Annotated in this window: 118 protein-coding genes, 2 tRNA genes and 1 other RNA gene (2 of these 121 cut by a window edge); 53 read left to right on the forward strand and 68 right to left on the reverse strand. The window is 70.7% G+C overall.

The window, feature by feature from the left end; translation table 11 throughout:
• The 3 genes in view from ACVFI9_RS12660 to ACVFI9_RS12670 are tightly spaced (at most 8 nt apart) and all read right to left on the reverse strand, a layout consistent with a single transcriptional unit that may run on beyond the window.
• Positions 1-1,734, reverse strand: the 5' portion of a protein-coding gene (locus tag ACVFI9_RS12660) for a YhgE/Pip family protein (protein ID WP_474762575.1). The gene continues 225 nt to the left of window position 1, outside the view; the window shows 1,734 of its 1,959 coding nt (coding positions 1-1,734); its start codon is at positions 1,732-1,734; its stop codon lies beyond the left edge, outside the window.
• The gene (locus tag ACVFI9_RS12665) at positions 1,731-4,619 is read right to left on the reverse strand and encodes an MMPL family transporter (RefSeq protein ID WP_474762576.1); all 2,889 of its coding nucleotides are present in this window, start codon (positions 4,617-4,619) and stop codon (positions 1,731-1,733) included. The genes ACVFI9_RS12660 and ACVFI9_RS12665 overlap by 4 nt, the downstream gene beginning before the upstream one ends.
• Before the next feature lie 8 nt (positions 4,620-4,627).
• Positions 4,628-5,227 carry a TetR/AcrR family transcriptional regulator gene (locus ACVFI9_RS12670; protein WP_474762577.1) on the reverse strand — a complete coding sequence of 200 codons (600 nt, stop codon included), beginning with the start codon at positions 5,225-5,227 and terminating at the stop codon, positions 4,628-4,630.
• Between the two features lie 110 nt (positions 5,228-5,337).
• On the opposite strand from ACVFI9_RS12670, the gene ACVFI9_RS12675 reads away from it, so the two are divergent.
• From ACVFI9_RS12675 to ACVFI9_RS12690, 4 genes are all read left to right on the forward strand, one after another.
• Positions 5,338-5,526 carry a hypothetical protein gene (locus ACVFI9_RS12675; protein ID WP_474762578.1) on the forward strand — a complete coding sequence of 63 codons (189 nt, stop codon included), beginning with the start codon at positions 5,338-5,340 and terminating at the stop codon, positions 5,524-5,526.
• 161 nt (positions 5,527-5,687) lie between these two features.
• Complete coding sequence (locus ACVFI9_RS12680; protein ID WP_474762579.1) at positions 5,688-6,122, forward strand: hypothetical protein; 435 nt, start codon at positions 5,688-5,690, stop codon at positions 6,120-6,122.
• Positions 6,123-6,472: 350 nt separating this feature from the next.
• Positions 6,473-6,718, forward strand: coding sequence for a CopG family ribbon-helix-helix protein (locus ACVFI9_RS12685; protein WP_474762580.1), 246 nt, complete (start codon positions 6,473-6,475; stop codon positions 6,716-6,718).
• Positions 6,712-7,059, forward strand: a complete 348-nt coding sequence (locus ACVFI9_RS12690; protein WP_474762581.1) for a type II toxin-antitoxin system PemK/MazF family toxin — start codon at positions 6,712-6,714, stop codon at positions 7,057-7,059. The genes ACVFI9_RS12685 and ACVFI9_RS12690 overlap by 7 nt, the downstream gene beginning before the upstream one ends.
• 202 nt (positions 7,060-7,261) lie before the next feature.
• On the opposite strand, the gene ACVFI9_RS12695 is transcribed toward ACVFI9_RS12690, so the two are convergent.
• Positions 7,262-7,498, reverse strand: coding sequence for a hypothetical protein (locus ACVFI9_RS12695; RefSeq protein ID WP_474762582.1), 237 nt, complete (start codon positions 7,496-7,498; stop codon positions 7,262-7,264).
• A gap of 420 nt (positions 7,499-7,918) precedes the next feature.
• Here ACVFI9_RS12695 and ACVFI9_RS12700 point away from each other — a divergent pair, with 420 nt between their 5' ends.
• From ACVFI9_RS12700 to ACVFI9_RS12765, 14 genes are all read left to right on the forward strand, one after another.
• A complete protein-coding gene (locus ACVFI9_RS12700; RefSeq protein WP_474762583.1) occupies positions 7,919-8,572 on the forward strand; it encodes a biotin transporter BioY in 654 nt (217 codons plus the stop codon).
• Positions 8,572-9,252, forward strand: coding sequence for an energy-coupling factor ABC transporter ATP-binding protein (locus ACVFI9_RS12705; protein ID WP_474762584.1), 681 nt, complete (start codon positions 8,572-8,574; stop codon positions 9,250-9,252). Before ACVFI9_RS12700 ends, ACVFI9_RS12705 begins: the two co-directional genes overlap by 1 nt.
• A 13-nt stretch (positions 9,253-9,265) precedes the next feature.
• Positions 9,266-9,859: an energy-coupling factor transporter transmembrane component T family protein gene (locus tag ACVFI9_RS12710; RefSeq protein WP_474762585.1), complete on the forward strand. Its 594-nt coding sequence runs from the start codon at positions 9,266-9,268 to the stop codon at positions 9,857-9,859.
• An 81-nt stretch (positions 9,860-9,940) separates the two neighbouring features.
• Entirely contained in the window at positions 9,941-10,726 is a 786-nt protein-coding gene (locus ACVFI9_RS12715; RefSeq protein WP_474762586.1) for a metal-dependent hydrolase, read from the forward strand.
• Positions 10,727-10,742: 16 nt separating this feature from the next.
• A complete protein-coding gene (locus tag ACVFI9_RS12720; RefSeq protein WP_474762587.1) occupies positions 10,743-11,333 on the forward strand; it encodes a GNAT family N-acetyltransferase in 591 nt (196 codons plus the stop codon).
• Positions 11,334-11,436: 103 nt separating this feature from the next.
• A complete protein-coding gene (locus ACVFI9_RS12725; protein WP_474762588.1) occupies positions 11,437-12,936 on the forward strand; it encodes a recombinase family protein in 1,500 nt (499 codons plus the stop codon).
• 754 nt (positions 12,937-13,690) lie between these two features.
• The gene (locus tag ACVFI9_RS12730) at positions 13,691-14,563 is read left to right on the forward strand and encodes a major capsid protein (RefSeq protein ID WP_474762589.1); all 873 of its coding nucleotides are present in this window, start codon (positions 13,691-13,693) and stop codon (positions 14,561-14,563) included.
• Positions 14,564-14,651: 88 nt separating this feature from the next.
• The gene (locus tag ACVFI9_RS12735) at positions 14,652-14,861 is read left to right on the forward strand and encodes a hypothetical protein (RefSeq protein ID WP_474762590.1); all 210 of its coding nucleotides are present in this window, start codon (positions 14,652-14,654) and stop codon (positions 14,859-14,861) included.
• 374 nt (positions 14,862-15,235) lie between these two features.
• Entirely contained in the window at positions 15,236-16,219 is a 984-nt protein-coding gene (locus ACVFI9_RS12740; protein ID WP_474762591.1) for a hypothetical protein, read from the forward strand.
• Positions 16,216-16,410, forward strand: coding sequence for a hypothetical protein (locus tag ACVFI9_RS12745; protein ID WP_474762592.1), 195 nt, complete (start codon positions 16,216-16,218; stop codon positions 16,408-16,410). Before ACVFI9_RS12740 ends, ACVFI9_RS12745 begins: the two co-directional genes overlap by 4 nt.
• Before the next feature lie 409 nt (positions 16,411-16,819).
• The gene (locus ACVFI9_RS12750; RefSeq protein WP_474762593.1) at positions 16,820-17,203 is read left to right on the forward strand and encodes an HNH endonuclease; all 384 of its coding nucleotides are present in this window, start codon (positions 16,820-16,822) and stop codon (positions 17,201-17,203) included.
• 34 nt (positions 17,204-17,237) lie between these two features.
• On the forward strand, positions 17,238-17,483 hold the full coding sequence (locus ACVFI9_RS12755; protein WP_474762594.1) for a hypothetical protein: 246 nt from the start codon (positions 17,238-17,240) through the stop codon (positions 17,481-17,483).
• 160 nt (positions 17,484-17,643) lie between these two features.
• Positions 17,644-18,087: a hypothetical protein gene (locus tag ACVFI9_RS12760; protein WP_474762595.1), complete on the forward strand. Its 444-nt coding sequence runs from the start codon at positions 17,644-17,646 to the stop codon at positions 18,085-18,087.
• A gap of 44 nt (positions 18,088-18,131) precedes the next feature.
• A complete protein-coding gene (locus ACVFI9_RS12765; RefSeq protein WP_474762596.1) occupies positions 18,132-18,440 on the forward strand; it encodes a DUF7169 domain-containing protein in 309 nt (102 codons plus the stop codon).
• Between the two features lie 356 nt (positions 18,441-18,796).
• Here ACVFI9_RS12765 and ACVFI9_RS12770 read toward each other — a convergent pair whose 3' ends face one another.
• Complete coding sequence (locus tag ACVFI9_RS12770; protein ID WP_474762597.1) at positions 18,797-19,099, reverse strand: hypothetical protein; 303 nt, start codon at positions 19,097-19,099, stop codon at positions 18,797-18,799.
• Between the two features lie 110 nt (positions 19,100-19,209).
• On the reverse strand, positions 19,210-19,410 hold the full coding sequence (locus ACVFI9_RS12775; RefSeq protein ID WP_474762598.1) for a hypothetical protein: 201 nt from the start codon (positions 19,408-19,410) through the stop codon (positions 19,210-19,212).
• Positions 19,411-19,532: 122 nt separating this feature from the next.
• Here ACVFI9_RS12775 and ACVFI9_RS12780 point away from each other — a divergent pair, with 122 nt between their 5' ends.
• The 4 genes from ACVFI9_RS12780 (at position 19,533) to nhaA (ending at position 23,458) form a co-directional block, all read left to right on the forward strand.
• A complete protein-coding gene (locus tag ACVFI9_RS12780; protein WP_474762599.1) occupies positions 19,533-20,267 on the forward strand; it encodes a DUF4145 domain-containing protein in 735 nt (244 codons plus the stop codon).
• Positions 20,268-20,280: 13 nt separating this feature from the next.
• A complete protein-coding gene (locus tag ACVFI9_RS12785; protein WP_474762600.1) occupies positions 20,281-20,478 on the forward strand; it encodes a hypothetical protein in 198 nt (65 codons plus the stop codon).
• A gap of 52 nt (positions 20,479-20,530) precedes the next feature.
• The gene (locus tag ACVFI9_RS12790) at positions 20,531-21,481 is read left to right on the forward strand and encodes a 5'-3' exonuclease (RefSeq protein ID WP_474762601.1); all 951 of its coding nucleotides are present in this window, start codon (positions 20,531-20,533) and stop codon (positions 21,479-21,481) included.
• A gap of 96 nt (positions 21,482-21,577) precedes the next feature.
• A complete protein-coding gene (nhaA, locus tag ACVFI9_RS12795) occupies positions 21,578-23,458 on the forward strand; it encodes a Na+/H+ antiporter NhaA (protein WP_474762602.1) in 1,881 nt (626 codons plus the stop codon).
• Between the two features lie 144 nt (positions 23,459-23,602).
• Here the strand turns inward: nhaA and ACVFI9_RS12800 are convergent, their stop codons facing one another.
• Complete coding sequence (locus ACVFI9_RS12800) at positions 23,603-24,799, reverse strand: IS481 family transposase (RefSeq protein ID WP_474766251.1); 1,197 nt, start codon at positions 24,797-24,799, stop codon at positions 23,603-23,605.
• Between the two features lie 117 nt (positions 24,800-24,916).
• Positions 24,917-24,989 (reverse strand) — tRNA-Lys (locus ACVFI9_RS12805).
• Positions 24,990-25,095: 106 nt separating this feature from the next.
• Between ACVFI9_RS12805 and ACVFI9_RS12810 the strand changes: the two genes are divergently transcribed.
• The 4 genes from ACVFI9_RS12810 (at position 25,096) to ACVFI9_RS12825 (ending at position 27,898) form a co-directional block, all read left to right on the forward strand.
• The gene (locus ACVFI9_RS12810) at positions 25,096-26,010 is read left to right on the forward strand and encodes an inositol monophosphatase family protein (RefSeq protein ID WP_474762603.1); all 915 of its coding nucleotides are present in this window, start codon (positions 25,096-25,098) and stop codon (positions 26,008-26,010) included.
• Between the two features lies 1 nt (position 26,011).
• Positions 26,012-26,935 (forward strand): LLM class F420-dependent oxidoreductase, encoded by a 924-nt coding sequence (locus ACVFI9_RS12815; RefSeq protein WP_474762604.1) that lies wholly within the window; start codon positions 26,012-26,014, stop codon positions 26,933-26,935.
• Between the two features lie 75 nt (positions 26,936-27,010).
• Positions 27,011-27,223: a hypothetical protein gene (locus ACVFI9_RS12820; protein ID WP_474762605.1), complete on the forward strand. Its 213-nt coding sequence runs from the start codon at positions 27,011-27,013 to the stop codon at positions 27,221-27,223.
• A 159-nt stretch (positions 27,224-27,382) separates the two neighbouring features.
• Entirely contained in the window at positions 27,383-27,898 is a 516-nt protein-coding gene (locus ACVFI9_RS12825; protein WP_474762606.1) for a septum formation family protein, read from the forward strand.
• A gap of 21 nt (positions 27,899-27,919) precedes the next feature.
• Here ACVFI9_RS12825 and mgrA read toward each other — a convergent pair whose 3' ends face one another.
• From mgrA to ssrA, 3 genes are all read right to left on the reverse strand, one after another.
• Complete coding sequence (mgrA, locus tag ACVFI9_RS12830) at positions 27,920-28,981, reverse strand: L-glyceraldehyde 3-phosphate reductase (RefSeq protein ID WP_474762607.1); 1,062 nt, start codon at positions 28,979-28,981, stop codon at positions 27,920-27,922.
• 7 nt (positions 28,982-28,988) lie between these two features.
• A complete protein-coding gene (locus tag ACVFI9_RS12835) occupies positions 28,989-29,192 on the reverse strand; it encodes a hypothetical protein (protein ID WP_474762608.1) in 204 nt (67 codons plus the stop codon).
• 144 nt (positions 29,193-29,336) lie between these two features.
• Positions 29,337-29,706: a transfer-messenger RNA gene (ssrA, locus tag ACVFI9_RS12840) on the reverse strand.
• Positions 29,707-29,897: 191 nt separating this feature from the next.
• On the opposite strand from ssrA, the gene ACVFI9_RS12845 reads away from it, so the two are divergent.
• Both ACVFI9_RS12845 and ACVFI9_RS12850 read left to right on the forward strand, forming a co-directional pair.
• Positions 29,898-31,079, forward strand: coding sequence for an acyltransferase family protein (locus ACVFI9_RS12845; RefSeq protein WP_474762609.1), 1,182 nt, complete (start codon positions 29,898-29,900; stop codon positions 31,077-31,079).
• 66 nt (positions 31,080-31,145) lie between these two features.
• Complete coding sequence (locus tag ACVFI9_RS12850; protein ID WP_474762610.1) at positions 31,146-31,826, forward strand: SIMPL domain-containing protein; 681 nt, start codon at positions 31,146-31,148, stop codon at positions 31,824-31,826.
• Here ACVFI9_RS12850 and ACVFI9_RS12855 read toward each other — a convergent pair.
• On the reverse strand, positions 31,816-32,550 hold the full coding sequence (locus ACVFI9_RS12855) for a tyrosine-protein phosphatase (protein ID WP_474762611.1): 735 nt from the start codon (positions 32,548-32,550) through the stop codon (positions 31,816-31,818). The genes ACVFI9_RS12850 and ACVFI9_RS12855 overlap by 11 nt on opposite strands.
• Positions 32,551-32,632: 82 nt before the next feature.
• On the opposite strand from ACVFI9_RS12855, the gene ACVFI9_RS12860 reads away from it, so the two are divergent.
• Positions 32,633-33,130, forward strand: a complete 498-nt coding sequence (locus ACVFI9_RS12860) for a hypothetical protein (RefSeq protein ID WP_474762612.1) — start codon at positions 32,633-32,635, stop codon at positions 33,128-33,130.
• A complete protein-coding gene (locus ACVFI9_RS12865; RefSeq protein ID WP_474762613.1) occupies positions 33,123-33,431 on the forward strand; it encodes a transcriptional regulator in 309 nt (102 codons plus the stop codon). The genes ACVFI9_RS12860 and ACVFI9_RS12865 overlap by 8 nt, the downstream gene beginning before the upstream one ends.
• 26 nt (positions 33,432-33,457) lie before the next feature.
• Here ACVFI9_RS12865 and smpB read toward each other — a convergent pair whose 3' ends face one another.
• The 3 genes from smpB to ftsE all read right to left on the reverse strand — a co-directional run bounded on the left by smpB (position 33,458) and on the right by ftsE (position 36,206).
• Complete coding sequence (gene smpB, locus ACVFI9_RS12870; protein ID WP_474762614.1) at positions 33,458-33,934, reverse strand: SsrA-binding protein SmpB; 477 nt, start codon at positions 33,932-33,934, stop codon at positions 33,458-33,460.
• Positions 33,935-34,047: 113 nt separating this feature from the next.
• Positions 34,048-34,959: a permease-like cell division protein FtsX gene (ftsX, locus tag ACVFI9_RS12875; RefSeq protein WP_474762615.1), complete on the reverse strand. Its 912-nt coding sequence runs from the start codon at positions 34,957-34,959 to the stop codon at positions 34,048-34,050.
• Positions 34,956-36,206, reverse strand: coding sequence for a cell division ATP-binding protein FtsE (gene ftsE, locus ACVFI9_RS12880; protein WP_474762616.1), 1,251 nt, complete (start codon positions 36,204-36,206; stop codon positions 34,956-34,958). Before ftsE ends, ftsX begins: the two co-directional genes overlap by 4 nt.
• Before the next feature lie 138 nt (positions 36,207-36,344).
• On the opposite strand from ftsE, the gene ACVFI9_RS12885 reads away from it, so the two are divergent.
• Positions 36,345-37,094, forward strand: a complete 750-nt coding sequence (locus ACVFI9_RS12885) for a gamma-glutamyl-gamma-aminobutyrate hydrolase family protein (protein ID WP_474762617.1) — start codon at positions 36,345-36,347, stop codon at positions 37,092-37,094.
• A gap of 57 nt (positions 37,095-37,151) precedes the next feature.
• Here ACVFI9_RS12885 and ACVFI9_RS12890 read toward each other — a convergent pair whose 3' ends face one another.
• The 9 genes from ACVFI9_RS12890 to ACVFI9_RS12930 all read right to left on the reverse strand — a co-directional run bounded on the left by ACVFI9_RS12890 (position 37,152) and on the right by ACVFI9_RS12930 (position 47,401).
• Complete coding sequence (locus tag ACVFI9_RS12890) at positions 37,152-38,768, reverse strand: 4-hydroxyphenylacetate 3-hydroxylase N-terminal domain-containing protein (protein ID WP_474762618.1); 1,617 nt, start codon at positions 38,766-38,768, stop codon at positions 37,152-37,154.
• Complete coding sequence (locus tag ACVFI9_RS12895) at positions 38,765-39,259, reverse strand: flavin reductase family protein (protein ID WP_474762619.1); 495 nt, start codon at positions 39,257-39,259, stop codon at positions 38,765-38,767. Before ACVFI9_RS12895 ends, ACVFI9_RS12890 begins: the two co-directional genes overlap by 4 nt.
• 338 nt (positions 39,260-39,597) lie before the next feature.
• Positions 39,598-40,188, reverse strand: coding sequence for a TetR/AcrR family transcriptional regulator (locus ACVFI9_RS12900; RefSeq protein WP_474762620.1), 591 nt, complete (start codon positions 40,186-40,188; stop codon positions 39,598-39,600).
• A gap of 85 nt (positions 40,189-40,273) precedes the next feature.
• Positions 40,274-41,794 (reverse strand): APC family permease, encoded by a 1,521-nt coding sequence (locus ACVFI9_RS12905; RefSeq protein WP_474762621.1) that lies wholly within the window; start codon positions 41,792-41,794, stop codon positions 40,274-40,276.
• A gap of 234 nt (positions 41,795-42,028) precedes the next feature.
• Positions 42,029-42,826 carry a VOC family protein gene (locus tag ACVFI9_RS12910; RefSeq protein WP_474762622.1) on the reverse strand — a complete coding sequence of 266 codons (798 nt, stop codon included), beginning with the start codon at positions 42,824-42,826 and terminating at the stop codon, positions 42,029-42,031.
• Entirely contained in the window at positions 42,823-44,232 is a 1,410-nt protein-coding gene (locus tag ACVFI9_RS12915) for an acyl-CoA dehydrogenase family protein (protein WP_474762623.1), read from the reverse strand. The genes ACVFI9_RS12910 and ACVFI9_RS12915 overlap by 4 nt, the downstream gene beginning before the upstream one ends.
• A gap of 162 nt (positions 44,233-44,394) precedes the next feature.
• Positions 44,395-45,204: a VOC family protein gene (locus ACVFI9_RS12920; protein WP_474762624.1), complete on the reverse strand. Its 810-nt coding sequence runs from the start codon at positions 45,202-45,204 to the stop codon at positions 44,395-44,397.
• Positions 45,201-46,379, reverse strand: coding sequence for a PucR family transcriptional regulator (locus ACVFI9_RS12925; RefSeq protein ID WP_474762625.1), 1,179 nt, complete (start codon positions 46,377-46,379; stop codon positions 45,201-45,203). The genes ACVFI9_RS12920 and ACVFI9_RS12925 overlap by 4 nt, the downstream gene beginning before the upstream one ends.
• Before the next feature lie 113 nt (positions 46,380-46,492).
• Positions 46,493-47,401, reverse strand: coding sequence for a VOC family protein (locus tag ACVFI9_RS12930; protein WP_474762626.1), 909 nt, complete (start codon positions 47,399-47,401; stop codon positions 46,493-46,495).
• Positions 47,402-47,587: 186 nt separating this feature from the next.
• On the opposite strand from ACVFI9_RS12930, the gene ACVFI9_RS12935 reads away from it, so the two are divergent.
• Both ACVFI9_RS12935 and ACVFI9_RS12940 read left to right on the forward strand, forming a co-directional pair.
• A complete protein-coding gene (locus ACVFI9_RS12935; protein ID WP_474762627.1) occupies positions 47,588-48,967 on the forward strand; it encodes a glutamine synthetase family protein in 1,380 nt (459 codons plus the stop codon).
• Between the two features lie 99 nt (positions 48,968-49,066).
• Positions 49,067-49,495, forward strand: coding sequence for a cupin domain-containing protein (locus ACVFI9_RS12940; RefSeq protein ID WP_474762628.1), 429 nt, complete (start codon positions 49,067-49,069; stop codon positions 49,493-49,495).
• 52 nt (positions 49,496-49,547) lie between these two features.
• On the opposite strand, the gene ACVFI9_RS12945 is transcribed toward ACVFI9_RS12940, so the two are convergent.
• Genes ACVFI9_RS12945 through ACVFI9_RS12960 form a run of 4 tightly spaced genes read right to left on the reverse strand, consistent with a single transcriptional unit; the run spans position 49,548 to position 53,108 of the window.
• The gene (locus ACVFI9_RS12945; RefSeq protein WP_474762629.1) at positions 49,548-51,062 is read right to left on the reverse strand and encodes an aldehyde dehydrogenase family protein; all 1,515 of its coding nucleotides are present in this window, start codon (positions 51,060-51,062) and stop codon (positions 49,548-49,550) included.
• On the reverse strand, positions 51,059-51,826 hold the full coding sequence (locus tag ACVFI9_RS12950) for a gamma-glutamyl-gamma-aminobutyrate hydrolase family protein (RefSeq protein ID WP_474762630.1): 768 nt from the start codon (positions 51,824-51,826) through the stop codon (positions 51,059-51,061). Before ACVFI9_RS12950 ends, ACVFI9_RS12945 begins: the two co-directional genes overlap by 4 nt.
• Complete coding sequence (locus tag ACVFI9_RS12955) at positions 51,823-52,194, reverse strand: cupin domain-containing protein (RefSeq protein WP_474762631.1); 372 nt, start codon at positions 52,192-52,194, stop codon at positions 51,823-51,825. The genes ACVFI9_RS12950 and ACVFI9_RS12955 overlap by 4 nt, the downstream gene beginning before the upstream one ends.
• Before the next feature lie 41 nt (positions 52,195-52,235).
• Complete coding sequence (locus tag ACVFI9_RS12960; protein ID WP_474762632.1) at positions 52,236-53,108, reverse strand: fumarylacetoacetate hydrolase family protein; 873 nt, start codon at positions 53,106-53,108, stop codon at positions 52,236-52,238.
• 128 nt (positions 53,109-53,236) lie between these two features.
• On the opposite strand from ACVFI9_RS12960, the gene ACVFI9_RS12965 reads away from it, so the two are divergent.
• Positions 53,237-53,806: a helix-turn-helix domain-containing protein gene (locus ACVFI9_RS12965; protein ID WP_474762633.1), complete on the forward strand. Its 570-nt coding sequence runs from the start codon at positions 53,237-53,239 to the stop codon at positions 53,804-53,806.
• Between the two features lie 14 nt (positions 53,807-53,820).
• Here the strand turns inward: ACVFI9_RS12965 and ACVFI9_RS12970 are convergent, their stop codons facing one another.
• Positions 53,821-54,627: an LLM class flavin-dependent oxidoreductase gene (locus ACVFI9_RS12970; protein ID WP_474762634.1), complete on the reverse strand. Its 807-nt coding sequence runs from the start codon at positions 54,625-54,627 to the stop codon at positions 53,821-53,823.
• Positions 54,628-54,903: 276 nt separating this feature from the next.
• On the opposite strand from ACVFI9_RS12970, the gene ACVFI9_RS12975 reads away from it, so the two are divergent.
• A complete protein-coding gene (locus tag ACVFI9_RS12975; RefSeq protein WP_474762635.1) occupies positions 54,904-56,115 on the forward strand; it encodes a flavin reductase in 1,212 nt (403 codons plus the stop codon).
• 45 nt (positions 56,116-56,160) lie between these two features.
• On the opposite strand, the gene prfB is transcribed toward ACVFI9_RS12975, so the two are convergent.
• Complete coding sequence (gene prfB / locus ACVFI9_RS12980) at positions 56,161-57,270, reverse strand: peptide chain release factor 2 (protein ID WP_474762636.1); 1,110 nt, start codon at positions 57,268-57,270, stop codon at positions 56,161-56,163.
• 72 nt (positions 57,271-57,342) lie between these two features.
• On the opposite strand from prfB, the gene ACVFI9_RS12985 reads away from it, so the two are divergent.
• Entirely contained in the window at positions 57,343-58,611 is a 1,269-nt protein-coding gene (locus ACVFI9_RS12985) for an MFS transporter (RefSeq protein ID WP_474762637.1), read from the forward strand.
• Positions 58,612-58,633: 22 nt separating this feature from the next.
• On the opposite strand, the gene ACVFI9_RS12990 is transcribed toward ACVFI9_RS12985, so the two are convergent.
• On the reverse strand, positions 58,634-59,608 hold the full coding sequence (locus ACVFI9_RS12990) for a hypothetical protein (RefSeq protein ID WP_474762638.1): 975 nt from the start codon (positions 59,606-59,608) through the stop codon (positions 58,634-58,636).
• Positions 59,609-59,755: 147 nt separating this feature from the next.
• Here ACVFI9_RS12990 and ACVFI9_RS12995 point away from each other — a divergent pair, with 147 nt between their 5' ends.
• Positions 59,756-61,516: a hypothetical protein gene (locus tag ACVFI9_RS12995; RefSeq protein ID WP_474762639.1), complete on the forward strand. Its 1,761-nt coding sequence runs from the start codon at positions 59,756-59,758 to the stop codon at positions 61,514-61,516.
• Between the two features lie 227 nt (positions 61,517-61,743).
• On the opposite strand, the gene ACVFI9_RS13000 is transcribed toward ACVFI9_RS12995, so the two are convergent.
• Together ACVFI9_RS13000 and ACVFI9_RS13005 are read right to left on the reverse strand one after the other, a co-directional pair.
• Positions 61,744-62,886 carry a hypothetical protein gene (locus ACVFI9_RS13000; RefSeq protein ID WP_474762640.1) on the reverse strand — a complete coding sequence of 381 codons (1,143 nt, stop codon included), beginning with the start codon at positions 62,884-62,886 and terminating at the stop codon, positions 61,744-61,746.
• A 96-nt stretch (positions 62,887-62,982) separates the two neighbouring features.
• Positions 62,983-63,255, reverse strand: coding sequence for a hypothetical protein (locus tag ACVFI9_RS13005; protein WP_474762641.1), 273 nt, complete (start codon positions 63,253-63,255; stop codon positions 62,983-62,985).
• 171 nt (positions 63,256-63,426) lie between these two features.
• Between ACVFI9_RS13005 and ACVFI9_RS13010 the strand changes: the two genes are divergently transcribed.
• Positions 63,427-64,074: a hypothetical protein gene (locus tag ACVFI9_RS13010; RefSeq protein ID WP_474762642.1), complete on the forward strand. Its 648-nt coding sequence runs from the start codon at positions 63,427-63,429 to the stop codon at positions 64,072-64,074.
• A gap of 16 nt (positions 64,075-64,090) precedes the next feature.
• Here ACVFI9_RS13010 and ACVFI9_RS13015 read toward each other — a convergent pair whose 3' ends face one another.
• From ACVFI9_RS13015 to ACVFI9_RS13060, 10 genes are all read right to left on the reverse strand, one after another.
• Entirely contained in the window at positions 64,091-64,546 is a 456-nt protein-coding gene (locus tag ACVFI9_RS13015) for a pilus assembly protein TadG-related protein (RefSeq protein ID WP_474762643.1), read from the reverse strand.
• Positions 64,543-64,989, reverse strand: coding sequence for a hypothetical protein (locus ACVFI9_RS13020; RefSeq protein ID WP_474762644.1), 447 nt, complete (start codon positions 64,987-64,989; stop codon positions 64,543-64,545). Before ACVFI9_RS13020 ends, ACVFI9_RS13015 begins: the two co-directional genes overlap by 4 nt.
• Entirely contained in the window at positions 64,964-65,353 is a 390-nt protein-coding gene (locus ACVFI9_RS13025) for a TadE/TadG family type IV pilus assembly protein (protein ID WP_474762645.1), read from the reverse strand. Before ACVFI9_RS13025 ends, ACVFI9_RS13020 begins: the two co-directional genes overlap by 26 nt.
• A 23-nt stretch (positions 65,354-65,376) precedes the next feature.
• The gene (locus ACVFI9_RS13030; RefSeq protein ID WP_474762646.1) at positions 65,377-65,544 is read right to left on the reverse strand and encodes a hypothetical protein; all 168 of its coding nucleotides are present in this window, start codon (positions 65,542-65,544) and stop codon (positions 65,377-65,379) included.
• Positions 65,545-65,604: 60 nt separating this feature from the next.
• Positions 65,605-66,552 carry a type II secretion system F family protein gene (locus ACVFI9_RS13035; RefSeq protein WP_474762647.1) on the reverse strand — a complete coding sequence of 316 codons (948 nt, stop codon included), beginning with the start codon at positions 66,550-66,552 and terminating at the stop codon, positions 65,605-65,607.
• Complete coding sequence (locus tag ACVFI9_RS13040; protein ID WP_474762648.1) at positions 66,540-67,403, reverse strand: type II secretion system F family protein; 864 nt, start codon at positions 67,401-67,403, stop codon at positions 66,540-66,542. Before ACVFI9_RS13040 ends, ACVFI9_RS13035 begins: the two co-directional genes overlap by 13 nt.
• Positions 67,400-68,641, reverse strand: a complete 1,242-nt coding sequence (locus ACVFI9_RS13045; protein WP_474766253.1) for a CpaF family protein — start codon at positions 68,639-68,641, stop codon at positions 67,400-67,402. The genes ACVFI9_RS13040 and ACVFI9_RS13045 overlap by 4 nt, the downstream gene beginning before the upstream one ends.
• Before the next feature lie 107 nt (positions 68,642-68,748).
• Complete coding sequence (locus ACVFI9_RS13050) at positions 68,749-69,201, reverse strand: PepSY domain-containing protein (protein ID WP_474762649.1); 453 nt, start codon at positions 69,199-69,201, stop codon at positions 68,749-68,751.
• A 78-nt stretch (positions 69,202-69,279) separates the two neighbouring features.
• Positions 69,280-70,671, reverse strand: a complete 1,392-nt coding sequence (locus ACVFI9_RS13055) for an ATP-binding protein (RefSeq protein WP_474762650.1) — start codon at positions 70,669-70,671, stop codon at positions 69,280-69,282.
• Positions 70,664-71,341 (reverse strand): response regulator transcription factor, encoded by a 678-nt coding sequence (locus ACVFI9_RS13060; protein WP_474762651.1) that lies wholly within the window; start codon positions 71,339-71,341, stop codon positions 70,664-70,666. Before ACVFI9_RS13060 ends, ACVFI9_RS13055 begins: the two co-directional genes overlap by 8 nt.
• Positions 71,342-71,517: 176 nt before the next feature.
• Here ACVFI9_RS13060 and ACVFI9_RS13065 point away from each other — a divergent pair, with 176 nt between their 5' ends.
• The gene (locus tag ACVFI9_RS13065) at positions 71,518-72,378 is read left to right on the forward strand and encodes a methylenetetrahydrofolate reductase (RefSeq protein WP_474762652.1); all 861 of its coding nucleotides are present in this window, start codon (positions 71,518-71,520) and stop codon (positions 72,376-72,378) included.
• A 9-nt stretch (positions 72,379-72,387) separates the two neighbouring features.
• Here the strand turns inward: ACVFI9_RS13065 and ACVFI9_RS13070 are convergent, their stop codons facing one another.
• The gene (locus tag ACVFI9_RS13070; RefSeq protein ID WP_474762653.1) at positions 72,388-73,524 is read right to left on the reverse strand and encodes an endonuclease/exonuclease/phosphatase family protein; all 1,137 of its coding nucleotides are present in this window, start codon (positions 73,522-73,524) and stop codon (positions 72,388-72,390) included.
• A gap of 110 nt (positions 73,525-73,634) precedes the next feature.
• On the opposite strand from ACVFI9_RS13070, the gene ACVFI9_RS13075 reads away from it, so the two are divergent.
• Positions 73,635-75,308 carry an alkaline phosphatase D family protein gene (locus ACVFI9_RS13075; RefSeq protein ID WP_474762654.1) on the forward strand — a complete coding sequence of 558 codons (1,674 nt, stop codon included), beginning with the start codon at positions 73,635-73,637 and terminating at the stop codon, positions 75,306-75,308.
• 10 nt (positions 75,309-75,318) lie between these two features.
• Here ACVFI9_RS13075 and ACVFI9_RS13080 read toward each other — a convergent pair whose 3' ends face one another.
• From ACVFI9_RS13080 to ACVFI9_RS13105, 6 genes are all read right to left on the reverse strand, one after another.
• The gene (locus ACVFI9_RS13080; RefSeq protein WP_474762655.1) at positions 75,319-76,620 is read right to left on the reverse strand and encodes an ion channel protein; all 1,302 of its coding nucleotides are present in this window, start codon (positions 76,618-76,620) and stop codon (positions 75,319-75,321) included.
• Positions 76,621-76,630: 10 nt separating this feature from the next.
• Positions 76,631-78,295 (reverse strand): hypothetical protein, encoded by a 1,665-nt coding sequence (locus tag ACVFI9_RS13085; protein ID WP_474762656.1) that lies wholly within the window; start codon positions 78,293-78,295, stop codon positions 76,631-76,633.
• 14 nt (positions 78,296-78,309) lie between these two features.
• On the reverse strand, positions 78,310-79,191 hold the full coding sequence (locus ACVFI9_RS13090; RefSeq protein WP_474762657.1) for an ABC transporter ATP-binding protein: 882 nt from the start codon (positions 79,189-79,191) through the stop codon (positions 78,310-78,312).
• 18 nt (positions 79,192-79,209) lie between these two features.
• Positions 79,210-80,334: an aminopeptidase P family protein gene (locus tag ACVFI9_RS13095; RefSeq protein ID WP_474762658.1), complete on the reverse strand. Its 1,125-nt coding sequence runs from the start codon at positions 80,332-80,334 to the stop codon at positions 79,210-79,212.
• A 74-nt stretch (positions 80,335-80,408) separates the two neighbouring features.
• Positions 80,409-81,821: a glucose-6-phosphate dehydrogenase gene (gene zwf, locus ACVFI9_RS13100; RefSeq protein ID WP_474762659.1), complete on the reverse strand. Its 1,413-nt coding sequence runs from the start codon at positions 81,819-81,821 to the stop codon at positions 80,409-80,411.
• A 40-nt stretch (positions 81,822-81,861) separates the two neighbouring features.
• Positions 81,862-83,742 carry a glycoside hydrolase family 15 protein gene (locus tag ACVFI9_RS13105; protein ID WP_474762660.1) on the reverse strand — a complete coding sequence of 627 codons (1,881 nt, stop codon included), beginning with the start codon at positions 83,740-83,742 and terminating at the stop codon, positions 81,862-81,864.
• A 106-nt stretch (positions 83,743-83,848) separates the two neighbouring features.
• Between ACVFI9_RS13105 and ACVFI9_RS13110 the strand changes: the two genes are divergently transcribed.
• Together ACVFI9_RS13110 and ACVFI9_RS13115 are read left to right on the forward strand one after the other, a co-directional pair.
• Complete coding sequence (locus ACVFI9_RS13110; protein ID WP_474762661.1) at positions 83,849-84,115, forward strand: DUF1653 domain-containing protein; 267 nt, start codon at positions 83,849-83,851, stop codon at positions 84,113-84,115.
• Positions 84,116-84,130: 15 nt separating this feature from the next.
• Positions 84,131-84,212, forward strand: a tRNA-Leu gene (locus ACVFI9_RS13115).
• A 40-nt stretch (positions 84,213-84,252) separates the two neighbouring features.
• Here the strand turns inward: ACVFI9_RS13115 and ACVFI9_RS13120 are convergent.
• The gene (locus ACVFI9_RS13120; RefSeq protein WP_474762662.1) at positions 84,253-84,834 is read right to left on the reverse strand and encodes a TetR/AcrR family transcriptional regulator; all 582 of its coding nucleotides are present in this window, start codon (positions 84,832-84,834) and stop codon (positions 84,253-84,255) included.
• Between the two features lie 60 nt (positions 84,835-84,894).
• Here ACVFI9_RS13120 and ACVFI9_RS13125 point away from each other — a divergent pair, with 60 nt between their 5' ends.
• Together ACVFI9_RS13125 and ACVFI9_RS13130 are read left to right on the forward strand one after the other, a co-directional pair.
• A complete protein-coding gene (locus ACVFI9_RS13125; RefSeq protein WP_474762663.1) occupies positions 84,895-85,992 on the forward strand; it encodes an SDR family NAD(P)-dependent oxidoreductase in 1,098 nt (365 codons plus the stop codon).
• Positions 85,993-86,133: 141 nt separating this feature from the next.
• Complete coding sequence (locus ACVFI9_RS13130) at positions 86,134-86,859, forward strand: GNAT family N-acetyltransferase (protein WP_474762664.1); 726 nt, start codon at positions 86,134-86,136, stop codon at positions 86,857-86,859.
• A gap of 8 nt (positions 86,860-86,867) precedes the next feature.
• On the opposite strand, the gene ACVFI9_RS13135 is transcribed toward ACVFI9_RS13130, so the two are convergent.
• The 3 genes from ACVFI9_RS13135 to ACVFI9_RS13145 form a co-directional block, all read right to left on the reverse strand.
• Positions 86,868-87,662, reverse strand: a complete 795-nt coding sequence (locus ACVFI9_RS13135; RefSeq protein ID WP_474762665.1) for a ZIP family metal transporter — start codon at positions 87,660-87,662, stop codon at positions 86,868-86,870.
• A gap of 64 nt (positions 87,663-87,726) precedes the next feature.
• Positions 87,727-88,596: an LLM class flavin-dependent oxidoreductase gene (locus ACVFI9_RS13140; RefSeq protein ID WP_474762666.1), complete on the reverse strand. Its 870-nt coding sequence runs from the start codon at positions 88,594-88,596 to the stop codon at positions 87,727-87,729.
• Between the two features lie 10 nt (positions 88,597-88,606).
• A complete protein-coding gene (locus ACVFI9_RS13145; RefSeq protein ID WP_474762667.1) occupies positions 88,607-89,272 on the reverse strand; it encodes a TetR/AcrR family transcriptional regulator in 666 nt (221 codons plus the stop codon).
• Positions 89,273-89,321: 49 nt separating this feature from the next.
• Between ACVFI9_RS13145 and ACVFI9_RS13150 the strand changes: the two genes are divergently transcribed.
• Entirely contained in the window at positions 89,322-90,155 is an 834-nt protein-coding gene (locus ACVFI9_RS13150; RefSeq protein WP_474762668.1) for an oxidoreductase, read from the forward strand.
• A 180-nt stretch (positions 90,156-90,335) separates the two neighbouring features.
• A complete protein-coding gene (locus tag ACVFI9_RS13155) occupies positions 90,336-91,166 on the forward strand; it encodes a DedA family protein (RefSeq protein WP_474766255.1) in 831 nt (276 codons plus the stop codon).
• Between the two features lie 24 nt (positions 91,167-91,190).
• Here the strand turns inward: ACVFI9_RS13155 and ACVFI9_RS13160 are convergent, their stop codons facing one another.
• A complete protein-coding gene (locus ACVFI9_RS13160; protein WP_474762669.1) occupies positions 91,191-92,321 on the reverse strand; it encodes a helix-turn-helix transcriptional regulator in 1,131 nt (376 codons plus the stop codon).
• Positions 92,322-92,458: 137 nt separating this feature from the next.
• On the opposite strand from ACVFI9_RS13160, the gene ACVFI9_RS13165 reads away from it, so the two are divergent.
• From ACVFI9_RS13165 to ACVFI9_RS13180, 4 genes are all read left to right on the forward strand, one after another.
• On the forward strand, positions 92,459-94,168 hold the full coding sequence (locus ACVFI9_RS13165; protein WP_474762670.1) for an FAD-binding oxidoreductase: 1,710 nt from the start codon (positions 92,459-92,461) through the stop codon (positions 94,166-94,168).
• Between the two features lie 161 nt (positions 94,169-94,329).
• Positions 94,330-94,773: a hypothetical protein gene (locus ACVFI9_RS13170; protein WP_474762671.1), complete on the forward strand. Its 444-nt coding sequence runs from the start codon at positions 94,330-94,332 to the stop codon at positions 94,771-94,773.
• A 97-nt stretch (positions 94,774-94,870) separates the two neighbouring features.
• Positions 94,871-95,551 carry a helix-turn-helix transcriptional regulator gene (locus ACVFI9_RS13175; RefSeq protein ID WP_474762672.1) on the forward strand — a complete coding sequence of 227 codons (681 nt, stop codon included), beginning with the start codon at positions 94,871-94,873 and terminating at the stop codon, positions 95,549-95,551.
• Positions 95,548-96,804, forward strand: coding sequence for an epoxide hydrolase family protein (locus ACVFI9_RS13180; protein ID WP_474762673.1), 1,257 nt, complete (start codon positions 95,548-95,550; stop codon positions 96,802-96,804). Before ACVFI9_RS13175 ends, ACVFI9_RS13180 begins: the two co-directional genes overlap by 4 nt.
• A gap of 49 nt (positions 96,805-96,853) precedes the next feature.
• Here ACVFI9_RS13180 and ACVFI9_RS13185 read toward each other — a convergent pair whose 3' ends face one another.
• The 4 genes from ACVFI9_RS13185 to ACVFI9_RS13200 form a co-directional block, all read right to left on the reverse strand.
• Positions 96,854-97,801, reverse strand: a complete 948-nt coding sequence (locus ACVFI9_RS13185) for a cation diffusion facilitator family transporter (RefSeq protein ID WP_474762674.1) — start codon at positions 97,799-97,801, stop codon at positions 96,854-96,856.
• 68 nt (positions 97,802-97,869) lie between these two features.
• Positions 97,870-98,253: an SHOCT domain-containing protein gene (locus tag ACVFI9_RS13190; RefSeq protein ID WP_474762675.1), complete on the reverse strand. Its 384-nt coding sequence runs from the start codon at positions 98,251-98,253 to the stop codon at positions 97,870-97,872.
• A gap of 28 nt (positions 98,254-98,281) precedes the next feature.
• A complete protein-coding gene (locus tag ACVFI9_RS13195) occupies positions 98,282-98,611 on the reverse strand; it encodes an SHOCT domain-containing protein (RefSeq protein ID WP_474762676.1) in 330 nt (109 codons plus the stop codon).
• A gap of 10 nt (positions 98,612-98,621) precedes the next feature.
• Positions 98,622-99,053, reverse strand: coding sequence for a DUF6325 family protein (locus ACVFI9_RS13200; protein ID WP_474762677.1), 432 nt, complete (start codon positions 99,051-99,053; stop codon positions 98,622-98,624).
• Between the two features lie 239 nt (positions 99,054-99,292).
• Here ACVFI9_RS13200 and ACVFI9_RS13205 point away from each other — a divergent pair, with 239 nt between their 5' ends.
• Entirely contained in the window at positions 99,293-99,682 is a 390-nt protein-coding gene (locus ACVFI9_RS13205) for an SHOCT domain-containing protein (RefSeq protein ID WP_474762678.1), read from the forward strand.
• Between the two features lie 91 nt (positions 99,683-99,773).
• Here ACVFI9_RS13205 and ACVFI9_RS13210 read toward each other — a convergent pair whose 3' ends face one another.
• Positions 99,774-100,745 carry an NAD-dependent epimerase/dehydratase family protein gene (locus tag ACVFI9_RS13210; protein ID WP_474762679.1) on the reverse strand — a complete coding sequence of 324 codons (972 nt, stop codon included), beginning with the start codon at positions 100,743-100,745 and terminating at the stop codon, positions 99,774-99,776.
• Positions 100,746-100,827: 82 nt separating this feature from the next.
• Positions 100,828-101,763 (reverse strand): NAD-dependent epimerase/dehydratase family protein, encoded by a 936-nt coding sequence (locus tag ACVFI9_RS13215; RefSeq protein WP_474762680.1) that lies wholly within the window; start codon positions 101,761-101,763, stop codon positions 100,828-100,830.
• Between the two features lie 93 nt (positions 101,764-101,856).
• Between ACVFI9_RS13215 and sigJ the strand changes: the two genes are divergently transcribed.
• Positions 101,857-102,810 (forward strand): RNA polymerase sigma factor SigJ, encoded by a 954-nt coding sequence (gene sigJ / locus ACVFI9_RS13220; protein ID WP_474762681.1) that lies wholly within the window; start codon positions 101,857-101,859, stop codon positions 102,808-102,810.
• On the opposite strand, the gene ACVFI9_RS13225 is transcribed toward sigJ, so the two are convergent.
• From ACVFI9_RS13225 to murI, 7 genes are all read right to left on the reverse strand, one after another.
• Positions 102,768-103,571 carry a response regulator gene (locus ACVFI9_RS13225; RefSeq protein WP_474762682.1) on the reverse strand — a complete coding sequence of 268 codons (804 nt, stop codon included), beginning with the start codon at positions 103,569-103,571 and terminating at the stop codon, positions 102,768-102,770. The two genes, sigJ and ACVFI9_RS13225, sit on opposite strands and share 43 nt — an antisense overlap.
• On the reverse strand, positions 103,564-104,853 hold the full coding sequence (locus tag ACVFI9_RS13230; protein WP_474762683.1) for a sensor histidine kinase: 1,290 nt from the start codon (positions 104,851-104,853) through the stop codon (positions 103,564-103,566). Before ACVFI9_RS13230 ends, ACVFI9_RS13225 begins: the two co-directional genes overlap by 8 nt.
• Positions 104,853-105,725, reverse strand: a complete 873-nt coding sequence (locus ACVFI9_RS13235; protein WP_474762684.1) for an ABC-2 transporter permease — start codon at positions 105,723-105,725, stop codon at positions 104,853-104,855. The genes ACVFI9_RS13230 and ACVFI9_RS13235 overlap by 1 nt, the downstream gene beginning before the upstream one ends.
• A gap of 96 nt (positions 105,726-105,821) precedes the next feature.
• Positions 105,822-106,745 carry an ABC transporter ATP-binding protein gene (locus ACVFI9_RS13240; RefSeq protein WP_474762685.1) on the reverse strand — a complete coding sequence of 308 codons (924 nt, stop codon included), beginning with the start codon at positions 106,743-106,745 and terminating at the stop codon, positions 105,822-105,824.
• A gap of 119 nt (positions 106,746-106,864) precedes the next feature.
• Entirely contained in the window at positions 106,865-107,491 is a 627-nt protein-coding gene (rdgB, locus tag ACVFI9_RS13245) for an RdgB/HAM1 family non-canonical purine NTP pyrophosphatase (protein WP_474762686.1), read from the reverse strand.
• A 1-nt stretch (position 107,492) separates the two neighbouring features.
• The gene (gene rph, locus ACVFI9_RS13250; RefSeq protein WP_474762687.1) at positions 107,493-108,275 is read right to left on the reverse strand and encodes a ribonuclease PH; all 783 of its coding nucleotides are present in this window, start codon (positions 108,273-108,275) and stop codon (positions 107,493-107,495) included.
• Complete coding sequence (gene murI / locus ACVFI9_RS13255) at positions 108,272-109,156, reverse strand: glutamate racemase (RefSeq protein WP_474762688.1); 885 nt, start codon at positions 109,154-109,156, stop codon at positions 108,272-108,274. The genes rph and murI overlap by 4 nt, the downstream gene beginning before the upstream one ends.
• Before the next feature lie 115 nt (positions 109,157-109,271).
• On the opposite strand from murI, the gene ACVFI9_RS13260 reads away from it, so the two are divergent.
• Positions 109,272-110,077 carry the 5' portion of a nicotinate phosphoribosyltransferase gene (locus ACVFI9_RS13260; protein ID WP_474762689.1) on the forward strand. It continues 514 nt past the right edge of the window, so 806 of the gene's 1,320 nt are visible here — the first part of the coding sequence; the start codon lies at positions 109,272-109,274; its stop codon lies off the right edge, out of view.

Consider the following 110,077-nt stretch of genomic DNA (forward strand, 5'->3'; position numbering starts at 1 on the left):
GATCGGGTAGAGCCCTCCCGACGCCGCGAGCTGCAACGCGACGAGCACGAGCGAGACGAGCAGGCCGGCCCGGCCGAGCCACGCGGCGAGGAACGCGTGCACCGCCGTGAACGCGAGGGCGAGGAGCGCCGAGAACGCGAGGGTCTGCGGCAGCAGCGACCAGTCGACGCCGAGCGCGCCGTGCATGAGCGCGACGACGGCCACGGCCTGCGCGAGGGCGATGAGGCCGGCCCTCGTGAGCGTGCGCGCCACGAGGGCGCCCGTCGACGCGGTGCTGCGCAGCGCCTCGCGCCCGAAGGGACGGAACACGAGGAACATCGCCATGGCACCGAGCCACAGCCCGATCGGGGCGAAGAGCATGCCGATGACCTCGCCGATGGTGCCGATCTCGTTGTCGCGCTCGGTGGTGGAGGTCACGGGTTCGGCCACCACGTCCGCGGTCGCCTCCGCGTCGATGTCCGTGAGCGCCTTGGCCTCCTCTGCGCCGGTGGTCAGGCCGTCGGCGAGGGCTTTCGCGCCGCCCGCGAGCTGGCTCGCGCCGCTCGCGGCATCCGCAGCACCGCCCGACAGCTGGTCGAGCCCCACGGCGAGCTCGCCGACGCCGCCGGCGATGCCGTAGCCGCCGTCGCGGATGCCGGCGGAGCCCGCGGAGAGCTCGGCCGCCCCGCCCGCGAGGCCTGAGATGCCGCCCTGGATGCCGTCGATACCGGTGCGCGTCGCGGCCGCGAGGGTCTGTCCGCCCGTGACGAGCGAGCCGAGCTGATCGCGAATCGCGGAGATGGATCCTGCTGCTTCGGCGATCTGCGGGTACTGCTCGACGAGATCGGGGTTCTCCACGATGAACTGGTCGAGCCGATCCGCGATGGGGCCGACGTTGGTCTCGATCTGCGCGACGCCGGCGCTGATGCCTCCGACGTACTGGTCCCACCCGTCGGAGAGTCCGTCGAGACCGGCCGCACCGGCGTTCAGCTCGGCGAGCCCGCCGGCGATGCCGTCGACACCGCCCGTGTACTGTGCGACGCCGTCGGCGTACTCCGTGGCGCCGTTCGCGAGCTCGTGCGCTCCGGCCGCGGACTGCGCCACGCCGCCCGAGAGCTCGCCGAGACCGCCCGCGAGCGAGCCGACGCCCGACGAGACCTGCGTCGCCCCGTCGGCGGCGTCGCCGAGCGACCCGCCGAGCGCGGCGAGATTCGTGTAGAACCCCTCGAGGTACTGCTGCGTGAGCTCCTGTCCGAAGGCGGTCGACATGGCGGCGCCGACGGACTGCGCGACGGATCCGGCGAGGTAGCCGTGCGCGTCGTCGGTGCGGATGTCGAGGTTCGCCTTCGTGGGCTCCTCGCCGGAGAGCGACGTCACCGACGACGAGAAGTCCTCGGGGATCGTGAGCACCGCATAGGCGTCGCCGGAGGCGAGCAGGTCGGCGGCCTCCTCGTCGTTCGAGATGGTCCAGTCGAAGCCCGCCGTGTCGGGGTCGGTGAGTTCGGTGACGAGCAGGCGACCGGCGAGCACGGGCTGCTCGGTGCCGTCGGGCAGCGTCAAGGTGACCATCTCGTCGTTGTTCACGACGACCGCCGGGATCGCCTCGATGTTCTCGTCGGCGCCGGCGAAGGCGCCCGACACGAGGCCGGCGACGGCGAGCGGCACGGCCACGACCGCGGCGATCAGTGCGCCGTAGCGCACCCGGCGCTGCGCCGGGGTGGATCCGAAGAGCCGGGACAGCCGGGTGCTGGTCATCGGGCGACCTCCTGCAGGGACGAGACGGGTTCGATGGTGCGGATGCCGCGTGCGGCGAGTTCGGGGGCGATGTCGGGCGTGACGGCCGACGCGCCGAGCCCGACGATCGTCGTCACCGACGGCGGGACGAGTCGGGCGAGCGCACGCCACAGCTCGGCGCTGGCAGATCCTGGTTCGTCGTCGAGGTCGATCGCGACGGCCTTCGGGCGCTCGGCGAGCGCCGCGGCGATCGCGACCAGTGCCCGCGCCTCGGCGCCGAGGGCGGCGATCGGCGTGTCCTCGGTGAAGCGGGGCCCGTCGGGTCCGTGTCCGGCGGCGTCCGCGGCGCGCTCGACCCACGACCGCACGAGGCGCTTCGAGGGGGCGACGCGATACCACGGGCCGGTGGCGTCGAGGCGGCGGGCGACGAGTTCACCCACGCTGCCGCCGGTCGCGGCATCCGTCGGCAGTTCGGCGATCGCCACGCCGCGCATGACCGCGCTCGACGCGGTGGGCAGCGGATGCCCCAGCACCGCGATGCGGCCCGAGACGGGCGCGAGGCGCCCGGCGAGCGTCGCGGCCACCACCCGGCGGTCGACGGCGTCGCCGCGCACCACGAGCACGCCGCCGGCGGGCACGTCGGCGGTGAGCGGGCCGATCGGCCGCTCGGGAAGACCGAACACGGCGTCGTCGAGGTTGACCGCCGCCGGTCGAGTGGCCGCCCACTCCTCCTGCTCGAGGTGGGCGCGAAGCCCCTCACCCTCGATGTCGACGTCGGGGAGTCGCTTCTCGAGCCACTTCGGCAGCCACCAGGCCGCGCGCCCGGCGAGCGCCATGGCGGCAGGCACGAACGTCATGCGCACGAGGAACGCGTCGAACGCGACGCCCACGGCGAGCGCGAACGCGATGCCCTTGATGACCCCCGAGCCCTCGGGCACGAACGCGAAGAAGACGAAGAACATGATGAGCGCGGCGGCCGTCACGACGCGCGCCGCGTGCTGGAAGCCGTGCACGATGGAGCCCCGGGGCTCGCGGGTCTTCACGTACTCCTCGCGCATGCCCGACACGAGGAACACCTCGTAGTCCATGGCGAGGCCGAAGAGCACGGCGAGCAGCAGGATCGGCAGGAAGCTCAGGATCGGCCCCGGCTGGATGTGCAGGAGGTCGGCGAACCAGCCCCACTGGAAGATCGCGACGGTGGCGCCGATCGCGGCGAATGCCGAGAGCAGGAAGCCGAGCGCCGCCTTGACCGGCACGAAGACCGAGCGGAACACGAGGAGCAGCAGCAGGATCGACAGCCCGACGACGATGAGCGCGAACGGCACGAGGGCGTCGTTCAGCCGGTTGGAGATGTCGATGGTCACGGCGGTGTAGCCCGTCACGGCGATGGGCGTGCCGTAGTCGGCCTCGAGGTCGGGGGCGAGGTCGCGGATCTCCTCGACGACCACCTTCGTCTCGGGCGAGTCGGGCGCGCTCTCGGGGATCACCTGGATGATCGCCGTGTCGGCCGTCTCGTTGGGCAGTCCCTGGCCGACGTAGGTCACGCCGTCGAGCTCGGCGATGCGGGCGCCGATGACGTCGAGGTCCTCGAAGATGTCGGTCGTCTGGGTGATGTCGACGGTGACGATGAGCGGGCCGTTGTAGCCGGGGCCGAAACCGTTCTCGATCATCTCGTAGGCCTCGCGCTGCGTGGAGCCCTCGGGCTCCGAGGCGCCGCTCGGGAGGTTGAGGTCGAGGCTCGCGGCGGGGATCGCCGCCGTGCCCAGCAGGCCGACGACGAGGAGCACGAACACGATGGGCGCCTTGAGCACGAGGTCGACCCAGCGGCGGCCCATGGTGTGCCTGCCGCGATCGTCGTCGGCGTTGGCGCGGCGGTGGGCGCGGCTGCCCGGCTTCGGGATGAGCCGCTTCCCGAGCACGCCGAGGAGCGCGGGCAGCAGGGTGACGGCGGCAAGCACCGCGACGAGCACCGCGAATGCGGCGGCGACGCCCATGACGCTGAGGAACGGGATGCCGACCACGAGGAGGCCGAGGAGCGCGATGATCACGGTGAGGCCCGCGAACACGACGGCGCCGCCTGCGGTCGCGACCGACTCGGCCGCGCTCGACTCGGGGTCCTGGCCGCGTGCGAGCTGCGTGCGATGGCGCGACAGGATGAAGAGCGCGTAGTCGATGCCGACCGCGAGGCCGATCATGACGGCGAGCATCGGTGCGGTGCTCGACACGGTCGCGAAGGCCGCCACCAGCGAGATGCCGCCGAAGGTGGCGCCGACGCCGACGAGGGCGGTGAGCAGCGGCATCCCGGCCGAGAGCAGCGACCCGAACGTGATGAGCAGTACGACGCCCGCGAACAGCACGCCGAAGACCTCGGTGATGGTGAGGCCGAAGGTCGTGTCCTGGAAGACCTCGCCGCCGAACGCCACCGTGAGGCCCGCGTCGCGGCCGATCTCGCCGGTCACGACCACCGCGTCGATCGACTCGTCGGTGACGCCCGTCGTCGGGGTGTCGAACTGCACCTGGATGTACGCCGTGCGGGCGTCCTTCGAGACCTGGTCGCCCGCGTACTCGTCGAAGGGCCCGAGCACGCTCGCGACCCCCTCGACCTGTTCGAGTTCGGACTCCATGTCGGCGATCGCGCTGCGGGAGGCGTCGGACTCGACGGATGCCCCGTCGGGCGCTTCCACGACGGCCTTCGCCGAGGCGCCCGACGTCTGAGGGAAGACCGCGGCGAGCTGGTCGATCGCGTCCTGAGACTCGGTGCCGGGGATGGCGTAGGACTCCTGGAGCTGGCCGCCGAGGCCGATGCCGGCGCCGAGGAGCGCGGCGAGGGCCACGGCCCACGCGATGATGACGAGCCAGGCCCGTCGGAAGGCGAATCGTCCGATCCGGTGGAGGAGCAGTGCCATGGCGCGGCCTAAAGGGTCGTGCGGCCGTCGGCCGGGATGAGCAGTTCGGAGAGCACGGAGATGAGCGCGGCGCGCACGTCGGCGTCGTCGCGCTGCCGATCCTCTTCGAGGAAGGTCGCGCCCGCGACGAGGGTGTAGGCCGCGCCGGCGAGCGCGACGCCGAAGCGCATCTGCTCGCTGAGCGGGGCATCCGCTTCGCAGATGGAGTCGGCGAGCCCGCGGATGGCGGCATTCGCCCGCTCGATGACCGGGATGCCGCGGAGCGACTGCCCCTGGTTCACGAAGGTGTGCACGGCGAGCCGGTTGCCGAGCAGGAAGTCGACGAAGCGTTCGATGAACTCGGCACGCGCCGGGACGGAGCGACCGCTCGCGACGAAGTCGCCGAGGAGCGCTTCGAGCCCGTCGATCGCGGGCCCGATGGCGGCTTCGAGCAGCGCCTCCTTGGAGGAGTAGTGGTAGAGCACGCTGGACTTGGAGTAGCCCGCGTGGTCGGCGATGTGCTGCAGCGAGCTGGCGGCGAACCCGATGGTCGAGAACTGCTCGAGGGCGACTTGGCGGAGTTCATCACTGGCGCGCACGCGTGTCGGCGGGAGTGCATCGGTGGGCATGCCTTCAACGGTATCTGTCCGATCGGTCAGCCTCTGACCGATCGGACAGATTCAGGGCGCACTCACAGTCGAACGCCCGGTGGGAGAGGGTGAACGGGTAACGTTGCCGCATGCGCAAGTACCTCTTCAGCGGAGCCGTACTCAGTTCGATCTTCGGCGGCATCGGGGTCGTCCGGGCCACCATCGCGGGCCCGCGCGACTGGCGCCTCATCCTGATGTGGGTCGCCTGGGCGGCGAGCCTCGCCATCGCGATCGGTACCGTCGCCGACGAGTCGAAGCGCGCGGAGCTCACCGAGTAGCATCGTCCACCGAGCCCCCTTCTCGCCATCCCGCCGATCCGCCGCAAGCGGGCGAGCGCGGCGTGTCAGCCGCGATCCGGGAGGCGAGGGCGGAGACTGAAACGTAGACCGACCGTGCGGCCCGAACCGCACGGCCCGAATGCCACCGAGAGGGGTCGCCGATGTTCCGCCGCTGGCGCAGAGCGAGGCTCGCTGCCCAAGCCTCCGCCCACGCCGCCGCCACGCCGCGCCCCACCGCGGCCGACCTGCGTGGCGAACACCTCTTCGAGCTCCTGAACGCGAAGCTGGCCGAGTTCATCGGGCCCGGCGGCGCGTGGTCGCTCGTGCGTCGCACCGAGCAGGACACCGACCAGATCTTCCACGCGATGCTGACCCATCAGATCGCGGCCGAGCTCACGCGCACCGTCCTCGACGAGCGCGAATCCGTGGCCGTCATCGTTCCCGCCGAGGATGAGCCGCTCGCGCTGAGCTGGGAGCCCGCTCCCCTCGTCGTCTGGGCCGACCCGATCGCGTCGGAGTCCGAGTCCTCCGAGTCGGATGCCGCGGGGCTGCCGACCATCGGCGCGTCGAACGAGGTCGAGGCCCGCGCCGCCTGAGCCGCGGTCGAGCTCGCATGAAGCCACTCGCGCGTAAGCCTTGTTGGCTCAATCTGCGCGCGACTGCATTGAGTTGCCACGGCGCCGTCAGAGAGAATCCGACGCTTCAGCTCTGCCTTGGCATCTGCCTCGGTGACAAGACCCACTCAGCATTTCGGCGTCCACGCTCGCTGTAGAAGACGTGCCGACCATCGACCTCTTGGGTCAGGCAATATGCCTCGTTCGAATCGCGCCCGATGCTGTACGCGGAGCCCGGCACCGACAACTGATCCAACTCCGTTCGCAGGTCCATGACTCGACCTGGCGGGATCCCTGAGCGCGACGACGGTATGACTGGTTATACTTGCGTCATGAAGACCGCAATTTCGATCCCCGACGGCGACTTCGAGCGCTTCGAGCGCGTGGCCGCTCGGCACGGGATGAACCGCTCGGAGTTCTTCCGACGCGCCGGGCGTCGTTTCGTCGAGGAACTTGAAGGTGAAGCAGAGCTGACGGCCCTGGCCGACGCGGTGATCGAACGCGTCGGGCAGCCCTCCGCGGGCAGCCCCTTCCTGTCCGAGTCGGAGCGCAACATACTCGAAGCGACCGAGTGGTGATCGCCCACGGCGACGTGGTGTGGGTGGACTTCGGTTCACCCCGCGGATCCGAGCCGGCGAAACGTCGACCCGCCGTCGTCATGCAAGAGGACTGGCTGCTCGCCACGCAGATCGCCACCGTCTTGGTCGTCCCGCTCACCTCGAACGTCGCGCTTGAAGCATTCCCGGGCAACGTGCTGGTCCCCGTCGACGCGTCCGGGCTGGACAAGGACTCCGTGGCGCTCGTGTCCCAAGTTGTACCGGTCAGCCGCGAGTTCCTCGAGCCGTTCCCGGTCGGACACGTCCCGAGCTACGTTCTCTCGAAGATCGCCGACGGAATCCGCCTGGTCATGGGAATCTGAGCGACGACAAGAACGCGGCACCGCGCGCAACCGGTCCTCTCTCGCCGAATCGCTCGGGCGTTGGCGTTGCACTCCGCTGCCGACCAGACGACTGCGGTCCAATAGAGGACCACCACAACCACGACGAGCGCAGCACCCACCCACGGCCGCCGCTACAGCGGTGGCCCTCGGCGCCCTTCGCGTAATCCGACCCTTCCTGCAGTCACTCATCGCACTTGCCTGGTTGTCCCGCGAGCCGATCCCTCAGCGAGAACCCGAACTCGCGGCAGACGGATGACGCTTCAGGGTCAAGGGCCGAATCCAACTGAGCAGGGAGAACCAACAGCCCACAGGCGAGGGTCAGCGCGCCGAGGATGAGTAGCCAGCGCTCGCCGCCCGAAGCGGCAGCGCTGAGCTCGACCATGAGGTCGTGATATTCCGGGCCGGACAGGTGGTCCACCGCGAAGATGCGACTCGGGTGCGAGAACAGCGCTGTGAAGACGAGACCAACCCGACGAGGGCCAGGCCGCAGCCGAGAAGCACCTGACCAACATCAAAGCTTCATCGCGCTCCCTGCCCGGTTATCGAATGACCTGAGCCTCCCACATTCGGCAATCCAGGCCGAGCACTCCCGATCCTTTTCAGGGGCAGGCATCGACTGTTCAGGGACAGGCATCGACTGCGAACTCTTCGGCATCTCGCAGAAGGGAAGCGGTGAACCGGTCGGGATCCCGGTACCTGACCTTTCCAGGCTCGAGCCTCCGCATTCCAAAATCGGCCGGCGATTCTTGTACGGCCGGATCGAGAAGCCGCTCCCCCGCCCTTCGTAGCGTGAGACACGAGCCGATCGGCTCCACCGCCACGAACCCGAGGGGGAACGATGACCGTCGCCCAGACTCCCACCGAACGCACTGCCGTGCGCAGCTCGGCGCGCGACCTCGCGCAGATCGCCGTCTTCGCCGCGCTCATCGCGGCGCTCACGCTTCCCGGCGCGATTCCGATCGGCATCGGCGTGCCGATCACGCTCCAGACGCTCGGCGTCATGCTCGCCGGCGCGGTGCTCGGCGCACGCAAGGGCGCGCTCGCGGTCACGGTGTACGTGGGGCTCGGCCTCGCCGGCCTTCCGATCCTCTCGGGCGGCACGGGCGGCCTCGGCGTGCTCGTCGGCCCGACCGGCGGCTACCTGCTCGGCTTCATCCTCGGCGCCTTCGTGATCGGCTGGCTCGCCGAGCGGCTCACCCCGCGCCTGCGGTTCTGGACCCTCCTCGTCGCGACGACGGCCGGCGGCATCCTCGCGGTCTACCTCGTCGGCATTCCGTGGCTCGCCGCGGTGCTGGGCATGCCGATCGGGGCGGCGATCGCCGCCGGCAGCCTGCCCTTCCTCATCGGCGACGCGATCAAGGCGGTCGTCGCGGCGCTCGTCGCTGCCGGCGTGCACCGCGCCTGGCCCGGGCTCATCGCCGAGAAGTCGTGGCCGTGGCGCCGAGTGCGCACCGCCGCGCCCTCGATCGAATCGCCTGCGACCGACGCCTGATGAGCGAGATCGTCTTCGAGCACGTCACGCATCGCTACGACGGCGATGACGTGCTCGTCGACGTCTCGCTGCGGCTCACCGAGCGGCGCATCGGCGTGATCGGAGCGAACGGATCGGGCAAGTCCACGCTCGCGCGGCTCATCAACGGACTCGTGACGCCGACCGCGGGTCGGGTGCTCGTCGACGGGCTCGACGTGGCGCGCCGTAGCCGCGAGGTGCGCCGCCGCGTCGGCTTCGTGTTCACGAATCCCGACAACCAGATCGTGATGCCCACGGTGCGCGAGGACGTCGCGTTCTCGCTCCGCCGGCTGCGCCTCGATCCAGCGGATGCCGCGGCGCGCGTCGCCCGGGCGCTCGACCGGTTCGGACTCACCGAGCTCGCCGACCGCCCGGCCCACCGGCTCTCGGGGGGGCAGAAGCAGCTGCTGGCCCTCGCGGCGGTGCTCGTGGCGGAGCCCGCGATCGTCGTCGCGGACGAGCCGACCACGCTCCTCGACGCCCGCAACGCCCAGCTCGTCGAACGGCACTTCGCCGAGCTCGACCAGCAGCTCGTGCTCGTCACGCATCGGCTGGAGTCCGTCGAGTCGTTCGACCGGGTGCTCGTGGTGGAGGGCGGCAGCATCGTCGCCGACGGATCGCCCGCAGCGGCGCTCGGCGCATATAGGAGCCTCATCCGATGATCGGCACGTACCGATGATCGGGTCATACCGGCCGGGCACCTCGGTGCTGCACCGGCTCGGTGCGGGGGCCAAGCTCGTGGGGCTCGCGGCATCCGTCGTCGTCGTCGCCCTGCTCCCCGAATGGTGGATGCTGCTGACCGCCATGGTTCTCGCATTGCTGGGCTTCGCGGTCGCCGCGATCCCCCTGCGCGACATCGTGGCGCAGCTCGTGCCCGTGCTGTGGATCCTCCTCGTCGCGGCTCCGCTGAACGCCCTGTTCTCGGGCTGGGAGACGGCGCTCGAGATGTCGCTGCGGGTCACGGCGTGCGTCGCCCTCGCGGCGCTCGTGACCCTGACGACCCGGGTCTCGGCCATCCTCGATGCCGTTCGCGTCGCGCTGCGCCCCTTCGGCCGACGGGTCGACCCCGAGCGCGTCGGCATCGTGCTGGCCATGACGATCCGGGCGGTGCCGCTCATGACCGAGATCGTGCGCGCCGTGCTCGACGCGCGGCGCGCACGCGGGGTCGAGGGCTCGCTGCGTGCCGTCGCGGTGCCGGTCGTGGTGCGATCGCTGCAGACGGCCGATGCGATGGGCGAGGCACTCGTGGCCCGGGGGTTCGACGACTGAGTGTCGCGGGTCGCAGTGTCGCCGGGTTCGGGCAGACTGGTCGATCGTCAGCCGCCGACCGTACGAGGAGCACCGTACCCGATGATGGGCCTCACGCACGCCACGAGCGGCGCCGCCGCCTGGATCGCGTTCACCGGCACGATGCCGATCATCACCCTCGGGGCGTACCCGCTCGATCCCGTCGGCGTGCTCGCCGGCACCGCCGTGTGCGCGGGTGCCGCGCTCCTGCCCGATGCCGATCACCACAGCGCGACCATCGCGCACTCGGTGCCCGTGCTCGGACGCCTCGCCGCGGGCACCGTCGGCGTACTGTCGGGCGGGCACCGGCAGGGCGCGCACTCGATGATCGCCGTCGCGCTCGTCGCGGCCGGTGCGTGGGCGCTCACCCTCGTGACCCCGGTGATCGAGCCGCTCGGCGCCGTGGCGATCGGCACGGGCGTCGGCACCGCCGCGCTCGCCAGCTTCGGGCTCAGGGCGCGCGACTTCGTGCGCTCCTGGACGGCCGCATGGCTGCTCGGCGCACTGCTCGGCGCATTCATCGTGCTGTTCGCGCCCGAACAACTGGCCTGGTTCCCGCTCGCGGTCACCCTCGGCTTCGTCGCGCACCTCGCGGGCGACTTCCTCACCACCGGCGGGCTCCCCGGCCTCTTCTGGCCGTGGGTGCCGCGGCCGCCCGAGTTCCTCCGGCCCGTGCCGGTGCTGAACCGGGTCTGGCAGCCCAACGGCTATGTCGCGCTTCCACTGCTCGGCGACACGGGCTCGATCCGCGAGGCGATGCTCGGCGCCGTGCTCGGACTCTACTGTTGCGCCGGCTTCGCGAACGAAGGCCTCCGGCTCGTCGGGGTGGACCTGTTCGCCGGCCGCTGAGCCGCACAATGGAAGGGTGACCGCCTCGCCCTCGCCGCACTCGCCGCTCACCGGACTCGCGCTCGACGTCGGCGTCGAGCCCGCCGCATCCGCCGACGACACCCCGCTCGTCGCGGCGCTCGCCGCGCTCGTGAACGAGGTGTACCGAGTAGCGGAGGCCGGGCTCTGGGTCGACGGAGCGCGCCGCACGAGCGCCGAGGAGATCGCCGAGCTCGTTCGGCGTGGAGAGCTCGTGACGGCGCGAGCCGACGGCCAGGTCGTGGGAGCGGTGCGCGTGCAGCGACTCGACGACGATCTCGCGGAGTTCGGGATGCTCGCAGCCGACCCCGAGCGTCGCGGACTCGGTATCGGGCGCGCCCTCGTCGCGTTCGCCGAAGCGTGGGCCGTGGGGCGCGGACATGGTGCGATGCAGCTGGAGCTGCTGGTTCCGTCCTCGTGGACGCATGCCTCGAAGGAGTTCCTGCGCGAGTGGTACGAACGCATCGGCTACCGGGAGGTGCGAACGGGCCACCTGGCGGAGCTGTACCCCGAGCTGGCGCCGCTCCTCGCGACGACGTGCGACCTCGTGGTGTACCGCAAGGAGCTGGCTGCGCGCCGGCAGGGCTGACCCGCCGACGATCGATCGTCGCCCGGCGTGGGCGGTCCGTGACAGGATCGCGGTGTGGCCGACCGACTGATGCTCCTCGACACCGCCTCGCTAGACTGGAGTAATGGCACCTAGTACCTCGATGCGCGTCCTCGGCTACGCCCGGATCTCCCGAGACACCGACGAGTCGACCTCGATCCCCCGCCAGCGCCAGATCATCCGCCAGACCGCCGAGGCCCGCGGCCTCGTCCTCGTCGACCTCGTCGAGGACGTCGACATGTCAGCCTCGAAGCGCCGCCTCGACCGCCCCGGCCTCTCCGAGGTCCGCGCCCGCCTACGCTCCGGCGAGGCCGACGCCGTCCTCGTCTGGCGACTCGACCGCCTCGCGCGCTCCGTCGTCGACTTCGGGACGCTCCTCGACGAGGGCGTGAACGTCGTCTCTTGCACCGAGCCGCTCGACACGACCTCGCCCATGGGCCGCGCCATGGCCGAGATCCTCCAAGTCTTCGCTGCGCTGGAGTCCTCCACGATCGGCGAGCGCGTCCGCTCGGCAATCGCCTACCGCGTCTCTCAGGGTGACCGCTGGCGCGGCGGTCGCCCGCCCTACGGCTACCGGAGCGAGCCCCACCCCGACGGCAACGGCCGGACGCTCGCCGTCGACGCCGCCGAGGCCGCGCACATCCGACAGGCCGCCAATATTGTCCTCGCCGGAGGATCGCTCTACTCAGCGATGCAGTACCTCGACGCCGCCGGAGCGGTCCCGCGCAAGGTGTCGACCGCCCGCGACCCCGAGAAGGTCGACGGCGTGAAGTGGTCGCTCTCCTCCGTCCGCGTCATCCTCACCGGCGACGCCGTCCTCGGCCGCCAGACGCGCCACGGCCAGCCGCTCCGCGACGAGCGCGGCGTCATCGTAGCCCCGTGGCCCGCGATCCTCCCCGAGGCCGACGTCGAGCGCTTGCGCGCGATCCTCGCCCCCCGCCCCCTGACCGAGCGCCGCCGCAAGGCCTCCCGCCTCCTCTCCGGCCTCCTCGTCTGCGGATCCTGCGGCTCCCGCCTCCGCGTCAACTCCCGCCGGACCGCTGGCGCTCACGTCGAGTCCTACGGATGCCGCGCGAAGAGCGACGGCCGCGCCTGCCCCCAGCCTGCGAGCGTCAACGCCGACCAGATCGAGGCCTACCTCTCCGGCGAGCTCCTCGCCGTCGCCGGGCCGCTGGAGATCGTCGAGCGCCGCGAAGTCTCCCGCGATGTCGCGGGCCTCGCCGAGATCGAGGAGGCGATCGCCCACACGACGGACGCCATGCGCGCTCCCGGCGCGGATCTCGCCGCCCTCGTCGAGCGCCTCGAAGCCCTCCGCGCGACCCGCGACGAGCTCGGCGCTCGCCCGGCGGAGCCGATCGTCGAGGAGATCTCCACCGGGGAGACATACGCCGAGCGCTGGGAGCGCGGATCCGCCGACGACCGCCGCGCCCTCCTCTCCGGCGCGCTGACCGGCCCCGTCGCCGTCCGTCCTGTCGGCCGCGGTCACCGCGGCATCACCCCCGAGCGCGTCTCGGCCCCGTGGCGCTGGACCGACGACGAGGCATCCCACGCCGCGGCGCTCGCTGAGATCGCCCGGCACGACTAACCCCAACCCCGAAGGCCGCCGACCCGCGCGTTTACACGCCCCGGCGGCCTTCGCCGTGCCAGTCGCGACACGCCGACGCGCAGGTTTCCTGCGACTTTCGACCCCTGATTCGCTGCCTCTGTTGCGTCTAAGGGCAGACAGCCGCAATTGTATTGCATATTCTGATGATCTCACGCCAGACGACCATGAAACGTGCCGTACTACTGGCCCTCTCCTCCTGTGGAAGGGAAACATCTGGGGGTAACCCCGGCCCTCTCCTCCTGTGGAAGGGAAACATCTGGGCGTAACCCCGGCCCTCTCCTCCTGTGAGCCCCCTAGGGTCATTCGCCCGCCCTCGCGGCGGGCCCTTTTCTTCGGCGGTCACCCGTAACCGCCACGAGTTCTCGCGCCCGCCGCAACGACGCCGCGGACCGCGAGACATACCCCGCCGTGTGAGGTTCGGCGGGTCGCGCATCGCCTCGGCTGCTTTCCCCTCGGGAGGTCTTTCGGGCCGCGGCGATGCGCTTGGGGGCGAGTCGCCTTTTCCCGTGCGTGGGTGGCACGGGAAGGGATCTCCTTCGCTCGCCCCCTCCAAGCTTCCGCCCGCGTGGCATCGCCACGACGAGCGGCTCCCGCCTCCGAGAGCAGGCCTCTCCACGGCAACCCCGGCGACCCCGCCACCCCTAGAGCGACTCCGCCGAGCAGGCCTCGACGCGGACGACCTCCCGCAGTGCGGCTCCTTCCATCCACCCCAGCTACCCACAAGGAGCACCCCATGGCTAACGCCTTCCTCACCCCCGACAACATCGCCAAGGTCGCCGCGGCCATCGTCGGCAAGGACCTGAACCTTGCAGGCCTCGTCTACCGCGACCTCGAAGCCGACTTCCAGAGCGGCAAGGGCAACATCGTGAAGGTCCGCGTCCCCGGCGCGGTCGCCTCGCAGACCCGCGGCATCTACGACACGAGCACCCCGCTCGTATCGGACGAGATCGCCGAGCAGTCGATCGACGTCGAGCTGACCGACCACGTCTACGACAACGTCGTGCTCTCCGAAGGCTCGATGGACCTCGACATCGAGGACTTCTCGGCCCAAATCCTCCGCCCGCAGTCGCTCGCGATCGTAAAGCACGTCGAGCGCGCCGTCGCCTCGGCGATGACCGCGACGCCCGCCTCGACGATCACTTACGACGCCATGGCCCCGGCGAAGACGTTTACTCGGGTCCGCAAGGCCCTGCGTGACAACGGCGTGCCGACCGAGGCGAAGCTCTACGCCGCCGTCGGAAGCTCGGTCTACGCCGACCTCCTCGACGCCGACGCGATCGACGACAACGGCCGGGTGCGCGGCTTCGAGGTCATCGAGTCGACCCGCCTCGCCGACGACGAGATCGTGGGCTTCATCCGCGAGGCCTTCGCCCTCGTCGTGCGCGCGCCGATCGTGCCGGACGGCGCTCCCTTCGGCGCATCCGTGAACCAGAGCGGCTTCGCCCTCCGCTGGATCCGCAGCTACGACGGCACCGTCGCGGCCGACCGCTCCCTCGTGTCGGCCTTCGTCGGCGTGAAGGCGATGCCGCTCGCCGTGGACAACGAGGACGGCACCGTCTCCCTCGTGGCGAACGGCGGCGCGGTTCGCGTCGACACCGCGGTCTAATCCCGCACCCCTCAGCGGGCCGTCTCCTCCTCACCCGGCGGAGGCGGCCCGCCCCCCTTTTGTCTAGCCCCGTTACAGAGGAGCTCTCATGCTGCACACGTTGACCTGTTGCCGTTGCGACCGAACCTTCGAGGCGATGAACGGCTACGCCGAGTATTGCTCCGTTCGCTGCCGCGTCGCCGCCCATCGCACCCGCCAGCGCGGCGCAATGATCCTCGAAGCCGCCGCCTTCTTCACGACGCCCGACGGCCCTGATCTCGACCGCGCCCGCGCTCTCGTTGCCGAGGAGGGCGTGTAAACGCCCCTTCGCCTCCCGAGGGGGTGAACAGTTCGCGTGTGCGTGGTGCTGAATCACCACTTTCTATCTCCCCACTACTGGGTCGAAAAGGTGGCAGTTTCGCGGACCTCGCCGGTTCACCACGCCGAAGAGGGCGGGCGACGCCCCCGAGCCACGCCGGAGCGAAGCCCTGAGCCCTCCAAGGTGAACAGTTCGCGTGTGCGTGGTGCTGAATCACCACTTTCTATTCCCGCTACTAGCGCTCTCTCTCTAGTGCAGGAGAAGGGATATGACGATTCACCACCACGGACACGCGAACTCTTCACCCACGCGCGGCAATGCGGCCCCCGGCCGCCTCCTCGCCCTATTGCCCACCCCGAGCCTTGGAACCTCACATGGACCTCTCCCCTGAACAGGCCGCTACGATCACCCAGCGAAGCGTCGCCGTCCTCCCCTCCGGCGAATGGGCCGCCCACGCGGTCAGCCTCGCCCGCGTCATCGCCGACGAGCTCGCCGCCCGCGGCCTCCGCATCGTCGAGCACGACACCTACTCGACCGTCCTCGACGTCTCCGGCGACGAGCCCCGCCGGATCCCGCTCGACGAGCTCCGCCCCCTCGTCGGCGGCTTCGCCCTAGCCGCGCTCGACGCCGCCGCCGGGCTCGTCGACGACCTCCGCGCCCGCGCCCGCGCGACGGCCACCGCCCGCGCGATCCGCGACCGCGTCGACGGAGGCTACCTCCGTCGACTGACCGCCCACGCCCGCGACCTCCTCCCGGAGGCAACCGACGACGACCTCGACGCCCTCGCCGAGGCCGCGAAGGCCCGCCGCGCGGCAAAGCGCGCCGCCCTCGGCCGCACGACCGCGAACGCCTACGCTGCTGCCTCGCGCTCCCGCGACCGCGACGATGCCCGCGCCGTCCTCTCGAAGTGGCTCCCGACGCTGAATCCTGGCCGTCACCTTCTCGGCGACGTCTGGGACTCATGGCGGGCCGCCGTCTCCCACTCCGAGCGCGTCCGCGAGGCCTTCCCCGGCGCGCGCCGCATCGGGCGGACGACCTTCTACGAGCTTCTCGACGAGCTCGCCGAAATCGTCTCCGGCGGAGCCCGACGCCGCTACCTCGTCGTCCCTGAACCCGTCCGCGCAACCTCCGAGGAGCCCACCATGGTCCAGCCCGACGCCGCCACCCCCGCGACCCGCGACCGCATCGCGAGCCTCTACCTCGACGCGATCCGCGACCGTCTGACCGCCCGAGACAAGCTCGGAGCGCTCCTCCTCCAGCGCGACCGGCGGGAGCTGGAGGCCTCCGCCGAGCCCCTCGACCTCGACGCCGTCCACGCCGCCATTGCGGCCCGTGCCCACGAAAGGACCTCACGATGACCCCTCAGACCTCCCCCCAGTCGCTCGTCGACCTCGTCGCCCGCTACGGCTTCCCGGCGATCGAGGCCCTCGCCGCCTCGCGCGGCCCCCGCTTCGCCGCCGCCCGCCTCGGCCTGATCGAGGCGAAGCTCGACGCATATCTGGCGGACCACCCGAGCGCGTACCCCGCCCCCGCCGAGGTCCGCCCGTGAAGCCATGCGCAGAGTGTGGCACCGTGAAGCCTCTAGACGACTTCACCCGCGACAAGTACCGCCACGACGGCCGAACCTCGAATTGCCGCGAGTGCCGCCGGAACGCGGCCCGGCGCTGGCGCGCTGCTAACCCAGAGAAGGCCGCGAACGTTCCCGGAACCGCACCCGACGCTGGCGCGAAGCCAACCCCGACAGGGCCCGCGAGGTCAACCGACGCTGGCGCGAAGCCAATGCCCACCGCTGGCGCGAGGCCAACCGCGAGAAGCTCCGCGAGCGCGCCCGCGAGTACGCCCACCGCCGCGTCGCCGACGGCCGCCACGCCGAGGACCAGCGCCGCCGCCGCGCCCGCCTCCGTGCCCGCTCCGACGCCGAGCTCGCCGCCGACCGCGCCCGCCTCAGGCCCGGAGGGTTGAAGCCCTGCCGCACCTGCCGTGAGGAGGTCCGCCTCGACAGTTTTTCTGCGAACCGCTCGAAGCCCGATGGACTAAGCGACTCGTGCCGCGCCTGCGAAGCCGCCCGCAAAGCAAAGCGCTACCTCGGCGCCTACCTCGACGACTGGGAGCGCCGCGACCTCTGGAGCTGCGCCTATTGCTCGGCCCCGTTCGAGGACGTCGAGCACGTCGAGCCTCTCTCCCGCGGCGGCCTCGACGTCCCGGAGAACACCGTCCCGAGCTGCCAGAGCTGCAATCGCGGCCCCGGCGGCAAGCACGACCGCCCGCTCTTTGTCTGGCGGCCCGACCTCGCCGAGCTCGTCGCCTCGTGGCCCGTCCGCGTCGTCGAGCTCCCCGCCTAAATAACCCACCCCCGAACCCCGAAAGGAAAGCCCCATGATCCGCAACCAGCGCGCCGTCGACGAGATCATCCGCCGCGCGATCGAGGAGAACCCGCTCCCTCGCCGCCTCGACGACCTCTCCCCAGCGAACCTCGCCCGCGTCGAGGCCTTCGCCGCCGAGAAGGGCCTCAGCCCCGAGGACGCCCTGAAGCTCGCCCGCGACGCCCAGCTCGCCGCCGTCGCCGAGTCCCGCGCCTACGAGCGCCTCGCGATCGAGGCTCGCAAGGCGGCCCGCTCGTGAGCGTCCGCGTCATGGGCATGGGGCACCGCGGGGCCCTGAAGCCTTCCCAGCTCCGGCGTCCTCAGCTCGCCCCCGCGTCCCCGTCCGCCCCTGTACGCCCCATGTCGTCCCGCGCCGAGCGCCGCGCCGCTGCCCGCGCCAACAATCGAAAGGCCTCCGCTTGAACACCACGACCACCACCGCCCCGCAGATCACGAAGACACAGCTCCGAAAGCGCGCCGAGCACTCGATCGCCCAGCTCACGACCCGCTTCCTCCCCTTCGCCTACGACAACCGCGCCGCCCGCGCTCCTCGCCGCCTCCTCGGCGACCTGTCCCGCGGCCAGTGGCTGAAGCTCTCGACCACCGACCGCGAGCTCCACGTCAAGGCCCGCGCCCGCGAGCTGGGCCTCGCCGAGACGGCCGAGCGCCTCGCGACGGCCCCCGCGAAGGCTCCCGCGAAGACCCCCGCCCCGGCGGATCCTGTCCCGGCGTCCCCGGACGCCCCGCGCCACCTGTCGGGCTACTTCGTCGCGTGCTCCATCTGCGGCGAGTGGCGACCGGCGAAGGGCCCCCGCCCGACGTCGGGACGCTGCCAGCGCGACGCCTGCCGCCCCGCGGCGTAGCCCCCGGCCCGTCGACGACCCCACCCCCAGCGAAAGGACGCCCCATGCCGACGACCCTCCCCGACCTCCTCCGCGAGTTGGCCGAGGAGGCCCTCTCGCTGGCGCACATGCTCCGAGCCGCTGAAGACGTTCAATGGCGGAGAGGCCCTACGCCCCGGCCCCGCGACGACGAAGGCATCCGCTCCCGCGGCGGCATCGTCGACCCGACCGGCGAGACAGTGGCCGACGAGCGACGCCTCGCCGTCCGCGCCGCTGTCCGCGAGGGACACCGGGCCCTCGCCGCGTCCCTCGCGACGGTACAGCGAGCACGCGCGAAGCTCGACGCGCTCGACCTCGGCGCTCTCTCGGCGTGACTCCGAAGGGGTCCGGCTCCTCACCCGAGCTGGACCCCTGGGGGCCCCCTCCCTCCCCCGCCCCGTAGCCTTCATCGAAGCGGCACAGCGCCTCTTTGTCGATACGTATAGCTCCCGGTTTTTACGTACACCGCCCCGATTTCCCCGACCCCGAAATGAGCCCCCAATGCAACGCTGCGTCGGCCCATGCGGCCGCCTCCTCCTCGTCGGCGACTTCCCCCAGCACGGCTACGGCCGATGCTGGGATTGCCAGCTCAGCCGCGAGTATTCGCACCCCGGCTACGACCTCCTCGCCCGCCGGAACTGACCCCGCCCCGGCCGCAGGCGAATTGTTGACGGCCTGACACGGCCCCGCCCTAGTCCGAACTAGGAGCGGGGCCCTTCGTCGTTCCTACGACGATCCCGCCGCAGTTGATCACGTGGCCCGCGGCGTCGAGCAGGAGCCTCCGCACGGTCAGCACTCCCTCGCGCGGGTAAACGATCGGCACTTCCTGCCACGGCTTCGGCGTCTCGTGCGACAACGTCCACGAGAGGCGACCGAGCCGCCCCTCCCTCGTGCTCGCCCACCAGTGCCGCCCGTCGAATGTGACGCGCAACTGATCCCCGATCCGAACACCGGAGACGAAGCCTGCGACGGTCGACTGGACGAGCTTGTTCACCGGCGGCGTCCCGGCTCGATAGAGCGGCTCGACTCGACCGTCGGCGTGCCCAACGTACCTACTGCCGTCCTTATGGACGCTGCCGAGCTGCGGCCACCTGCCGATACCCCTCATGACCGAGGATCATACGCGCGGAGCAACTCCCCGCCCGGCCCGAACGCTACCGAGCTCCCGTCGGCGTATGTCTCGATACGAGCGCCCTCGTCGTCGAACGTCACCGCGACCGGCTCCAGCTCGGCGTCGCTGACCGCCTCGAAAGCCTCGTCGGCCTCTCGCTCTGCCTCAATGATCGCGAACAGTTCAGCATCCATGCGCGGCAGATTAACGCGCCGCCGCCGCCTCGCGCCAATGGTGGACGACTCACGCAAGACGCCCTACGCGCTCCCCGAATGAGTAGCCGCTCGGAGTCGGCCCCATATGCGAGCATCAGTGCATGACTTACGTAGCTCCGGCGGCTGGCCTCGATCGCTTCACCTGTTCGCGATGCGGCGCGCTCAGTCATCACGAATGGCGAGAGCTACGCATTCACGCACTGACTCCACAGACCGGGAGGGCCTACATTCCGTTTGCCGATAACGCAGGCGCATTCGGGGTCCGCGGCACCGAGGTCACCAATTTGGGTGCTCCGCTGGAGACTAGTAGTTGGTCGGCATCGCTCTGCGTGTCATGTGGTGAAAGCTGCGTCTGGCGAGGCAGCCGGATGATCTATCCGTCGGAGTCGACGATCGCCCCAGCTCATCCGGATATGCCGCAGAGCACGGCCGAGCTTTACGAAGAAGCACGGGCCGTGCTCCCCGTCTCACGCCGGGCAGCGGCGGCCCTCGCCCGAGCCACGCTCGAACGGCTCCTGCGAGCGCTCGAAGACACGCCCTCCGATAAGCGCCTCGACGACCTGATCGCGGGCTTGTCCGGCAAGGTCGCGGCCCCGCTGTGGCGAGTGCTCACAGCGCTTCGAGTGATCGGTAATGATGCCCTCCACTCTGGCGATTCGGATATCGTCGCCCTCTTCCTCGAAGGTGACGCGGCGGAAGTCGCCGAACCGTTCTTCGAGGCGATCAACGCACTGGTGGAAGAGTTGATTACTCAGCCACGCAAGGCGGATCAGATCTACGCCCTCATTCCTCCTGCTAAGCGTGATGCCGCAGAACGCAAAGCGGAGAAGGCTTAGCCCATTCACCCCAATGGACCCCGCCGAGATCCGCGCCGCCGTCGCCGCCCGCCCGGCGACCGAGTCCCTGCAAGAGAGCTTCGCTCAGTCGGCCTACGCCGCCGCCCTCGCGGCTCAACAGGCAGGCAAGCCGGGATCCGTCGTCGCCGGGATCCTCAAGGACTACGCGGCCGAATGGCGCACCATGCACGACACGCTCAACGAGCTCTAGACGCCCCGGCGCTCCCGGCCCGGGTACGCGACTGCCGCCGTAGGCTAACCCCATGCCAAGCGATCGCCGCGAGAAGTTGCTATTACTCGACACCGCCTCGCTCTACTTCCGCGCCTTCTACGGCGTGCCCGACTCGATCAGGCGGCCCGACGGCACCCCCGTCAACGCCGTGCGAGGCCTGCTCGACATCATCGCCCGGCTCGTCACCGACTTCGAGCCGACGCACCTCGTCGCCTGCTGGGACGACGACTGGCGCCCGCACTGGCGGGTCGAGCTCATCCCGAGCTACAAGGCGCACCGCGTCGCCGAGGTCGTGCCGGGCGGCCCCGATGTCGAGGAGGTGCCCGACCCGCTCGTGGCGCAGGTGCCCATGATCCGGCAGGTCCTCGCCGCCCTCGACGTCACCGTCATCGGCGCGCCCGACCACGAGGCCGACGACGTCATCGGCAGCCTTGCGGCGCAGGCGGAACTGCCGGTCGATGTCGTCACCGGCGATCGCGACCTGTTCCAGCTCGTCGACGACGCGCGCGACGTGCGGGTCATCTACACCGCCCGCGGCATGAGCAAGCTCGAGGTGCTGACCGATGTCAGCGTCGTGGGCCGGTACGGCGTGCTCCCTGCCCAGTACGCCGACTTCGCCGTGCTGCGCGGCGACACGTCAGACGGGCTCCCCGGCGTCGCCGGCATCGGCGAGAAGACCGCGGCGAGCCTGCTGCAGCAGTTCGTCGACCTCGACGGCCTGGTCGCCGCCGCGGCCGACCCGGCCGCACCCGTGTCGGCCGGCATCCGCGCGAAGGTCTCCGCGGCGGCCGCCTACCTCGAAGTCGCACCCACCGTGGTCGAGGTCGTGCGCGACCTCGAGCTCGGTGAGTTCGACGCGCGCATCCAACCGCTCGACGACGCGCACCGGGCCGAGGTCGAGCGGCTCGCGGCCGAGTGGAACCTGGGCGGATCCGTGCAGCGGGTGCTGCGCGCGCTCGGCAACGAGGTCGACGCCGGCTGACCGCAACGGACCGAGTGTTTCGCGCGGGTTACCGTCGAACAGGAAAGCTCCGAACTCCGCCCACGTGGGCCGTTCGGCGTGGAAGAATTCGGACCCATGGCGAACCTGACGCTCATCCAGCAGTCGCCCGATCCTGAGCAGGTCGAAGCCCGGTCCCATGCCCGCCCCTCGATCGCCGATCGGATCCGTGCGGCCGGCCCGAACCGGATCGGTGCGCTGCTCCTGCTCCTGGCAACCGCGGCCGCCATCATCTGGGCGAACGCGTCGGCCGGCTCGTATGAGGCCTTCTGGGAGACGCATCTCACGCTGGGCATCGGCGACATCCGGCTGGACTTCACCCTCCATGCCCTCGTGAACGACGCGCTCATGGCGATCTTCTTCTTCACGGTCGGGCTCGAGGTGCGGAGGGAATTCGCGATCGGCGAGCTGACCAGCTGGTCACGGGCCGTGGTGCCGGTGGTGGCGGCGATCGCCGGTCTCGCCGTCCCGGCGCTGCTGTTCGTGCTCATCGCGGCCGGATCCGGGTACGAGTCCGCGTGGGGCATCGTGATCTCGACCGACACCGCCTTCCTCCTCGGGGCACTCGCGCTCATCGGACCACGGGTGCCCGGCCGACTCCGCGTGTTCCTGCTCGCGCTCGCCGTCGTGGACGACATCGGGGCGCTCAGCATCATCGCGCTCGTGTACACCGAGGAGTTCAACCCGCTGCCGCTCGTCATCGCCGCCGCGGGCCTGGCGGGCGTGTACTTCACGCGCTTCCTCCGCGGCGGGCGGGGCCCGGTCTACGCGACCCTGGCGATCATCGTGTGGCTCGCCTTCCTCGCCTCGGGCGTGCACCCGACGCTCGCCGGTGTGGCGATCGCCCTGCTGGTGCCCGTCTACCGCCCCAACCGCCGAGACGTCGAGCATGCCCTCGACCTCGCACGCACCTTCCGGCAGTCACCGAACACCGAGTACGCACGCGCGGCGGCGAACAGCCTGCGCGAGTCGATCTCGATCAACGAGCGACTGCAGTCGGCCTACGCGCCGTACGTCGCGTACGTGATCCTGCCCCTCTTCGCGCTCGCCAACGCCGGCGTGCAGCTGAGCCCCGACATCCTCGCGGCGGCCGCGAGCTCGCCCATCACGTGGGGCGTCGTCGTCGGTCTGGTGGCGGGCAAGTTCATCGGCGTCTTCGGCTCCACCGCCCTGCCCCGACTCCTCCGCCTCGGCGAGTTCGGACCCGGCCTCACCCTCGATCGCATCGCCGGCGGTGCCGCCGTCACGGGACTGGGCTTCACCATCTCGCTGTTCATCGTCGACCTCGCGATCGACGACCCGCTCGTCCAGAACGAGGCGCGAGTCGGCGTGCTCGCGGCATCCGTGATCGCCTTCCTCCTCGCGACGGTCATCTTCCGCATCTCGGATGCACTCCGCCCCGATCAGGACGCCGGGCAGACGCTCGCCCGCCCGGTGAACCCCGCTCGGGACCACGTGTTCGGTGCCGCCGATGCGCCGTACACGATCGTCGAGTACGGCGACTTCCAGTGCGGCTTCTGCCTCAAGGCCTCGGGCTCGATCCAAGAGGTGCACCAGGAACTCGGTGATCGACTGCGCTACGTGTGGCGCCATGCGCCGCTCACCGAGTATCACCCCAACGCCCTTGCCGGCGCCGAGGCATCGGAAGCCGCCGCGCTTCAAGGGAAGTTCTTCGAGTTCGAACGGGGCCTCTTCGCCGACCAGGAGAACCAGCGCCCGTCGGACATCATCCGACTCGCCGGGAGCCTGGGCCTCGACGTCGAGCGCTTCGAGAAGGACCTCACCTCTGCCGAAGTGGCGGCACGCGTACGCGACGACATGCTCGACGCCGAGGCCATGGGCATCACGGCGGTGCCGACGCTGTTCATCAACGGCCGTCGACACGTCGGCCCCTACGACGCCCAGTCGCTGCTGCGGGCCCTCACCGAGTCCGTGGAACCCGACGAGGCGGTTCGATGACCTGCTCGCGCTGGGAAGCATCGCCGCGAACATGAAGAAGCCCCGAACCTGGCGAGAGGTTCGGGGCTTGCAGTGCACCTGTAGGTCTTCGGGTGATGCCTGACGTTGGAGCGTCGGGTGATGGTTGACACTCTCGTTGTCAGATTAGGCCCCGCGCACGGGTGTGGTGAACGCCTTCTTCACACGGATCTCCTTCCCCGGGTTTGAACGGACGGCGGTCTTCAGCAGGTCGGCGCCGTCCCAGATCTGCAGCAACTCATCGGTCACGTGGACATCCACGCGCGCGCCCGCGCGGTGCTTGCCGACACTGATCTGCTGCCACGCCACGCATACCGTGCCGACGGCTGAGACCGTCCGGGTGATCCAGTCGTTGCCCCTCCGATCCCGCTCCAGCGCCGACGCGTCCACGGTCACCGGCACGGCCGATGCCAGCGACGCTGCGAACCGGGCCGCGGGCGTCTGCATCCCGATGGCCTGATGGGGGCGGTCGTTGTTGTACTCGGCGACCCACGCATCCAGCTCCGCCTGCGCCTGAACGAACGAGCCGAACACCCGCCCCGTCAGGAACTCGGCCCGCAACGACCGATGGAATCGTTCGATTTTGCCCGTCGTGGTCGGCGACCTGGGCGCGGTCAACAGGTGATCGATGCCGTTCTCCCGACAGATCCGCTCGAACAACATCTCCACCGGCGGATGATTGAACCGGCCGGTGAACACCTTCCCGTTATCGGTCAGGATCTGCACCGGCAGCCCGTACCGGCGCAGCGCGCCGACCAGACCCTCGCACACGTTCCGGGACACTTCCCGGCGCATCAGATGCGCGCACACGATCAGCCGGGAGTGGTCATCGATCCCGGTCAGGCATTTCAGGTGCGTCCCATCGCGCAACGCGAACCCGCCCACCACATCCATCTGCCACAGCTCCATCGCCGCGGCCCGCTCCCACCGCTTCCACGTGTCCTTCCGACGCCGACGCGCGCCGGGCTCGATCATCCCGGCACGACGCAGTGCCCGATACACGCCCGACTCCGACGGCAGCGGATCCACGCCGCGCCTTCCCAGCTCGTGCACCAGACGCCGCGGACCCCACCCCCGGTGCGCCCGCCGCAACTCCAGCACCAGCGCCTCGATATCCGCCGGCATCTGCGCCGGAGACGACCGCGGCCGATGCGAATGATCCTCCAGACCGGCCACACCCTCAGCCTCGTACTTCGCCAGCCACGCGTGCACGCTCTGCCGCGACACGCCGAACCTGCCGGCCACCTCGACCACCGAACACCCCTCGGCGATCACCGCCAGAACGGCCTGGTACCGCTGCTCAGACACAGCCAACTCCCTCAACATGGAGAGAGTGTCAACCATCACCCGAAGACACTGTCAAGCATCAACCGGAACACCGTCAACGATCACCCGACGACAAGATGTCCAGCATCAACCGAAGCCATACAGGGCTTGCAGTGCACCCCCAGGGACTTGAACCCTGAACCCACTGATTAAGAGTCAGTTGCTCTGCCGATTGAGCTAGAGGTGCGCGATTCCGGATGTCTGGGACAGCCCCGAACCGAAGAACCACGTTATCAGGCGAGAGGCGTCGAGCGCCAATCGAGCAGGCCCGGGCGCGTCGATAGGCTGGTTCGGTGCCTGACGCCCCCAGCCTCGACCCTGACGCCCTGACACCCGACCTCGCCGCTGACCTCGACCTCGCGCTCGAACTCGCCGATCGCGCCGACGCCGTCTCGCTCGGCCGGTTCCGCGCCGTCGACCTCGAGGTGCAGACGAAACCCGACCGCACGCCCGTGACCGAGGCCGACCTCGCGGTCGAACGCGCCATCCGCGACCGCCTCGCCGAGGCGCGCCCGGGCGACGGCGTACTCGGCGAGGAGTTCGGCACCGAGGGCGACGCGACCCGGCAATGGATCATCGACCCGATCGACGGCACCGCGAACTTCCTCCGCGGCATCCCCGTCTGGGGCACGCTCATCGCGCTCGCGATCGACGGCGTGCCGGTGGTCGGCGTCGCCTCCTCCCCCGCCATGGGCCGCCGCTGGTGGGCCGCCCCCGGCATGGGCGCCTGGACGATCGAGTCGGCCGCCGAGGCGGGCGCGAGCGCCGAGGAGCCCCGAGCTGACGCAGGGCCGGCGGATGCGGCATCCGCCCGATTCCCGGGAGCCCGGCGCCTGCGCGTGTCGGCCGTCGAGGAGCTGTCGGATGCCTCGCTCAGCTTCCAGAGCCTCGCCCAGTGGCGGCAGGCCGGTTACCTCGACCAGCTGCTCGCGCTCGGCGACCGCGTGTGGCGCGACCGCGCCTACGGCGACCTGTGGTCGTACATGCTGCTCGCCGAGGGCCTGCTCGACATCACGGGCGAGTTCGACGTGAAGCCCTACGATCTCGCCGCCCTCGTGCCGATCGTCGAGGAGGCGGGCGGCCGATTCACGTCGATCACGGGCGAGCCAGGCCCCTGGCACGGCAGCTCGCTCGCCACCAACGGCCGCCTGCACGACGCGGTGCTCGCCGTGCTGGCCTCCGGCGATGCCGAGAGCGCGGAGGCCTGACATGGAGCTCTGCATCTTCACCGAGCCGCAGCAAGGCGCGAGCTACGACGACCAGCTCGCGCAGGCGGCAGCCACGGAGCGACTCGGATTCCACGGCTGGTTCCGCTCCGATCACTTCCTGCGCATGGGCGCGGGGGATCCGCTGCCGGGACCCACGGATGCCTGGACCACCCTCGCGGGCCTTGCGCGCGACACCAGCCGCATCCGGTTGGGCACGCTCGTCTCGTCGGCGACGTTTCGGCATCCGTCGCTGCTCGCCATCCAGGTCGCGCAGGTCGACGCCATGTCGGGTGGCCGGGTGGAGCTCGGGCTCGGCACGGGCTGGTTCGCCGAGGAGCACACGGCATACGGCATCCCGTTCCCCGAGAAGCGGTTCGGCATCCTCGAGGAGCAGCTCGAGATCGTGACGGGTCTCTGGTCGACGCCGGTCGGCGAGACGTTCGACTTCTCGGGCGAGCACTACACGCTCGGGGCATCCCCCGCCCTGCCGAAGCCCATGCAGGAGCGCGTGCCCGTGATCATCGGCGGCTCAGGCCCGCGCCGCACACCGGCCGTCGCCGCACGGTTCGCGACCGAGTTCAACATCGGCTTCCGCTCCGAAGCGGTCATCGCGCGCGCATTCGAGGGAGTGCGCCGCGCATGCGAAGACCTCGGCCGCGACCCCGCCACACTGCGCCGTTCGGTCGCGCTGCCGACCGTCGTCGCTCGCGACGACACCGACTACCTGCGGCGGCTCGAGGCCATCGGCGCCGACGTCGACACGTTCGCCGAGGTGAACATCGCGGGAACTCCGGATGCCGCGGTCGAGAAGCTCCTCCGCCTGCGCGAGCTCGGCGCCGACCGCGTGTACCTGCAACTCGTGGACCTGCGCGACCTCGAGCATCTCGAGCTCATCGCCGACGCCGTCGCGCCCCATCTGAGTTAGGGGGTCGCGCGAGGGCCGATTCGGAGTTATCTTGCTCGAAGAGGGGGCGGGGGCCCTCAGGGGGAAGAGTCGGCGATGCAACGCAGACGGACTCGGACGACGGACCAGCATCATCCGCTGGGTCCGGAGGACGACCCGTATCTCGCGTACCTCATCTGGCGTGAGCAGCGGGATGCGGCCGCGGCGCCTGCCGAAGACGAGCCGTCGCCCGGCGTGCCCGCGCCTCGCTCCTGGCTGCGTCATCTGGCGGTGTGGCGGCGGCCCGATTCCGACGCTGCCGACCGCTGAGCAGCGGTCTCGAGCACGCTCCGCCCATGGGGAGACCATCCCATCGACGACGGTGGGTGGCCGCCGATAGGCTGACGCCGCCGCGCCTGCGCACGGGCAGATCCGTATCCCCCGCCGACCCGGCATCCGCTCTCCGACCTCGCCCCGAAAGGCTCCCGCATGTCTGCACGCCGCCCCCTCGTCCGCGCCCTCGTCGCTGCTGCGGCCCTCACCGTGACGCTTCCGCTCGCCGGCTGCAGCGCCGTGCTCGACCTGCTGCCGGTCAAGGCCCCTGAACCCGAGCGTGACGAGACGACGCAGGAGATCGTCGAGGAGAGCCAGGCCGACGTGTTCGCGCTGCGCGTCGGCGACTGCCTGAACACGGTCGAGGATGAGGTCGTGAGCGAGGTGCCGGTCGTGCCGTGCGGCGAGCCGCACGACGAGGAGATCTACTTCGACTTCTCGCTCGACGATGGCGACTTCCCGGGCGACGACGCGGTACTCGAGGCATCCGAGTCCGGATGCTACGCCGAGTTCGAGCCGTTCGTCGGGCTCGCCTACGAGACGTCGACGCTCGACTTCTACGCCTACCGCCCCACCGAGGAGAGCTGGGCCCAGGGCGACCGCGTCGTCTCGTGCGTCATCTGGGATCCGGCGGGCGCCGTGACGGGCACGCTGGCGGGGGCCGCGTACTGACCGCGCGCGGCGCGGCGGTCGTCATGGTTCGGGGCGCAGCACCGGCAACGGCCCGCCGCGCCGTGCATCGGCCCAGAGGTCGATACCGGCGTCGCCGGCGTAGCGGTCGATCTCAGCCAACTCCTCGGCGCTGAAGTCGAGGCGGTCGAGTGCGGCCACGTTCTCCTCGAGCTGTTCGACGCGGCTGGCGCCGATGACGAGGCTCGTGACCCGCTCGTCGCGGAGCGCCCAGCCCAGCGCGAGCTGGGCGAGCGACTGGCCCCGGCGTTCGGCGATCGCGGCGAGGGAGCGGAGCCGGTCGACGTTCTCGTCGCTCAGCATCCCGCGGTCGAGTGAGCCGTCGGACGCCGCGCGGGAGTCCTCTGGGATGCCGCCCAGGTACTTGTCGGTCAGCATGCCCTGCGCGAGCGGGGTGAAGCCGATGACCCCGAACCCCAGCTCGGCGGCGGCGTCCAGGAGCCCTTCGGTCTCGATCCACCGGTTCAGCATCGAGTACGAGGGCTGATGGATGAGGAGCGGGGTGCCGAGTTGCGCGAGCATGCCCGCGATCGCTCGCGTGGCGTCCGCGCTGTACGAGGAGATGCCGACGTGGAGCGCGCGGCCCGATCGCACGGCGTGATCGAGCGCGGCGGCCGTCTCCTCCAGCGGCGTCTCGGGGTCGGGCCGGTGGGAGTAGAAGATGTCGACGTACTCGAGCCCCAGGCGCGAGAGCGAGCGGTCGAGCGACGCGAGCAGGTACTTCCGGCTGCCGCCGACCCCGTAGGGGCCGGGCCACATGTCCCATCCGGCCTTCGTCGAGATGACGAGCTCGTCGCGGTGCGTGCGCAGGTCGGTCGCGAGCATCCGCCCGAAGTTCGCCTCGGCCGACCCGTACGGCGGACCGTAGTTGTTCGCCAGGTCGAAGTGCGTGATGCCGAGGTCGAAGGCTCGCTGCACGATGGCCCGCTGGGTCTCGAGCGCGCGGTCGTCGCCGAAGTTCTGCCAGAGGCCGAGCGAGACGAGCGGCAGCTTGAGGCCCGATCGCCCGCTGCGGCGGTACGTCATGCGGTCGTAGCGGTCGGGTGCGGCGCGATACGTCGACATCGCACCATCATGCCCCGAGCAGCAGCACGAGCACCTCGTAGATGACGTACACGGGCCAGACGATCGCCTGCAGGAGCCCGAGCACGACCGCCCAGAAGCTGCCGTCGGACACCGAGATGAAGTAGATCGCCGCGCCGATGTAGGCGAGGAAGAAGAAGAACCCCCACGCACCGTCCTGCGCCACGACCCTCGTCTTGCCGTCGTACGCCATTCACGCCTCCCGAGTTCGGTGTCCTCGCTCATGGCTACCGGTTCGCCGGCGGGCACTGAGGGCCGAAAGTCCCGCGGAGACGCGCGAGAGGGGCGGCCCGAACGGACCGCCCCTCTCGGGACCGCAACGCGCGACAACGGCCGATGGTGGAGATGGGGGGAATTGAACCCCCGTCCATCGCTGTGATTCCACGCCTTCTCCGGGCGCAGCCTGTGCAAGCGTTCTGCTCGGCCCCGACCTTTGCCACAGGCACCCAAGTCGACAGGCCCAGCCTGAAGAAAGTCCCGCACGTCGCTCAGGCGACGACGCGCAGCAAGTTCCCTAGATGACGCCAGCGACCGGGGCGGGAACAGACCCGGGCTGACGGACTATCGGGCTCGCTTAGGCAGCGAGGGCGAAGTCAGACTGCTTTGTATTGGCAGTTATTGTTTTGCAGGGAGCGTTCACGAGATAACCCTGCATCCTCGGCCCGCTTCTCGTGGGTTCGCAGGCGATGTCGAAACCGATCATCCCCATGTCGCACCTCGCCGGTCGAGACCGGTTCGGCGGGCCGTTGTCGCACGCTGTGGAGTTTCCAATTCCGCGTCACCCGAAGGATCGGCGGCCTCACAGCATACAACAGCGACGAAGGCGATGTCATTCCCGCCGTCAGTCCGTGTGACCTTCGCCCCTCGGCGCCGGGGCGGGGCATCCGAAGCTGGATGCGTGACCAATGACGGCGGAACTCCCGGTGGTGTGTCGGCGCCGCCGCTCGAACGCTGGGCGTCGCAACGCGAACGGTACGTGGACAACCTCAAGGTCCTGCTCATCGCGGCGGTCATCGTCGGCCACGCCATCCTGGGATACACCGAGCTCGACTCGTGGTCGTATGCCGATGTCCGAGAGGTGTCGCTCTCGTCGACGACCTCGATCATCCTCCTGGTGCTCGTCGCGCCCTTCGGGCTCCTCGTCATTCCGCTGCTCTTCCTCATCGCAGGGCTGCTGACGCCGCCGTCCCTCGAACGCAAAGGGCCCGGGCGATTCTCGAAGGAGCGCCTGTTGCGGCTCGGCGTGCCGTTCCTCGTGTTCGCGGTCCTCCTCTGGCCGCTGCTCGAGTACGGGTTGTTCCGCTGGCTCAATGAGGCGCCCGACCTCTGGACGTACCTCCTCGCGGAGAAGAGCCTCGACACCGGCGTGCTGTGGTTCGTCGGGGCGCTGCTGGTCTTCTCCCTCGTCACGGCGGCATGGGCCCGCGCACGCGGGGGAACTCGCGTGGCGGGGTCCGGCGAGGTTCGCGTCGGCCACCTGCTCGGACTCGTCGGGGTCGTGACCGTCGCCACCTTCCTCCTGCGCCTCGCCGTGCCGTTCGAGAGCGACAACTGGTTCATCGACGTGAACCTCTGGGAATGGCCGGCCTGTGCCGCGCTGTTCGGCCTCGGTGTGGCGGCCTCGAGTGAGGGCTGGCTCGCGGTCGTGCCCGAACTGATGCACCGGCAGAGCCGCACGGCGACCCTGATCACGCTCGGCGCAGCGGGGCTGTTCCTCGCCGCCGTCATCCTGCTGGGCATCGACGTCGAACAACTGTGGGGCGGATGGCACTGGCCCGCGCTCGTCTTCGCCGCCGGCGAGAGCGCGCTCTCGGTGTTCGGGGCGATCTGGCTCCTCGCCGTGGCCCAGGAGCATCTCGACCGGGACTTCCGCTGGGCAGGGCCGGCCGTGAAGCGGAGCGCCTACGGTGCGTTCCTCCTGCAGGGTCCCGTCCTCATCGGCCTCGCCCTCGCGTTGCGGCTCGTGCCGTTGCCGGCCGAGGTCAAGGCGCTCGCCGTGTCGGCAGGCGGTGTCGTGGTCTCATTCGCACTGGCCTGGCTGCTCATCCGCCGCGTGCCCGGCGTCGATCGCGTCCTGTGACCTCGACGGCGACCCGCGTGCGAGTACGCCGAGCCCGCCGATGGACGCGGTCGTATGCTGGGTCGCATGCCGACCACGATCGCCGTCACCGGCCGCACCGAAGAGCGGATCGCTCCCGAGCTCGGCGCCGTCACCCTGTCGATCGGCGCGCAGGGAGCGGTACGCGACCATGTCTACGGCCGCACGACCGCCGCCCACGACCGGGTGCTCGGCCAGGTACGCGAACTCGAGGCGTCCGGCGCCCTCGACACCTGGTCGGCCGGTCAGTTGCGCGTCTGGTCGTACCGTCCGTGGAACAACGAGGGCAAGCAGCTGCCGCTCGTGCACCAGGCGAGCGCCGAGGTCGAGGTGGTCTTCTCCGACCTCGCGCGGCTCGGCGAGTGGGTGGGCGACGTGGTCACCGCGGCCGAGGTCGCCGTCGGCGGCATCGACTGGCGGTTGACGGATGCCACGCGCCGACGTGTGCAGGAGGAGGCGCAGCGTGCCGCCGTGGCCGACGCGCTCGCGAAGGCCCGCGTCTACGCCTCGGCGCTCGGACTCGGGGATCCGACGCCGGTCGAACTCGCCGACCACGGCATGCTCGGGGTCCAGCCCATGCCGGGGGCGCCGAAGGCCATGATGATGCGCGCCGTCGCCGAGATCGGCGGCGCGGCGCAGGGCACGGAGTTCGCGCCCGCGCAACTCGTGATCGAGGCATCCGTCGACGCCCGCTTCACCGCGGAGGCGATGAGCCACCTCACTCGGTGATGAGGAGCTGCTCAAGGGCGGCGAGCTCGTGCAGGCCGAGGCCGGCCGCGAGCAGGTATTCGCGCGTGGATCCGTGCGAGCGTTCGACGGTGTCGAGCATGCCCTCGATCGCCTCGGGTGGGCTGCCGCCCATGAGCACCCGGAGTTCAGGGGTGTCGGGAATGCCGTACCGGCCGATCATGGCGACCATCTGCTCGAGCCACTCGCCCGCGAGGTTGGCTTCGGTGCGCGCGTAGTCCTCGATCACGGCGTCGCGATGCACGCCGACCGCGCTGAGCGCGAGGGCGACGACGACGCCGGTGCGGTCCTTGCCGGCGGTGCAGTGCACCACCACCGAGTGCTCGCGGGCCGTGGCGATCTCGCGCAGCGCGCCGACGACGACCGCCGTGTGCTGGGTGACGATGCGGTGGTAGAGCGCGTCGAGCGAGATGCCGCCCGCACCCTGCGAGGCGCCGGAGCCCTCGAAGACCGGGAGGCGCAGCACCTCGACGTCGAGCCCCGTGAGGTCATCGGGCATGATGGCCGCCTCGTTCTCGTCGCGCAGGTCGATGACCGTGCCGACGCGGAGCCGCCGGAGTTGGTCGCGGCCCTCCTCGCCGAGCCGGTGCAGCCCGTCGGAGCGGAAGAGCACACCCTCGCGCACGCGGCCGCTCTGCGCCGGCAGGCCGCCGACGTCTCGGAAGTTGTACGTGCCACGAATCGGGATGCGCCTGGAGATCTCCATCGCGATGAGCCTACCTGCGGAGCTTGGCGAATCCTCCGAGAAAGTTCTTTCCACATCGGCAACTACTTGCTATCCTGACCAAATGAGCATCGACCGACCCGACGACCACGACGCCGAGCCGCACGACGACGCGCGGTCCGATGCCCCGATCGGCCGTGATGCCGCCGCCGCTCGGCTCGACGAGGCACGGTCCGCCGCCCGCGCGGTCGCCGTCGAGGGCTCTGCCTCCGCATCCGCGTGGCTCAGCGGGCTCGCCGCGGCATCCGCCGTGTACCTCGCGGCGCTCGGATGGTTCGCCCGCACCGACGAGGCCGAAGTGCTCGGCGTCTCGCTCGTGTTCGCCGCCGTGCTCGGCGTGCTCGCCGTCGTGCACCTCCGGCGGGTGCGTGCCTCGAGCCTCGGCTTCTCGCGCCGGTTCGGCATCGCCATGGGCACGTGGGGTGCGTGCTTCGCCGCGTCGCTCGGCGCCGGACTCCTGATCTTCCCGGGTTCGGTGGCGTTCTTCACGGTCGCCGGCGCCGTCACGGCGGTGCCGCCGCTGTGGGGCTCGGTACGCGAGCTGGTGGTCGTGCGTGGCTGATCGTGCCGACGCGGGGCACCCGCGGCATCGGCTCGATCCGCTGCTCCAGCGACCGGTGCCGTTCTCGATCGCGGCCCTGCTCGCCGCGGCCGACGAGGCCGAGTTCGCGTTCGTGCGCGACTCGGTGGAGCTCAGCGATTCCGCGCTCAGCAAGCAGGCCGCTGCGCTGGAGGCCGCGGGCTACGTCAAGGTGCGCAAGGGGTACCTCGGCAAGGTGCCGCGCACGTGGCTCTCGATGACCGCGCGCGGACGCGCCGCCTTCGCCGCGCATCTCGAGGTGCTGCGCGAGATCGCCGGCTGAACGACGACGTCTCCGGCGACTCGCCGCTACTCCCCCAGGTGGTTGCGCGTCGCCATCGCCCGTGCGGCCTCGCGCTTGTCCTGGCGCTCGCGCAGGGCCTGCCGCTTGTCGTACTCGCGCTTGCCCTTCGCGACCGCGAGCTCGACCTTGGCTCGGCCGTCGCTGAAGTAGATCTGCAGGGGGACGAGCGTGTAGCCGCCCTCCTTCGTCTTGTGGCTGATCTTCACGATCTCCTGCTTGTGCAGCAGGAGCTTGCGCTTGCGACGCGGCGCGTGGTTGTTCCACGTGCCCTCGGTGTACTCGGGGATGTGGACCGCATCGAGCCACATCTCGCCGCCGTCGATGAACGCGTAGCCGTCGACGAGCGACGCGCGGCCCTCGCGCAGCGACTTCACCTCGGTGCCGGTGAGCACGATGCCGGCCTCGTAAGTGTCCTCGATGGTGTAGTCGTGCCGCGCCTTGCGGTTGGTCGCGACGACCTTCTGACCGCGTTCCCTTGGCACGGTTCACTCCTCGGTTCGAATCCGGATGCCTCCGGGACATCCGGGGCAGCCGTTCAGTCTACCCTTCGACAGGCTCAGGGACCGCTCTTCGACGGGCTCAGGGACCGACCGACTCAGACCTTGAGGTACCTCGTGATCGCGATGCCCGCCGAGACGGCCGCGAGCAGCACACCCACGAGAATCAGCAGCGGCACGACGAGCAGCGCGTCGCCGAGGTCGACGAACGTGAACGACAGCGATTCGGCGAGGTATCCCTGCACGAAGAACACCACGATCGCGACCACCGCCCCGGCGGCGAGCACCGACCCGATGAGGCCGGCGAAGACGCCCTCGAGCACGAACGGCGTCTGGATGAAGCGGTTCGACGCACCCACGAGTCGCATGATGCCGAGCTCGCGCCGGCGCGAGAACGCCGAGAGCCGGATCGTCGTCGCGATGAGCAGCGCCGCCGCCACGAGCATGATGGCCGCGATGGCGATGGCCGTGTAGCTCGCCGCATTGAGCACGTCGAAGATCTGGTCGAGGTACCGGCGTTGGTCGACGACCTGCTCGACGCCCGCGAGCCCGGCGAGGCTCTCGGCGAGCACGGCCGCCTGCGATGGGTCGACGAGGTTCACCCAGAATGTCTCGTTGAGCACCTCGGGCGTCACGTAGTCGGCCGCGGGCGTGCCCTCGAACTGCTCCTGGAAGTTCTCGTACGCCTGCTGGTGGTCCTCGAAATAGAACTCGTCGATGAACGGCGCCAGCGTGTCGGAGTCGAGCTGCGCCTCGACGGCCGCCTTCTGCTCCTCGGTCGCCTCGCCGTCGACGCATCCGGCCGCGGTGGACACCGACGTGCAGAGGTAGACGGCGACCTGCGCGCGGTCGTACCAGTAGTTCTTCATCTGGGCGATCTGCAACTGGAGCAGCGCCGCCGTGCCGACGAAGGTCAGCGAGATGAAAGTGACGAGCACGACCGAGACGACCATCGAGGCATTGCGGCGCAGGCCGTTCGCGGCCTCGGAGAGCACGAGTCCCAATCTCATCGCGTCGGCCCGACTTCCTGGTCGTCGTCGCCCTCGCGGGGTCCGCCGGGCGCGCGCAGGCCCAGTCGCTCCGCCAGGGTCAGGTGCTCGGATGCCGCCGCCCCGTGCCGCTCGGCGGCGGTCGCGGTGGCGGTGGCGCCTTCGGACCCGTCGTCGGGCGCCTCACCCGGGACCGTCACGACTCCGGTCGCCGCCGCCGTGATCGCCGCCGCGGCATCCGTCACCTCGTCGCGTTCCTCGGGCTCGACGTAGAGCGGCTGCTTCTCCTGCATGACCTTCTTGCCGACCTTCGGGGCCGCCCGAGTGAGCGGTGCGGGAGTGTCGGCGACGTCCGTCGTCGCGGCCGCGGGCTGCGGTTCCTTCGCCGCCTTCGCCGCCTTGGTCGGCCTGGTCGCCTTGGCCGACTTCCGTGCGGCGCCGGATGCCGCGACCGCGGGCCCGCCCGAGGCAGCGCTCCGCGCCGCAGCGACCGCCTCGGCGGCGGCCACCGCGGCAGCGACCTGCTGAACGGGCTCGGCCGACTCGACGCGCTGCTCTCCCGGCTCGGCGGACTCCTCCTCGAGCTTGGCGCCGTAGCCGGCCGCGCGTTCGTCACGTACGACCTCGCCGGCCGAGAGTTCGATGACGCGACGCTGCATCTGGTCGACGATGCCGGCCTCGTGGGTGGCCATCACCACGGTCGTGCCGCCGGCGTTGATGCGCTCGAGGAGCGTCATGATGCCCGCACTCGTGACCGGGTCGAGGTTGCCCGTCGGCTCGTCGGCGAGCAGGATCTGCGGCTTGTTGACGATCGCTCGGGCGATGGCGACCCGCTGCTGCTCGCCGCCCGAGAGCTCGTGCGGCATCCGCTTGCCCTTGCCGTCGAGCCCGACGAGCTTCAGCGTCTCGGGCACGGCCGACTGGATGAATCCGCGCGACTTGCCGATGACGCGCAGCGTGAACGCGACGTTCTCGAAGACGTTCTTGTTCGGCAGCAACCGGAAGTCCTGGAACACGACGCCGAGGTCGCGCCGGAAGTAGGGCACCTTGCGGCTCGAGATCGTGTTCAGGTCCTGCCCGAGCACGTGGATCCGACCCTTGGAAGGCTTCTCCTCCTTGAGGATCAACCGGAGGAAGCTCGACTTGCCGGAGCCGGAGGCGCCCACGAGGAAGACGAACTCGCCGCGCAGGATCTCGGTCCGGATGTCGTTCAGGGCGGGCCTCGACTGACCGGCGTAGGTCTTGGTGACGGAGTCGAATCGGATCATCGGCTTCGAGCCTAAGCAGCGCCGCGCCATTCGGCACCCGCGACTCGCCAAACTCACAAGTTGCCGGGCGGAGCGCGTGCGCGTGAGGCGACTCCTCCGTAGGTTGGAGCTTGAGACCTGAACGATGTGGAGGGCGTGATGACCGTTCCCATCATCGGCCTGGTGGCCGATCGCAAGGCGGCGAGCTCGGGTGCATGGGTGGACATCCCCACCGACGGGCTCCCGCACGCATACATCGCCGCGATCGAGGAGGCCGGCGGCGCACCGCTGCTGTTCCCGAGCATCGGCGTGCACGTCGACGAACCCGAGCGGCTGCTCGACCTCGTCGACGGGCTGTTCCTGCCTGGCGGGCGCGACCTCGACGCGACGCTCTACGGCAGCGAGGCGCATCCGTCGAACGACAAGCCGCTGCGCGTGCGCGATGAGCTCGAGCTCGCGCTCACCCGGCTCGCCCGGGAGCGCGGCATGCCCGTGCTCGGAGCCTGCCGGGGGATGCAGGTGATCAACGTCGCCCTCGGCGGCACGCTCGAGCAGCACCTCGGCGACCGGGTCGACCTGACGCCGCACCGCGCCGAGTACGGGATCCACACCTCGCACCCCGTCGCGATCACGCCGGGCACGCTGCTCAGCGACATCACGCACGAGCTCGAGTTCGACATCTCGTCGCACCACCACCAGGGCGTCGACCGGCTGGGCGACGGGCTCGTGGCTTCCGCCACCGCGCCCGACGGCGTGGTCGAGGCGATCGAGGCGACCGACGGCGGCTTCTGCCTCGGCGTGCAGTGGCACCCCGAGGAGCGCCTCGACCCGGAGGGCATCGCGCTCATCCGCGCGTTCGTCGCCGCGGCGCGCTCGCGGACCCTCGCGAAGTTCGCGATCCGGTCCTGAGCGCGCCGCGGCGACGGCACGTCCGCCTCCTGCCGGGGCGGACGTGCCGGGGGCGCCTCAGGCGCCGCGTCCCCGAAGGTCGAGGCCCCGGATGGTGCTCACGTCGTTCGGGTTGATGAGATCGGGAGCCGTGAAGCCCTCGAGATCGTAGTCGGAGAGGATGTCGTCGACGAGCGACCTGGCGTCGTCGAGCTGCCCGTCGACGCCGGCGACGTTGAGGATGTCCACGTACGTCTTCTCGGGCTGACCCCAGTAGTTGAGCTCGTACAGCTCGTGACGTGCCGCGAACTCGCTGCCGATGGAGTCCCAGAGCGCCTTCATGATCTTCGAACGGTCGAGTGCCGTGTTGCCGTTCGACCCTCGCAGGTAGCGGTCGAGGTCGGCCTTGAACTCGGGCACCTGGAAGTCGATGGCGTTGGAGTTCAGGTAGATGAGACCCGAGGCGATGATCGTCTCGACGATCTGGCGCATGCGGAAGTACATACCGGGCGCCGTGGCCGCGTAGGTGAGCGCGTAGCGGCCGTCGGGGATGAGGATGCCGCCGGGGCCGACCTCCGCCCGCTCGATCATGCCGTCGCGCAGGCCCGAGACGAGGTTGCGGAAGGCGAGGATCTCCCCCAACTGCGCCTGCACGCCGCGGAATCCGCCTGCGCCGGTGATCTCGAGCGCCTTCGACACGAGTCCCGAGATGAAGTCGAGCTTCACCTCGAGGCGCGTCGACGCCTGGAACGCGGCGCGCTGCATCCAGCCGAGGGGGCCCTCGTTGAACTCCTGCACCTTCTGCGCGTCGTAGACGAGCACGTTCTCCCACGGGATGAGGGCGCGGTCGAACACGAGGATCGCGTCGTTCTCGTCGAAGCGGCTCGACAGCGGGTAGTCGAACGGGCTCGCCGCCTTCGCGGCCGCCGCCTCGTAGGAGTGCCGCGAGTAGAGCTTCACGCCCTTGGCGTTCATGGGCGCCATGAAGATGAGCGCGAACTCCTTCTTGCCGAGGAGCGCCCCGAAGTGCGAGACGAAGGTGTACTGCGTGAGGGGTGCGCCGGTGGCGACCACCTTCGCCCCGCTGACGATGAGTCCGTTGTCGGTCTCCTCCTCGACGTGCACGAACACGTCGCCCACCTCGTCGGCGGGCTTCGCCCGGTCGACCGGCGGGTGCACGATCGCGTGGCCGACGTGCAGCACCTCCTCCTGCACGCGGCGGTACCAGTAGGCCGCGTTGTCGGCGTACTCGCCGAAGAACGACGGGTCGGCGCCGAGGGTCATCAGGAGCGACGCCTTGTAGTCGGGGGTGCGGCCCATCCAGCCCGCGACCTGCTTCTGCCAGCCCCGGATCGCGCCGCGTGCGGCGCGCAGGTCTTCAGGGGTGCGCGGCACCTTGAAGAACGCGTGCGTGAAGCCCCCGTTGCCGGTGTCGGTGGGCAGGATGAGCTCGGAATTGCGCTCGGGGTCGGCGAGCGATCCGTAGAGGCGGGCGATCGAGCGGGCCGAGTTGCGGTAGGCCGGGTGCTCGGTGATCTTCTCGATCTTCTCGCCGTAGATGAAGACGTCGCGGCCGTCGTTCAGGCTGGCGAGGTACTCCTCGCTGGTCTGCGGGCGGTCGGATGCCCCGGAGGCGATCGGTGCCTCGACGGCGCGGGCCGGGGTTTCGACGCGAGGGGATTCGGTGATGCTCATGCGAGGGCTCCTTGGGTGGTGAGGGAGTTGAACGAACCGGAGAAGAACAGCAGCGGGTTGCCCTCGACGCTGTCGAGCAGGGTCACCCGGCCGAGGTAGAGCGTGTGGTCGCCGGCGGGCACCCGCTCATGGAGGTCGCAGACGATGTGGGCGAGCGCTCCGTCGATGACGGGCATGCCGCCGCGACGTGCGAAATCGGGCTCGAGGTCCTGCGGCTTCCCGGCGAAGTGCATCGCGACATCGAGCTGGTCCTCGTGCAGCACGCTCACCGCGTAGCGCTCGGCCGTGCCGAGCAGTCGGTGCATGCGCGTGCGGTGGTCCACGGAGACGAGCACGAGCGCCGGATCGAGCGAGACGGACACGAATCCGCTCGCGGTCATGCCGTGGACCCGTCCGTCATCGGCGACGGCGGTCAACACGATCACGCCGCTGGCGAACCGTCCGAGCGTGGTCCTGAACTCCCGCGGGTCGATGGCCGTCAGGGCGGTCATGGCACTCCTTCATGCAATGGTCGCGTTATGTACGTGTGTACGTAACAGGAGACGCTAATCGGTGCGCCCCTCTGCGGCAAGTCCAAGGGGCGGAAATCGCGATTTCATCGGGGATTGCTGTCGTTTCGACCAACCGCGGCGACCCGACCTGTGCGGTGCGCACACTCGCATGCGTGGGATACCGGTTGGAACACATGTCCACAGACATCCGCAGCGTCGCCGACGCGCGCGTGCGTCCCGGTCGGGGCAGGGCGAAGCGGCTTCGCCGGGAGGCCTGAGAACGCACTGATGCGGGCGGGGTGCGCCGCCGATGTCGAGCGGCCGGATGCCAGGGGCCGTCAGCCCGCGCGACGCCCGCCGGCCGCCTCGGGACCCGAGAGCACGAGCCGGATGTGCGGCTCGACATCGGCCGCGAAGAACATCACGTCGAAGAGCGCCGACTGCAGGCAGAGACCGTCGAACGCGAAGCCGAGCGTCTCGGCAGTGACGGGGTCGGTGTACTCCTGGATCACGTCGACGAAGTCGCGCGACCACTGCCGGCTCTCGCCGCGCAGTCGAGGGTTCCGGAGGGCCGAGAGGAAGAGGTCGTGCTCGACCACGAGGAGGGTGTGCTGACGCACCGTGAGCTCCTCGACGAGATGGCAGATGCCTCCGACGAGACCCAGGCGCTCGACGCCGGAGCGCAGCGTGCGCTCGGTGAACTCGCGGTTCCGCTCACGCGACAGGTGCACGATCGCCTCGAGCAGATCGTCCTTGTCGGCGAAGTGGTACGTGGTGGAACCCAGCGGCACGTCCGCGGCATCCGCGACGGCTCGGAACGTGAGGCCGCTGATGCCACGCTCGGCGACGACCCGCAGACCCGCCTCGACGATGCGCCGCCGGCGTTCGGGGTCGTACCGCCGTACGGCGGATCCGTTCTTCGTTGACACGCCTCCAACACTAGGCCCGGCAGCCCGACGCCGCCCGCTGCCCCTGGCCGGGGTCGCGCGGACGGCGTCGGGCATCGCCGTGCTCTCAGACCTTGCCGACGGGCTCGTTGGAGCCCTCGGGGGCATCCGTCTCATCGATCACCCGCACCGATGCCGTGCCGTGCTCCTTGAGGCCCGCATAACGCTCGGGGCTCACCTTCCTCGCGATGAGCGCGACCGCGACGCCGATGAGGAACACCACGACCGGCAGCAGCTGCAGGAGGAGGTTCACCGTCGGATCGGCCGCCGAGAGCACTGAGAAGTTCACGAGTGCCGTGACCGCGATCGCGCCGAGCAGGAGGAACGACAGGATCGGCGAGATCGTCGACGACCACCGGCTCACCGGCAGCCCCGGGTTGCGGCGGAAGAAGACGACGACTGCGATGCTCGTGAGCGAGAACAGGACGAGCGGGGCGAGCGTGCCCACCGAGATGAACCAGCCGAAGACCATGAACGGGTCGAGGGCGCTGAGGAGCACCGCGAGCAGCACCACGACGCCGATCACGGTGGTGACGATCGAGGCGACGTATGGCGAGCCGTGCCGGGAGTGCACCCAGGTGAGCCGCTGCGGGAGCACCGAGTGGCCGAGCGAGTGCAGGTAGCGCGTGATGATGTTGTGGTACGCGAGCACGCACGCGAACATCGACGTGACGGCCAGCACCGACATGACCTGCATGAAGATCGGGCCGACCCACTCCGCCGCGGTGGCGTACATGATGTTCTCCGGGTCCGCGCCGACGGCGTCCATGACGCCGTTCACGCCGAACGCCTGCATCCAGCCCCAGATGGCGAAGCCGTAGAAGGCCGCGGCCGCGATGATGGCGATGAAGATGGCCCGCGGGATGGTCTTGCGCGGGTCACGTGCCTCGTCGCGGAAGATCGCCGTGGCCTCGAAGCCGAGGCCGACGCTGATGCCGAACAGGATGCCGAGCGGCAGCGAGCCCCACGTGATCGCATCGGCACTGAAGAACGGCGCGATCTGGATGCCCTCGGGACCGCCGCCCTGGAACAGGATCGCGAAGTCGATGACGAGGATGACGAGCACCTCGAGGATGAGGGCGACCGCGAGCACCTTCGCGCTCAGGTCGATGCTGAAGTAGCCCAGCACGGCGACGAGCGCCGCGGCCACGAACATCCAGCCCCACCACGGCAGCACGCCGGTGCCGAAGAAGCTCGCCATGAGGCCCTCCATCGAGAAGCCGAGCAGCATGTAGACGAACGCCTGGAACAGGATGTACCCGAGCATCGCGAGGAACCCGGCGCCGACGCCGACCGGGCGGCCCATGGCGGCGGTGATGTACGAGTAGAACGCGCCCGCCTTCTCGACGTGGATCGACATGGCCGCGAATCCGGCACCGAACAGCAGCATGATGAGCGGTCCGACGATATAGCTGAACGCGATGCCGGGTCCGTTGCCGTTCAGCATGTTGAACGGCGTGGACACGAAGATCGTGAGCGGCGCCGCGGCGGCGACCACCATGAACACGATCGAGATCGGCCCGAGTTTGCCGGACAACCGGCTCGAGGCGCCGGCGTGCTGTGCCGGTGCGGAAGTTGTGCTGGACATGGAGTCCTCCGGGTTGTTCAGTCGGCGAGGCCACTCCGATGTGGCGACGCTGCCGACGTTGGGGGTGAAGCGCCCCTTGGGGCGCCGAGTTCCTGAATGGAAGGATAGATCAGTTCTGTACTTTTCAGGACTATATGTGTGTTCTTTTATGAAACTCTGTCCCCTGTGCACAAGCGTACGCAGGTCGATTGTGCGGTGGGGCGGCCGAACGTCCCGTCGGACCTCCCCGCCGGATCAGATCGTGTCGCGTGTGAGCTGCAGCACCTTGAACTCGCCGCCCGCGGGGTCGGCGACCACGCCCCACAGCCCGAAGCTCAGCTCGTTGTCGACCGTGTTCACGCGGCCGCCGTGCTCGACCGCCGCCTCGGTGGCACGACGCTGGTCGGCGACGCTGAACCACGGCAGCCAGTGCGGCGGCAGGAAGGCCCGCAGCTCGGCCGCGACCTCGTAGGAGCCGCGCAGGGCGCGTCCCTCCGCGTCGCGGAACACGTGGATGCCGTCGAGCGGCTCCACCGTCTGCCCTGGGAACAGGGCGTCCTGGAAGGCCACCTCCGATTCCATGTCGTGGTTCGTCGGATCCACGAGCGAGAGGCGTCCGAGCGAGGTCGACGGGGTGACGGCGGCACCCGGCTCGGGCTCGGCGAGGCCGAACCAGGCGCCGAACGGGTCGGTCAGCTCCACGGCGCGCCCAGGGATGCCGATGCGCTTGTCTGCCGTGCGCACGGTCGCGCCCGCGTCGACGGCACGCGCCACCGCCGCATCGAGATCGTCGGCGCCGAGGTAGCAGCGCCACCCGACGCGGGCCGACGGGAGGCCGGAGGTGATCACGAGTCCGGCGACGAGCTCGCCGTCCCTGGTGAACCGGCCCCTCGCGCCGTCGGGGTCGAGCTCGAGCCGCCAGCCGAGCACGGCGCCGTAGAACTCGGCGAGGCCCGCGGCATCCGCGGCCTCGAGCTCCTGCCAGACGGTCGTGCCGACGGGGAAGTCGGGTCGGGTCATCGTGGGCTCTCCGGTGGGGTTCAGGGTGTTCATGCGGCCGACTCCGTGCGGGTCGCAGCGGATGCCTCGGCACCGGCATCGGCCGTGCCGTCGACGTCATCCGCGTCATCCGTCACCACCGCGTCGTCGTAGCCGGCCTCGCCCGCGAAGTGGAACGCCATCGCCGGGGCGGCGAAGAACTGGAACTGGTCGGTGCGGCTGACGGTGGTCCAGATGTCGCGGAAGTAGCGCTGCATCGCCTGGCCGTCGGCCGAGAAGCCCGTGCCGGCGGTGCGGATGAGCTCCTGCAGCGCCTCCCACACCAGCTCCTCGACGACGAAGTACTGGTTGTTCAGGCGCATGGCGCGGCCCGCATCGAAGTTCTCGCCCTCGGTCACCAGCCGCCGCGCGAACTCCTCGTACCGGCGTCCGCCGTCGAACAGCGCGCCGGCCGCGGCATCCACCTTGGCCATGGCCATGCCGAGCACGCGGCGCCAGTCGTCGGAGTCGGCCCGCATGCCGCCGTTCGGGTCGAAGGGCGCGCGGGTGGTGCGGATGATGCGCTCGTACTCGTCGAGGGCGGCGTAGCCGAGCCCGACGGCGGCCGCGGCCACCTCGCCCTCGGCGAAGCCGAAGAACACCCCCGAGTACACGGGATTGCCGTGGATGCCGTAGCCGACGCTGGGCTCGGTGAGCTCGCTCGTCCAGGTCTCGGCGACGACGCGGTGGGCCGGCACGAACACGTCCTGCATCTCGATGCCGTTCGAACCGCTGCCGCGCATGCCGATGACGCGGCCCCAGTCGTCGAGGACGGTGTAGTCCTCGCGGTCGACGACGATCCATGCGCGGTACTCGGGCTGGTCGTCGGTCGCGGGGATCATCACGGTCGGGAAGAAGTGCGTCGAGTACGGCGCACCCGAGCAGTACCGCCACTTGCCCGACACGAGGAACCCTCCATCGGTGGGCACGGCGGTCGCGACCGTGGGGTTGCCGCTGGCCGGCGCGACCATGTAGCCGTGCTTGCCGAAGACGTCCTCCTGCGCCTCGAGCGGCCAGTACGACGACAGGGTGAGGGTGTGCGCGACCGAGAGTGAGAGGCACCACGCGGTGGAGGGGCATCCGCGGCCGACCTCGGCGACCATGGCGAAGAACGCCGGAACGCCGAGCTCGAGGCCGCCGAAGCGGCGCGGCAGCAGCACCTTGTAGAAGCCGTGCTCGAGGAAGTACTCGTGCACCTCCTGCGAGTACTGGCCGTCCTCCTCGGTCTGCGCCTGCTGCGCTCGCAGGGTGGGGCGGAGGTCGCGTGCCGCGGCGAGGATGCGCTCGAGTTCGCCGCGCACCCGCTCGTCGTCGGTCGTCACGGGGAACGTCGAGTAGGGCCCGGCGAGTCCGGGCAGCGACGTCATGGGAGGCGTGACGAGTCCCGAGTTCGTGGCCATCGGGTTCTGCGTCGCTGACACTTTTGCACGAGACATGTTGCCGCACTTCCTTGGTGGTCGATGAAGGTGCCTCAAGTGTCGGTGCGGGCGGCCGGCGCGCCCTATGGGCCGGTCGCCAAAGCCCGCGCACCCGGTTATGCCGCGTGCACAAACGAGGGCGGCGGATGTCGCCGCCAACGCCGATCAGCGGTGCGCGGGGAACAGGTCGATGTGGTCGGTGAGGTCGCCGGCCGGTCCGGAGGCGTCGGCCACGGGCATGTCGCCGAGGATCGGTGCTGGCAGCAGTTGGCTGAAGGCGAAAACGCTCCCCCACGGATCCTCGAGCACCGTGTAGAGGTTGAAGGGCGACGGGGTGGGCGGCACGAGCACGCGCGAGCCCGACTCGGCAGCGCGGGCGACGTGCATCACCAGGTCGTCGACCTCGAAGTAGACGAACCAGTAGGGGCGCACCGAGAAGTCGGCCACGCCGTGCAGGCGGAACACGCCCGCGCCGATGCGCCGGTCGCGATGCAGGAAGCGCATCTCGTAGGGGTCGTCCACCATCTCCAGGCGCTCGAGCCCGAGGATCGCGCCGTAGAGCGCCTCGGCGGCGTCGGCGTCGATGGCCGAGTAGTCGACGTTGGCCGAGCGCCCGGCGATCGCGCCGCTCGCTGACTCGGTGAGGCCCGTCCACACGCCCGACGCGTCGAGCACGAAGTCGTGCACCGAGGATCCCGCCTCGACGCGGCGCACCGTCGCGCCGCGCGCGGCGGCCTCGGCGGCGGCGTCGACGACCGACGGGACGCGGAACACCGGGACCCACCCGGGCGCCGCCTCGCCGTCGGGCGCCGTGAGCACGCCGTCGACGCCGCGGCGCGCGAGGGCGTCGCCGGGGCGTGCGCCGGGCGCGAGGCCGAGCAGCCATTCGTAGTACACCGCGGCGTCCTTCGGCGCCGTCGTGAACAGCACCAGCTTCACGAAGGGGTCGGAGTTCGGGGCATCCGCGTCGATCACGGGGTTCCTTCCTCGGCCGACGCCGCAACGCCGGGTTCGTCGGTGGCGAAGCCCGCCGGGTCGGCCTCGTCGTCGAGCGCGGTGTAGGCGAGCCACAGCGTGGCGATCGCCGACGTCGACTCGAGGTCGACGTCGAGCAGGCCGGTGATCTGGCGAAGGCGGTAGCGCAGCGTGTTGCGGTGGATGAAGAGCCGCGCGGTCGTCGCCACCACGTCGCGATCGACGGCGAGGTACGCGCGCAGCGTCTCGACGAGCGCGCTGCCGTGCGCGGCGTCGTATTCGATGAGCGGCTGCAGCAGGTCGCGTCCGACATCCGCCAGGGGCACCGCCGTGTTCGTCATCACCAGCAGTCGCGCGAGGTCGAGCCGCCCGGGATGCCGCACCCCCTCACCCTCACGAGTGGCCGACAGGGCCTCGAAGTAGGCCGCACGCAGCCCCGCGCCGCCGACGTGTCGCAGGCTCACGCCCACCCTGGCGGACTCGCCGGCTTCGACGAGCTTCGTGCAGAGGTTCTGCGCGATGCGGTCGACCATCGCGTCGTCGGGAACGACCATGAGCACGTGCTCGCCGCGCAGGATCCGCAGGAACGGCTCGGGCCGATCGCCCATGAGCGAGTAGATGCCGCCCCACGGCAGCCGGTCGCGGCGGGAGGCGGGCATGCGCGCCCATCCGAGCAGCACGCGGAACGGGCGCGTGGCGTCGACGCCCACGGCGCGGAGGCGTCCGACGGCGTCGGCCTCGCTCACGCGTCGCGCGAGCACGTCGTCGATGAGGCTCGCGGTGAGCTCGCGCCGCCCCTGCTGCGCCGCGCGCAGTCGCCCGAGCTCGATCGCGATGAGATCGACGGCGGTGCCGAGCAGCCGATCGGGATCGGCCGTCGCGCGCACGGCGAGCAGGGCGAGCGGCTCACCGTCGACGTCGACCGTGCGCACGAGGAAGGGGTGGCTCGCGGCGCCACCGCCGTCGGCCGCGGCCCGCACGGCGTGGGCGTCCCAGATGGCTCGGGCCGGCGCCGTCGCGATCGCGCTCCCGGTGAGGTCGAACAGCGCGGCCTCGGCACCGAACGCGGAACGCAGCGCGCCGACGAGGTGCGTGAGTCCGCCGCTGCGCGCGGCGAACACGAGTCGGCGCAGCGGCTCGGCGCCATCGACCGAGTGACCCGGTGCTGCGCTCACGTCGCCTCCCCTCGGCATGCGGTCCGGTCGACCCGTGTCGGGCGCCCCGCGGCATCCGTCTCACTGTCTCACGGATGCCGCGACCCTTCGACAGGCTCAGGGACCGAAGTCCTTCACTCGTAGATCGCGCGAAGGCTCTCGCGTTCGGCGGCGATGCTCGCCTCGTCGAAGCGGAAGTACGAGCGCGGCGGGAGCATGCCCCACACGTTCGAGCTGTGCCGGTCGTCGGGGAACTCGCGCGGCTCGTGCGTGAAGTCGATCTGCTCCATGTCGCAGTACAGCTCGACGAAGCAGTCGTTCTCGGGCACGCGGACGTAACCGGCGAGGTTGCCGCCGATGCCGTGCCGCACCGGGCCCCAGGGGAACACGCGGCCGTGCTGCGAGAGGTGGTCGAACGACTGGCGGATCATGCCCCAGTCGGCCATCTCGAAGGCGACGTGGTGGAAGTGCGGGGTGCCGGTGTTCACGAAGGCGTTGACGTGGTGGTCGGCGCCGACGCGCAGGAATGCGCCCGCGTCGCTGCCGAGGCGGTCGGTGAGCTGCTGGCCGACGACGTTCACGTAGAAGTCGACCATCTTCTGCACGTCGGCAGTGAGGTAGTTCACGTGGCCGATGCGGCGGAACAGACCAGGCCCCTGGTCGGTGGTGGAGCGGGAGGCGACGGGGAACACGTCCTGACCGGTGCGGGGCTTGAAGGGCACGAACTGCACGCCGTTGCCCTCGGGGTCGGTGAAGCTCACGGCCTCGTCGGAACGGGTGTACTCGACGCCGACCTCCTTGAGGTGCTTCTCGGCGTCGTCGAGCGAGAAGTCGGGGTGCAGGTTGTAGGCGGCGTACTGGATACCGACCTGGTTCGAGGTCTCGAGCACGACCGAGTAGGGCTCGTAGTTGACCGCCAGGAACGACGTGCGGCCTTCTCGCTCGCGCTCGTGCAGGCCGAACTCCGCCTGCCAGCTGTGGCTCGAGGCGTCGAGGTCCTCCACGCCGAACTTGACGTGGTCGATGTCGTAGAGCTTGATCATGATGCTTCCTTGCCGGTGAGGGGGTCCAGGGTCGAGGTTCTCGAGATCTGCAGCAGTCGCGTCATCGGGCGACTGTTTCTTTTGTCGATACAGTCATAGTACTATAATCAACAGCACTCGCAACCACCGGATGCCGCGGTCATGACCGACGTCGGCACCCCACGAACTCGCGGAAGGTCCGCCCTCATGACGTTCACCAGCCCGTCCCCCGTCGCCGACGACGCCGCGGTCGCGCCCGACGCGCCCGCGACATCCGATGTCGTCGTCTCGCCCGACCCGGGACTCGAGCACCTCGAACGGCTGCTCGCCCGCGGCGTCAGGGTCATCCGTGTCGCGCACGCCGACCTCTTCGGCCGGCAGCGCGCGAAGCAGTTCCCGGTCTCGTACCTGCCGCAACTGCTCGACGGCGTCGCCTACTCGAAGATGAGCGTGGCGGAGGACCTGCTCGGCGTGCCGGTCGACGAGACGCAGTTCCCGCAGTTGCTCGGCCACCCCGACCTGCACGCCCGCATCGAGCCCGGATCCGCGGTCATCCCGCCGTGGGAGCCCGACGCGGTGTGGGTGCTCGCGAGCCTCTGGGAGCACGGTGAGCGCTCGGCGCTCTGCGCCCGCGGACAACTCGCCGATGCCCGCGCGCGGATGGAGGCCGAACTCGGCCTCACCGCGCAGGCGGCGGGCGAACCCGAGTTCTACCTGTTCGACCGCGCCGAGGACGGACGACGCGGCGCGCCGTACGCGCTCGACGGCGTCTCGTACACGATCGACCGGATCACCGACCCGAGGGGCGTGGTGGGCCGAATCCACCGCAACCTCATCGACTTCGGCATCGGCGTCACCGTGGTCAACCGCGAGTTCTCCCCCGGCCAGTTCGAGGTGAACCTCCATCACGGCGAAGCCCAGCTCGCGGCCGATCAGGCGTTCCTCCTGAAGACCGCGGTGAAGGAGCTCGCGGTCATCGAGGGCGTCGAGGCCGTGTTCATGGCCAAGCCCATCACGGGCGAGGAGGGCAGCAGCCTGCACGTGCACCTCTCGCTGTGGGACGAGCTCGCCCACAACGTGTTCGCCACGCCCGAGGGCGGCATGAGCGGGGAGATGCTCGCCGCCATCGCCGGCATCCAGCAGCACGCCCCCGCGCTGCTCGCGTTCGCGGCGCCCACGGTCAACTCCTACAAGCGCCTCCGCGGCGAGGGCCTCTCGCCGCGCACCGGCAACTTCGCCGAAGACAACCGCTACACCTTCGTGCGCGTGCCCGCCGAGCGCGGCGGCGCCACCCGGCTCGAACTCCGCGCCGGCGATGCGAGCGCGAGCCCGCACCTGCTCATCGCGGCGATGCTGCACGCCGCCCGCGACGGCATCGCGAACCGGCTCCGGCCGTCGGCCGAGGGCCTGCCCCTCCCGCGGTCGCTCGCCGAATCGATCGCCGCGCTCGAGGCCGACGAGGTGCTCCGCGACGCGTTCGGCGACGAGCTCGTCGACGTGTACGCGGCCGTCAAGCGGCGCGAGATCGCCGCGTTCGAGGCATCCGTCACCGACTGGGAATGGAACCTGTACCACTCGCACGCGTGAGGCGGGCACCGCTGCGCCATTTCGGCGCCCTCCGCGCCAGCACAGGTGGCGCAGAGGGCGTGGACACGGCGCGCGCAACGATGTCGCTACAGTGGCGAGGTGACCGACTACCAGGTATTGGAGATGGGTGGGCTCGACGCGTGGCGCGAGCACTTCGGCGGGTTCCGGCCGACGGCCTCGCGCGACGGACGACGCGTCGTCGACCATGAGCTCGCGATGCAGTACATCGGGCTGACCGCCAACGCGTTCCAGCCGGGCGAGGAGGCGGGCTACTGGCACACGCACGATCGCATCGAGGAGCTGTACGTGTTCCTCGCCGGTCGCGGCCAGATGGGGCTCGACGACGAGGTCGTCGAGGTCGGACCCGGCTCGGCGGTGCGCGTCGGCCAGGGCGTGTGGCGCACGTGGCGCTGCCTGCCCGACAGCCCCGAGCAGCTGCGCTGGCTGTGCATCCGCGCCGGGGGCGAGGAGCTGCCGCGCCTGCCCGACGACGCCCACCGCGACGAGGAGCGCGAATCGCCCTGGTGAGCCGCGCTCGGCGGTGACGGTCGGTCGATCCGTCACCGCCGCTCCCGATCGGTCAGAGCTGCACGTAGGTGGTCTTCAGCTCGGTGTACTTCTCGAGGGCGTGGCGTGACTTGTCGCGGCCGTTGCCCGACTGCTTGAAGCCGCCGAACGGCACGGTGAGGTCGCCCTCCTCGTAGCAGTTGACCCAGACGGTGCCGGCGCGCAGGCGGCGCGAGAGGCGGTGCACCTTGGAGACATCCGCGGTCCAGAGCCCGGCCGCGAGGCCGTAGTCGGAGTCGTTCGCCACGCGCACGGCCTCGTCCTCGTCCTTCACGCGCAGCACGGCGAGCACGGGCCCGAAGACTTCCTCGCGGGCGAGCGACGAACGTGGTGCGACATCCGTGAGCACCGTGGGCTCGTAGTAGCTGCCACCGGTGAGTCCGCCGTCGAGCCGGGCGACGCCGCCACCGAGTGCGAGCGTGGCGCCCTCGGCCAGGGCGCGTTCGACGTGTGCGCCGACCTCGCCGATGCGGGCGGCGGAGGCGAGCGGGCCCATGGCGGTGGCCGGGTCGAGCGGGTCGGCGGGTGCGTAGTCGGCGGCGGCGCGCACGACGCCCTCGATGACCTCGTCGGCGATCGCCTCGTGCACGATGAGTCGTGACGGTGCGGTGCACATCTGCCCGGAGTTGAAGAAGATGCCCCACGCGGCGGTCGAGATCGCGGTCTCGAGGTTCGGTGCGTCGGGGAGGATGATGTTCGGCGACTTGCCGCCGAGTTCGAGCCAGGTGCGCTTGAGGTTCGAGCGCGCCGAGTACTCGAGGTAGGCGCGGCCGACCTCGGTCGACCCAGTGAACGCGATCGAGTCGACGAGCGGATGCTCGCCGAGGTGGCGGCCGAGCACGGAGCCGCGTCCGGGCACGACGTTGAGCACGCCCTCTGGCAGCCCCGCCTCGAGGGCGAGCTCGGCCATGCGGATCGCCGAGAGCGGTGCGAGGTCGGCGGGCTTGTGCACCACGGTGCAGCCGACCGCGAGGGCCGGGGCGATCTTCCAGCCGGCGAGGGTGAGCGGGAAGTTCCACGGCGTCACGACGCCGACGACCCCCACGGGCTCGCGCGTGATGAGCGCGAGCGCGTCCTCGCCGACGTTCGAGACCTCGTCGAGCTCCTTGTCGGCGAGCTCGGCGTACCAGCGGTAGGTGTTGATGACCGCGCGCAGCTCGATGCCCCACGCCTGCGAGATCGGCTTGCCCATCTCGACGGCGAGCATCGCCGCGAGCTCGTCGCGGTGCGCCTCGATGAGCGCGACCCAGCGCAGCAGGATCTCCTTGCGCTCACGGGGCGCCATGCGGGGCCACGGGCCCTCGTCGAACGCGTGCCGGGCGGCGCGGATCGCGGTCTCGAGATCGTCGACCGAGCCCCATGGCACGGATGCCGCGACACGGCCGTCGCGCGGCGAGACGAGTTCGCGTGATTCGCCGGCGACCGGGGCCACCGTCTCGCCGCCGACGACGAGCCGCTCGGGCCATGCGATGCCGTCGGCGAGTGCCGCCCACTCGGATGCCGTGCGCTCGGGCATGACGGCGCTCACGCGGCCGCTCCGATCCGGGCGGCGGCGTGGGCGCGTGCGGCGTCGACGAAGGCACGCACGAGCGCGAGTCCCTCGGGGTCGAGCCGCTCCTCCGGGTGCCACTGCACGCCGAGGCAGAACGCGCCGTCGGTGCCTTCGAGGGCCTCGATCACGCCGTCGGGCGCGGTGGCCGACGGGATGAGGCAGTCGCCGAGCCGGCCGACGCCCTGGTGGTGGTGCGACGCGATCTCGAACGACGGATCGCCCGCGGGCAGCAACGACGCCAGCAGCGTGCCCGGCGCGACCGTGACCGGGTGCGCCGTGAAGGTGCCGACCTCGTCGCGGTGCGGCGTGAGGTCGACGCGGTCGCCGAGGTGCTGCTCGAGCGTGCCACCGAGGGCGACGTTGAGCACCTGCAGGCCGCGGCACGCGCCGAAGATCGGCATGCCGCGCTCACGCGCGAGTCGGGTGAGCGCGATCTCGAGCTCATCGCGCAATGCGAACGGCGGATCGTTCGTCGGATGCGCCTCGCTGCCGTAGAGCGCGGCGTCGAGGTCGCGGCCGCCTGGAAGGAACAGCCCGTCGACGAGGTCGAGCGCGCGACCCGGGTCGGCGAGGTACGCGTCGAGGCTCGGGATCACGAGGGGCACGCCGCCCGCCTGCTCGATCGCGGCGAGGTAGGTGTGCGGCAGGCCGTCGGTCGGAATGTCGACCCACGCACCCGAGGTCGCCGTCTTCCGGTCGGCCACCACGGCGATCAGCGGCGCGGAGCCGTGCCCGATCACGACGACTCCAGCGGGTTGTCGTCCGTCCAGTCGGTGACGCCGAACGTGAACGCGAGCCAGACGGCGTCGTCGCCGTCGTCGGCGCCGTGCCAGTGCGGCTCGCCTGCGGGCGTCTCGACCGTGGTGCCCGGGAGCAGCCCGCCGTGCACGCCCTCGGCGTTGCCGACCCGGCCCACGCCCGACTGCAGCACGAGGATCTGGCCGCCGGGGTGCGAGTGCCAGTGCGTGACCGCGCCGTGTTCGCTGTGCACGCGCGCGACATCGGGATCGGTCGGCACCGAGGCCTCGACGATCATCTCGAGCTGCACGGGGCCCGTGAACCGGCCGTTGTAGACGTAGCCCTTGTCGCCCTCGGTGAGCACCTTCATGGTCGGATCCTTCCTATGATCGTGCGACGGTGTCTCGCGGGTCAGGCCGCGTCGGCCTGGGCGCGGTCGGCCGCGGCATCCGCCTCGGCGCGTACGGGATTGCGGATGGCGCCGACGCCCTCGACCTCGACCTCGACGACATCGCCGGGAACGAGGTAGCGCGGCGGCTTCCGCTCGTCGCCGACCCCGCCCGGAGTACCGGTGGCGATGAGGTCGCCGGGCTCGAGGGTCACCCCGCGCGTGAGGTACTCGATGAGCTCGGGGATGTCGAAGATGAGCTGGCGGGTGTTGCCGTCCTGCATGACCTGGCCGCCGATCGTAGTCTTCACGCCGAGCTCGTCGCGATTCGCCACCGAGTCGACGCTCGCGATCACCGGCCCCAGCGGGGTGAACGTGTCGAAGCTCTTGCCGAGCGTGAACTGGCGCATCGGCGTCTCGAGCTGCGCACGACGACCGCTGACGTCATTGAGCGCGGTGAGCCCGCCGACGAACTCCCAGGCGTCCTCCTTGCTGACGCGATAGGCGCGCTTGGAGATGACGATGCCCAACTCCCCCTCGTAGTCGGTGCGGGTCTCCTCGAACGGGATCACGATCGGGTCGAACGGCCCCGTCACCGACGAAGGCAGCTTCGCGAACACGACGGGCACGTCGGGGCGCGCGAGGTTCGTCTCCTCGACGTGCGTCATGTAGTTGAGCCCGATCGCGAGGATCTTGCCCGGCATGACCGGCGCGAGCACGTGCACGTCGGCCAGCGCGTGCCGGTCGCCGTCCGCCGCCGCGACCGCGGCCCAGCCGGCCTCATCTGGCACGAAGCCCTGCGCGGGCGCCTCCCCGGCCGTGACGACCACGTCGCCGTCGAGTCGGCCGATCCAGCGCTTGCCGTCTGCGGTCTCGAAATGCACTGCCTTGGACACGGATGCCTCCACAATCGGGGATGAGCGCCGGATCGCCGCTCGGGTTACTTTGATACTATAACTGTACTCGTAAATGAGTACAAGTCGGTGGGCGTCCGGGTCGCCCCGTTGCTGGGAGGATGGCAACCATGACCAACCATGTCGACGCGCTCGCCGACAACGTCCGCCGCCTTCGCGAGGCCCACGGCCTCTCCCTCTCGCAGCTCAGCGAGCGCAGCGGAGTCGCCAAGGCGACCCTGTTCAAGGTCGAGCGCGGTCGCACCAACCCGACCCTCGACACGCTCATCGCGATCGCCGAGACCTTCGACGTCTCGGTGCCCGTGCTCATCGCAGCGCCGCCGCGAGCCGACGTGGAGGTGCTGCGGGACGGCGAGGGCACCGACATCAGCGACGACTCCTCGTTCGGCCGCGTGCTGCGAAGCCAGGTCATCGGCGCCGGCTCCCTCGAGATCCACGCACAGACGTTCTACGACGGCAAGACCGAGACGAGCGCATCGCACGGCTCGGGAGCCCGCGAGCACGTCCTCGTGCGCAGCGGCTCCATCCGCGTCGGCCCCGTGGGCGAGGAACAGCTGCTGCACGCCGGGGACTACGCCACCTACCCCGCCGACCGCGCGCACCGCTGGCAGGCCGTCGACGGCGACGCATCCATCTGGATCGTGCACACCTTCCCCCGTGCGGCGGCGTTCGCCGGGTAGCGCCCGCCCATTCGTCATGCCGACCGCGGCAGGTACCGACGCGCTGCTCGCACGGCTTCGACGCGGGGCGGGATGAAGAGCACGAGCCGCTCGGCGCCGAGCTCCTCGAGCCGGTCGTAGTGCGCCGAGCCGGCCCGCCATTCGGCGTCGCTGGCGTCGTCGTCGGGACCCGTGTGCGCGATGATCCGCACCTCGCCGCCGCGTCCGGCGGCCGCGCGTGCCTCGTTCGCGATCGCCACGAGTTCCTCGATGGTCGGCGCCGGGTCGCCGAAGCCGTCGACGGCGGCGGCGATGCCGTCGGCGTGCCGGCCCGCGAGTTTCGCGGCGAGCGGTCCGAACGCGCCGAAGAAGAGCGGCGGGGTCGGCTCGGGCTGCAGGAAGTGCTCGTGCTCCCAGATGCGGCGGAGCTCCGCGATGTATGCGCGCACGGCCGCCCGACGATCGGCGGGCGGCGCGGGCCGGCGACCGAACGCGACCTGATCGCGCGAGTAGATCTCGCCGTCGTTCGTGCCCGCGCCGAGTCCGATCCAGAGGCGCCCGTCGGCGATCTCCTGCAGGGTCGCCGCCGCCACCGCGGTGGTGCCGGCATCGCGATTGGCGATGTTGAACACCATGGAGCCGATGGTGATGCGCTCGGTCACCGCGGCGGCGGCTGCCATGAGCGTCCACGGATCGTGGCTCCATCCACCGCTCATCGAGAGGTCCATGAGCTCGTCCGAGAACGACACGCCGCCGAAGTCCTCGTCCTCGACGGCCTTGACCGTGTCGAGCACGTCGGACGTGCGCTCGTTCTCGACGCGGATGCTGAAGTTGATCTCCATCCGACCATGCCAGTCGCCCGCGGCATCCGTCGGCAATGTGCGCCGGAACAGCGCTGCGCGAGCATGAAGTGCGCGCTGCCCAGCCGACCCCCGCCGTTGTCCTCACTGCACCAGACCCGCACCCCCGGCACGCGGATGTCGCGGCGCTCATGTTCGCCGTGCACAATCGGGTCGTCCAGCGCTGTACACCGGCACCTCGGTTCGCGCCGGCCGCCGTGCGTACCGTGTCCTCACGCCGATCGATCCCGGCGTGCTCGCGGAACGGGAGGTCGAGCGATGACGATGACGCAGCCGACGCAGTCCGGTGACGGCGCCTCGGAGCCCGGCCGTGCTCGACAGAAGTCGCAGTGGTGGCGCACGGTGCTCGGCGAGTACCCCACGGGCGTGACCCTGATCACCTCCGTCGATGCCGATGGCGAACCGATCGGGATGATCGTGGGCACGTTCTCCGCGGTCTCCGAGGAGCCGCCGATCATCTCGTTCATGCCCACGGCGACCTCGTGGAACGCGGCTCGCATCCTCGAGACCGGACGGTTCGTGGCCAACGTGCTCGGTTCCGGGCACGAGACGCTGTGCCGCGAGTTCGCCCGCGGCAGCGACGACCGCTTCGCCTACGGAGTGTGGGACACGACGCCCGACGGGCTCCCCCGCCTGCGCGACGCCGTCGCCTGGTTCACGGGCGACATCCGCGAGGTCGTGCCGGCCGGCGACCACCACATCGTGCTGGCGGATGTCACGGGCCTCGGCGTCGGCGACGGCAGCTGCGGCCTCCCGCTCATCTTCCTCAAGGGCGGCTACGGCTCGTTCACGGTCCCATCGCTCCAGTTCGATCTGCAGCAGTTCGGCGGCCAACTGCGCCTCGTCGAGGCGATGAGCGGCCTCATGGAGGAGTTCGCACAGGCAGCCGACGTGGAGTGCATCCTCTCGACGGTCGTGCGCGACAGCGTCGTCGTGCTCGCCGCCGCGAACCTGCGACCCAACCGGGGGCTGTCGAGCATGCTGGGCATGACATTCCCGTTCGCGGCGCCGCTCTCGCCCGCGCTCGCCACCTGGTCGAGCGAGGAGGCGCACAAGCTGTGGATCGAGGCGTCGCGGCACCTGCTCGGCAGCGTGGATCGTCCGGTCCTGCAGGGCATGCTCGACCGAGTGCGCGAGCGCGGCTACGCGATCTCGCTCGGCACGGCGATGGACGAGGCCTTCGACGTGGTCGTCGCGAACCCCGAGACGAGCAGGGCCGAGCTCGCGGCACTCTGGTCGCAGGTGAACGACGAGTACACTGCCCTGGCCGACAGCCCCGAGTGGTACCGCGAGGTGAGTTCCTTCCAGGTTCCGGTGTTCGACGCCGAGGGGCACGCGATCGTCGAACTCGTGGTCAGCGGGTTCGGGCCCGGCGCCGACTGGGCGCGCTTCGACGCCATCACCCGCGGCGCGCAGGAGACCGCACGCCGGCTCACCGACACGATCGGCGGTCGCGACCCGCGCGACTGACGGCCCGACCCCGGCCCTCGGAGCGGGTGGGGGTGAGAACGCCGATCAGTCCTCGGTCTTGCGCTTGCGCCACTTGATGCCGGCGGCGATGAACCCGTCGAGGTCGCCGTCGAACACCTTCGAGGGGTTGCCCTCCTCGTAGTCGTTCCGCAGGTCCTTCACCATCTGGTACGGCGCGAGCACGTAGGAGCGCATCTGGTCGCCCCAGCTCGCGGTGATGTTGCCCGCGAGTTCCTTCTTCTGGGCGGCCTCCTGCTCCTTCTGCAGGAGGAGCAGCCGTGACTGCAGCACGCGCATGGCGGCGGCCCGGTTCTGGATCTGCGACTTCTCGTTCTGCATCGATACCACGATGCCCGTGGGGAGGTGCGTGATGCGCACCGCCGAGTCGGTCGTGTTCACCGACTGGCCGCCCGGGCCCGAGGATCGGAACACGTCGACCCGGATGTCGTTCTCGGGGATGTCGATGGACTCGGTCTCCTCCATGAGCGGGATGACCTCGACGGCAGCGAAGCTCGTCTGCCGCTTGCCGGCGGCGCCGAAGGGGCTCATCCGCACGAGGCGGTGCGTGCCCGCCTCGACCGAGAGCGTGCCGAACGCGTAGGGCGCGTCGACCTCGAACGTGGCCGACTTGATGCCCGCCTCCTCGGCGTAGCTCGTGTCCATGACGGTGGCGTTGTAGCCGTGCTTCTCGGCCCAGCGCAGGTACATGCGCATGAGCATCTCGGCGAAGTCCGCGGCATCCACCCCGCCCGCGCCGGCGCGGATCGTGATGACGGCCGGGCGCTCGTCCCACTCGCCGTCGAGCAGGGTCTGCACCTCGAGGTCGCCGATGGTCTTCTCGAGCGCGGCGAGCTCCGTGCGCGCCTCGGCGGCGCTGTCCTCGTCGCCCATCTCGTTGGCGAGCTCGACGAGCACCTCGAGGTCGTCGAGCCGGGAATCGATGTTCTTCACCCGGGCGAGCTCGGACTGGCGGTGGCTGAGCGCGCTCGTGACCTTCTGGGCGCGTTCGGTGTCGTCCCAGAGGTCGGGCGCGCCGGCCTCCTCGGAGAGCCGCGCGATCTCGGCCTCGAGGGCGTCGACGTCGACGACGGCACGGATGTCGCGGAAGGTGGAGCGCAGCGCGGCGATCTCCTGCGTGAGGTCAAGATCCAACATGGCCTTCCCAGCCTAGTGGCCCGCGCTGGGCGCGGCCTGCGCGGGTCGCCCGCGGGTGTACCGTCGAAGATGATGACCGCCGCAACGCCACCCTTCTCGTGGCGTTCGATCATCCTCCCGGCCTACCTGCCGACGTTCATCTTCTCGTTCGGCGAGGGCGCGCTCATCCCGATCATCCCCGTGGTCGCGACCGACCGCGGCGCCTCGCTCGCGATCGCGGGGCTCATCGCGTCGATGCTCATGGTCGGCGAGCTCGTCGGCGACCTCCCCGCGGGCTGGTTGGTCGCCCGCATCGGCGAGCGCAATGCCATGATCGGCGCCGCGATGCTCGGGGTGACGGGCGCCCTCATCGCGGTCGTCTCCCCCACCGCGCTCGCGCTCGGCATCGGCGTGTTCCTGCTGGGTCTGGCGACCTCGGTGTTCGGGTTGGCCCGCCATGCATTCCTCACGAGCTACGTGCCCGCGCGCGTGCGGGCACGGGCACTGTCGACGCTCGGCGGCGTGTTCCGCGGCGGCTGGGCGGTCGGTCCGTTCGCCGCGGCCGCGATCATCGCGTGGTCGGGCTCGCCGGAGCTCGTCGTCTGGGTGCTCGTGGCGGCGTGTTTCGCCGTGGTCGTCGTGCTGCTGCTCCTGCCCGACCCCGAGCGCACGTTCGGGGCGGCGCACCTGGTGCGCGGCGCCTCCGTCGGCCCGCTCACCGAGGGAGAGGCCGAGGCGGATGCCGCGTCGCACGGCGTGTTCCAGGCGATCGTGGCGCACCGGGCGGTGCTCGCGCGAGTCGGCACGGGCATCGGCTTCCTCGGTGCGGTGCGGGCGAGCCGCACGGTGATCCTGCCGCTCTGGGCGGTGTCGATCGGCATGCCCGCCGACACCGCGTCGCTCGTGATCGGCATCGCGGCTGCGATCGACTTCGGCCTGTTCTACGTGAGCGGCCAGGTGATGGACCGGTTCGGCCGCCTCTGGGGTGCGATCCCCGGTCTCGTCGGACTCGCCGCGGGGCACCTCGTGCTGGCCTTCACGCACGACGTGTCGGCCAACGTCCTCTGGTTCACGATCGTCGCGGTCTTCTTCGGCATCGCCAACGGACTCACGAGCGGCGTGCTGCTGACGCTCGGCGCCGATCTCGCCCCGAAGGCGAACCCCGCGCCGTTCCTCAGCGCGTTCCGCACCATCGGCCATGCCGGTCAGGCGGTCGCGCCGCTGCTCATCTCGGCCATCACCTCGGTCGTGTCGATCATGGCCGCGAGCGCCACCATCGGCGTGCTGGGCTTCGCCGGTGCCGCGATCCTCTGGCGGTACGTACCGAGGTACCTGCCGCGGCGTCCGCGCGGCCACGACTGACGTTCGGGCCTCGCGTCGTCGTTCAGTCGAGCCCGGCGAGCGCCGCCTGGGCCGCCTCGACGTCGTCGCGTGCGCGGTCGACCGCGATCGCCGCCTTGGCCCGCACCCGCTCCGCCTCGCGTTCGTCGCGCTCGGCGTCGGCGATCTCGGTGCGCAACTCCTTCAGCCGGGTCTCGAGGTCGTGGCGTTCGTCACGCAGCTCGTCGGCGTTCCATTCCGCCGCGTGCAGCAGGTCCTCGGCCTCGGCGAGCGCCCGCTGGGCGGCCTCCGCGCGTTCGCGGGCCTCGCGCACGTCGGCCTCGGCCTGCTCGCGCGCGGCGCGGTCGCGCTCGGCCTGCGCCTCCCGCGCGGCGCGCTCCGTCTCCTCGCGCGCCGCGCGCCGTTCCTCGTCCGACGCCTTCGGGCCGCCGCCGCGCTTCGCCGGTCGCGACGGCCGCTCGGGTCGCTCGGCGCGGCTCGTGCGTCGTTCCGACGGTGCGGCGGATGCCTCGCCGGCGACGGCCCCGTCGACGTCGACGGGTTCGAACCCGACCGCCTGCAGGCTCCGCACGAGCCGGCCGGTGTCGAGCGCGCGCGACGCGGCCTCGTCGACCGTCGCGGCGATGAGGGTCTGCTCGACCTCGTCGAGCACCGCCCGCGAGGGTGACCGATCCGCGGCATCCGCGAGTTCGATCGCCTGCTGCAGCAGCGCGGTGAGCAGCCGCCGGCGCCGGCCCCCGATGGTCGTGAGCGCCTTCCCGTCGCCCGACGCCTGTGCGTCGCGCAGTTCCTCGCCGAGGTCGTGCAGCTCGTCGAGCTCGTCGGGGTGTCGCCGCACGAGCTGGTTCACGATCCACGCGGCAGGCGAGGGCTTCTTGAGCCCGCCGATGCGATCGGCGAGCCCGCGATCACCGGCAGCCTTGGCGTCCTTCGCCCTCGCATTGCGCGCCGCCGTGAACTCCTCGGGCACGAGGGCGAAGAGCTCGTCGGCTGCGGCGGTGAGCGTGTCGGTCGCCATGGGCTCCATCATGGCGGGCGGGCGCGGATGCCTCCAGTGACGCCGCGCCGCGGCATCCGCTGCCCCCGTTTCTGGGGACGGCCAGGAGCGTGCAGTGGGGACCTAGGCCCATGTCGCCGATGTGCAGCCGCTTTCTACGGTCGAGGAATGCATCCACGAAACGACTCACGACGACGCGACCGTCGCGCGCTGCGCGGTGCGCTCGCCGGCCTCGCCACCGTCGCCCTTGCGGCCGGCGCCGCACTCGTCCCGTCCGCCGCCTACGCCGCGGGCGACCGCAGCATCGAGGGCTGGATGCAGCCGAAGGGTGAGATCGGGCTCGCGGAGGGCCAGGTCACCGCCCACCCAGGCAGCCAGCTCTCCGAGATCTTCCCGACGGTCGATCCCGACAAGGCGGGCTCCTTCGCGGCGAGCGGCACCGCGGACTCGATCGGCGCGGACTTCGCCTACCGCATCATCGAGCGCGGCCTCCCGACCGCGTACTGGATCACGGGTTCGGTGCAGTGGAGCGGCGGCCCGAGCGGCGTGTGCGACATCCACCGCTCGGAGAACGGCTCCCTCGTGAAGGTCGACGCCGCGAACGACTCCCCCTATGCGTGCAACCACGAGACCGAGTCCCGCGACAACCGCGCCATCGTGAAGTTCACGGTCACCTCGCTCGTGTGGTCGACGGTGCGCGGCACCATCACGCCGACCGGCGCGATCTCGCTCGACCGGGCCTGGTACGAATCGTTGAACCAGAAGGCCGAGCTCAACGGCACGACGATCACCGATGACACGACCGACGCGCTCGCCTCCGGCCAGACCTCGTCGTGGGTCGTCTACCGCCGCAACGCGGAAGGCGGCGAGGGCGCCAAGATGGACTTCGGCTACCGCATCATCGAGAACGGCAAGCCGACGCCGTTCTACGTCGTGGGGCACACCACGAACACCCGCGACGGCCTGGGCTACGACCACGACGCGGCCTGCGACATCTACCTCGGCGAGCCACTCGACGGCGGCGCGAAGCAGCACTACTCGCCCTTCAGATGCGAGTCGAAGGGGTCGAACGTCGACGGGCGGGCCGACTGGAAGGTCGACTTCACCGTGAGCGCGCTTCCCTACACGCCCGTGACGGAGAAGCACCTCGCGAACACCCTCATCACGGAGTCGTGCGTCAACGCCGACTCGTACTGCTCGTACGTGCCGTTCAACGTGGTCGACGTGCTCCACAACCCCGTGGTGGTCGGGACCCCGATCACGAACAACGGCTACGTCGAGCAGTCCTCGAGCCACGAGGTGTCCCACACGCGTGAGATCACGAACATCTGGGACCTGAAGTGGAGCATCTCCTACACCTGGGCCAAGGTCTTCAAGGCCTCGATGGAGTTCGGCTACGAGCGCAAGGAGATGGAGGCGACCGAGTGGAAGGACTCGATCGAGATGAACGTCGAGGGCCGCTCCGTCGGCTGGTACGAGCTCTCCCCCGCCTATCAGAAGGTCACCGGCGACTACATGGTGCGCCACAACGGCGTCGACTACCGCATCCTCGACTCGACCTTCGACATCCCGAAGCTGTTCGAGCAGCAGTCCACCATCCCGGGTCAGCTCGAGTTCAAGTGCAAGTGGCTCGACGAGGAGGAGAAGCGACCGGGCTGCGCGCCCGCCGGGAGCGTGGGCGGCGAGGAACCCGATACCGAGAACCCCGGCGGCGAGGAACCCGGCACGGAGGAGCCGCGTCCCACCACCCCGGCCGACACCGGTACCGTCGCCCCGACGAAGGTCGCGCAGTCGACGGATGCCTCGCGGCTGGCCACGACCGGAGCAGATCTCACGGTGCCGCTCTTCGTCGGCGTCGGCGCGCTCCTCGCGGGTCTGGCCGCCGTCCTGGCGGTGCGACTGCGCCGCCGGACCACCGGCGACGACTGACGCAATCGAGAAGGCGGTCCCGGTGGCGCAGGCCACCGGGACCGCTCGTGCGCGACGGGGCGGCTCAGGTCCATTCCGTCGCCGCTCCCGTCGTCACGACACTCGCCGCCACGGGCAGCAACCCGGCGATGCCGATCGTCGTTCCCTGAGCACGCTGGTCGCCGGATCCTGCGCGCTGCTGTCGGTCGGCCGCGGCCGCCGCGCCCGCGCCCGCGCCGCCAAGGCCGCTACCGCAGCACCTCCCCGGTCCCGGCATCGATGACCACGCTCACGTTCTCGTAGGCGGAATCGAGCATCACGATGACCTCGACGGGCCGGTCACCGGACTCGTCGGCGAAGGGCGCACGTTCGACGGACACGATCACCGAGTCGGGGTCGTCGATGCGCGAATGGGCCTTCGCCGTGGCGATGTGATCGGGGATGCGCGAGAAGTCCACCTCGTCGGCGTCGAACAACGCCGATGCGGGGTCGTCGGGCTGGATGAGCTCGGGCCCCTGCCGCTCGGTGCGGTCGTAGCGGAACTGGTAGGTGTCGATCGTCAACGCCCCGGGTGCGGAGGGTGCCGCGGCGATGGCGTAGCCGTCGTAGAAGCCGATGCGGATGAACTGCGTGCCGCCGGTCTCGGCCTCGAGCGCGTCGACGATCTGCTGGTGCCGGTCGCCGAGCACGACGCCCGTGGCATCCGGATTCCCCGATGCCCACGCCTGCGCGGTGCGCGCGATCGAGTCGTAGGCGGGCATGAGCACGATCGCGGCCGCGGCGACGAAGGCGCCGATCAGCAGCACGCGGCGCCAGGTGCGGCCAGGGCTCGGCTCCTTCGGCGCGCCCGACCTCGTCTGCGGCTCCGATGCCCACGCCGTCGCCTCCGACGCGAGCGGCACCGTGCGCTCGTTGCCGGTGCGCAGCCGCTCGGCGTCGCGCAGCACACGCCAGTCCTCCGGCGGCGCGAGCTCGAGCCGCACGTCGGCCTTCGCCGCGTCGGGGCGCCGCACCACGATGATGGAGCCGGGCTGCAGCTGCGCCAGTTCGACGATGTCGACGATCTGGCGGTGCACGGTCGTGTACGGCTCGCGGTGCCGCGGGGCCACCGTCAACTGGATCTCGCATTCGGGCTGATCGTTGATGGTGAGCCCGGTGCGTCGGATGCTCTCGACGCGCGCCAGGGCGAGCTCGCCGGTCTGCGGTTCAGCGGATGCCCCGGAGCGCAGGCCGCGCGTGAAGGCGCCCATCATGGCGAAGACCGCCGCCACGCACGCGACCGCGAAGGCGATGCTCCACGTGACGGTGTAGAGCGGGTCGCCGGTGAAGATCGCACCGATGACACCTCCCACGGCGACGCCGAAGCCGATGGCGGAGATGAGGGCGAGCATGCGGGTCCTTCCCGGGCGAGGTGATATCCCGAGGATGCCGCATCGGAACGCCGCGTGGGGAGGCGATTTCGCCCCCTCGTACCCCGCGTTCCGGGGTCAGCGCGGAAGCAACACGATGGCGAGGAAGACCGCCTGCGAGAGGAAGACGAATCCGCCGACGACGATGGCGGCGATCGACACCCACCCGGGGCCGCCGCCCGGGTCGCGCTTCAATTGCCGACGGCCGAGCACGCCGAGCGCGATCGCGCCGGCCGAAACGACGAGCGCGCCCACCGCCGGGAGGAACAGCGAACCCACTGCGAGGAGGAGTCCGATGACGGCGGCGAGCGAGACGCCGCGCCATCGGGAGATCGTGCGGCCATCGGTCATCCACCCAGTCAAGCGCATGCGGGGGCGTTCGGGGCGGGGCATCCGCCGGCGAGGCCGCCGTCGAGCCGTTCCAGCGTGTCGCCGCCGGCGATGCGCGGGACGCCACCGCTCGTCGAGTAGATTCGGCTCGAGGGCGGTGGCCCCGAGGCACCAGAGAGCGGAGTCACTGCGATGGAACGACCGGACCCCGAGCCCCGTGTTCCGAGTGACACCGACGCGCTCGTGCATCGCATCGTCACGAACGAGCTCGAGACCCTGCGTCAGGCGTTCAGCGACGGCGCCGAGTTCGCGGTCGCCGGGTCCGAGACCTCGAAGGGGCGCGTGCTGCACCGCCTCGAGTGTCCCGTGCTCGAGCCGCAACTCGACCGCCACTCCCGCTGGGACGACCGGCACCGTACTCGGCTCGAGGGCGACCCGGAGTTCCGGCTCGTTCTGCCGGTGCTGCTCACCCGGGAGGGGGCGCAGCGTCTCGACGACGTGCGCAGCTGCAAGGTGTGCTGGCCCAACGTGCACGGCACCGACCCGCGACCGCTCCGACAGTTGCAGGCCAAGGGGCTGAAACCGCACCACGTCGGGCACATGCTCTCGACCGACGACGGCAGCTCGCTCGGCACCATCATCCGCTCGACGCTGCAGACCGAGCCGACGCTCGACGGCCGGCCGCGCACCGAGATCGAGGTCGTCACGTCCTGGCGCACGATCAGCTACGCGCCCACCGAGCACGTCTACATCTGGGACCTGCCGACCGACGACGTCGCGATCGAGCGCAAGATCCGGTTGTTCCAGCTCCTCGGTTCGGGGTTGAATCACGTCAACTGACGCGGGTTCGTCCCGTTCAATGGAACACCGAACGTGCCGTGACGGTCACCTCGATCGGCACCGCGACCGGCACGAGCTCGGTGTCGATCGGCGCCCGCCACACCGAGCGGAGCGTGACCGTGGCGCTGCGTCCGTCGTCGGATGCCGCGCGCACGAGTTCGACGTCGTCGAGGCCGGATGCCGCATCACCGAGGTATGCCGAGGCCGCGGCGCGCACCTCGGCATCGTCGAGCTCGAACGCGAGCCGATCGTCGTCCACGCGTACTGAGTCGAGTTGCCACGCCTCCGCCCCGGCGAGCGCGGCACCGTCGGCGAGCGTGAGCAGGCGCTTGCGTTCGAGGTAGAGCGTGGTCGCGGAGGCCACGACGAGCACGATCGAGAGGCCGAGCACGCCGTAGAAGATCGTGAGGAGCAGCGTCGAACCCTCCTCGCCTCGGGCGCGACGAGATCGCGTTGCGACGACGGCGGTCATGGTCGCACTCCCACGAACCGCGAGACCGTCTGCGTCGCGCTCGCCTCGACCGGGACGCTGCCCACGGTCGAGAGCGCGAGCACGTCGGGGACGAGCGGCAGCTCGACCCGGGCGGCCACCGAGACGGTGACCCTCGCTCCGGGCTCGAGGCAGTCGGCGCGGTCGCAGCCGATGGCGACGGATGCCGCCGCCGCATCGATCCCGTAGTCGGCGAGCGTGACCCGTACCGCGCGTTCCACCGCGGCATCCGACGCGCCCGGATCGGCGGACATGACGGCGACGCGTGCCGCCTGCCGCGCGGCTCCCTCGACGCCGAGCGCACCCGCCTGCACGGCCGCGACGGCGAGCACCAGGTAGACGAGCGGAACGAGCAGGATCATGCCGACCGTGAGGAACTCGAGCGAAGCCGAACCGACCTCAGTCGAGTACCTCGATCGCCGCATGGCCCGACACCTCCAACGCGCGCTCGGGGCCGAGGAGCCCGACGACGGGAAGCCTCGCGCGCACCGTCACCTCGATGGCGGGCACCCCGCCGATCGAGGTCGACGAGGCGCTGACGCCGTCGGCGAAGTCCGCGGAGACGGCGGCGGCGATGAGGTCTTGGGTGCGGGCGACGCCGTCGCCGGGCGTCGACCCCGCGAGGGCTGCATGTCGCGCGCCCTCGGCCGCAGCATCGAGGAGCGTGTTCCGCACGTGCAGCGCCAGCGCGAGTTGCACGACCGCGAGCGCGAGCACGGTGAGCAGCACGGCGACGAGCGTGAACTCCGCGACCGCCGATCCGCGATCGTCTCTGGCGAGGCGGATCATTCGGGGCGATCTGACCCGAGCGCTCAGAAGCCCAGCACGCGGTCGATCGCCTGGTCGAAGACGCCGCTCAGCGCCGGACCGGCGAGGCCCCAGATCACGATCACGAGACCCGCCGTCATGAGCGTGATGAGCACCCATCCGGGCACGTCGCCACGCTCCTCGCGAAGACGCTCGATGATGAGCTCCGGCATGGCGAGTCCTTTCGTCGGTGCACCCGCGGGTGCGTCGGTGGTTCATGATGCGGGCCGTCATCAGAAGCCCGTCTGGAGTACGAGGTAGCCGGGGAACAGCGCGAACGCCACGGTCACGGGAAGGATCAGGAAGACGAGCGGAACGAGCATCGTGATCTCCTTGCGACCGGCCAGTTCGATGATGGTGCGTTTGGCCTCGTCGCGCGCGTCGCCGGCTTGGGCACGCAGCACGGACGCGAGCGGCGCACCGCGCTCGAGTGCCCCGAGCACCTGATCGAGCGCCCGACCGAGCGCCGGGTGATCGAGGTCGTCGCGAAGGGCGGCGAGCGTGCCTCCGAGTGGCGCGCCCGCGCCGACCGCCGTGACGACTCGGGCGAACTCGCCCGGCAACTCCCCCGACCCGGCCGTCGCGACTCGTCGGATCGCGTCCAGCATCCCCTCGCCGGCCGTCAGGCTGAGGGTGAGGAACTCCAGCACGGTCGGCAGTTCCGATGAGATGCGAGCCAGTCGGCGACGTGCGCGTCGCTGCAGCATCCAGTCGCGGACGACCGCACCGAGGGCGGCGAACACGAACGGGAAGGCGACACGGACGACGGTCGGCATACCGGTGAAGGTCGGTGCGAGGAGCGCGAGCGCGGAGGCGACGGCGAACCCGGCCGCCGCCCACGCGAGCTGCTCGGCACGGAACCGTTCGACCGTCGACTTGGAGCCGGCCTGGCGGAGGCGCCGAGCGATGACGTCGCTGCCGCCCAGCCACGCCGAGAGCAGCGATCTCAGCCGGCGTGCAGCAGGTATGACGACGAAGCCCAGTACCGGCGCGGGATCCGCCGGGCGGCGCGCGAGCATCGCTCGCGCCTCGGGCGACAGGTCGGCGACGTACGGCGCGACCCGCTCCAGGAGTCGCGGCCGCCCGATGCGCGGCACGGCGGAGAGGACCAGCCAGAGCCCGAGCCCGAGGATCACGCCGAACACGACGCCGAGCGGCGCCACCGCACTCAGCGGAACCATCGCCGCTCCTCGGGAAGTCGCCCGAGCGCGATCATCGTGCGGTAGGCGACGACGGTGACGGCGACGCCGACCACGACGAGCATGCTGCCTGCGGTGGAGTCGTAGGCGTCGAGCGTCTCAGGGCGGGAGGTGAGCACGAGCAGGAGCAGCCACGGCGCGGCGACACCGAGCCGTGCGGCGTTGCGGATCCACGACTGCCGGGCCACCAACTCTGCGCGAAGTGCGGCGTCCTCGCGCAGGTAGCCGGCGAGCCCCCGCAGCACCGCCGTCACGTCGGTGCCACCGACCTCGCGTGCCATGCGCAACGTCTCGAGGATGCGGTCGGCGGTCGGATCGGCCAGGGCGGCCTTCAAGCGGTCGAGGCACAACGCGAAGTTGCCGTTGCGGCGGTAGTCGGCCTCGAACGCGGCGAACGCGGCCCGCGTCGGAGCCGGGCCGAACTCCGCGAGCGCGGCAACGCTGTCGGGCAGCGACATGCCGGCTCGCACCGAGCCCACGAGGTGGTCGACCACGTCGGGCCAGACCGCACGGTTCGCCGAACGGCGGCGCGCGGCACGGGAGGTGACGAGCATCGGCACGAGCGCCGCACCGAGGACGGCCGCGATCACCGTGATCACCGGGATCTGGAAGACGGCATGTACGAGTGCACCACCGAGCAGCGCGAGCGTGAGGCTCACGATGACGACGACCGGCAGCGGGGCCGTTCCGAGACCGGCGAGGGCGAGGGTGTCGCGCGCTGCGTCGAGTGCTCCGCCGACGCGCGCCGACGGCACGCGGCCACCCGGCCAGAGCAGCGTCGAGAGCACCAGGAGCAGGCCGAGCCCGAGCGCCGCACCGAGGACGAGGCTCATGCGACCACTCGCGCGAGGACGATCTCGGGGTCGAGTCCGGCGGCTTCGTACTTCTCCAGACGAACGGGTCGCCTTCCTGTCGGCTCGAGGGCGGCGCGACGGCGGCGGAAGATCGGTTCGGCGACGACCGCGGCATCGGTCGTCTCACCCGTGACCGAGGCGATCTCCATCACGCGCCGCGCTCCGTCGCGTTCGAGTCCGAGGTGCACGACCACGTCGATGCAGCTGGCGACCGTCGGCACGACGAAGGAGGCGTCGATGTTGCGACCGGCGAGGAGTGGCAGCGTACAGAGTTTCGCGAGGGCGTCGTGGGCCGTGTTCGCGTGGATGGTGCACATGCCGGGAAGGCCCGAGTTCAGTGCGATGAGCAGGTCGAGGCTCTCGGCCTCGCGCACCTCGCCCACGACGAGCCGGTCGGGCCGCATGCGCAGCGCCTCCTTGATGAGCCGGCGGAGCGTGATCTCACCGGTTCCCTCGAGGCTCGGCTGTCGGCACTGCATGGCGACGACGTCACGCACGTCGAGATCGAGCTCGAACGTCTCCTCGACCGTCACCACGCGGTCGTCGAGACGAGCCGACGACATCAGCGCGTTGAGCATGGTCGTCTTGCCCGTGTGGGTGGCACCCGACACGAGGATGTTGGCGCCGGCGAGCACGCTCATGCGCAGGAACTCCGCCGCCTGCCGGGTGAGCGAGCCGAGCTCGACGAGCTGGTGCAGCGTGCGGATGCTGCGATGGAACTTGCGGATGTTCACCGCCCAGTGCGACCGCGTGACGTCTGGAATGGCGACGTGCAACCGAGAGCCGTCGGGCAGCGACGCGTCGACGAAGGGCGACGACAGGTCGACGCGGCGACCCGAGTGCTGCAGCATCCGCTCGACGAGCTCACGCACTTCGCGATCGGAGAGCACGACCGTGGTGAGCTCGGCGACGCCGTTCCGCGCGATGAAGACGCGCGTCGGCGCGTTGATCCAGATCTCCTCGACGCCCGGATCGTCGAAGAACGGCTGCAACGGCCCGTACCCGGTGATGGATGCCACCACATCGCGCGCCGTGCCCGGCTCGTCGCCGAGCTGCGCGTGTGCGCCCGCGAGTGCACGCTCGCTGTAGCGCCGAACCTCCTCGTCGACGTACCGGGCCGCGAGTGTTCCGTCGGCGATGAGATCGACCCCGTCGCGAAGCACCCGCGTACGCACCCGCTCGGCGATCGTGCGCACGGGGTCGGTCATGTCGACCATATTGGCGGCGAGCGGATGCCCCGCCACCGACTTATCCACAATGCGCCGCTGACGACGCGAGGGCGCCCCGAGCCGAAGCCCCGGGCGCCCTCGACACCGACCGCGGATCAGTCGCCGTCGGTGTCGTTCACGTCATCCGCGTCGTCGTTCGCGTCGTCGGTGTCGTTCACGTCATCCGCGTCCTCGTCCGCGTCGTCAGCCTCGTCCGCGTCGTCGTCCTCGGTCGCGATGACCTCGAACTTCTCGTCGAGCGAGACCTCGACGGACTTCCCCGAGTCGAGCAGCACGTCGACCTCATACGCGGCGTTGCCGTCGTCCTCGGACTCCGCGTCGGTGACCTCGCCTGCGCCGACCTCGGCGAGCGCCGCCTCGGTCGCCTTGTCGAGGTCGGCGCCGGTCAGCTGCTCCGACCCATCCGAGCCGTCGGCGCCCTGCGACGCGCCCGGCCGGTCGTCGTCGGCGTCGAAGCCGTCGGTCGCCGCGTACGCGACGGCGGTTCCGCCGAGGGCGAGGGCCGCGGCGGCCGCGGCGGACGTGATCCAGATGGTGCGTTTCTTCATAGTGTCTCCCGTTCGATCGGTCGACCCCAGACTCGCGCGCGACCGCTGAAGCCAGCCTGAAGCGTCCTGAACGCGACTTCAGTTGAGGCGAGCGGATGCCGCGGCCGGCAGTTCCAGGTGGAGTCGCGCGCCGCCCGACGCGGCATCCTCGACGCGCACCTCGCCGCCGTGGGCGTGCGCGATCTCGCGCACGATCGACAGGCCGAGACCACTGCCGCCCGTGTCGCGCGCGCGGGCGTCGTCGAGGCGCACGAACCGGTCGAACACGCGATCGCGTTCAGCGGGCGGGATGCCGTCGCCGTCGTCGTCGACCGTGATCGACACCATCCCGTCGTCGCCCTCTCCGGGCGTCACGGCGAGCGCGATGCCCGAGCGCGAGTGGCGCGCCGCGTTGTCGACCAGGTTCCGCACGAGCTGGGCGAGCAGCACCGCGTCGCCGCGCACCCGAGTCGCGCGCACGCCGCTCGTGTCGACCGCGAGACCGGCCCCGCGCACTCGCCGGGCCTCCTCGAGCAGCAGGTCGTCGAGGTCGACGTCGACGGGCTCTGGCCGGAGCGCGCCCTCGTCGGCACGAGCGAGCACGAGCATGCCCTGCACGAGCCGTTCGAGGCGTGCGCCCTCCTCGAGCACGACCTCGCCGAGTTCGTCGTCGCCCACCCGACCGGGATGGGCGCGAGCGACCTCGGCGTACTGCCGGAGCGTGGCCAACGGCGACTTGAGCTCGTGCGACGCATCCGAGATGAACCGCCGCTGGGCCGACTGCGAGGACTCGAGTCGGCCGAGCATGCCGTTGAGGGTACGGGCGAGCCGCGCGATCTCGTCGTCGGTCGGCGGTTCGTCGAGCCGCCCCGAGAGCGTTGCGGCCGTCACGGCGTCGACCTGGCGCCGCATCCGCTCGACCGGAGCGAGCGCGCGGCCGACCACCAGCCACGACGTGACCGCCACCAGCCCAACGAGCAGCGGCACCGAGACCGCGAGCAGCTGCGCGACGGTCGCGAGGGTCTCGTCCACCGACTCGGTGCTGCGTCCGACCACCACCGTGAGCTCGCCGCCGGCGTCGGGGTCGGCCTCCTCGACGGCGACGAGGTACGACTCACCATCGGCGCGCACCGTCGTGCCGTCGTCACCGCGTCCCGCGACGGGCGAGTCGGGTGCGTCCTCGCTCGCCGCGACGACGGCGCCCGACTCGTCGATGACCTGCACGAGGCGCTCGTCGTCGAGCTCGCCGAGCGAGCCCGCGCCGCGCTCCTCGACCTGCGACGCGAGCGCCGCGGCATCCTGCTCCGCGGCGGTCCGCAATCCGTCGAGCAGCGACGCGCGGAGCACGAGCCAGAAGCCGGCGGCACCGAGTACCAGGGCGACGGCGACGACGGATGCCGCGGCGAGCGTGATGCGCCGGCGAACCCCCATGCGACGCCGACCACCCCCGCCCGCGACATCCGCCCCGCTGCCGCTCGCCCGCTCAGCCACCGTCGACCGCCAGCCGGTACCCCGCGCCGCGGAGCGTCTGGATGGCCTCGCGCCCGAACGGCCGGTCGACCTTGTTGCGCAGGTGCCGGATGTAGACCTCGACGATGTTCGGGTCGCCGTCGAAGTCGAAGTCCCACACCCCCTCGAGGATCTCGCGCTTCGAGACGACCTCGCCGGCGCGTCGCATGAGGAACTCGAGCACGGCGAACTCACGCGCGGTGAGGTCGACCGCCGCTTCGCCGCGCCGCACCGATCGCGTCGCGGGGTCGAGCTCGAGGTCGCCCGCGGCGAGCACCACGGGTCGCGCCGCCGCGCCCCGGCGGATCAGCGCACGCACACGCGCGACGAGCACGGCGAACGAGAACGGCTTCGTCAAGTAGTCGTCGGCGCCCGTGTCGAGTGCCTCGACCTGGTCCCACTCGCCGTCCTTCGCGGTGAGCATGAGCACGGGGGTCCAGTCCCCGGCCTCGCGCAGCGCGCGGCAGACGAGGTAGCCGTTGAGTCCGGGCAGCATGATGTCGAGCAGGATCGCGGCGTAGGGCTGCTCGCGCGCGAGCCACAGGCCGTCGGTGCCGTTGGCGGCGACGTCGACCGCGAACCCCTCGGCCTCGAGTCCGCGCTTCAGTCCCTCGGCCAGCCGCGCCTCGTCCTCGACCACCAGCAGGCGCATCGACCGTCTCCCCTCCGCCTGGTCCATCCTCTCGGACGCCGCTGAAGCGGCGCTGAAACGAACGGGCGATTCGCACCGACCAGAACTCGGAGGGCACGCCCAGAACCCGCCCGTACAGTGATCGGACGCACGGCCGCGGTACCGGCGCGTGCGTGGCACCGAACCGAGGGGATCGCATGTCTCGAAGCGCGTCGACCGCGCACGATGCGGCCACCCGCGAGCTCCTCGACGGGTACTCCTTCGAGATGACCGGCAAGTACGTGACCGAACTCGAGGAGGCGCGCCACGTCATTCCGCCCGGCACCCGGGTCACCGTGACGCACCTCGCCGGCGAGGACCTCGAGCTCCGGGTCGACGCGGCGAAGGCCGTGAAGGACCTCGGTTTCGTGCCCGTTCCGCACCTCCCCGCGCGCCGCCTCGAATCGACCGCCGAGCTCGAGGAATACCTCGACCGCCTGCAAGGGATCGACGCGACCGAGCACGTGTTCGCGCTCGGTGGCGACCCGGGCGAGCCGAGCGGTCCCTACCGGGATGCGCTCTCGATCATCCGGTCGGGGCTGCTCGAGAAGTACGGCGTGCGCGAGGCCTCGATCGCGGGCTACCCCGACATCCCGAACGACGTGCTCTGGCAGCACCTCGAGGCGAAGCACGCCGCGCTGCAGGAGCAGGGCATGGGATGCGTCATCCTCACCCAGTTCGCATTCGACGCCGCCCCCGTCGTCGACTGGATCGACCAGGTGCGCGACCGGGGAATCGAATCGCAGATCCGCGTCGGGGTCTCCGGTCCGGTCGGCATCATCCGCCTCGTGGGCTTCGCTCGCGACTCCGGCGTGCGCACGAACGCGACCGCCGTCGGGAAGTACGCGTTCTCGCTGCGCGCGCTCGTCGGGAGGGCGGGTCCCACCAGGTTCGTCTCCGACCTGGCCGCGCGACTCGCCGACGACCCGGCCGCAGGCGATGTGAGACTGCACTTCTACCCGTTCGGCGGGCTGCTCGCCTCCTGCGAATGGGCGAGCCGGCACGCCGCCCAGCGCTGAGGCGCCGGCTCACGGCACCGCGCTGATGTCCCGCAGGTAGTCGTCGGAGAAGTCGGTCGCGATCTCGACCCACAGCGGGCTGTGATCCGACATCTGCCAGGTGCGCCAGCGCTGGTAGCGCTTCAGCTCCGAGAGGTTCTTCGGCGTCTTCGGCACCAGGTCGGCATAGAGGGGCAGGTCGGCGTCGGTGAAGACGTCCTGGTAGAGGTCGAGGATGCCGCCGTCGAGCACCTTGAAGCGCGGGTCCTTCACGCGCACGGCGATCTGGTCGTAGAAGTGATTGCGGTCGGTGAGGTGCGTGCCGTCGATCTGCTCGGGCACGGTGAACTTCTTCGCGGTGAGGGCCTTCATGGTCTCGTGCTCGGGGCTGACGACGTTGAAGTCGCCGAGCATCACGTAGTTCTCGGCCTGCTGCGCCGGCACGCCCTTGCTCTCCTTGTCGTGCCGCTTGGCGAAGAACGACACCAGCGCCTGGATCTCGCCGATGCGCTGCCGGAGCGCCGGCCCCGAGTCCTTGCCGTAGTAGATGTGCACCGTGCAGAGGTTGAACTTGAACCAGCCCGCCTGGAACGCCACGAGGAACGGCGTGCGCGCGAACTGCTGCCCCTCCATCTGCTCGGGCTTCGTCTTCGGAAGGTCGGGAACCATGGATGCCACGGCGCTGCCCTGCTCGTCGGGCGGCCGCACCGCCGCTGCCGGCACGACGAGCTGGCCCTTCGGGAGCACGATCTCGCCGGCGACCTTGCGGAACCACACCTTGTCGCGGTTGAAGAGGAACGCCATGCGCTCGCCGTTGCCCCGACCGCCCTCGGTCGTGTCGGTGAGCAGGTAGTCCCAGTTGCGACCGAGGATGTCGACGAGCCGCTCGAAGTCGGCGAGGTCGTCGTTCACCTCCTGCAACGCGATGAGGTCGAAGCACGACGCCACCTCGGCGAGGTAGAAGAACGACTCGTCCAGCCGCCCCCCGGGATTGAACTTGTTCGACCCGAGGTCGCGGATGTTCCAGGTCGCGAGCAGGATCGACGCGTCCTTGCGCTTCGCGCGCAGCGGCGCGAGCGACGCCCGCATCGTGACCAGCCGCTCGGCGCAGCGCGTGCGCATCGTGGCATCCGCGATCCTGCGCACCCCCGTGTACATGTTCGACATGGCAGCCCCCCAACCCCGTCGTGGTGCACGCTACTCCCGATGCCGGGCGCAGCACCACCCGGCGAGTCAACCGGTGGCTCCCGCGTGCGTCGCGCGGTAGAACAGAACGCATGGCAACATCGCCGCTGGTGCTGGGCCCGATGCTGCGGTACGTCGACGAGACCTCCGCGAGCGTCTGGGTGGAGACGCGAGCGGATTCCCGGGTGAGCGTGCACCTCGGCGGCCGCGAGTGGCAGGCCCGCACGTTCGCCGTGCACGGTCACCACTACGCGCTCGTGGAGCTCGACGGGTTGGAGCCCGGCTCGGAGCATCCGTACCGGGTCGAGATCGACGGCGAACGGGTCTGGCCCGAGGCCGACGCCGAGTACCCGGCACCGACGATCGGGACTCGCACGCCCGGCCGCCCGCTGAGGATGGCGTACGGCTCGTGCCGCACGAGCGTCCCCCACGACCGCGACGGCAACCGCAGTCACGGCGTCGACTCGATGCGCGCGTACGCCCTCGCCGTGGCGGCCGGCGGCGAACCCCGCCCCGACCTGCTGCTGTTCCTCGGCGACCAGGTCTACGCCGATCTGACCTCGAAGGAGATGCAGGAGTTCATCAAGGGTCGGCGCGACATCCGCGAGGAGCCCGGCAAGGAGCTGAAGGACTTCGAGGAATACGCACACCTGTACTGGCTGGCGTGGTCGGATGACGCGAACCGATGGCTGCTCTCGACGCTGCCGACCGCGATGATCTTCGACGACCACGACGTGCGCGACGACTGGAACGCGTCACGCGACTGGAAGCGGAAGATGGAGGCCACCTCGTGGTGGCACGGCCGCATCGTCGCCGGGCTCGCCTCGTACTGGCTCTACCAGCACCTCGGAAACCTGTCGCCCGCCGAACGCGCCGAGGACGAGCTCTGGCAGCTGGTCGTCGGCCATCACGGCGACGACGAGTTCGACCTCAGCGAGGCGATCGACGCGTTCGCCGACCGCGCCGACAAGGAACCGACGAGCTTCCGATGGAGCTACTCCCGCGACATCGACGACGTTCGCCTCATCGTCGTCGACTCACGAGCCGCACGCGACCTCGATCCGTCGGCGCGCGGCCTGCTCGACGCGGAGGAACTCGCCTGGTTCGACGAGCAGCTGCGCGGCGGCTTCCGGCACGTGTTCGTCGCGACGTCGCTGCCCTTCCTCCTGCCGATGGGGCTGCACCACGCGGAGGCGTGGGACGAGGCCATCGCCGAGGGCGCGTGGGGCAGGCCGCCGGCCCGGGTCGGCGAACGCCTGCGGCAGGCTCTGGACCTCGAACACTGGGCGGCGTTCGAGAACACGTTCCAGGCGGTGGCGCGGATGGTCACCGAGGTCGCCGACGGCGAGCGCGGCCCGGCGCCGCAGACCGTCACGTTCCTCTCGGGCGACGTGCACTACTCGTACCTCGCCGAGGTGGAACGCGACGACGGCGGGCGGATCCTGCAGACGGTCTGCTCGCCCGTGCGGAACCCGCTCCCCCGCTTCCTGCGCTGGTTCGCGGTGGTCATGTCGTACGGCGCGGCGACCCCGATCGGCGCCGCCGCGGCGCGTTCGGTGAAGGTTCCGGATGCCCCGTTCCGCTGGCACACCGTCAAGGGACCGTGGTTCGACAACAACCTGGCCCTGCTGCAGGACGGGCCCGACGGCCTGCAGTTGACCTGGCACACCGGCAAGGTCGAGGACGGCGACGAGCTGCACCCGAGGCTCGAGGAGGTGGCATCCGTCGTCGTGCCGGCCTCCAGTCGGGCACCCATCGAGGGGTGATCGCGCGGGGTCACCGCGGCGCGGCCGGGGCAGCATCCGGTGCCGTCGGCGCCTTCGGCACGATCCGCAGCTCCGGCGCCTGCGACACGAGCAGCCACGCCGGCAGGATGATCACGCACAGCCACGGCAGCAGCGCGATGTCGCCAGAGATGCCGGCCGCCATGAACAGCGAGATCCAGCCGTCGCGCGTCGAGACGAGCAGCAGCCCGATCACTCCGCACGCGACGGCGAGGCCGAGGGGCAGCGACGGCACGAGCACGTACCCGAGCACCCCGATCGCGACGCCGATGAACGCCGCCGGGAACACGCGGCCGCCACGGAACAGGGCGCTCGCAGCCACGACGAGCGCCAAGAGCTTCACGATCACGATGAGGGCGAGCTCGCCGGCCTCGTAGTCGTCGGGATGGGCGAGCAGCTCGCCCATCTGGTCGAGCCCCTTGAACATCGTGATCGGCCCGCCGATGAGGCCGAGCAGCCCGAGCACGAGGCCGCCCGCCGTCGCGACGAGGATCGGGTTGCGGAGCGAGTGGAACGCGCGGTGCACGATCGGCAGGAGGGAGACGGCGACGAGGCCGACGAGCACCGCGACGCATGCGAGCAGCGCGCCGACGACGACGTCGAGCGGGTCGACCGTGCTGGGCGGCACGTCGAACGTGAGCGGCGGCACGCCGAGCGCATGCATCGTGCCGGAGCCGGCCGCCGCCGCCGCGAGCGGCAGGAACAGCTTGTCCCAGAGCGCCCCACCGCCACGCACCGCGGCGAGCGCACCCGTGAACAGCAACGCCGCGCCGACGGGCGTGCCGAAGAGGGCGCCGATCGTGCCCGCGGCCGCCATGAGCATCGCGAGCCTCGGCGGCACGCTCGGCATGAACCGTGCGAGCAGCGCGACGGCGAGCGACACGTTGATCGCGATGATCGGGTTCTCAGGCCCCAGGCTGACGCCGCCCGCGAGGCCCAGTACGGTGACGATCGCGATGCCGGGCAGCACCTTCAGCTGCAGCGGGGGCTCGAACAGCTCGGTCGTTGCCGAGTCGGGTCCGCCGTGCCCGGGCAGGTATCGCAGGCAGAGGCCGACGAGCAGGCCGGTCGTCGTGAGCACCAGCACGATCCACCATCCTGCGGGGTCGAGGCCGAGCGCGTCGGGCAGGGCCGTCCACACGAGGTCCTCGAGGAGCCCCGCGACGGTGTCCAGCGCCCAGAGCAGGAGTGCCGCGGCGACGCCGACGGCGAGCGCTGGAACGGCGAGCACCGCGAGTTGCCGCGGCGTGGGCGCAGGCGGCTCCGAGGGCGGGGCTTCCCGGCGATCCGTCATGGTGCTCTCCTCACATTCCGACCAGGTCGCGCCGATCGAACACGAGCATGCCGCCGAGCGCGAGCAGCACGCCGATCGCCGTCATCACGAGGGCCGGCCAGGGATCGATCGGATCGACCGGCACCTCCTCGAGGTGATGGAACGGCGACAGGTTCATCACCCATTCGGGCCACTCGAGCAGGTTTCCCACGAGTTCGACGACGTAGGCGACGACCGCGGCGCCCGCGGCGACGGGCACGGTGACCCGCGGCGCGACCCCGAAGACGAGCACGGCGACGCCCGCGAACACGGCGACCGCGGGCAGGACGTTCAGCATCGCCGAGAACGCATCCGCAGCAACGACGTCGGTCTCCGTCATGGCAGCGCCGAGCCAGAGCGTCGTCGCGGCGACCGCGGTGAGCACGACGATCCCTGCGGCGAGCGCGGCGACATGCCCGCCGAGCCAGCGCCATCGCGGCAGGGGCCGCGCGAGCAGGAACTCCGCGCGGGCGGAGGCCTCCTCGGCGCGGGTGGCGCCCATCCGGAACGCCGCGAACACCGCGGTGACGAGCCCGATGATCTTCGCGATCATCGCGACGAAGCCGAGCGTGACGTCCTCGACGGACAGCCCGAACGCCGTGAGGAGCTCGACGAACCCCGTGTCCTCGAGCAGGAACTCGTCGACGATGGGCAGCATCGTCCCCATCACGACGCCGACCGCCGCGAACCCGCCGACCCATGCGAGGAGCACGCCGAGGTTCATGCGCCAGGCGAACGCCGACGCGCCGCCGAGTCCCCACGGCCGGGTCCGCCCGGTGGTCGGTGCCCGCAGCAGCCCGGCACCCGCATCGCGGAGACCCCGCACCACGACGGCGGTGGCGGCCAGAACGAGCGCCGCCGCCGCCGGCACGAGCAGCACCGCCCACCGGTTCGCGTCGAACGCCTCGATGCGGTCGAACCAGCCGGCCGGCGTGAACCATCCGAGCCACGCCCGGCGGTCGGCGCTGTTCGCCGCCATGCGCAGCAGGATCCACCCCAGGACGAGGGCGCCGGCAACCGACAGTGCCAGGCGCCGCGTGCCGAGTACCTGCGAGAGCAACGCCGCGACCGCGACGAGCGTGGCCGCGTAGCCGGCCAGGGTGAGCCCGGCGAGTGCGGAACCCTCCGCCTGCGCGCCGATGACCGCGAACCCGATGCCGACCACGACGCCGATGAGCGCGCACGCCCCGAACAGCACCGCCAGCTGCAACGCGAGCACCGTGCGCGCCCCGACCGCCCCCGCGGCGTGCACGGCATCGGCGCGGCCCGACTCCTCGTCGCCGCGCAGCACGCGCGTGGTCGCCGTGAGCGCCCACGCGGCGCTGATCAGCGTGAGGTAGAGGCCGGCGTCCCACAGCGCGAACCCTCCGACGGTGTCGACCGCGCTGCCCGTGCCCGCGATGATGCGCACGCCCGGGTCCTCCGCCCAGAACAGCAGCGCCCGGCGCGACGCGGCATCCGGGTACGCCGTGCGGAACGACAGGCCCTCGAGCACGATCAGCCCACCGAGTCCCACCGCGATGAGCATCGTCCCGCGAACGACCAGGCGGGCCGTGAGCCGGGCCACCGTGCGCAACGGACGGGCCGCACGTCCCGTGCGCACATGCGAGTGGGCATGCGGATGCCGCCGCGTCGCACTCGCGGGCATCGTCGCCATGCGGAATCCTCTCGTCAGTAGTAGGTGAGGAAGATCTCCTCGAGCGACGGCTCGACGGTGCGCAGCCGGACGATCCGGTGATCCGCCAGGCGCCGGATCAGCGCGTCGGGCTCGCCCGAGACGGTGACCCGGATGCCGCCCGGCACGCCGGCCATCGCCTCGACGGCGGTGACGCCCTGCACGCCGTCGAGCGCCGGCGGTTCGCCGTCGAAGACGACCTCGACGACGATCGCGCTGATGCGCCGCAACTCGTCGAGGGCGGCGACCTCGACGAGCCGCCCCTCGCGCAGGATCCCGACGCGGTCGCAGAGGTCCTGCACCTCGTCGAGGATGTGCGACGAGAGGAACAGGGTCTGGCCCCGAGCCGCGGCATCCCGAGCCACGATCTGGAACTGTTCCTCCATGAGCGGATCCAGCCCTGCAGTCGGCTCGTCGAGCAGCAGCACGTCGGGCCGGCTCATGAGCGCCGCGACGAGCGCGATCTTCTGCCGGTTGCCCTTCGACGTCGACCGGATGCGCGCCGACGGGTCGACCTGGAAGCGCTCGATCAGCTCGGCCCGGAAGCCCTCGTCGACCCATCCCGACACGTTGCCGAGCAACCGCAGCACCTCATCGCCGGTCAGCTGCGGCCAGAGCGCCACCTCACCGGGCACGTACCCGAGGTGACGGTGCGCCCGCACCACGTCGCCGACCGGAATGCCGTGCACCGTCGCGTTCCCGCGCGTCGGGCGGATCAGGCCGAGCAGCAGGCGGATCGTTGTCGTCTTGCCCGATCCGTTGGGCCCGAGGAACCCGAAGATCTCGCCGCGCCGCACCTCGAGATCGAGGCCTTCGAGCGCCGCCGTGCGCCCGTAGTGCTTCGTCAGGTCGGATGTCGCGATCGCCGCGTCACTCATCGAGCCTCCTCCGGGCGCCTACTCGACGATCCCGAGAGCGTGGTCGGTGGTGTTGAACCGCTCGCCGCCCGTTTCGGTGACCGTGACGATGTCCTCGATGCGCACGCCGAAGCGCCCGGCGAGGTAGATGCCCGGCTCGATCGAGAAGCACATGCCGGGCCGCAGCGGCAGCTCCTCGCCCTCGACCATGTACGGCGGCTCATGGGTGGTCACCCCGATGCCGTGCCCCGTGCGGTGGATGAACGCGTCGCCATACCCTGCCTCGGTGATCACCGCTCGCGCGGCCCGGTCGATCTCCTGGCACGCCACCCCCGGACGCACGGCCTCGAACGCCGTCTGCTGGGCCCGCCTGACGATGTCGTGGACCTCGCGCACCTCTGCGGACGGCTCCCCCACGCTGACCGTGCGCGTGGTGTCCGATCCGTAGCCGTTCATGAGACCGCCGAAGTCGAGCACGACGGCGTCGCCCTCCTCGATCACCCGGTCGCCGGCCTCGTGGTGCGGGTTCGCCCCGTTGGGGCCGGAGCCCACGACCGTGAAGTCGACCTGCTCGTGCCCGAACTCACGCAGGAGCATCGCGAGGTCGGCCGCCACCTCGGTCTCGCGCCGACCGGCGAACCGCACGTTCACGATCTCGCCGTAGGCGGCATCGGCGGCGGCGCCCGCGGCCGCGAGCCGGGCGAGCTCGTTGGCGTCCTTGATCGCGCGCATCATCGGCAGGCTCTGGCTCAGTGCCACGTACCGCGTCTCGGGCAGGTTCGTCTGCAATCCGATGAGGTGCATCGCCCACGCCGAATCGGAGATCCCGAACCGTCCGTCGGACCGCAGCAGCCGACCGGCCGACGAGTAGGGATCCGTTCCGTCCGTCCAGTCGGAGATGGCGACGCTCGAGGAGCCCTCGGCGGCCTCGGCATCGGGCCGCTCCAGCACCGGCACGAGCAGCGTGGGGCGCTCGTCGGGTGCGAGGACCAGCATGGTCAGGCGCTCCGTGATGGCGGTGGGCCGATAGCCCGTGAGCCACACCAGGTCGGGTCCGGGCGTCACGATGACCCCGTCGAGTCCGGCGGCGAGCGCATCGTCGACCACGCGGGCCATCCGTGCCGCGTAGTCGTCACTCGTGAACGGAATGGGTTCGGTTCGCATCGGTCGCTCCTCGTCTGCCGGCCTGTCAGCATGCTCGCATGGCACCGCACCGAGCATTGGGGCGGAAGTCCCGATCAGAGCCACGGCTCCCGCCAGCCGCCGTGGTCGGCGGCGAGGGCGTCCGCCTCGACAGGTCCCCAGGTCCCGGGAGCGTAGGCGCGCACGGGTGGCGGGTCGGCGAGCAGCGGCTGCATGACCCGCCAGGTCTCCTCGATCGTGTCCTGCCTGCCGAACCGCGAATCGCGGCCCTCGATCGCCGCGTGCAGCAGCACTTCGTACGGCGTCGGCCCCTCCCCGCCCTTGTCGGCGAACTCCATGTCGAGCTCGACCGAGCTCGGCATCGGCGTGTCGGCCCGTTGGGCGTTCAGCACGATCCGCACTCCGGTCGACGGGTCGAGCCGGATCACGAGCTGGTCGGACTCCGACTCCGCGGTCCGCAGGCCGAAGCCGAGCCGCGGCGAGTGCTTGAAGACGAGGCGCACCTCGGTCTGGGTCATCGGCAGCAGCTTGCCGGTGCGGATGAGGAACGGCACGCCCGACCAGCGCCAGTTCTCGACCTGGAGCTCGAGCGCGCAGAAGGTCTCGGTCGTGGAATCGGTTGCCACCCCCGCGAGGTCGCGGTACCCGTCGAACTGCCCGCGCACGTACCGCGTCGCATCCGCCTCGACCATCGCACGGAACAGCGAGGTCTGCATGTCCCTGATCGTCTGCGGATCGCCATGCGACGGCGCCTCCATGGCGGTTGCCGCGAGCACCTGCATGAGATGGTTCACGACCACGTCGCGGAGCGCGCCGACCGGATCGTAGAAGTGCCCCCGCCCATCGAGGCCGAAGTCCTCGGCCATCGTGATCTGCACGCAGTCGACGAAGTTGCGGTTCCAGACCGGCTCGAGCATCGTGTTCGCGAAGCGGAGGTAGAGGATCTCCTCGAGCCCCATCTTCCCGAGGTAGTGGTCGACGCGATACAACTGCGATTCCTCGATCTCCTCGTGGAGCTCGTCGGCGAGCGCGCGCGCCGACGTCAGGTCGTGGCCGAAGGGCTTCTCGACGACGACGCGCCCGCGGCGTTTGAACTCGACGAGGCCGGCGGCCGCGAGACCGTGCACCACCGGCGCGAACAGACCGGGCGGGATCTCGAGGTAGAACACCGGCATTCGCGCATCACCCACCGCCGACGCCACCCGCTCGAAGGTCGCGGGATCCGTGAAGTCCCCCTGCACGTACACGAACCGGTCGGCCAGGCGACCGAACACCGTCTCGTCGAGCACTTCGCCGGTGCCGAGGATCGACGATCGGGCGCGTTCGACGAGCTGGTCGGTCGTCCAGTCATCGAACGCCACCCCGACGATCGGGCACTCGAGCAGTCCGCGCTGCTCCAGCCGGTACAGGGAGTGGAAGGTCATGACCCGCGCCAGATCCCCCGTGATCCCGAAGATCACGAGCACATCGCCGCGAGCGCCGCCAGCGGCATCCGTCTGCTCCGGCATTCCCGCTCCGTTCCCGTCCGATGGCGCCTGCGGCGTGCCGCTACGCGTCGCGTCGCCCACGCGTCAGCACCGGGTCCACGACGCCCGAGCCGTGGTCGAGCTGGTAGTCGAGGTTGACCGCGGCGCGGATGAGCGAGAGATGGCTGAACGCCTGCGGGAAGTTGCCGAGCTGCTCCCCGGTGAGGCCGATCTCCTCGGCGTAGAGCCCGAGGTGATTCGCGTACGTGAGCATCTTCTCGAAGGTGAACTGCGCGTCGTCGAGGCGGCCCGAGCGGGCCAGCGCGTCGACGTACCAGAACGAGCAGAGCGTGAACGTGCCCTCGGATCCGCGCAGCCCGTCGGGCGACGCGCTCGGGTTGTACCGGTAGACGAGGCTGTCGGAGACGAGTTCCTCGTCCATCTCGTCGAGCGTCGACAGCCACATCGGGTCTCTCGGGGCGATGAAGCCCATGGTCGGCATGACGAGCAGCGACGCGTCGAGCACGTCGGTGTCCTGGTGCTGCACGAAGGCACCGCGCCCCTCGTGCCACCCCTTGTCCATGATCTGCTCGTAGATCGCATCGCGCTGCTCCACCCATCGCGTCACCGAGCCGGGCCGACCGCGGCCCTGGGCGATCCGGATGCCTCGGTCGAGCGCGATCCAGCACATGAAGCGCCCGTACGTGAACTTCTGCTGCCCACCGCGCGTCTCCCAGATGCCCTCCTCCGGCCGGTCCCAGTTGTCGCACACCCAGTCGAGCATCTCGGCCACCTGCGTCCAGCCGATGTGCGGGAGCTGCAGCCCGTGCGAGTCGGCGAGGTGGATCGAGTCCATGGCCTCGCCGTAGATGTCGAGCTGCAACTGGTCGGCGGCGCCGTTGCCGATGCGCGCGGGCTTCGATCCGCGATACCCGTCGAGGTGACCGAGCGTCTCCTCGACGAGATCAGACGAGCCATCGACGCGGTACATGATCTTCAGCGGCCCCGAGGCGTCGCCGACGCTCTCGTGGATGCGATCCATGAGCCACCCGACGAACGCCTCCGCCTCCTCCGTGTAGCCGAGGCCGAGCAGGGCGTAGACCGAGAACGACGCATCGCGGATCCACGTGTAGCGATAGTCCCAGTTGCGCTCGCCGCCCACCTGCTCCGGCAGCGCGGCCGTCGGAGCGGCCACCAGTGCGCCGGTCGGCGCGTAGGTCATGAGCTTCAGCGTCATGGCCGATCGCGCGACCATCTCGCGCCACCGGCCCCGGTAGGTGGATCGGTTGTTCCAGTCGCGCCAGAACTGCCGGGTGGCGAGGAAGAGGTCGACGATGGCGTCACGCGTCACCGGCCCTGGCTCGCCCTCACCCGTCTCGAACAGGATGCCCGTGATCTCGCCGGCGTTGAGGGTTCCCGTCACGCGCAGCCCGTCGTCGACCCGTTCGACGCGCCCGGCGCGCTCGGTGCCGCGCAGGATGGGCTCGCCGACACGTCGCACCGTGAACGTCGCGCCGTCGGACGCGAACACGGCGCCCTCATCGCGCACCTCGATCGTGTGCGACGCCCGGCCGTAGTCGAAGCGGGGCTGGATGTCGACCACGAAGTCCATCGACCCGCGCACCACACGGAGCAGCCGCACCAGCCGGTGGCGATCGGTCGCCGGCCCTTCCGCGATGGGCATGAAGTCGATCACCTCGCCGACCCCGGCCTCGGTCATGAACCTCGTGATCAGGATCGCCGTGTTCGGCAGGTACAGCTGGCGCGTGACGTAGTCATCGGTCGAGGGGCGGATGCGGCAGAACCCGCCGCGCTCCCGGTCGAGCAGTGAGGCGAATACGCTCGGCGAGTCGAACCGCGGGAAGCAGAACCAGTCGATCGTGCCGTCGGTGTCCACCAGCGCGGCGCACTGCAGGTCGCCGATGAGTCCGTGATCCGCGATGTTCGGGTAGTCGTCCGTCATGAAAGCCCCCGTCCCCGGCGGCATCGTCGCACCCCGCGCCGATCGCCGCAGGGACGAAGGTCCCGACGGCGGGATGCCATCGCGGAGTCGTCCGTACGATGGCGGCATGGACGCATCCTCGGCTGCTGCCCCACGACCACTCGAGTCCGGGGTCTACGAGCATTACAAGGGCAACCGCTACGAGGTGCTCATGGCCGCGCGGCACAGCGAGACCGAGGAGGAACTGGTCGTCTACCGTCAGTTGTACGGCGACGGCAGCTTGTGGGTCAGGCCGCTCGCGATGTTCCTCGAAACGGTCGACGTGAACGGCGAACGGATGCCCCGGTTCCGTCGAGTCGGTACCGACGAGTCGACCGAGCCGAACCGCGCCTAGACTGTCGATGCACTCGCGGGAGTGGTGAAATCGGCAGACACGCAGGATTTAGGTTCCTGTGCCTTCGGGCGTGAGGGTTCAAGTCCCTCCTTCCGCACTCGTGCGCGATGAGTCTCCCGGGGCGCAGCGCGACCACCTCACCCGTCCGGGCTGAACGCCGCGTGGAAGATCGCGCGTGCGCGGCCCGCCACCGTCGGCCTCTCCGTGGCATCCGTTCGTGAGACGACGTCGGCCAACATCGTGACGGCCAGCAGCACGTCCTCGGTCTCGACGCGGTCGGCGATGCGGCCGGCCTCGTGCTCGCGTGCAAGGAGCGTCGCGGCGAGCCTCCCGAGCCGCTCGCTCAGGTGCGTGACCCGTCGATCGTGGCGGCTGAGCCAGATGAGGTCGATGAGCGCGGTCGACACGACGGCCTGGCCGACGATGGCCTCGAGCAGGTCGTCGAGAGTGGCGTCGGGCGAGGCCATGGCGGCCTCGAGCTCGTCGAGGTTCTCATCGAACACGGCCACGGCGAGCGCGAGCCGGTCGGGGAAATGCCGGTACAGGCTGCCCTGGCCGACACCGGCCTTCTTGGCGACGGCGCTGAACGGCGCCTGCAGTCCGTCGGCCGAGAAGACCTCCCGGGCGGCGGCGATGAGTGCACGACGATTCTCGGGGCCGGCACTCGGCCCCCGGTTGGCTTTGCGATCGCTGGGAGTTCGCTTCTCGCGCTCGGGCACGGTGTAACGTTACTACCGGACATGGTTGTCCGGTAGCTTCGCCCCGAAGGAAGACCCGAATTGAGCACCCCGAAGACCCTCACCGGTGACGACTCCATCAAGACGTGGCTCGAGCATCCGGTCGGAGGACCCATCCTCCGCGATCTGCTCGCCCAGTCCGGGCAGGACGCCGGCGTCATGCGTCCCGTGCAGCGCCTGGCCATCAAGCGGCTGGTCAAGCTCAGCAAGGGGCAGTTCTCGCAGGAACTCCTCGACGCTCTGGTCCGGCGTGCCGCGGCCGGCGACGTTCCGGCCGGCGCGGGCGCCGGCGACCCGGCAGCTCAGCCGGAGGCATCCGGAACCGAGGCATCCGACGCATCGACGGATGCCCCAGGCGCGCCGGCCGTCGAACGCCCCGAGTGGGTCGAGCGCATCGACCAGGGCCGCTTCGCGGGCAAGACCGTGATCGTCACGGGCGCCGGTTCCGGCATCGGCCGCGCCACCGCATCGCGCATCGCCCGCGAGGGTGGTCGGGTCATAGCGGTCGACGTCTCGCAGGAGCGCCTCGACGTGTTCGCCGCCGAGCACCCTGGCACCGACGTCGTGACGCTCGGGGCCGACATCACCGACGACGCCAAGGTCGCCGAGATCGTCGCCGCCGCGGGCGAGCGCATCGACGGCCTCGCGAACATCGCCGGGATCATGGACGACATGACCCCCGTCGGCGAGCTCACCGACGCCGTGTGGAAGCGCGTGTTCGCGGTCAACGTCGACGGAACGATGAAGCTCATGCGTGCGGTCGCGCCGGTCATGCTCGCGCAGGGCTCGGGCTCGATCGTGAACACCGCGAGCGAGGCGGCGCTCCGCGGCTCGGCCGCGGGCGTGGCGTACACGGCCTCGAAGCACGCCGTGGTCGGCCTCACCACGTCGACCGCCTTCATGTACGGCCCCAGCGGCCTGCGCGTGAACGCCGTGGCGCCCGGCCCCACCATCACGAACATCGAGGCGACCTTCGCCTCACCGCTCGGCGCGCAGCGCGTGCGCCAGGCGATGGCGGTGCTGCCGGATGCCGCAGAGGCCGAGGCACTCGCGGCATCCATCACCTTCCTGCTCAGCGACGACGGCGTGAACGTCAACGGCGTCGTGCTCGCGAGCGACGGAGGCTGGTCGGCCGCCTGATCCGAACCGTCGTCGTCACCTCGGGCTCACGACGACCCCACGTCGCGGCCGGCCGAGCACCCCTCCCCCCTCCGGCCGGCCGCGACCTCTCGCCCGCGCCCGCAACCGCGCGTAGCATCGCACGCAAGGGCGAGGAGTGCGATGAGCGAGCCGAGCACCACACCCTTCGGGGCGGAGGATGGGTCGCGCCCGGGCCTGCGGGCTCGCGTCCGGACCGCCCTGGCTCGGCTGGCGAAGTACAGCCCAGTGCGGCGACCGGGGTGGATGCGCGGACCGGCCGTTTCCGACGGCGTGCGCTCGCCCACCATCGTGACCGAACGGCTGGTGCTCCGGCCGCATCGGCTGCGCGAGGCGCGGGCGTGGTACGCGCTCCAATCCGACCCCGAGGTGCTCCGCTACCTGGCCTGGCCGCCGCGCTCGCGGATGGCGTCGTTCAAGCACCTCCTCGACCGGACGCATCACACCAGCCTCCTGCGCAAGGACGACTTCCTCGCGCTCGCGGTGATGCGCGACGGTGAACTCGTCGGCGACATCTCGCTGCACTTCCGCAAGACCGGCCTGCCGGAGCGGCAGTTCGAGATCGGCTGGATCGTCGCCACCGGCCAGCAGGGCCACGGCTATGCGCGCGAGTCGGCGGAGGGCATGCTCGGCCTCGCGTTCGACCGCCTGCACGCGCAGCAGGTGTTCGCGAAGATGCGGTCGCAGAACGAGGCGTCGCGGGTGCTCGCCGCCCGACTCGGATTCGTGGAGGTCTCGAACGTCGACGACTACCGGCTGATGACCCTCGACCGCGACGATTATCTGACGTCCCGTGGCCGCCCGCCCGGGTCCGACGGAGGAACCGGGACCCGAGGGCTCGCCGGGTAGCCACGGGCTCATACGAGCGACAGCACGAACGAGAGCACGAACCCCGCTGCGGTACTGAGTGCCACCGCCGGTCCGCCATGCTCGTACGCCTCCGGCATGAGCGTGTCGGCGAGCGAGGCGATCACCGCCCCGGCCGCGAAGGCGAGCGGCAACGAGATCGTCTCGGGATCGGTGTTCGCGAGCGGCCCCGCGCCGATGACGACGGCGGCCACGAGCAGTGCCGCGCACGCGGCCCACAGGCCGATGACCTGCGTGGCGGAACGACCCTGGCTTCGCATTGATGACGCCCCGACGAGCGCCTCGGGCAGGTTCGAGACGAAGATCGCGGCGAGCAGCGCCATCCCGCCGGATCCGGCATCGCCGAGCGAGACGCCGAGGGCGAGGTTCTCGGGCACCCCGTCGAGGGTCACGGCGGCCAGGAGCGCGAGTCCCGCCGCGCCCCGCGTGGACGCCGGGCTGGGAGCTCGCTCCTCGGCGGCGGCATCCGTGTCGAGCTTGACGCTGCCACGGATCTCGTCGACGGGCCGGGGCCGCGAGCCCGGCTGCGCCCAGCGATCCAGGAGGGCGCTCAGCGCGGCGAACACCACCGCACCCGTGAGGAGTCCGAGCGCCGCGCGAACGATGCCGCCCTGTTCGTAGGCATCCTCGAACAACTCGAAGGCCAGTGCGGTGATGAGCGCGCCGGCCGCGAACGAGAGCAGGATGGCGAGCAGGCGCTTCGGCAGCTCGAATCGGACGCCGACGGCGGCGCCCACGAGCAGCGCGCTCGAGGCGACGAGGCCGAACAGCCACGCGGAACCCATGTCGACACTCTGCTTCGACGGGACCGGTGACGCGAAGCCCTTGACGAATCCGGTCGGGAGCCGCCTACACGCGCGGCGGCCCGGCGCGGACTCGGTCGCGCGCGTACGCCGCAACCTCCGATGGCGGCACCGTCCAGTCGGCCTCGAGCCACCAGGTGACGCCGGCCTGCGCCCAGGGTCGCACAAGCGCGGCATCCGCGGCTCGATCGACCCCGCTCGTCGTGCCCTCCTGCACGACGTCGAACGGCCGGTCACCGAGTCCGAGCCGATCGCGTTCGGCCCGGATCCACGCGATCGCCTCGGCTGCGATCTCGGGCGTGTAGAGCAACCGCTGCTCGTCGGGCCCCGCGGGTGACGCCCCCGGGGGTGCGTAGTTCGGGATCCAGCCGTCGTGACGCGCCACCCGGCGCATCGACCTCGCTCGCGGCCACAGTCCGACGACCCAGGTGGGGATGCGCGGCTCCTGCACGATCGCGGGCGGGAGCATCTCGTCGGTGCGATGCGCCCGATAGTGCCGGCCCTCGTACTCGAACGGCTCGGCACGCCAGAGGTGCTGCAGCATCTCGAGCCCCTCGTCGAGGAGCTCGGCCCGCTCCCTGCGCCCCGGGTCGTCCTCGAAGATCCAGAACCGGTGCTCGACCTCATCGGGGACGCCGAGCCCGACCGAGAGGATGACCCTCCCGTTCGAGAGCCGGTCGACCGTCATGGTCTGGCCGGCGAGCTCCCACGGGCGTCTCCGGGGCAGCGGGGTGAGCATGGTGCCGAGCCGGATGCGATCGGTGACCATCGCGGCCGCGCCGAGCGTCGACCAGGGATCGGTCGCCCAGATGCCCTCCCACACGAAGAAGCCGTCCCACCCGGATGCCTCGGCGAGCTGGGCGAGCTCGACCGCGAGGTTCGGTTCGGTGCCGGTGAAGATGAACCCATGACGCATGCCGGCGACGCTATCGGCCACCCCCGACAGTCGGCTCGTCCACACGCTCGGCGCCGCCGAGCACCGTGTCGACCGCGCGAGCGAGCTCGGGTCCGACGTCGCCCCAGTCGCGATCGAGCTCCCGGGCGAGCCGCGGATACCGCTCGGCGACCGCCTGGGCGAGCCAGGGCGAGGGAGCGGATGCCTCGGGCCCCCCGGGCACGATCGCGGAGAACGCCCTGGCGATCGATTCGAGCAGGAGCGCCACGTGCATGGGATCGGCGATGCGGCCCCGATCGAGCACCACGAGGAGCGTCTCGATCCACGCCAGCCGGTTCGGGTGACGAGGCAGGCCCGTCACGTGCACCTCCGCGATCCACGGATGCCGGGTGTAGCGCGCGTGCAGCTCGCGCACCCAGGCCCGCACGTCGCCCGTCCAGTCGTTCGCCTCGAGGTCGGGCGGCGGGCCGACCGCGGCATCCGTCATGAATTCGACCAGCGAGTCCTTCGAATCGACGTACCGGTACAGCGCCGTCGTGGTGAGCCCGAGCTCGCCGGCGACCCGCGCGAGCGACACGGACGCAAGCCCGCCGGCGTCGGCGAGCGCGGAGGCGGCCGTCGCGACGTCGTGCACGGTGAACCGTGCGCGGGGCCCGCGCGGCGACGCCGACTCGACGCCCCATGCCACACGAAGCATGCGATCCTCCGATTGACTGTGCATGACGTTCACTGTAGCGTGTGGAACTGTGAACGCCATTGACAGTAATTCGACCATCGTGCTGGTCACCGGTGCCTCGTCTGGCCTGGGCGCCCGCACCGCGCGCGCCCTCGTCGACCGCGGCTATCAGGTCGCCGGGGCCGCGCGTCGCACCGACCTCGTCGAGCAGCTTCCCGGGGTGCTGCCCGTGCACCTCGATCTCTCCGACGGCGACAGCATCGAGCGCGCGATGCAGCGAATCGAACGCGAACTGGGGCCGGTCGGCATCCTGATCAACAACGCCGGCTACGGCGAGTTCGGCGCCATCGAGGAGACCCCGATCGAGCTCGCCCGTGCACAGTTCGAGGTCAACGTCTTCGGACTGATCCGGCTCACGCAGCGCGTGATCCCATCCATGCGCCGCGCGTCGACGGGCCGCATCGTCAACGTGTCGAGCCTCGCGGGCGAGTTCAGCTCCCCGCTCGGGGGCTGGTACCACGCGTCGAAGTTCGCGCTCGAGGCGCTCTCCGACAGCCTGCGCGCCGAGCTGCGAGCGTTCGGCATCGATGTCGCGATCGTGCAGCCCGGGCCGGTGCGCACGGCATGGCACGAGGAGGCGATGCATCGGCTCGAGGCGACCTCGGGCCGTGGACCGTATCGCGAGATGGCCAGGTCGGTGGCCCGCTACCATCGGGCGACGCAGACCAGCGCGATCACGAGCGACGTCGACCCCGTCGCCGCCGCCATCGTCGAGGCGGCCACGGCCCGGCGCCCGCGCACCCGCTACCGCGTCGGCCGGGGCGCGTCGACCGCGGTCGCGTTCAGCAGGCTGCCCGACCGGGTCTTCGACGCGATGACGCGGCGCCAGTTCGGGATCGCCTGAACCCGAGTGCGGGCCGGCATCCCGGTCGCGGGTGGGATGCCTCGTTCGGCGCGTCATCCTCGGGAATGATTCGGTGCGAGCACTCAGTCGGGCGCATCATCCGCTGGGTAGACTGCAACGACACCACGCCGCCTGCTGACCGGCATCCGCCGTGCCCGACGACGACAGGAGATCCCTGTGATCCATACCGCCCTCATTCCGTGGCTCGACCCAGAGACGATCATCGCCTCGGCCGGCCCGTGGGCGCTCCTGGTGGTCTGCTTCATCGTGTTCGCCGAGACCGGCCTGCTCGTCGGGTTCCTGCTCCCTGGTGACACACTCCTCGTCATCTCGGGCCTGCTCTCGCACTCCACCCCCGCCGCGCCCAACGGCGTGTTCGGCGTGAACATCTGGTGGGTGTCGCTGCTCATCGGATTCGCGGCCTTCCTCGGCGGCGAGGTCGGCTACGAGATCGGGCATCGAGGCGGACCGAAGGTGTTCGAACGCAAGGAGAGCGGGCTCTTCAGCGTCAAGAACGTCGAGCGCACGAACGCGTTCTTCGAGCGGTTCGGCGGGCTCACCATCATCCTCGCCCGCTTCGTGCCGATCGTGCGCACCTTCGCCCCCGTCGCCGCGGGCGTCGGCCACATGCAGCGCGGCCGGTACACGCTCTACAACTTCACCGGCGCGGTGCTGTGGGGCTTCGGGCTCACGATGTTCGGGTACCTCATCGGGTTCATCCCGCCGGTCGCGTTCCTCGTGCGCGAGTACATCGACATCATCCTGCTCATCGCCGTCGGCGGCACGGCGCTCGTCACCCTGTGGCACTACTTCAGCGAGCGACGCAAGGCGAGGAAGGCCGAGGCCGCCGGCGAAGACGTCGTCACCGACCACGTCGAGGCCGAGGAGCTGGTGCTCGATCCCGACGTCTTCGACCGTCCGCCGCACCTCGACGGCGACCGCCACGGCGATCATGGCACCGGGCATCACGGCACCGGGCGATCGGGCGACGAGCCGCCGCACGATCGCTGAACTCAGCTGGTCAGGCGCCCGACCTCAGGCGAACCAGCCGGTAGGGCCGACCTCACCGCCCATGCGCGGCACGTACTGGTCGAAGTACACGCGCGAGATGAGTTCGCGCCGACTGCGCACGCCGGCCTTGTCGAACACCGACTTGAGGTGGTCCTGCACGGTGTAGGCCGAGACGTGCAGCGTCGACGCGATCTCCTTGGTGTCGACGCCCTGCAGCACGAGCCGGGTGACGTCGCGTTCACGGGGCGTCAGGCCGAAGGCCGCGACCACGAGCGCGACGATCTCGGGCGGCCGGGCCTCCTCGATCGTGACGACCACGTCGCCGACGGCGCCGTCCGCGCCGCGGAGGGGCGAGGCGTGCAGCAGCAGCCACACCCCGGATCCCGTTCGCACACGCGCGCGCGGAAGGGGTGACCCGGGCGTGCCGAGGGTGCGCCGCGCCGCGCCGACGAGGGAGGTGACGAGACTGAGCGGATCGCCGCCGTGCGCGTCGCCGCGCAGTTCGGCGAGCCGCTCCTCGGCGCCGAGGCTGATCTGGGAGATGCGGTCGTGCGCGTCGACGATGACGACGGCCGGCCCGGTGGCGTCGGGATCGTTCAGCTGACCGGTGGCGAGCCGGGCGAGCATGCCCGAACGGACGCCGCGTGCGAACGACTCGGACAGGCTGCCGAGGAACTCGACCTCGTCGGGGGCGAAGCTCGGGTCGTCGCTGCCGCGGAAGATGGCGAGGCATCCCCACACGGCGGAGCCGTCGCGGAAGAGCAACCGGGCCTCGTCGGCGAATCCGTACACCGGTTGCATCAGTCGCGCCATCCGCTCGGACCGCTCGACCTCTCCGGAGGTCGTCTCGTGCATCCCGATCGACCGGTGTTCGGTGACCGCGAGCGATCGGAACGAGGTGGAGTCCTCCGTCCCGTACTCGATGATGCCGAAGAGCTGGTCATGCTCGTTGTTGGCGACCAGGCTTCCGTACTTGCGCGCGCTCGTGAGCATCATCGTGGCCGGATCGTGGGTGCCGACGCAGGCGCCCACCCACGGCACCGCCCGCTGCACCGAGGCGGTCGCCTCCGCCAGGAAGTCGTCGAGGCCGAGTCCCCCGCGCGAGAGCACGTCGAGGTCGCCCAGCACGCGGGCCTCGGTCAGACGGGTTCTCACCGAACCAGTATGCGCGTCGCGAGGCGGTCACGGCCATCCCAGATCGCTGGGAACTCCGCGCCCAGATCCGAGGGAGCCCGAAGTCTGCGGTCGCTCGGGATACCGGCGACGGATGCCACGGCCGCAGGCTTGCGGTCGTGACCATCACCATCGACAGCGAGCCCATCGACGAGCACGGCTATCTCGTGCACGCCGACGATCTCACGGCCCAGCTGTGCCTCGCGCTCGAGCGACTGGACGCCGTGCTGATGGCCCGCGGACTCCACCGGTCCACCGTCGCCCGGCTCCGCGTGCGTGCGCTCGACGGCGCCCTCGCTGCGGAGCTGGTCGAGCTCGCCGCCGAGCGCTTCGACGGCACGACGGCGACGACGATCAGCTGCGAGCTCGTCGACCGGCTCGCCGTCGCCGGAATGCTCGTGGCGGTCTCCGCCGACCTCTCGATCGACCCATCACCGAACAACCGAACGAAGGACCAGCTGATGAATCCATCCCTCACCGAGGCACCGACGCTGCGCGATGCCGGCACGGTGTTCCTGCCCGGCGACGCCGGCTACGACGACGCGCGCACCCCCTGGAACCTCGCCGTCACCCAGCGGCCGGCCGCCGTCGCCGTGCCACGATCCGTCGACGAGGTCGTGCGCGTCGTGACCGCGGCCGTCGGGCTCGGACTGCGGATCGCTCCGCAGAGCAGCGGACACGGTGCCGCCGCGCTCGGCGCCCAGTCGCTGGACGACGTGCTGCTGCTCCGGCTGCACGAGCTGACCGGTGTCACGGTCGACCCGGAGCGACGCATCGCCCGGGTGCTCGGCGGCAGCCTCTGGCGCGACGTCGTCGCGGCCGCGGCTCCGCACGGGCTCACCGCACTGCACGGCAGCGCGGGCGATGTCGCGGTGGCCGGGTACCTGCTCGGTGGCGGACTCTCGTTCTACGGCCGCAAGCACGGCCTCGCCTCCTCGCACCTTCGTGCGGTCGAGCTGGTGACGGCGGACGGCACGCTCGTGCGTGCGAGCGCCCACGAGCACCCCGACCTGTTCTGGGCCGTCCGCGGCGGCGGCGGGAGCTTCGGCGCCGTGGTCGCCCTCGAGATCGAGCTGCTCCCCTACGCCGACGTGTTCGCCGGAATGCTCCTGTGGGATCTCTCCCGCGCCGATGAGGTGACCCGCGTCTGGGCCGCCTGGACCGCGGACCTGCCCGACTCGGTCACCACATCGCTGCGCTTCATGCGGTTCCCCCCGATTCCCGAGCTGCCGCCCTTCCTGAGCGGACGCAGCCTCGTGGTCATCGACGGGGCGCTGCTCGAGGACGACGAGCGCGCCGCCGAGCTCCTCGTGCCCCTGCGCGCGCTCGCCCCCGAGATGGACACCTTCGCGCGCATCCCGGCCGTGGAGATGCTGGCCGTGCACATGGACCCGCCCGGCCCGACGCCCGCGGTGGGCAACCACGCCCTGCTCGCGGAGCTTCCGGATGCCGCGATCGAGGCGCTCCTCGCCGTCGCGGGCCCCGGCGTGCGGATCCCGCTCATGTTCGCCGAGCTGCGACACCTCGGAGGTGCGCTCGCGGTGCCGCAGGATGCCGCGCTCGACCGCCTCGACGGAGCGTACGCCCTGTTCACCGTGGCGCCGGCGCCCACCCCCGAGATGGCGGCGGCCGGCACTGCCGCGGCGGACGCGGTCGTGGCGGCCCTCAGCCCCTGGGCCTCGCCTCGCGCCTTCCTCAACTTCGCCGACCGCACCGTGGATGTCGCGACCGCTTTCGACGCCGGAGCGTGGGCGAGGCTCCGCGACGTGCGCCGAGCCGTCGATCCCCGGGGCATCTGGACCGCTGCACACCCCGTCGGCACCGAGTGACCGACCGGCCACCACGAGACATCCGAGCAGACCCGGAAGAACCCGAATGAAGGAGCACCGCATGCACACGAGACGATCCATGATCACGGCCGGCCTCGTCGCCGCACTCGCCGTCGGCGGCGCGGCACTGCCCGCCGCCGCCCAACCCGACGAGTGGCCCGATGGTGCTCGGCGCCCCCGGGCACGCCGCCCAGTCGGCCCTGCTGGCCGAAGTCCGCGCGGCGACCGCCCGCTTCCACGACGTGGACGTCGCCATCGCCGAGGGCTACCAGAGCACCCACGAGTGCGCGGCCGGCCCCGACGGCGCCATGGGCGTCCACTTCGTGAACCCCGCACTCATCGCGCCCGGCGAGCCCGTCGACCCGGCGAGGCCGCCGATGCTGATGTACGGTCCGTCGGCGTCGGGCGAGCTCGAGTTCTGGGGCGTGGAGTACTTCGACCCCGAGGTCGGCCAGCCGACCCCGATGCTCGGCGATCGGCCGTTCGACGGGCCCATGCCGGGACACGACGAGCACATGCCGGTGCACTACGACCTGCACGTGTGGACGGGCAAGCACAACCCGGCGGGAATCTACGCGCCGTTCAACCCGGCCCTGTCCTGCTGATCCCACCTGGTGACACCGGGCCGTCCGGCTTCGCAACGGCAGTCGCGAAGCCGGGCGGCGCGTCGGCGCGTCGGCGGGGAGGGCTACACTCGGCGGCATGAGCTTCCTCTACGAGGAGAAAGCCTCATGCTCCCGCTTCGTCGATGTCGTCTGGCACACCGTCGACACGAGTGACGGCACCTACATCGCCGCCGCCGACGCCTGCTGGGACATGATCTTCACGACCCTGGCAGCGGGCGGCCTGCGCGTGCTGCTCAGCGGCCCGTCATCGCGCCCGACGGCCGTGCCGTATCGCACCGGCAACCGCAGCGTCGGCGTACGGTTCACGCAGGGCTCGTACTTCACGCACGTCGAGCCGCACTCGATGTTCGATCGCACCATCCGCCTTCCCGTGTTCGGCGACGGGCGCTTCGAGCTCGCCGGCCGCACGTGGGCCATGCCCGACTACGACGGCATCGACCTGCTGCTCACCGCGTTCGAGGCGGACGGGCTGCTCGCAGACGATCCCATCATCACCGCCGAGCTCCGCGGAGCCGCGCCGGCCGTCTCGCCACGCTCCGTGCAGCGCCACTTCGAACGCATCACGGGGCAGAGCCCCCGGAAGGTTCGGCAGGTGACCCGTGCCCGCGAGGCGGTCGCGCGCCTCCGTGTGGGCGAATCGATCGCGGAAGTCGCCTACGAGCTCGGCTACGCCGACCAGTCGCATCTCACGCGCGAGGTGAAGCGTCTCACCGGGTACACGCCGGCAGAGTCGAAGCGGCGCGACGAGCCCGTGTGACCGCGGCGCGTGTGTCGTTCCGGTTCAAGACGCCGCCCGCGGCATCCGCTTCACTCGACGGGACGCACCCCACCGGCACCATCGAGAGAGGACGGAACGCCATGGAGATCAGGCCGTATGCGATCGCGATCCCCGACGACGAACTCGACGACCTGCACGCCCGGCTCGACCGCACGCGCTGGCCCGCCGCGCTCACCGAGGAGTGGAGCCGCGGCACCCCCGTGCCGTACGCACAACGCCTCGCACGCTACTGGCGCCACGACTACGACTGGCGCGCACACGAGTCCCGGCTCAACCGGCTGATGCAGTTCATGGCCGAGGTCGACGGCCAGCCGATCCACGGACTGCACGTTCGGTCGCCTCGCGAGGAGGCGGTGCCGCTGCTGCTGCTGCACGGGTACCCGTCGTCGTTCGTCGAGTTCGCGGGAATCGCGCCCAAGCTCGCCGACCCGGGCAGCGACGAGGGGGCGGATGCCTCGGCGCCGTCGTTCCACGTGGTCGCGCCGTCCATCCCGGGGTACGGGTTCTCGACCCCGCTCACGAGCCACGGCTGGGACATCGCGCGCACGGCCCACGCCTTCGACGCGACCATGCAGGCGCTCGGCTACGACCGGTACGCGGTGTTCGGCGAGGACGTCGGCGCGGGCATCGGCGAGCAGCTCTGCCTCGACGCCGGCGACCGGGTGCTCGGTTCCATCGCCGCCACCGATCCCGGTTCGATCGCCACCGAGTACACGCCGCCGACCGACCACCTGACCGAGGCCGAGCGGGAGCGACACCAGCGACTGAAGGACGCCCGCGCCGAGGACTTCGGCTACCTCGCCCTCCAGACCACGCGGCCGCTCAGCGTCGCGTATGGGCTCACCGACTCCCCCATCGCCCAAGCGACCTGGATCGTCGAGAAGTTCCAGGAGTGGACCGCCCCTGACCGGGCCATGCCCGAGGACGCCGTCGACCTCGACGACCTGCTCACGCTCGTGACGGTCTCGTGGTTCGGGCGGGCGGGCGACGGCGCCGCGAACCTGCTCTACGAGACCGCGCACGCGCAGGTCGCGTGGGGACGCAGCCACGACCGTCCGCAGGGCATCGTCGCGTTCGGCGAGGAGCCGCTCATGCGACGCATCCTCGATCCCGAAGGCCGCCTCGCGTTCTTCAACGAGCACCCCAACGGCGGGCACTTCCCCGCGATGGAGGCACCGGGCGACCTCGTCGGCGACATCCGCGCCTACTTCGCCCGGCTGCTCGCGGTGTAGGGCCCTCGGGCAGCAGCACGCGCGCGTCGGGCACGCCCGTCGCGGTCGGTCACGGGTGGTGGTGCGGCTGCTCGTGACCGGCACGGCCGGCCGGCTCGAGCTGGAAGGTCGAGTGCGCGACGTCGAAGTGATCGGAGAGGCATCCGCCGAGCTCGTCGAGGAGTTCACCCGCGCGACCCGACGCGAAGACCTCGGGATCGACCTCGACATGGGCGCTGAACACCGGCGAACCCGACGTGATCTGCCAGACGTGCACGTCATGCACGGCGACGACGCCCGGCGCGCCGAGCAGGTGGTCGCGGATCTCGGCCACGTCGGTGTCGGGCGGGGCGGACTCGAACAGCACTCGCACGACGTCACGGAGCAGGCTGATCGCGCGGGGCACGATGAGCGCCGCGATGACGAGGGACGCGATGGGGTCGGCGGCGTCGAAGCCCGTGAGCAGGATCACCCCTGCCGCCACGATCACGAGCGCGGACCCGATGAGGTCGCCGAGCACCTCGAGGTAGGCGCCGCGCATGTTGATCGAGTCGCCCGTTCCGCCCCGCAGCACGAGGAGCGCGGCGACGTTGGCGGCGAGGCCGAGCACGGCGACGACGAGCATGGGTCCGCCCTGCACGTGGTGGGCCTCGCCGCCGGCTGCGACTCCCGCGCCCGTCAGCAGCCGGCCGAACGCCGAGACCGCGACGGACGCCGCGACGACGACGAGCACGATGCCGTTCACGAGGGCGCCGAGCACCTCGGCCCGCCGATACCCGTAGGTCTGCCGGTCGGTCGCGGGCCGTGCGGCGACCATCGCCGCGACGAGCGCGACGACGAGCCCGATGAGGTCGCTCGCCATGTGCCCGGCATCGGCGAGCAGCGCGAGCGAGCCGCTGAGGACGCCGCCGACCACTTGGACGACCAGGAACGCCGCGATGATCGCGATGGCGATCAGGAGCCGGGTGCGGTTCGCGGCCGCCCCGTGGGCGTGCGCGTGATCGTGCGAGTGAGCCATGTCCCTTCCAGCGTAGGCGCGGATTCCCCGAGCTCGCCGTGATGGGAATGAGACGCGTTCTCGCCGGGTCAGTACTTCGAACCGAGCGCCTTCGCCTTGATCGCCTCGTACTCGCCGTCGGTGATCACGCCCTGGTCGCGCAGCGCCTTCGCCTTCTCGATCTCCTCGGTCGGGTTGGCGAAGGAGATCTGCCGGAACTCCTCACTGCTGTAGTCCTGGTACTCGACCTGCTTGCGGGCCGATCGCTCGGACATGCCCTTGCCGCGCGCGATCAGGTAGACCAGGCCCGTGATCCAGGGCACGAACACCAGCAGGACGAGCCACAGCGCCTTGAGCCATCCGTTGAGCTCATGGTCTCGGAAGATGTCGATGATGATGTAGATCAGCACCAGGAGGTACGCCACGTAGGCGAACATCCAGAAGTAGAACCAGATCCAGCTCCAGAGATCCATGTTCGGCCGCCCCTCGACTCTCCGGTTCTCAACTCAGCAGTCTGGCCTTCGCCGCTGCGAACTCGGCATCATCGAGGATGCCCTGTTGCTTCAGCGCGGCGAGCTTCTGCAGTTCGGCGACCACGTCGATGCCGCCCGTGGCGGGCGCGGGAGCCGCGGCGGCGGCCTGCTGCGCCTGGTACTGCTGGGCCTCCCACTGCTGCTGCGCGGCGGCCTGCTGTTCGGCCTCCTGGTCCGCGTACCTCTGCTGCTGTCGCCGGGCGACATTGCCGCTCACGGCCGTGGCGGTTCCGGCGACGACCGCCGTGCGCGCCGCCATCCCGATCAGGCCCGGTCGGCCCCCTCTGCGAAGTGGCATGTTCCTCTCCTCACCCCTCGTCCGCCGCAGCGGCGAGCACCTCGTTGACCACGGTCGCTGGGATCCGCTCCACCTGGAGAACCTCGCCACCGGATGCCGCGAACGCGGAGGCCAGCTTCTTCGCCCACAGCAGTTCGATCGCCATGACGGCCCCGGCTGTGCCGGGCGGGATGGCGTCGGCCAGCTCGGTGATGTCCTCGTCGCCGATGACGCCCGATGCCTCGAGTTCCACGACCGTGAATCCGAACTGGTCGCGGAACTCCTCGAACTCGCGCACGGTCACGTCCCCGCCCTCGCCGCGCGCGACGATCAGCAGGTCCAGGAGGCGGATCTCGTCGCCCACCATCAAGTCGCCGAGCGCCGACAACGTCGCATCGTCGGGCCGGTCCCCTTCGAAGCTCACGACATAGATGTCGACGGGCCCGAACTCCAGTTCGGCCATGCGTTGCCTCCAGTCCTTCGAAACCGGTGCCGAGCGGCACCGGACACCCCATGGAAGCACCCGGGCAGCGACGGCGAAGTGCCAAAGGTCCCGTGGTGAGCGCGTGCGTTGGGCCGCAATGGGCACTCCCGGGGAGGCGCTGACCGTGGGTCGAAAGTCCTGTCGCCCGAAGCCCCGGCGTCACTAGTGTGACGCTCAGTGGCGGGCACCGCCGCCCGACGACTGGAAAGGCGCATCCCATGGACTTCTGGGCCAACTTCTGGGACTTCGTAGGCATCTTCTTCTGGAGCTTCGTGTTCATCGCCTACCTCTTCGCGCTCTTCGCGATCATCGGAGACCTCTTCCGAGACCACGAGCTCAACGGCTGGCTGAAGGCGGTGTGGATCCTCTTCCTGGTATTCCTGCCCTTCATCACCGCGCTGGTCTACCTCATCGCGCGGGGCGACGGGATGGCCAGGCGCTCGGCCAGGCAGGCGGCGGACATGCAGGCGCAGACCGACCAGTACATCCGGCAGACCGCCGGCGCACACAGCCCCACCGACGAGATCGCCAAGGCGAAGGCGCTGCTGGACGCCGGCACCATCACCCCGCAGGAGTACGAGGCGCTCAAGACGAAGGCCCTCATGTGACGGCCGACCTTCGACCTGCACGACGATGAACGGAACGCGATCCGCACCCGATGGCGGGTGCGGATCGCCGTTGCCGGGATGAGCCGCGTGCTCAGGCCGCTCGCGTGGCCGCAGCGCCGGATGCCTCGGTCAGTCCGAGCCCGTTGCGGAACCCTTCCCTCCAGCTCCCGTATCGCGGCTCCCATCCGAGCTCGGCCTTCGCCTTCGCGTTCGACGAGCCGCGCGCCGTGGTCATCCACGCGACGCCGAACTCACCGACGATCAGGCGCGCGAGCCAGGTCGGCACCCGCATCGGGGGCTTCGCACCGATCGCCTGCGCCAAGCCGGGCACCCACTCCGAGGTGGGCGCCGGCTCGTTGTCGACGATGTTGTAGATCCCCGCGGCACCGTACGTGACCGCTGCGACCGTGGCGCTCGCGGCGTCGTCGATGTGGCACAACGACCACACGCCTCCGCCGTCGCCGACGATCGGTACTTGGCGCTTGCGCACGGCCTCGAGGGTCTCCCCGCCGGCTCCGATCGACTGGCCGGGACCATAGAACGAGCCGTACCGCAGGGCGAGCCCGCCCGCCGCGACGGTCGCGCGTTCGGCGTGGGCGATCGCGTCGAGCGCGGCCCGGGCCGAGGGCACGGGGTGCGGATCGAGCGGGTCCTGCTCGGTCTTCACCCGGCTGCCGGTGTGCTCGTTGGTCCATCCGGTGAAGCTCTGCACGAGGATGCGCCGCGTGCCGGCCTCCTGTGCCGCCGCGATCAGCGCGTCGGTGGTGCGCGTTCGGAGTTCGTTCGTGACGGCGAACGACGTGTCGATGTGCCGGAAGTCGAACCCGCCCGAGAAGGCGGTGAGCTGGTGCACGAGCACCTCCGGCTTCGCGTCGAGCACGGCGCGACGCACGGATGCCTCGTTCAGCGCGTCCATGACGACGCCGCGTCCACCCGCCTCCTCGATCTGTCGCACGCCCCTGTCGGAGCGCGATGTTCCGGTCACCTCGTATCCGGCCGCGACGAGCAGCGGCACGAGCCGGCTCCCGATTGCGCCGGTGGCACCGGCGATGAATACCTTCATGTGGAGTACTCCCTTCCATCCCCTCCGACGATGCATCGCCTCCGGATGTGACAGCAGCAGGATCCGCCCGACGTCATCGCGCTCAGCCGAGGCCGGTGCGGAACCCCTCCCGCCAGCTCGCGTAGCGCGGCGCCCAGCCGAGCTCGCGCTTCGCCTTCGCGTTCGACGACCCGCGCACCTTGGTCATCAACGAGACGCCGTGCTCGCCGATGAGCGGCCGCGCGAGCCACGCGGGAATGCGCATCGGCGGCTTCGCGCCGATGATGCGCGCCAGCTCTGGCAGCCAGACCGAGACCGGCGCGGGGTCGTCGTCGACGATGTTGTACACCCCGGGCACGCCGTTCCCGACGGCGGCGGCGGTGGCGGATGCCGCGTCCTCGACGTGGCAGAACGACCACACGCCGGCGCCGTCGCCGACGACCGGCAGCTTCCGCGACTGCACCATCTGCAGGATCGCGCCGCCTCGACCGAGCATGTTGCCCGGACCGTACAGCCCCCCGTACCGGAGCGCGAGTCCGCCGGCGTCCGTGGTCGCCCGCTCGACGTGACGGATCGCCGCAAGCGTCTCGCGTGACGCCGCCGTGGGCGTGGGGTCCAGCGGATCCTCTTCCGACTTCACCGCACCGCCCGTCCGCTCGTTCGGCCACCCGGTGAAGCTCTGGGCGATGAACCGGCCGACTCCGGCCTCGCTTGCGGCCGCGAGCAGGTGATCGGTGCCTCGCGTGCGGAGGGCGTTCGTCGCGGCGAAGCCCGCGTCGAACCGCTTGAAGTCGACGGCCGGACCCCTCAGGGCGGTCAGCTGGTGCACGATCACGTCGGGTCGCGCCTCGAGCACGGCAGTTCGAACGGAGGGGGCATCCAACCCGTCCATGACCATCCCGGTCGCGCCCGCCCGCTCGATCGCGCCGAGGCGCTCCGCGCTCCTCGACGTGCCGATCACCTCGTGTCCTTCGCCCACGAGCAGCGGAACCAACCGTGATCCGACGGCGCCCGAGGCGCCGGCGATGAAGACTCGCATGTCACTCGTCCCTTCCCTCTCTCACCCCCTCCGACGGATGACCGCCGCCCGGTGTGACACCCCGGCGATGATCGCCTGTGGAATGCTCGGACCATGACCGAATCGAGTGCTGCGCTCGGCGAACTGCGCCCACTCATGTTCTCGATCGCGTACCGCATGCTCGGCAGCGTGACCGAGGCCGAGGACGTCGTGCAGGACGCCTACCTGCGCCTCCATGAGCGGTCCCTCGCGGGCGAGACCATCGAACGCCCCGAGGCGTACGCCTCGACCGTGGCGACCCGACTCGCGATCGATGCACTGCGTTCGGCGCGGCGCACACGAGAGGTCTACACGGGCACATGGCTGCCCGAGCCGCTGATCGACGACGACGCCGACCCCGCGCATCGCATCGAGCGCGACGAGACGCTCTCGTTCGCGTTCCTGGCCGTGCTCGAACGACTTCGTCCCGTCGAGCGGGCGGTCTTCCTGCTTCGCGAGGTGTTCCAGCTGGACTACGCCGACATCGCCACGATCGTCGAACGCGACGAGGTCGCCTGCCGTCAGATCATGCACCGGGCTCGCGCCCGCATTGCCGAAGGGCGGCCGCGCTTCGATGCGGATGCCGCGCGCGACGCCGCCCTCCTCGATTCCTTCTTCGCCGCGCTCGACGACGGCGACGTGGATGCGCTCGCGGGCGTGCTCGCCGATGACGTGGTGTTCTACGCCGACGGCGGCGGACTCGCACCGGCGGCGCGGCATCCGCTGCACGGCGCCATTGCGGTGGCCCGCTTCCTCGCCGGCCTCGTGCGCCGCGGCAGCGGCATGCATGTGCGCCTCGAGCGCACGGTCGCGAACGGCGAGGCGGCACTCAAGGCCTCGACGGCCGACGGTGCGACCCTCAGCGTGCTGATGCTGCACGTGGAGGCCGGGCGCGTCTCGGTGGTCGGCAACCAGCTGAACCCAGACAAGCTCCGACACCTCGGCCCCGTCGGCGACCTCAACGCGCTCGTTTCGCGGGGTGCCGGCTACTCGCCCGGCGACCCGGGCGCGACCACCCCGGTCTCGTAGCCGAGCACGACCGCCTGGATGCGATCGCGCAGGCCGAGCTTCATGAGGATGCGACCGACGTAGGTCTTCACCGTCGACTCCGACAGATGGAGCGAGGCGGTGATCTCGGTGTTGCTCTGGCCGCGGGCGATGGCGGTGAAGACCTCGGCCTCGCGTTCGGTGAGCGACGCCAGGCGCGGGTGCGATCGCGGGTCGGTGAGCGGGCCGCCGTTCGCGGGCGCGCCGGCCGCCGGCGAGGCATCCGTCGTCGGGCCGACCGCGGTCGGGTCCACGCTGCCCGGCGGCGCACCGGCGATCGGAAGACTCCCGGCGAACAGGTCGAGGAGCCGGCGCGTGATGCGCGGTTCGACGATGGCGTCGCCCGCGGCGACCGTGCGGAGCGCGCGCACCAGATCGGCGGGCGGAGCGTTCTTCACGAGGAAGCCGCTCGCACCGGCCCGCAGACCTTCGAACGCGTACTCGTCGAGGTCGTAGGTGGTGACGATGAGCACGCGCACCCCCGGCAGGCGCTCGGCGATGCGTGCGGTTGCGGCGATGCCGTCGAGTCCCGGCATGCGCACGTCCATGATCACGACGTCGGGCACGAGCTCGATCGCCATGGCGAGCGCCTCGAGGCCATCCTGCGCCTCGCCGACGATCTCGAGGTCGGGCTCGCTCTCGAGCACCATGCGGAAGCCGAGCCGGATGAGCGGTTGGTCGTCGACAAGCAGCACCCGGATGCGACCGGCCGGTGATCCACCGGCGGTCGACGACTCACCCATGGACACGTTCGCCTCCCTGCTCTCCTTCGCGGGCCCGCGGTAGCACGGCGTGCACGCGCCAGCCTCCCGCCGGGAGCGGTCCCACCTCGACGGTACCGCCGAACACCGCCGCGCGTTCGCCCATGCCGATGATGCCGCGGCCGGAACCGACGGTGGGCGACCCGATCTCCGACCGCCCGTCGTCGGTGATCGTGACGGTGGTCGCGGCCGGGCCGTAGTCGACGGCGACGTGCACCTGCCGCACGTCGCGGGCGTAGCGCAGCGCATTGGTGAGGGCCTCCTGCACGATCCGGTACACCGCGAGCTCGACGGCCGCATTGGCGACGGGCGCGCCGCTGATGGTGAACCGCACGGGCAGGCCGGCGGTGCGGAACTGCGCGATCAGGCCCGCGAGATCGCCGTGGCCCGGCGCGGGTTCACGCGCCTGTGCGGCATCCGTCGTCTCGCCGAGCACCGAGAGCACCTGCTGCATGTCGCGCAGTGCACCGCGGCCCGTCTCGGTGAGCTGGTCGAGGGCGAGCGTGGCCTGTGCGGGGCTCCGCTCGAGGGTGGCGCGCGCACCGTCGGCGAGCGAGATCATCACCGAGAGGCTGTGCGCGACGATGTCGTGCATCTCGCGGGCGATACGACCGCGTTCGGCGAGCGTGGCGATCTGCGCCTGGCTGTCACGCTCGCGTGCGAGCTGCTCGGCGCGTTGCGTGAGAGCGCGCACCCGCTCGGCACGTTCCCAGGTGTTCGCGCCGAGCAGCACGCCGACGGCGTCGGCCATCGCGAGCGTGAGCAGCACGACCGGCACGTCGAAGGCGGTCGGCGCACCGAGTCGCGCCGCGAGTTCGGGCAGCCAGAACACGAGGCTCCCCGCGGTCACGACGAGCGTGACCGCGGCGGAGATCCACCCGAGTGCCGGTGAGCGGAAGGCGGCGACCGCGTAGAGCGCGATGGGTACCGCGAGCACGAGGTTGGTCTCGGCCGAGAACGTCACCACGGTGGTGAGCAGCGTGACCACGGCCAGCACCGTGAGCGGCGCCCGGCGTCGGAACAGGAGCGCAACCGCGGTGCCGCCGATGGCGACGATGTGCCACGCGGTGACGTCCACGCCGCGCGAGACGACCTGCGACGCGAGTGTGGCCACGACGATCGCGGTGAAGACGAGCGAGACGGACGCGTCGACGAGCCACGGACGGGTTCGGAGGAACCGCCGGACCGGCGACGCGGCCGGGGGCGGAGATCCCTCGGGAGAACGGCGCGACGCTCCGGTTCCGGTGGATCCCCGCTCGACCATCACACGTCTCGTCTCGTGAAGAGCACTCCGCCCAGGACGGCTGCCCCGGCGGTCCACGCGAGAAGCACTGCTCCCCCGATGACGATCGGCTGCCAACCGACCTGGGCTGCGGATTGGAACAGCATCATACCTGCGGTGCTCGGCAGGAACTCGGATGCGATTCCGCCGATTCCCGGGACGATGGGCAGGATGGCCGGCGCGAGCACCAGGACCCCGAGCACCGCGCCCATGGCAGCCGCGGTACTGCGGAACAGCGAACCGATCGCCGTCGACATCGCCGCGATCAGGCCCAGGAAGACCGAGACACCGGCGAGCACCTGCAGCGTGTCGACGTCGAAGAGGCTCGATCCCAGCCCGAAGCCGGCGAGCGCCGGCTGCACGAGCAGGAACGACGCGGCACCGGCCACGAGCCCGACCACGGCGCCGACCAGCGACGACATCGACAGCTTCGCGAGGAGCACCGGCGTGCGCCGGGGCACCGCCGCGAGCGTCGTGGCGACGAGTCCGCTCGACCGTTCGGTACTCACGACGAGCACGCCGTAGACGGCGACGAGCGCGTAGGCGAACATGCCGGCGAATCCGATCACCCCGAGTCCCGGCGCGGCGCCGTAGTTGTCGATGATGACGGCGGCGGGGTCGGGGACGTCCGCCGGTGGGGCGAGCGGGATCACGAGCAGGACGCCGGCGGCGAACAGCAGGGTGAACGCGAGTGTCGAACCGACCGTCCAGTAGGACGAGCGGAGGGTTCCGGTCTTGATCCACTCGGCGCGGGCGACCCGCGCGAAGGTGAGGCGTGGGGTCGAGCCCCGGGCGGTGCGGACGGCGCCGGCAGGTGCCGGCACGATCGAGGTGGACATGGTGGGCGTGGACATTGTTCAGGACTTCCTTGGAGGTGTGAGGGATCGGCGGGATCAGGGACCGGGATCAGCGGGATCAGGGACCGGGATCGGCGGGATCAGGGACCGGGATCAGCGACCGGAGACCGGGACCGGCTCGGCCTGGTACTCGAGTGCGGAGTCGGTGAGCGAGAGGTACGCCTCCTCCAGTGACGCGGTCCGCGTGGCGAGTTCGTGGATGGGGATGTCCAGCTCGCGGGCGACCGTCGAGATCGCGGCCGCGTCGAGGCCGGTGACCTCCAGTTCGCCGTGGGCGATGCTCGTGACGGCGACGCCGGGGGCCGCGATCGCCGCGGCGAGTCGGTCGGCCTCCGGCGAGATCACCGCGACCCGGGTCGCGCCGACGTCGGCGAGCACGTCCGCCATGGGCGCGTCGGCGATGAGCCGGCCGCGGCCGATGACGATGAGGTGGTCGGCGGTCTGGGCCATCTCGCTCATGAGGTGGGACGACAGGAACACGGTGCGGCCCTCCGCCGCCAGTGCCCGCAGGAAGCGGCGAACCCAGATGATGCCGTCGGGGTCGAGGCCGTTGACGGGCTCGTCGAGCATGAGCGTCTGCGGGTCGCCGAGGAGCGCGGCCGCGAGGCCGAGCCGCTGGCCCATGCCCATGGAGAAGGAGCCCACGCGCCGGTCGGCGGCCGTCTCCATGCCCGTGAGCTGCAGCACGTCGCGCACCCGGCTGCGTGCGATGCCGTGCGTGGCGGCGAGCGCGGTCAGGTGGGCGTGCGCCGTGCGGCCCGGGTGCGCGGCGCGCACGTCGAGCAGTGTTCCGATCTCGGTCAACGGTGCCGGATGACTCGCGACGTCCATGCCGTTCACGCGAGTGCTGCCCGTGGTGGGGCGCACGAGCCCGGCGATGGCGCGCATCGTCGTGGACTTGCCCGCGCCGTTCGGCCCGAGGAATCCGGTGACGGTTCCGGGGCGCACGGTGAACGACAGGTCGTCGACCGCGGTGGTCGCGCCGAAGCGCTTGGTGAGGTGTTCTACTTCGATCATGCTGTCGACGGTAGAAGTGTGCGGCGGCGCGATCTTCCGACCTGGGTGCCGACCTGCCGCGGCGCTCGCCGTCGTCATGGTACCGGGGTCCGAGTCCCCCGGGTGATCGTCGGCCGGCGTTATCCGCCCAGGTGCTCGGCGACGCGTTCGAGCTCGGGCAGGAGCGCCGCGAACGCGCGCGCACGGTGGCTGTGCGCGTTCTTCACCCCCGGCGGGAGCTCCGCGGCCGACACGTCGAAGTCGTCGGGCAGGAAGATCGGGTCGTAGCCGAACCCGTTGACGCCGGCCCGCTCGGTCGCGATGCGACCGGGCCAGTCGCCCACGGCGGCGTACTCGAACGGAGTGCCCGCGACATCCGGCACCACCAGGGCGATGGTGCAGTGGAAGTGCGCGGTGCGGTGCGGGTCGCGGATGTCGCCCAGCTGGGCGAGCAGCAGTTCGAGGTTCGCCTCGGCGCCCCGGCCCGGCCCGGCCCAGCGCGCGGAGAAGATGCCCGGCGCGCCGCCCATCACGTCGACCGCGATGCCGGAGTCGTCGGCGAGCGCGATGCGTCCGGTATGAGATGCCGCGGCGCGCGCCTTGATGAAGGCGTTCTCGTCGAAGCTCGTGCCGTCTTCGACGGGCTCGGGACCGTCGTAGGGCAGCACGACGAGTCCCGGCATCCGCTCACCGAGGATGTGCTGGAACTCGGCGACCTTGTGCGCGTTGTGGGTGGCGAGCACCACCTCGAGTGTCGTACCCGTCACGTCAGGCCGTCGCCTCGTCGGTCGCGGCGAGCGTCGCCTGCTGGATGAGCGCGAGCTCGGCGGTGCCGGCGAGCGCGAGGTCGAGCAGCGAGTCGAGCTCGCGGCGATCGAACGGCGCACCCTCGGCCGTGCCCTGCACCTCGACGAACAGGCCGCGCCCCGTGGCCACGACGTTCATGTCGGTCTCGGCGCGCACGTCCTCGACGTATGCGAGGTCGAGCATGGGCGTGCCGTCGACGATGCCGACCGAGATGGCCGAGACCGTGTCGATAATCGGTTTCGCCCGCTGCCCGATGAACTTCTGCGCGCGCGCCCACTCGATGGCGTCGACGAGGGCGACGTAGGCGCCCGTGATGGCGGCGGTGCGGGTGCCGCCGTCGGCCTGCAGCACGTCGCAGTCGATCTGGATGGTGTTCTCGCCGAGCCCCTTCGTGTCGACGACGGCCCGGAGGCTCCGTCCGATGAGGCGGCTGATCTCGTGGGTGCGCCCGCCGATGCGGCCCTTCACGGACTCGCGGTCGTTGCGGGTGTTCGTGGCACGAGGCAGCATGGCGTACTCCGCGGTCACCCAACCGCGGCCCTTGCCGGTCATCCAGCGCGGCACGCCGTTCGTGAACGACGCCGTGCAGAGCACCTTGGTGCCGCCGAACGAGATGAGCGCGCTGCCCTCGGCGTGGGCGCTCCAGCCGCGTTCGATCGTCACGTGCCGCAGTTCGTGGGGTGCGCGACCGTCGGCGCGCACCAGGTCGGCGTGGGCTGCCTGGGGGGCGGATGCCTCGGTCATGCGTTCTCCTGTCGAAGTTCGGTGGTCCCCTGATCATGTCGAAGGGAGCTGTTCGAAGGGTGGTGATGCGGAATCGTGAGCGCGCCCGTGTGCACGAGCTCGACGCTCGGGATCTCGGGCGCGATGAGCCGGTGCGCGAGGTCGAGGAACGCGCTCGTCGAATCCCCGGTCGCCTCGTAGCGGTAGCTCGGCGGATGCACCGCGCGTCGCTCCATGCCGTTCGACACGAGCACGCGGTAGACGTCGTTGGCGGTCTCGACGTCGCTCGAGACGAGCGCCACCTGCTCCCCCATGACGTACGAGATGGCGCCCTTGAGGAACGGGTAGTGCGTGCAGCCGAGCACGAGCGTGTCGACCTCGGCTTCACGGAGCGGCGCGAGGTACTCCTCGGCGACCGAGAGCAGCTCGTCGCCGCTCGTGATGCCGGCCTCGACGAACTCGACGAAGCGCGGGCATGCCGCCGACACGAGCTCCAGGTGCGGGGCCGCGGCGAACGCGTCGTCGTAGGCGCGAGATTGGATCGTGCCGACCGTGCCGATCACGCCGACGCGCCCGTTGCGGGTGGTGGCGACGGCGCGGCGCACCGCGGGCTGGATCACCTCGACGACCGGCACGTCGTACCGCTCGCGTGCGTCGCGCAGCATGGCCGAAGAGGCCGTGTTGCAGGCGATGACGAGCATCTTCACGCCCTGGGCGACAAGGTCGTCGAGCACGGCGAGCGCATACCGGCGCACGTCGGCGATGGGCTTCGGGCCGTACGGCGAGTGCTCGAGGTCGCCGATGTAGAGGATCGACTCCTGCGGCAGCTGGTCCTTCACGGCGCGGGCCACTGTGAGACCGCCGACGCCGGAGTCGAAGATCCCGATCGGTGCATCCGTCACGACATCCAAGCTTAGGTCGCTCGCCGAGCTTGTCGAAGCGCCCGCCCTTCGACGAGCTCGGTTCGACGAGCTCGCTTCGACGAGCTCAGGGAACCGCCGCCGCTAGGCTGACCCTGTGACCGGTTCTGCTGCGCTCTTCACCGACCGCTACGAGCTGACGATGGTGGATGCCGCGCTCCGCGACGGCGCCGGCCATCGCGAGAGCCTCTTCGAGGCGTTCGCGCGGCGCCTGCCCGACGGCCGCCGCTACGGCATCGTCGCGGGAACGGGTCGGCTCCTCGAGCTCATCGACCGGTTCCGCTTCGAGGACGCCGAACTCGAGTGGCTCCGCGAGCACGAGGTGGTGCGGCCCGAGACGCTCGACTGGCTCGCCGACTACCGCTTCCGGGGCGACATCTGGGGCTACCGCGAGGGCGAGGCGTACTTCCCCGGCTCGCCGCTCATCACGATCCAGGCGACGTTCGCCGAGGCCGTCATGCTCGAGACCCTCGTGCTCTCGACGCTGAACTACGACTCCTCGGTGGCCAGCGCCGCGGCGCGCATGGTGTCGGTCGCGCTCGGCCGGCCGATCGCCGAGATGGGGTCGCGGCGCACGAGCGAGCACGCCGCGATCGCCGCGGCCCGGGCCGCGTACATCGCGGGCTTCGACGCCACCTCCAACCTCGAGGCCGGTCGGACCTGGGGCATTCCCACGATGGGCACCGCCGCTCACGCGTTCACGCTCCTCCATGACACCGAAGAGGACGCCTTCCGGGCGCAGGTCGCGGCCTTCGGGCCGAAGACGACCCTGCTCGTCGACACCTACGACATCGCCCAGGGCGTCGAGCGCGCCGTGGAGGCCGCGGGCACCGAGCTCGGCGCGGTGCGCATCGACTCGGGTGACCTGCCCACGGTCGTCGCCGCCGTGCGCGAACAGCTCGA

Source organism: Agromyces sp. NSFZ (genome assembly GCF_056156205.1).

Bases quoted from the DNA above. Each gene is read 5' to 3' on its own strand.
- ACVFI9_RS12665 (WP_474762576.1), bottom strand. From the start codon at position 4,619: ATGGCACTGCTCCTCCACCGGATCGGACGATTCGCCTTCCGACGGGCC.
- ACVFI9_RS12670 (WP_474762577.1), bottom strand. From the start codon at position 5,227: ATGCCCACCGATGCACTCCCGCCGACACGCGTGCGCGCCAGTGATGAA.
- ACVFI9_RS12675 (WP_474762578.1), top strand. From the start codon at position 5,338: ATGCGCAAGTACCTCTTCAGCGGAGCCGTACTCAGTTCGATCTTCGGC.
- ACVFI9_RS12680 (WP_474762579.1), top strand. From the start codon at position 5,688: ATGTTCCGCCGCTGGCGCAGAGCGAGGCTCGCTGCCCAAGCCTCCGCC.
- ACVFI9_RS12685 (WP_474762580.1), top strand. From the start codon at position 6,473: ATGAAGACCGCAATTTCGATCCCCGACGGCGACTTCGAGCGCTTCGAG.
- ACVFI9_RS12700 (WP_474762583.1), top strand. From the start codon at position 7,919: ATGACCGTCGCCCAGACTCCCACCGAACGCACTGCCGTGCGCAGCTCG.
- ACVFI9_RS12705 (WP_474762584.1), top strand. From the start codon at position 8,572: ATGAGCGAGATCGTCTTCGAGCACGTCACGCATCGCTACGACGGCGAT.
- ACVFI9_RS12710 (WP_474762585.1), top strand. From the start codon at position 9,266: ATGATCGGGTCATACCGGCCGGGCACCTCGGTGCTGCACCGGCTCGGT.
- ACVFI9_RS12715 (WP_474762586.1), top strand. From the start codon at position 9,941: ATGATGGGCCTCACGCACGCCACGAGCGGCGCCGCCGCCTGGATCGCG.
- ACVFI9_RS12725 (WP_474762588.1), top strand. From the start codon at position 11,437: ATGGCACCTAGTACCTCGATGCGCGTCCTCGGCTACGCCCGGATCTCC.
- ACVFI9_RS12730 (WP_474762589.1), top strand. From the start codon at position 13,691: ATGGCTAACGCCTTCCTCACCCCCGACAACATCGCCAAGGTCGCCGCG.
- ACVFI9_RS12735 (WP_474762590.1), top strand. From the start codon at position 14,652: ATGCTGCACACGTTGACCTGTTGCCGTTGCGACCGAACCTTCGAGGCG.
- ACVFI9_RS12740 (WP_474762591.1), top strand. From the start codon at position 15,236: ATGGACCTCTCCCCTGAACAGGCCGCTACGATCACCCAGCGAAGCGTC.
- ACVFI9_RS12745 (WP_474762592.1), top strand. From the start codon at position 16,216: ATGACCCCTCAGACCTCCCCCCAGTCGCTCGTCGACCTCGTCGCCCGC.
- ACVFI9_RS12755 (WP_474762594.1), top strand. From the start codon at position 17,238: ATGATCCGCAACCAGCGCGCCGTCGACGAGATCATCCGCCGCGCGATC.
- ACVFI9_RS12765 (WP_474762596.1), top strand. From the start codon at position 18,132: ATGCCGACGACCCTCCCCGACCTCCTCCGCGAGTTGGCCGAGGAGGCC.
- ACVFI9_RS12775 (WP_474762598.1), bottom strand. From the start codon at position 19,410: ATGGATGCTGAACTGTTCGCGATCATTGAGGCAGAGCGAGAGGCCGAC.
- ACVFI9_RS12780 (WP_474762599.1), top strand. From the start codon at position 19,533: ATGACTTACGTAGCTCCGGCGGCTGGCCTCGATCGCTTCACCTGTTCG.
- ACVFI9_RS12785 (WP_474762600.1), top strand. From the start codon at position 20,281: ATGGACCCCGCCGAGATCCGCGCCGCCGTCGCCGCCCGCCCGGCGACC.
- ACVFI9_RS12790 (WP_474762601.1), top strand. From the start codon at position 20,531: ATGCCAAGCGATCGCCGCGAGAAGTTGCTATTACTCGACACCGCCTCG.
- nhaA (WP_474762602.1), top strand. From the start codon at position 21,578: ATGGCGAACCTGACGCTCATCCAGCAGTCGCCCGATCCTGAGCAGGTC.
- ACVFI9_RS12815 (WP_474762604.1), top strand. From the start codon at position 26,012: ATGGAGCTCTGCATCTTCACCGAGCCGCAGCAAGGCGCGAGCTACGAC.
- ACVFI9_RS12820 (WP_474762605.1), top strand. From the start codon at position 27,011: ATGCAACGCAGACGGACTCGGACGACGGACCAGCATCATCCGCTGGGT.
- ACVFI9_RS12825 (WP_474762606.1), top strand. From the start codon at position 27,383: ATGTCTGCACGCCGCCCCCTCGTCCGCGCCCTCGTCGCTGCTGCGGCC.
- mgrA (WP_474762607.1), bottom strand. From the start codon at position 28,981: ATGTCGACGTATCGCGCCGCACCCGACCGCTACGACCGCATGACGTAC.
- ACVFI9_RS12835 (WP_474762608.1), bottom strand. From the start codon at position 29,192: ATGGCGTACGACGGCAAGACGAGGGTCGTGGCGCAGGACGGTGCGTGG.
- ACVFI9_RS12850 (WP_474762610.1), top strand. From the start codon at position 31,146: ATGCCGACCACGATCGCCGTCACCGGCCGCACCGAAGAGCGGATCGCT.
- ACVFI9_RS12855 (WP_474762611.1), bottom strand. From the start codon at position 32,550: ATGGAGATCTCCAGGCGCATCCCGATTCGTGGCACGTACAACTTCCGA.
- ACVFI9_RS12860 (WP_474762612.1), top strand. From the start codon at position 32,633: ATGAGCATCGACCGACCCGACGACCACGACGCCGAGCCGCACGACGAC.
- ftsX (WP_474762615.1), bottom strand. From the start codon at position 34,959: ATGAGATTGGGACTCGTGCTCTCCGAGGCCGCGAACGGCCTGCGCCGC.
- ftsE (WP_474762616.1), bottom strand. From the start codon at position 36,206: ATGATCCGATTCGACTCCGTCACCAAGACCTACGCCGGTCAGTCGAGG.
- ACVFI9_RS12885 (WP_474762617.1), top strand. From the start codon at position 36,345: ATGACCGTTCCCATCATCGGCCTGGTGGCCGATCGCAAGGCGGCGAGC.
- ACVFI9_RS12890 (WP_474762618.1), bottom strand. From the start codon at position 38,768: ATGAGCATCACCGAATCCCCTCGCGTCGAAACCCCGGCCCGCGCCGTC.
- ACVFI9_RS12895 (WP_474762619.1), bottom strand. From the start codon at position 39,259: ATGACCGCCCTGACGGCCATCGACCCGCGGGAGTTCAGGACCACGCTC.
- ACVFI9_RS12905 (WP_474762621.1), bottom strand. From the start codon at position 41,794: ATGTCCAGCACAACTTCCGCACCGGCACAGCACGCCGGCGCCTCGAGC.
- ACVFI9_RS12910 (WP_474762622.1), bottom strand. From the start codon at position 42,826: ATGAACACCCTGAACCCCACCGGAGAGCCCACGATGACCCGACCCGAC.
- ACVFI9_RS12930 (WP_474762626.1), bottom strand. From the start codon at position 47,401: ATGATCAAGCTCTACGACATCGACCACGTCAAGTTCGGCGTGGAGGAC.
- ACVFI9_RS12935 (WP_474762627.1), top strand. From the start codon at position 47,588: ATGACGTTCACCAGCCCGTCCCCCGTCGCCGACGACGCCGCGGTCGCG.
- ACVFI9_RS12955 (WP_474762631.1), bottom strand. From the start codon at position 52,194: ATGAAGGTGCTCACCGAGGGCGACAAGGGCTACGTCTACAACGGCCGG.
- ACVFI9_RS12965 (WP_474762633.1), top strand. From the start codon at position 53,237: ATGACCAACCATGTCGACGCGCTCGCCGACAACGTCCGCCGCCTTCGC.
- ACVFI9_RS12970 (WP_474762634.1), bottom strand. From the start codon at position 54,627: ATGGAGATCAACTTCAGCATCCGCGTCGAGAACGAGCGCACGTCCGAC.
- ACVFI9_RS12975 (WP_474762635.1), top strand. From the start codon at position 54,904: ATGACGATGACGCAGCCGACGCAGTCCGGTGACGGCGCCTCGGAGCCC.
- prfB (WP_474762636.1), bottom strand. From the start codon at position 57,270: ATGTTGGATCTTGACCTCACGCAGGAGATCGCCGCGCTGCGCTCCACC.
- ACVFI9_RS12985 (WP_474762637.1), top strand. From the start codon at position 57,343: ATGACCGCCGCAACGCCACCCTTCTCGTGGCGTTCGATCATCCTCCCG.
- ACVFI9_RS12990 (WP_474762638.1), bottom strand. From the start codon at position 59,608: ATGGCGACCGACACGCTCACCGCCGCAGCCGACGAGCTCTTCGCCCTC.
- ACVFI9_RS12995 (WP_474762639.1), top strand. From the start codon at position 59,756: ATGCATCCACGAAACGACTCACGACGACGCGACCGTCGCGCGCTGCGC.
- ACVFI9_RS13000 (WP_474762640.1), bottom strand. From the start codon at position 62,886: ATGCTCGCCCTCATCTCCGCCATCGGCTTCGGCGTCGCCGTGGGAGGT.
- ACVFI9_RS13005 (WP_474762641.1), bottom strand. From the start codon at position 63,255: ATGACCGATGGCCGCACGATCTCCCGATGGCGCGGCGTCTCGCTCGCC.
- ACVFI9_RS13010 (WP_474762642.1), top strand. From the start codon at position 63,427: ATGGAACGACCGGACCCCGAGCCCCGTGTTCCGAGTGACACCGACGCG.
- ACVFI9_RS13015 (WP_474762643.1), bottom strand. From the start codon at position 64,546: ATGACCGCCGTCGTCGCAACGCGATCTCGTCGCGCCCGAGGCGAGGAG.
- ACVFI9_RS13020 (WP_474762644.1), bottom strand. From the start codon at position 64,989: ATGCGGCGATCGAGGTACTCGACTGAGGTCGGTTCGGCTTCGCTCGAG.
- ACVFI9_RS13025 (WP_474762645.1), bottom strand. From the start codon at position 65,353: ATGATCCGCCTCGCCAGAGACGATCGCGGATCGGCGGTCGCGGAGTTC.
- ACVFI9_RS13030 (WP_474762646.1), bottom strand. From the start codon at position 65,544: ATGCCGGAGCTCATCATCGAGCGTCTTCGCGAGGAGCGTGGCGACGTG.
- ACVFI9_RS13035 (WP_474762647.1), bottom strand. From the start codon at position 66,552: ATGGTTCCGCTGAGTGCGGTGGCGCCGCTCGGCGTCGTGTTCGGCGTG.
- ACVFI9_RS13040 (WP_474762648.1), bottom strand. From the start codon at position 67,403: ATGAGCCTCGTCCTCGGTGCGGCGCTCGGGCTCGGCCTGCTCCTGGTG.
- ACVFI9_RS13045 (WP_474766253.1), bottom strand. From the start codon at position 68,641: ATGGTCGACATGACCGACCCCGTGCGCACGATCGCCGAGCGGGTGCGT.
- ACVFI9_RS13050 (WP_474762649.1), bottom strand. From the start codon at position 69,201: ATGAAGAAACGCACCATCTGGATCACGTCCGCCGCGGCCGCCGCGGCC.
- ACVFI9_RS13060 (WP_474762651.1), bottom strand. From the start codon at position 71,341: ATGCGCCTGCTGGTGGTCGAGGACGAGGCGCGGCTGGCCGAGGGACTG.
- ACVFI9_RS13065 (WP_474762652.1), top strand. From the start codon at position 71,518: ATGTCTCGAAGCGCGTCGACCGCGCACGATGCGGCCACCCGCGAGCTC.
- ACVFI9_RS13070 (WP_474762653.1), bottom strand. From the start codon at position 73,524: ATGTCGAACATGTACACGGGGGTGCGCAGGATCGCGGATGCCACGATG.
- ACVFI9_RS13075 (WP_474762654.1), top strand. From the start codon at position 73,635: ATGGCAACATCGCCGCTGGTGCTGGGCCCGATGCTGCGGTACGTCGAC.
- ACVFI9_RS13080 (WP_474762655.1), bottom strand. From the start codon at position 76,620: ATGACGGATCGCCGGGAAGCCCCGCCCTCGGAGCCGCCTGCGCCCACG.
- ACVFI9_RS13085 (WP_474762656.1), bottom strand. From the start codon at position 78,295: ATGGCGACGATGCCCGCGAGTGCGACGCGGCGGCATCCGCATGCCCAC.
- ACVFI9_RS13090 (WP_474762657.1), bottom strand. From the start codon at position 79,191: ATGAGTGACGCGGCGATCGCGACATCCGACCTGACGAAGCACTACGGG.
- ACVFI9_RS13095 (WP_474762658.1), bottom strand. From the start codon at position 80,334: ATGCGAACCGAACCCATTCCGTTCACGAGTGACGACTACGCGGCACGG.
- zwf (WP_474762659.1), bottom strand. From the start codon at position 81,821: ATGCCGGAGCAGACGGATGCCGCTGGCGGCGCTCGCGGCGATGTGCTC.
- ACVFI9_RS13105 (WP_474762660.1), bottom strand. From the start codon at position 83,742: ATGACGGACGACTACCCGAACATCGCGGATCACGGACTCATCGGCGAC.
- ACVFI9_RS13110 (WP_474762661.1), top strand. From the start codon at position 83,849: ATGGACGCATCCTCGGCTGCTGCCCCACGACCACTCGAGTCCGGGGTC.
- ACVFI9_RS13130 (WP_474762664.1), top strand. From the start codon at position 86,134: ATGAGCGAGCCGAGCACCACACCCTTCGGGGCGGAGGATGGGTCGCGC.
- ACVFI9_RS13135 (WP_474762665.1), bottom strand. From the start codon at position 87,662: ATGGGTTCCGCGTGGCTGTTCGGCCTCGTCGCCTCGAGCGCGCTGCTC.
- ACVFI9_RS13140 (WP_474762666.1), bottom strand. From the start codon at position 88,596: ATGCGTCATGGGTTCATCTTCACCGGCACCGAACCGAACCTCGCGGTC.
- ACVFI9_RS13145 (WP_474762667.1), bottom strand. From the start codon at position 89,272: ATGCTTCGTGTGGCATGGGGCGTCGAGTCGGCGTCGCCGCGCGGGCCC.
- ACVFI9_RS13170 (WP_474762671.1), top strand. From the start codon at position 94,330: ATGGTGCTCGGCGCCCCCGGGCACGCCGCCCAGTCGGCCCTGCTGGCC.
- ACVFI9_RS13175 (WP_474762672.1), top strand. From the start codon at position 94,871: ATGAGCTTCCTCTACGAGGAGAAAGCCTCATGCTCCCGCTTCGTCGAT.
- ACVFI9_RS13185 (WP_474762674.1), bottom strand. From the start codon at position 97,801: ATGGCTCACTCGCACGATCACGCGCACGCCCACGGGGCGGCCGCGAAC.
- ACVFI9_RS13190 (WP_474762675.1), bottom strand. From the start codon at position 98,253: ATGGATCTCTGGAGCTGGATCTGGTTCTACTTCTGGATGTTCGCCTAC.
- ACVFI9_RS13195 (WP_474762676.1), bottom strand. From the start codon at position 98,611: ATGCCACTTCGCAGAGGGGGCCGACCGGGCCTGATCGGGATGGCGGCG.
- ACVFI9_RS13200 (WP_474762677.1), bottom strand. From the start codon at position 99,053: ATGGCCGAACTGGAGTTCGGGCCCGTCGACATCTATGTCGTGAGCTTC.
- ACVFI9_RS13205 (WP_474762678.1), top strand. From the start codon at position 99,293: ATGGACTTCTGGGCCAACTTCTGGGACTTCGTAGGCATCTTCTTCTGG.
- ACVFI9_RS13210 (WP_474762679.1), bottom strand. From the start codon at position 100,745: ATGAAGGTATTCATCGCCGGTGCCACCGGCGCAATCGGGAGCCGGCTC.
- ACVFI9_RS13215 (WP_474762680.1), bottom strand. From the start codon at position 101,763: ATGCGAGTCTTCATCGCCGGCGCCTCGGGCGCCGTCGGATCACGGTTG.
- sigJ (WP_474762681.1), top strand. From the start codon at position 101,857: ATGACCGAATCGAGTGCTGCGCTCGGCGAACTGCGCCCACTCATGTTC.
- ACVFI9_RS13225 (WP_474762682.1), bottom strand. From the start codon at position 103,571: ATGGGTGAGTCGTCGACCGCCGGTGGATCACCGGCCGGTCGCATCCGG.
- ACVFI9_RS13230 (WP_474762683.1), bottom strand. From the start codon at position 104,853: ATGGTCGAGCGGGGATCCACCGGAACCGGAGCGTCGCGCCGTTCTCCC.
- ACVFI9_RS13235 (WP_474762684.1), bottom strand. From the start codon at position 105,725: ATGTCCACGCCCACCATGTCCACCTCGATCGTGCCGGCACCTGCCGGC.
- ACVFI9_RS13240 (WP_474762685.1), bottom strand. From the start codon at position 106,745: ATGATCGAAGTAGAACACCTCACCAAGCGCTTCGGCGCGACCACCGCG.
- rph (WP_474762687.1), bottom strand. From the start codon at position 108,275: ATGACCGAGGCATCCGCCCCCCAGGCAGCCCACGCCGACCTGGTGCGC.